This window comes from Actinomadura physcomitrii, from assembly GCF_008923205.2.
GTDB classification, from domain to species: domain Bacteria; phylum Actinomycetota; class Actinomycetes; order Streptosporangiales; family Streptosporangiaceae; genus Spirillospora; species Spirillospora physcomitrii.
Genome location: NZ_WBMS02000014.1, coordinates 111493 through 223035 on the forward strand (window position 1 = coordinate 111493; position 111543 = coordinate 223035).

General features: G+C 74.4%; 105 protein-coding genes (2 of these 105 cut by a window edge). 70 read left to right on the forward strand and 35 right to left on the reverse strand.

Annotated elements, in window-relative coordinates; genetic code table 11:
- A protein-coding gene (locus F8568_RS19395; RefSeq protein WP_151594972.1) for a CaiB/BaiF CoA transferase family protein crosses the window boundary here: on the reverse strand, nucleotides 1–1050 show its 5' portion. 114 nt of this gene lie to the left of the window's left edge; the window shows 1050 of its 1164 coding nt (coding positions 1–1050); it begins with the start codon at nucleotides 1048–1050; its stop codon lies off the left edge, out of view.
- Between the two features lie 87 nt (nucleotides 1051–1137).
- On the opposite strand from F8568_RS19395, the gene F8568_RS19400 reads away from it, so the two are divergent.
- A complete protein-coding gene (locus F8568_RS19400; protein WP_151594973.1) occupies nucleotides 1138–2664 on the forward strand; it encodes a class I adenylate-forming enzyme family protein in 1527 nt (508 codons plus the stop codon).
- A 36-nt stretch (nucleotides 2665–2700) separates the two neighbouring features.
- Entirely contained in the window at nucleotides 2701–3474 is a 774-nt protein-coding gene (locus F8568_RS19405) for an SDR family NAD(P)-dependent oxidoreductase (protein ID WP_202125150.1), read from the forward strand.
- Nucleotides 3475–3490: 16 nt separating this feature from the next.
- On the opposite strand, the gene F8568_RS50480 is transcribed toward F8568_RS19405, so the two are convergent.
- Complete coding sequence (locus F8568_RS50480) at nucleotides 3491–4297, reverse strand: FadR/GntR family transcriptional regulator (RefSeq protein WP_151594974.1); 807 nt, start codon at nucleotides 4295–4297, stop codon at nucleotides 3491–3493.
- Nucleotides 4298–4404: 107 nt separating this feature from the next.
- On the opposite strand from F8568_RS50480, the gene F8568_RS19415 reads away from it, so the two are divergent.
- From F8568_RS19415 to F8568_RS19535, 25 genes are all read left to right on the forward strand, one after another.
- Nucleotides 4405–5550, forward strand: a complete 1146-nt coding sequence (locus F8568_RS19415; protein ID WP_202125151.1) for an acyl-CoA dehydrogenase family protein — start codon at nucleotides 4405–4407, stop codon at nucleotides 5548–5550.
- Between the two features lie 37 nt (nucleotides 5551–5587).
- The gene (locus tag F8568_RS19420; protein ID WP_151594976.1) at nucleotides 5588–6571 is read left to right on the forward strand and encodes an acyl-CoA dehydrogenase family protein; all 984 of its coding nucleotides are present in this window, start codon (nucleotides 5588–5590) and stop codon (nucleotides 6569–6571) included.
- Nucleotides 6568–7779, forward strand: a complete 1212-nt coding sequence (locus tag F8568_RS49685) for an acyl-CoA dehydrogenase family protein (protein WP_151594977.1) — start codon at nucleotides 6568–6570, stop codon at nucleotides 7777–7779. Before F8568_RS19420 ends, F8568_RS49685 begins: the two co-directional genes overlap by 4 nt.
- Complete coding sequence (locus F8568_RS19430) at nucleotides 7779–8861, forward strand: acyl-CoA dehydrogenase family protein (RefSeq protein WP_151594978.1); 1083 nt, start codon at nucleotides 7779–7781, stop codon at nucleotides 8859–8861. Before F8568_RS49685 ends, F8568_RS19430 begins: the two co-directional genes overlap by 1 nt.
- Before the next feature lie 541 nt (nucleotides 8862–9402).
- Complete coding sequence (locus tag F8568_RS19435; protein ID WP_151594979.1) at nucleotides 9403–11760, forward strand: xanthine dehydrogenase family protein molybdopterin-binding subunit; 2358 nt, start codon at nucleotides 9403–9405, stop codon at nucleotides 11758–11760.
- The gene (locus F8568_RS19440) at nucleotides 11757–12632 is read left to right on the forward strand and encodes an FAD binding domain-containing protein (RefSeq protein ID WP_151594980.1); all 876 of its coding nucleotides are present in this window, start codon (nucleotides 11757–11759) and stop codon (nucleotides 12630–12632) included. The genes F8568_RS19435 and F8568_RS19440 overlap by 4 nt, the downstream gene beginning before the upstream one ends.
- A complete protein-coding gene (locus tag F8568_RS19445) occupies nucleotides 12625–13125 on the forward strand; it encodes a (2Fe-2S)-binding protein (protein ID WP_151594981.1) in 501 nt (166 codons plus the stop codon). The genes F8568_RS19440 and F8568_RS19445 overlap by 8 nt, the downstream gene beginning before the upstream one ends.
- The gene (locus tag F8568_RS19450; protein ID WP_151594982.1) at nucleotides 13122–13814 is read left to right on the forward strand and encodes an SRPBCC family protein; all 693 of its coding nucleotides are present in this window, start codon (nucleotides 13122–13124) and stop codon (nucleotides 13812–13814) included. The genes F8568_RS19445 and F8568_RS19450 overlap by 4 nt, the downstream gene beginning before the upstream one ends.
- Before the next feature lie 31 nt (nucleotides 13815–13845).
- The gene (locus F8568_RS19455; protein WP_151594983.1) at nucleotides 13846–14682 is read left to right on the forward strand and encodes a mycofactocin-coupled SDR family oxidoreductase; all 837 of its coding nucleotides are present in this window, start codon (nucleotides 13846–13848) and stop codon (nucleotides 14680–14682) included.
- Nucleotides 14683–14696: 14 nt separating this feature from the next.
- Nucleotides 14697–15920 carry a cytochrome P450 gene (locus F8568_RS19460; protein WP_151594984.1) on the forward strand — a complete coding sequence of 408 codons (1224 nt, stop codon included), beginning with the start codon at nucleotides 14697–14699 and terminating at the stop codon, nucleotides 15918–15920.
- A 333-nt stretch (nucleotides 15921–16253) separates the two neighbouring features.
- Nucleotides 16254–17081, forward strand: coding sequence for an MlaE family ABC transporter permease (locus F8568_RS19465; RefSeq protein ID WP_151594985.1), 828 nt, complete (start codon nucleotides 16254–16256; stop codon nucleotides 17079–17081).
- A gap of 10 nt (nucleotides 17082–17091) precedes the next feature.
- On the forward strand, nucleotides 17092–17943 hold the full coding sequence (locus F8568_RS19470) for an ABC transporter permease (protein WP_151594986.1): 852 nt from the start codon (nucleotides 17092–17094) through the stop codon (nucleotides 17941–17943).
- Nucleotides 17940–19004 carry an MCE family protein gene (locus F8568_RS19475; RefSeq protein ID WP_151594987.1) on the forward strand — a complete coding sequence of 355 codons (1065 nt, stop codon included), beginning with the start codon at nucleotides 17940–17942 and terminating at the stop codon, nucleotides 19002–19004. Before F8568_RS19470 ends, F8568_RS19475 begins: the two co-directional genes overlap by 4 nt.
- Entirely contained in the window at nucleotides 19004–20164 is a 1161-nt protein-coding gene (locus tag F8568_RS19480) for an MCE family protein (RefSeq protein ID WP_151594988.1), read from the forward strand. The genes F8568_RS19475 and F8568_RS19480 overlap by 1 nt, the downstream gene beginning before the upstream one ends.
- Before the next feature lies 1 nt (nucleotide 20165).
- Complete coding sequence (locus tag F8568_RS19485; RefSeq protein WP_151594989.1) at nucleotides 20166–21242, forward strand: MCE family protein; 1077 nt, start codon at nucleotides 20166–20168, stop codon at nucleotides 21240–21242.
- Nucleotides 21239–22276, forward strand: coding sequence for an MCE family protein (locus F8568_RS19490; RefSeq protein ID WP_151594990.1), 1038 nt, complete (start codon nucleotides 21239–21241; stop codon nucleotides 22274–22276). The genes F8568_RS19485 and F8568_RS19490 overlap by 4 nt, the downstream gene beginning before the upstream one ends.
- Before the next feature lie 8 nt (nucleotides 22277–22284).
- Entirely contained in the window at nucleotides 22285–23313 is a 1029-nt protein-coding gene (locus F8568_RS19495; RefSeq protein ID WP_160573665.1) for an MCE family protein, read from the forward strand.
- Complete coding sequence (locus tag F8568_RS19500; RefSeq protein WP_151594992.1) at nucleotides 23310–24602, forward strand: MCE family protein; 1293 nt, start codon at nucleotides 23310–23312, stop codon at nucleotides 24600–24602. The genes F8568_RS19495 and F8568_RS19500 overlap by 4 nt, the downstream gene beginning before the upstream one ends.
- The gene (locus F8568_RS19505) at nucleotides 24599–25573 is read left to right on the forward strand and encodes a hypothetical protein (protein WP_151594993.1); all 975 of its coding nucleotides are present in this window, start codon (nucleotides 24599–24601) and stop codon (nucleotides 25571–25573) included. Before F8568_RS19500 ends, F8568_RS19505 begins: the two co-directional genes overlap by 4 nt.
- 82 nt (nucleotides 25574–25655) lie before the next feature.
- On the forward strand, nucleotides 25656–26255 hold the full coding sequence (locus F8568_RS19510) for a TetR/AcrR family transcriptional regulator (protein WP_151594994.1): 600 nt from the start codon (nucleotides 25656–25658) through the stop codon (nucleotides 26253–26255).
- A gap of 113 nt (nucleotides 26256–26368) precedes the next feature.
- Nucleotides 26369–26992 (forward strand): TetR/AcrR family transcriptional regulator, encoded by a 624-nt coding sequence (locus F8568_RS19515; protein WP_151594995.1) that lies wholly within the window; start codon nucleotides 26369–26371, stop codon nucleotides 26990–26992.
- On the forward strand, nucleotides 26989–27696 hold the full coding sequence (locus F8568_RS19520) for a mycothiol-dependent nitroreductase Rv2466c family protein (RefSeq protein ID WP_151594996.1): 708 nt from the start codon (nucleotides 26989–26991) through the stop codon (nucleotides 27694–27696). The genes F8568_RS19515 and F8568_RS19520 overlap by 4 nt, the downstream gene beginning before the upstream one ends.
- Nucleotides 27693–28505: a maleylpyruvate isomerase family mycothiol-dependent enzyme gene (locus F8568_RS19525; protein ID WP_151594997.1), complete on the forward strand. Its 813-nt coding sequence runs from the start codon at nucleotides 27693–27695 to the stop codon at nucleotides 28503–28505. The genes F8568_RS19520 and F8568_RS19525 overlap by 4 nt, the downstream gene beginning before the upstream one ends.
- Nucleotides 28502–29275 (forward strand): sugar ABC transporter substrate-binding protein, encoded by a 774-nt coding sequence (locus F8568_RS19530; RefSeq protein WP_268896316.1) that lies wholly within the window; start codon nucleotides 28502–28504, stop codon nucleotides 29273–29275. Before F8568_RS19525 ends, F8568_RS19530 begins: the two co-directional genes overlap by 4 nt.
- A 214-nt stretch (nucleotides 29276–29489) precedes the next feature.
- Nucleotides 29490–30290, forward strand: coding sequence for a helix-turn-helix domain-containing protein (locus F8568_RS19535; protein ID WP_151595085.1), 801 nt, complete (start codon nucleotides 29490–29492; stop codon nucleotides 30288–30290).
- A gap of 17 nt (nucleotides 30291–30307) precedes the next feature.
- On the opposite strand, the gene F8568_RS19540 is transcribed toward F8568_RS19535, so the two are convergent.
- Entirely contained in the window at nucleotides 30308–31441 is a 1134-nt protein-coding gene (locus F8568_RS19540; protein WP_236008914.1) for a globin domain-containing protein, read from the reverse strand.
- Between the two features lie 651 nt (nucleotides 31442–32092).
- On the opposite strand from F8568_RS19540, the gene F8568_RS19545 reads away from it, so the two are divergent.
- From F8568_RS19545 to F8568_RS19560, 4 genes are all read left to right on the forward strand, one after another.
- Entirely contained in the window at nucleotides 32093–32842 is a 750-nt protein-coding gene (locus F8568_RS19545; RefSeq protein ID WP_151594999.1) for a gamma-glutamyl-gamma-aminobutyrate hydrolase family protein, read from the forward strand.
- 75 nt (nucleotides 32843–32917) lie between these two features.
- Nucleotides 32918–33892 carry an alpha/beta hydrolase gene (locus F8568_RS19550; RefSeq protein ID WP_151595000.1) on the forward strand — a complete coding sequence of 325 codons (975 nt, stop codon included), beginning with the start codon at nucleotides 32918–32920 and terminating at the stop codon, nucleotides 33890–33892.
- Nucleotides 33889–34704, forward strand: coding sequence for an enoyl-CoA hydratase/isomerase family protein (locus F8568_RS19555; protein WP_151595001.1), 816 nt, complete (start codon nucleotides 33889–33891; stop codon nucleotides 34702–34704). Before F8568_RS19550 ends, F8568_RS19555 begins: the two co-directional genes overlap by 4 nt.
- Before the next feature lie 77 nt (nucleotides 34705–34781).
- On the forward strand, nucleotides 34782–36248 hold the full coding sequence (locus F8568_RS19560; RefSeq protein ID WP_151595002.1) for a class I adenylate-forming enzyme family protein: 1467 nt from the start codon (nucleotides 34782–34784) through the stop codon (nucleotides 36246–36248).
- 56 nt (nucleotides 36249–36304) lie between these two features.
- Here F8568_RS19560 and F8568_RS19565 read toward each other — a convergent pair whose 3' ends face one another.
- Nucleotides 36305–37486 carry an acyl-CoA dehydrogenase family protein gene (locus F8568_RS19565; RefSeq protein ID WP_151595003.1) on the reverse strand — a complete coding sequence of 394 codons (1182 nt, stop codon included), beginning with the start codon at nucleotides 37484–37486 and terminating at the stop codon, nucleotides 36305–36307.
- 145 nt (nucleotides 37487–37631) lie between these two features.
- On the opposite strand from F8568_RS19565, the gene F8568_RS19570 reads away from it, so the two are divergent.
- On the forward strand, nucleotides 37632–39065 hold the full coding sequence (locus F8568_RS19570; RefSeq protein WP_151595004.1) for an aldehyde dehydrogenase family protein: 1434 nt from the start codon (nucleotides 37632–37634) through the stop codon (nucleotides 39063–39065).
- Between the two features lie 4 nt (nucleotides 39066–39069).
- Here F8568_RS19570 and F8568_RS19575 read toward each other — a convergent pair whose 3' ends face one another.
- Nucleotides 39070–40311 (reverse strand): RtcB family protein, encoded by a 1242-nt coding sequence (locus tag F8568_RS19575; RefSeq protein ID WP_160573666.1) that lies wholly within the window; start codon nucleotides 40309–40311, stop codon nucleotides 39070–39072.
- Nucleotides 40312–40449: 138 nt separating this feature from the next.
- On the reverse strand, nucleotides 40450–41058 hold the full coding sequence (locus F8568_RS19580; RefSeq protein WP_151595006.1) for a TetR family transcriptional regulator: 609 nt from the start codon (nucleotides 41056–41058) through the stop codon (nucleotides 40450–40452).
- A 55-nt stretch (nucleotides 41059–41113) separates the two neighbouring features.
- On the opposite strand from F8568_RS19580, the gene F8568_RS19585 reads away from it, so the two are divergent.
- Nucleotides 41114–41914 carry a class I SAM-dependent methyltransferase gene (locus F8568_RS19585; protein ID WP_151595086.1) on the forward strand — a complete coding sequence of 267 codons (801 nt, stop codon included), beginning with the start codon at nucleotides 41114–41116 and terminating at the stop codon, nucleotides 41912–41914.
- Here F8568_RS19585 and F8568_RS19590 read toward each other — a convergent pair.
- Nucleotides 41839–43140: an ROK family transcriptional regulator gene (locus tag F8568_RS19590; protein ID WP_151595007.1), complete on the reverse strand. Its 1302-nt coding sequence runs from the start codon at nucleotides 43138–43140 to the stop codon at nucleotides 41839–41841. The genes F8568_RS19585 and F8568_RS19590 overlap by 76 nt on opposite strands.
- A gap of 157 nt (nucleotides 43141–43297) precedes the next feature.
- Here F8568_RS19590 and F8568_RS19595 point away from each other — a divergent pair, with 157 nt between their 5' ends.
- The 5 genes from F8568_RS19595 to F8568_RS19615 all read left to right on the forward strand — a co-directional run bounded on the left by F8568_RS19595 (nucleotide 43298) and on the right by F8568_RS19615 (nucleotide 51421).
- Nucleotides 43298–44710, forward strand: coding sequence for an ABC transporter substrate-binding protein (locus tag F8568_RS19595; protein WP_151595008.1), 1413 nt, complete (start codon nucleotides 43298–43300; stop codon nucleotides 44708–44710).
- Nucleotides 44711–44717: 7 nt separating this feature from the next.
- A complete protein-coding gene (locus tag F8568_RS19600; protein ID WP_151595009.1) occupies nucleotides 44718–45767 on the forward strand; it encodes a carbohydrate ABC transporter permease in 1050 nt (349 codons plus the stop codon).
- Nucleotides 45760–46659, forward strand: coding sequence for a carbohydrate ABC transporter permease (locus F8568_RS19605; protein WP_151595010.1), 900 nt, complete (start codon nucleotides 45760–45762; stop codon nucleotides 46657–46659). The genes F8568_RS19600 and F8568_RS19605 overlap by 8 nt, the downstream gene beginning before the upstream one ends.
- 50 nt (nucleotides 46660–46709) lie before the next feature.
- Nucleotides 46710–48077, forward strand: a complete 1368-nt coding sequence (locus F8568_RS19610; RefSeq protein WP_407924480.1) for a GH1 family beta-glucosidase — start codon at nucleotides 46710–46712, stop codon at nucleotides 48075–48077.
- A 131-nt stretch (nucleotides 48078–48208) separates the two neighbouring features.
- Nucleotides 48209–51421, forward strand: a complete 3213-nt coding sequence (locus F8568_RS19615; protein ID WP_328600956.1) for an acetyl-CoA carboxylase family protein — start codon at nucleotides 48209–48211, stop codon at nucleotides 51419–51421.
- Here the strand turns inward: F8568_RS19615 and F8568_RS19620 are convergent.
- Nucleotides 51354–52202, reverse strand: coding sequence for an ATP-binding cassette domain-containing protein (locus F8568_RS19620; protein WP_151595013.1), 849 nt, complete (start codon nucleotides 52200–52202; stop codon nucleotides 51354–51356). The two genes, F8568_RS19615 and F8568_RS19620, sit on opposite strands and share 68 nt — an antisense overlap.
- Before the next feature lie 155 nt (nucleotides 52203–52357).
- Between F8568_RS19620 and F8568_RS19625 the strand changes: the two genes are divergently transcribed.
- Nucleotides 52358–52987, forward strand: a complete 630-nt coding sequence (locus tag F8568_RS19625) for an NAD(P)/FAD-dependent oxidoreductase (protein ID WP_151595014.1) — start codon at nucleotides 52358–52360, stop codon at nucleotides 52985–52987.
- Between the two features lie 7 nt (nucleotides 52988–52994).
- On the opposite strand, the gene F8568_RS19630 is transcribed toward F8568_RS19625, so the two are convergent.
- Entirely contained in the window at nucleotides 52995–53804 is an 810-nt protein-coding gene (locus F8568_RS19630; protein ID WP_151595015.1) for an SDR family NAD(P)-dependent oxidoreductase, read from the reverse strand.
- A gap of 243 nt (nucleotides 53805–54047) precedes the next feature.
- Between F8568_RS19630 and F8568_RS19635 the strand changes: the two genes are divergently transcribed.
- Nucleotides 54048–56051: a HelD family protein gene (locus tag F8568_RS19635; protein ID WP_151595016.1), complete on the forward strand. Its 2004-nt coding sequence runs from the start codon at nucleotides 54048–54050 to the stop codon at nucleotides 56049–56051.
- A 40-nt stretch (nucleotides 56052–56091) separates the two neighbouring features.
- Here F8568_RS19635 and F8568_RS19640 read toward each other — a convergent pair whose 3' ends face one another.
- Complete coding sequence (locus tag F8568_RS19640) at nucleotides 56092–56688, reverse strand: TetR/AcrR family transcriptional regulator (protein WP_151595017.1); 597 nt, start codon at nucleotides 56686–56688, stop codon at nucleotides 56092–56094.
- An 83-nt stretch (nucleotides 56689–56771) separates the two neighbouring features.
- Between F8568_RS19640 and F8568_RS19645 the strand changes: the two genes are divergently transcribed.
- The 4 genes from F8568_RS19645 to F8568_RS19660 all read left to right on the forward strand — a co-directional run bounded on the left by F8568_RS19645 (nucleotide 56772) and on the right by F8568_RS19660 (nucleotide 59990).
- Entirely contained in the window at nucleotides 56772–57170 is a 399-nt protein-coding gene (locus tag F8568_RS19645; RefSeq protein WP_151595018.1) for a nuclear transport factor 2 family protein, read from the forward strand.
- Entirely contained in the window at nucleotides 57167–57592 is a 426-nt protein-coding gene (locus tag F8568_RS19650; RefSeq protein WP_151595019.1) for a nuclear transport factor 2 family protein, read from the forward strand. The genes F8568_RS19645 and F8568_RS19650 overlap by 4 nt, the downstream gene beginning before the upstream one ends.
- Before the next feature lie 134 nt (nucleotides 57593–57726).
- Complete coding sequence (locus tag F8568_RS19655; RefSeq protein ID WP_151595020.1) at nucleotides 57727–58920, forward strand: acyl-CoA dehydrogenase family protein; 1194 nt, start codon at nucleotides 57727–57729, stop codon at nucleotides 58918–58920.
- The gene (locus F8568_RS19660) at nucleotides 58917–59990 is read left to right on the forward strand and encodes an acyl-CoA dehydrogenase family protein (protein WP_151595021.1); all 1074 of its coding nucleotides are present in this window, start codon (nucleotides 58917–58919) and stop codon (nucleotides 59988–59990) included. Before F8568_RS19655 ends, F8568_RS19660 begins: the two co-directional genes overlap by 4 nt.
- A 38-nt stretch (nucleotides 59991–60028) precedes the next feature.
- Here the strand turns inward: F8568_RS19660 and F8568_RS19665 are convergent, their stop codons facing one another.
- The 5 genes from F8568_RS19665 to F8568_RS19685 all read right to left on the reverse strand — a co-directional run bounded on the left by F8568_RS19665 (nucleotide 60029) and on the right by F8568_RS19685 (nucleotide 64772).
- On the reverse strand, nucleotides 60029–60886 hold the full coding sequence (locus tag F8568_RS19665; protein ID WP_151595022.1) for a 1-aminocyclopropane-1-carboxylate deaminase/D-cysteine desulfhydrase: 858 nt from the start codon (nucleotides 60884–60886) through the stop codon (nucleotides 60029–60031).
- A complete protein-coding gene (locus F8568_RS19670) occupies nucleotides 60883–61527 on the reverse strand; it encodes an adenylate kinase family protein (protein WP_151595023.1) in 645 nt (214 codons plus the stop codon). The genes F8568_RS19665 and F8568_RS19670 overlap by 4 nt, the downstream gene beginning before the upstream one ends.
- 44 nt (nucleotides 61528–61571) lie before the next feature.
- Nucleotides 61572–62126, reverse strand: a complete 555-nt coding sequence (locus F8568_RS19675; RefSeq protein WP_160573667.1) for a universal stress protein — start codon at nucleotides 62124–62126, stop codon at nucleotides 61572–61574.
- Between the two features lie 76 nt (nucleotides 62127–62202).
- Entirely contained in the window at nucleotides 62203–63660 is a 1458-nt protein-coding gene (locus tag F8568_RS19680) for a B12-binding domain-containing radical SAM protein (RefSeq protein WP_151595025.1), read from the reverse strand.
- Between the two features lie 104 nt (nucleotides 63661–63764).
- Nucleotides 63765–64772, reverse strand: coding sequence for a hypothetical protein (locus tag F8568_RS19685; protein WP_151595026.1), 1008 nt, complete (start codon nucleotides 64770–64772; stop codon nucleotides 63765–63767).
- 233 nt (nucleotides 64773–65005) lie between these two features.
- On the opposite strand from F8568_RS19685, the gene F8568_RS19690 reads away from it, so the two are divergent.
- From F8568_RS19690 to F8568_RS19740, 11 genes are all read left to right on the forward strand, one after another.
- Nucleotides 65006–65992: a sigma-70 family RNA polymerase sigma factor gene (locus tag F8568_RS19690; protein WP_151595027.1), complete on the forward strand. Its 987-nt coding sequence runs from the start codon at nucleotides 65006–65008 to the stop codon at nucleotides 65990–65992.
- A gap of 169 nt (nucleotides 65993–66161) precedes the next feature.
- Nucleotides 66162–66827 carry a protocatechuate 3,4-dioxygenase subunit beta gene (gene pcaH, locus F8568_RS19695; RefSeq protein WP_151595028.1) on the forward strand — a complete coding sequence of 222 codons (666 nt, stop codon included), beginning with the start codon at nucleotides 66162–66164 and terminating at the stop codon, nucleotides 66825–66827.
- Nucleotides 66827–67393, forward strand: a complete 567-nt coding sequence (gene pcaG / locus F8568_RS19700; RefSeq protein ID WP_151595029.1) for a protocatechuate 3,4-dioxygenase subunit alpha — start codon at nucleotides 66827–66829, stop codon at nucleotides 67391–67393. The genes pcaH and pcaG overlap by 1 nt, the downstream gene beginning before the upstream one ends.
- On the forward strand, nucleotides 67383–68579 hold the full coding sequence (pcaB, locus tag F8568_RS19705; RefSeq protein ID WP_151595030.1) for a 3-carboxy-cis,cis-muconate cycloisomerase: 1197 nt from the start codon (nucleotides 67383–67385) through the stop codon (nucleotides 68577–68579). The genes pcaG and pcaB overlap by 11 nt, the downstream gene beginning before the upstream one ends.
- Nucleotides 68576–69370, forward strand: coding sequence for a 3-oxoadipate enol-lactonase (gene pcaD / locus F8568_RS19710; protein WP_328600957.1), 795 nt, complete (start codon nucleotides 68576–68578; stop codon nucleotides 69368–69370). The genes pcaB and pcaD overlap by 4 nt, the downstream gene beginning before the upstream one ends.
- Nucleotides 69367–69747 (forward strand): 4-carboxymuconolactone decarboxylase, encoded by a 381-nt coding sequence (pcaC, locus tag F8568_RS19715; protein WP_151595031.1) that lies wholly within the window; start codon nucleotides 69367–69369, stop codon nucleotides 69745–69747. The genes pcaD and pcaC overlap by 4 nt, the downstream gene beginning before the upstream one ends.
- 14 nt (nucleotides 69748–69761) lie before the next feature.
- The gene (locus F8568_RS19720; protein WP_151595032.1) at nucleotides 69762–70562 is read left to right on the forward strand and encodes an IclR family transcriptional regulator; all 801 of its coding nucleotides are present in this window, start codon (nucleotides 69762–69764) and stop codon (nucleotides 70560–70562) included.
- A 65-nt stretch (nucleotides 70563–70627) separates the two neighbouring features.
- Complete coding sequence (locus tag F8568_RS19725; protein WP_151595033.1) at nucleotides 70628–71788, forward strand: 4-hydroxybenzoate 3-monooxygenase; 1161 nt, start codon at nucleotides 70628–70630, stop codon at nucleotides 71786–71788.
- 137 nt (nucleotides 71789–71925) lie between these two features.
- Nucleotides 71926–72519, forward strand: coding sequence for an acyl-CoA-like ligand-binding transcription factor (locus tag F8568_RS19730; protein ID WP_151595034.1), 594 nt, complete (start codon nucleotides 71926–71928; stop codon nucleotides 72517–72519).
- Nucleotides 72520–72679: 160 nt separating this feature from the next.
- Nucleotides 72680–74905 (forward strand): MMPL family transporter, encoded by a 2226-nt coding sequence (locus F8568_RS19735; RefSeq protein WP_151595035.1) that lies wholly within the window; start codon nucleotides 72680–72682, stop codon nucleotides 74903–74905.
- Nucleotides 74906–74979: 74 nt separating this feature from the next.
- The gene (locus F8568_RS19740; RefSeq protein WP_151595036.1) at nucleotides 74980–75792 is read left to right on the forward strand and encodes a phosphatase PAP2 family protein; all 813 of its coding nucleotides are present in this window, start codon (nucleotides 74980–74982) and stop codon (nucleotides 75790–75792) included.
- On the opposite strand, the gene cphA is transcribed toward F8568_RS19740, so the two are convergent.
- Nucleotides 75793–78450 carry a cyanophycin synthetase gene (gene cphA / locus F8568_RS19745; protein WP_151595037.1) on the reverse strand — a complete coding sequence of 886 codons (2658 nt, stop codon included), beginning with the start codon at nucleotides 78448–78450 and terminating at the stop codon, nucleotides 75793–75795.
- 2 nt (nucleotides 78451–78452) lie between these two features.
- Nucleotides 78453–79286, reverse strand: a complete 834-nt coding sequence (locus tag F8568_RS19750; RefSeq protein ID WP_151595038.1) for a cyanophycinase — start codon at nucleotides 79284–79286, stop codon at nucleotides 78453–78455.
- Between the two features lie 134 nt (nucleotides 79287–79420).
- Here F8568_RS19750 and F8568_RS19755 point away from each other — a divergent pair, with 134 nt between their 5' ends.
- Complete coding sequence (locus F8568_RS19755; protein WP_160573669.1) at nucleotides 79421–80101, forward strand: QsdR family transcriptional regulator; 681 nt, start codon at nucleotides 79421–79423, stop codon at nucleotides 80099–80101.
- 100 nt (nucleotides 80102–80201) lie between these two features.
- Nucleotides 80202–81560: an ABC1 kinase family protein gene (locus F8568_RS19760; RefSeq protein WP_328600958.1), complete on the forward strand. Its 1359-nt coding sequence runs from the start codon at nucleotides 80202–80204 to the stop codon at nucleotides 81558–81560.
- Nucleotides 81561–81594: 34 nt separating this feature from the next.
- Here the strand turns inward: F8568_RS19760 and F8568_RS19765 are convergent, their stop codons facing one another.
- Nucleotides 81595–82440, reverse strand: coding sequence for a siderophore-interacting protein (locus F8568_RS19765; RefSeq protein ID WP_151595039.1), 846 nt, complete (start codon nucleotides 82438–82440; stop codon nucleotides 81595–81597).
- A gap of 293 nt (nucleotides 82441–82733) precedes the next feature.
- Between F8568_RS19765 and F8568_RS19770 the strand changes: the two genes are divergently transcribed.
- Together F8568_RS19770 and glpK are read left to right on the forward strand one after the other, a co-directional pair.
- Nucleotides 82734–83585 (forward strand): MIP/aquaporin family protein, encoded by an 852-nt coding sequence (locus F8568_RS19770; protein ID WP_151595040.1) that lies wholly within the window; start codon nucleotides 82734–82736, stop codon nucleotides 83583–83585.
- Nucleotides 83586–83639: 54 nt separating this feature from the next.
- The gene (glpK, locus tag F8568_RS19775) at nucleotides 83640–85157 is read left to right on the forward strand and encodes a glycerol kinase GlpK (protein WP_151595041.1); all 1518 of its coding nucleotides are present in this window, start codon (nucleotides 83640–83642) and stop codon (nucleotides 85155–85157) included.
- Here glpK and F8568_RS19780 read toward each other — a convergent pair.
- Nucleotides 85133–86122 (reverse strand): Gfo/Idh/MocA family protein, encoded by a 990-nt coding sequence (locus tag F8568_RS19780; RefSeq protein WP_151595042.1) that lies wholly within the window; start codon nucleotides 86120–86122, stop codon nucleotides 85133–85135. The two genes, glpK and F8568_RS19780, sit on opposite strands and share 25 nt — an antisense overlap.
- A 112-nt stretch (nucleotides 86123–86234) precedes the next feature.
- On the opposite strand from F8568_RS19780, the gene F8568_RS19785 reads away from it, so the two are divergent.
- On the forward strand, nucleotides 86235–87086 hold the full coding sequence (locus F8568_RS19785; RefSeq protein WP_151595043.1) for a S1 family peptidase: 852 nt from the start codon (nucleotides 86235–86237) through the stop codon (nucleotides 87084–87086).
- 6 nt (nucleotides 87087–87092) lie between these two features.
- On the opposite strand, the gene F8568_RS48340 is transcribed toward F8568_RS19785, so the two are convergent.
- Nucleotides 87093–87257 carry a sigma factor-like helix-turn-helix DNA-binding protein gene (locus F8568_RS48340; RefSeq protein WP_328600959.1) on the reverse strand — a complete coding sequence of 55 codons (165 nt, stop codon included), beginning with the start codon at nucleotides 87255–87257 and terminating at the stop codon, nucleotides 87093–87095.
- Nucleotides 87258–87573: 316 nt separating this feature from the next.
- Between F8568_RS48340 and F8568_RS19795 the strand changes: the two genes are divergently transcribed.
- The 3 genes from F8568_RS19795 to F8568_RS19805 all read left to right on the forward strand — a co-directional run bounded on the left by F8568_RS19795 (nucleotide 87574) and on the right by F8568_RS19805 (nucleotide 89621).
- Nucleotides 87574–88059, forward strand: a complete 486-nt coding sequence (locus F8568_RS19795; protein ID WP_328600960.1) for a fluoride efflux transporter FluC — start codon at nucleotides 87574–87576, stop codon at nucleotides 88057–88059.
- A gap of 79 nt (nucleotides 88060–88138) precedes the next feature.
- Nucleotides 88139–88501: a fluoride efflux transporter FluC gene (locus F8568_RS19800; RefSeq protein ID WP_151595044.1), complete on the forward strand. Its 363-nt coding sequence runs from the start codon at nucleotides 88139–88141 to the stop codon at nucleotides 88499–88501.
- 232 nt (nucleotides 88502–88733) lie between these two features.
- Nucleotides 88734–89621 carry a polysaccharide pyruvyl transferase family protein gene (locus F8568_RS19805; RefSeq protein WP_151595045.1) on the forward strand — a complete coding sequence of 296 codons (888 nt, stop codon included), beginning with the start codon at nucleotides 88734–88736 and terminating at the stop codon, nucleotides 89619–89621.
- Between the two features lie 18 nt (nucleotides 89622–89639).
- Here F8568_RS19805 and F8568_RS19810 read toward each other — a convergent pair whose 3' ends face one another.
- From F8568_RS19810 to F8568_RS19855, 10 genes are read right to left on the reverse strand one after another with little or no spacing between them, the layout of a single operon-like run.
- Nucleotides 89640–90596 (reverse strand): NAD-dependent epimerase/dehydratase family protein, encoded by a 957-nt coding sequence (locus tag F8568_RS19810; protein WP_151595046.1) that lies wholly within the window; start codon nucleotides 90594–90596, stop codon nucleotides 89640–89642.
- 8 nt (nucleotides 90597–90604) lie between these two features.
- Complete coding sequence (locus F8568_RS19815; protein WP_328600961.1) at nucleotides 90605–91549, reverse strand: glycosyltransferase family 9 protein; 945 nt, start codon at nucleotides 91547–91549, stop codon at nucleotides 90605–90607.
- A complete protein-coding gene (locus F8568_RS19820) occupies nucleotides 91540–92217 on the reverse strand; it encodes an SDR family oxidoreductase (protein WP_151595047.1) in 678 nt (225 codons plus the stop codon). The genes F8568_RS19815 and F8568_RS19820 overlap by 10 nt, the downstream gene beginning before the upstream one ends.
- Nucleotides 92214–93629: a PfkB family carbohydrate kinase gene (locus tag F8568_RS19825; protein WP_151595048.1), complete on the reverse strand. Its 1416-nt coding sequence runs from the start codon at nucleotides 93627–93629 to the stop codon at nucleotides 92214–92216. The genes F8568_RS19820 and F8568_RS19825 overlap by 4 nt, the downstream gene beginning before the upstream one ends.
- Before the next feature lie 27 nt (nucleotides 93630–93656).
- Nucleotides 93657–94268: a D-sedoheptulose-7-phosphate isomerase gene (locus F8568_RS19830; protein ID WP_151595049.1), complete on the reverse strand. Its 612-nt coding sequence runs from the start codon at nucleotides 94266–94268 to the stop codon at nucleotides 93657–93659.
- Nucleotides 94268–95485 (reverse strand): glycosyltransferase, encoded by a 1218-nt coding sequence (locus F8568_RS19835; RefSeq protein ID WP_151595050.1) that lies wholly within the window; start codon nucleotides 95483–95485, stop codon nucleotides 94268–94270. The genes F8568_RS19830 and F8568_RS19835 overlap by 1 nt, the downstream gene beginning before the upstream one ends.
- Nucleotides 95482–96477, reverse strand: a complete 996-nt coding sequence (locus F8568_RS19840; RefSeq protein ID WP_151595051.1) for a glycosyltransferase — start codon at nucleotides 96475–96477, stop codon at nucleotides 95482–95484. Before F8568_RS19840 ends, F8568_RS19835 begins: the two co-directional genes overlap by 4 nt.
- Nucleotides 96474–97502: a glycosyltransferase family 9 protein gene (locus F8568_RS19845; RefSeq protein ID WP_151595052.1), complete on the reverse strand. Its 1029-nt coding sequence runs from the start codon at nucleotides 97500–97502 to the stop codon at nucleotides 96474–96476. The genes F8568_RS19840 and F8568_RS19845 overlap by 4 nt, the downstream gene beginning before the upstream one ends.
- A complete protein-coding gene (locus F8568_RS19850; protein ID WP_151595053.1) occupies nucleotides 97499–99016 on the reverse strand; it encodes an HAD-IIIA family hydrolase in 1518 nt (505 codons plus the stop codon). The genes F8568_RS19845 and F8568_RS19850 overlap by 4 nt, the downstream gene beginning before the upstream one ends.
- The gene (locus F8568_RS19855) at nucleotides 99013–100653 is read right to left on the reverse strand and encodes a carbamoyltransferase family protein (protein WP_151595054.1); all 1641 of its coding nucleotides are present in this window, start codon (nucleotides 100651–100653) and stop codon (nucleotides 99013–99015) included. Before F8568_RS19855 ends, F8568_RS19850 begins: the two co-directional genes overlap by 4 nt.
- Before the next feature lie 275 nt (nucleotides 100654–100928).
- Here F8568_RS19855 and F8568_RS19860 point away from each other — a divergent pair, with 275 nt between their 5' ends.
- A complete protein-coding gene (locus F8568_RS19860; RefSeq protein WP_207750425.1) occupies nucleotides 100929–101816 on the forward strand; it encodes a glycosyltransferase family 2 protein in 888 nt (295 codons plus the stop codon).
- Between the two features lie 17 nt (nucleotides 101817–101833).
- Complete coding sequence (locus F8568_RS19865; RefSeq protein ID WP_202125154.1) at nucleotides 101834–102661, forward strand: glycosyltransferase family 2 protein; 828 nt, start codon at nucleotides 101834–101836, stop codon at nucleotides 102659–102661.
- A 24-nt stretch (nucleotides 102662–102685) separates the two neighbouring features.
- On the opposite strand, the gene F8568_RS19870 is transcribed toward F8568_RS19865, so the two are convergent.
- Nucleotides 102686–104116, reverse strand: a complete 1431-nt coding sequence (locus F8568_RS19870) for an MFS transporter (RefSeq protein ID WP_151595057.1) — start codon at nucleotides 104114–104116, stop codon at nucleotides 102686–102688.
- Nucleotides 104117–104218: 102 nt separating this feature from the next.
- Here F8568_RS19870 and F8568_RS19875 point away from each other — a divergent pair, with 102 nt between their 5' ends.
- Nucleotides 104219–105124, forward strand: coding sequence for a helix-turn-helix transcriptional regulator (locus F8568_RS19875; protein WP_328600962.1), 906 nt, complete (start codon nucleotides 104219–104221; stop codon nucleotides 105122–105124).
- Here F8568_RS19875 and F8568_RS19880 read toward each other — a convergent pair whose 3' ends face one another.
- The 3 genes from F8568_RS19880 to mgrA all read right to left on the reverse strand — a co-directional run bounded on the left by F8568_RS19880 (nucleotide 105125) and on the right by mgrA (nucleotide 106988).
- On the reverse strand, nucleotides 105125–105439 hold the full coding sequence (locus F8568_RS19880) for a DUF6343 family protein (protein ID WP_202125155.1): 315 nt from the start codon (nucleotides 105437–105439) through the stop codon (nucleotides 105125–105127).
- Complete coding sequence (locus F8568_RS19885) at nucleotides 105436–105888, reverse strand: YbhB/YbcL family Raf kinase inhibitor-like protein (RefSeq protein ID WP_151595059.1); 453 nt, start codon at nucleotides 105886–105888, stop codon at nucleotides 105436–105438. Before F8568_RS19885 ends, F8568_RS19880 begins: the two co-directional genes overlap by 4 nt.
- Nucleotides 105889–105962: 74 nt before the next feature.
- Nucleotides 105963–106988 (reverse strand): L-glyceraldehyde 3-phosphate reductase, encoded by a 1026-nt coding sequence (mgrA, locus tag F8568_RS19890; protein ID WP_151595060.1) that lies wholly within the window; start codon nucleotides 106986–106988, stop codon nucleotides 105963–105965.
- Between the two features lie 248 nt (nucleotides 106989–107236).
- On the opposite strand from mgrA, the gene F8568_RS19895 reads away from it, so the two are divergent.
- The 4 genes from F8568_RS19895 (at nucleotide 107237) to F8568_RS19910 (ending at nucleotide 111185) form a co-directional block, all read left to right on the forward strand.
- A complete protein-coding gene (locus tag F8568_RS19895; protein WP_202125156.1) occupies nucleotides 107237–108355 on the forward strand; it encodes a zinc metalloprotease in 1119 nt (372 codons plus the stop codon).
- Between the two features lie 25 nt (nucleotides 108356–108380).
- Nucleotides 108381–108713: a hypothetical protein gene (locus F8568_RS19900; protein WP_160573670.1), complete on the forward strand. Its 333-nt coding sequence runs from the start codon at nucleotides 108381–108383 to the stop codon at nucleotides 108711–108713.
- A 160-nt stretch (nucleotides 108714–108873) separates the two neighbouring features.
- Nucleotides 108874–110913, forward strand: a complete 2040-nt coding sequence (gene paaZ / locus F8568_RS19905) for a phenylacetic acid degradation bifunctional protein PaaZ (RefSeq protein WP_151595062.1) — start codon at nucleotides 108874–108876, stop codon at nucleotides 110911–110913.
- A 14-nt stretch (nucleotides 110914–110927) separates the two neighbouring features.
- Nucleotides 110928–111185 carry a hypothetical protein gene (locus F8568_RS19910; protein ID WP_151595063.1) on the forward strand — a complete coding sequence of 86 codons (258 nt, stop codon included), beginning with the start codon at nucleotides 110928–110930 and terminating at the stop codon, nucleotides 111183–111185.
- Here the strand turns inward: F8568_RS19910 and F8568_RS19915 are convergent.
- On the reverse strand, nucleotides 111134–111543 hold the final stretch of the coding sequence (locus F8568_RS19915; protein WP_151595064.1) for a substrate-binding domain-containing protein. The gene runs 601 nt beyond the window's last position; the window shows 410 of its 1011 coding nt (coding positions 602–1011); its start codon lies beyond the right edge, outside the window — the gene reads right to left on this strand; it ends in the stop codon at nucleotides 111134–111136. The genes F8568_RS19910 and F8568_RS19915 overlap by 52 nt on opposite strands.

Here is a 111543-nt window from a genome sequence, read left to right on the forward strand (position 1 = left end):
GAACCGCACCGGCCCGTTCGGGGTGTCGACGGTCTCGAAGAAGCCGACGGCGTTCAGGTGCGGGTCGTCGAAGAGTTCGTCCAGGGTGCGGACAGGCGCGGCGGGAATGTCCAGGGAGGTGAGCAGTTCCAGCCATTCCTGCGTCGTGCGCTGCAGGAACGTCTCGCCGAGCAGCGCGTACACGGTGTCGATCTGCCGGGCCCGCTGTTCGAGGGTGGCGAAACGCTCGCCCGCCCATTCCGGCTTCACGGCCTCGACGAACGCCGACCACTGCTTGTCGTTGTACACGAGCGCGGAGATGTGGCCGTCCTTGGTGCGGTACGGCCGGCGGTTCCGGGAGACGGCGCGCGGGTAGACCGCGGGGCCGAGGGGAGGGGAGAACATCGCGCCGTTGGCGTGCTCGACCAGCATGAACGCGGCCATGGTCTCGAACATCGCGACCTCGACCTCCTGGCCCTCGCCGGTCCGCTCGCGGTGGAACAGCGCCATCATGGTGGCGTACAGCGCAGTGATCCCGGCGACCTTGTCGGCCATGATCGTCCCGACGTAGCCGGCCTCGCCGGTCAGCTGCTCCTGGACGGACGGCAGCCCGCACTCGGCCTGGATCGTGTCGTCGTAGGCGGTGCGGCCCGCCTCCGGCCCGCGGCGGCCGTAGCCGTAGCAGTTGGTGTAGACGATCGACGGGTTGACGGCGGCCACGTCGGCGTACGCGAACCCGAGGCCGGCGATCGCCTTCGCGCGCATCGAATGGATGAAGACGTCGCCGCGCTCGACGAGCCCGCGCAGGGCGCCCTTGCCCTCGTCGGTGCGCAGGTCGAGCACCACGCTGCGCTTGCCCCGGTTGACGTTGACGAAGACGCCGGCCATGCCCGGCTCGGGCCCGGCCGAGATCCGCCGGGTGTTGTCGCCGGCGGGAGGCTCGACCTTGATGACGTCCGCGCCCATGTCGGCCATGATCTGGGTGCAGTGCGCGCCCATCACCATCGCCGTCAGGTCGACGACCCGCACCCCCGACAGTGGACCCGGATGGTGTCCGTGTTCGTCCGACATCGGCCGCTCCCTTCGGATTCCCGCGCCCGGAACCCGTATCCGCATGATGCTATCAATCCTTACAAGGATGATGATATCAAGAGGGTCATGAGGAGCACCGAAGCCGGCCGGGCCCTGCCTCCCCTTCCGCCCTCCATCGCGGCCGTCCTGGAGGCGCCGCTCGCCGCACGGCCGCACGCCACCGCGATCGAAGCCCCCTCGGGCGCCTGGTCCTACGCCGAGCTCGACGACCGGGCGCGGCGAGCGGCCGGTGCGCTGTGGGCGCTCGGGGTGCGGCCCGGTGACCGTGTCGCCGCGTGCCTGCCCAATGACCTGGACATCGTGGCGGCCTTCCACGGCGCCCAGCGGATCGGCGCCGTGTGGGCGGGGATCGGCGAGGCGCTCGCGCCCGCCGAGCAGGAGGAACTGCACGGCATCTGCGATCCGGCGGTCGTCCTCGCCGGACCCCGCTGCCGGCTCGAGGTGCCGGGCCGCGTCGACCCCGACCGGTGGGCGCGGCTCACGTCGGGGGAGGAGGCGGCCCCGCAGATCGCCGCCGACCTCGACGCCCCCGCCGGGATCGCGTTCACCAGCGGGACGTCCGGGCGCCCCAAGGCGGTCGTGCACAGCCAGCGCAACCTGCTCCTGCCGGGCGCGGTGCTCGTCGCCACCCGGGGCTGGGGACCGGACCTGCGCAAAGGAGACGGCTTCCCGCTCACGATCCTCAACCTCATGGTCCTGTCGACCCTGCTCGCCGCGCAGGCCGGCGGCTGCTCGGTCGTCACCGACCGGCGCGACGCCGGCGGCTTGTCCGGCTGGATCCGCGAGCGGCGCGTCACCGTGTGGAACGGCGCCCCCGCTCAGCTCTACGACCTCGCCCGCCGCTCCGACCTCGGCCTCGGCCCGCTCCAGGAGGCGTGGAGCGGGGGAGGCGACACCTCCGACGCGATGCGCGAGGCATTCTCCGCGCGGCACGGGCTCGTGCCCCGGGCCACCTACGGCCTGACCGAGGCGCCTGCCGTGGTGTCCATCGACCCGCCCGGCGAGCAGTGGCGCCCGGGCACGAGCGGGCGGGTGCTGCCCCATCTCGACGTCGCCGCCTACGACGACGAGGGCCGCCGCCTCCCCGCCGGTGAGCAGGGCGAGCTGCGGCTGGGCGGCGCGACGTCGGGTCCCTGGGCGGGCGCATGGACGCCGCTGCTCGGCCACTGGGAGGACGGCCGCGTCCGTCCGCCGGACCCGGGCCCCGTGCCCACCGGCGACATCGGTACGGTCGACGATGACGGATGGCTGACCGTGCTCGACCGCAAGAAGCTGGTCATCGTCAGGGGCGGCGCGAACGTCTACCCGCTGGAGGTGGAGCGGGTGCTCCTGGCGCAGCCCGGCGTCGCCAACGCGGCGGTGTGCGGGGTACCCGACGACCGCCTCGGGCAGCGGGTGGCCGCCGTCGTCGAGTGCGCGGGCGAGCGGCTCGACGTCGCGGCGCTCACCGAGGCGTGCCGCCGGGAGCTCGCGCCCTACAAGGTGCCGGAGATCTGGACGCGCGTCGAGGCGCTGCCCGTCAACGCCATGGGCAAGGTGCAGCGCGCCGGGCTGGCGGATCTCGTCAGGCGGCCCACGACCGGCGGCCGGTGAGCACGGACCGCACGACACTATTCGAGGGAGGCGCGTGTGGACGCTGAAGCCGCGGCACGCGGGATGTTCGGGCTCGACGGACGGGTGGCGATCGTGACGGGGGCCTCGTCCGGGCTCGGCGCCGCGGTCGCCCGAGCGCTCGCCGCGTTCGGCGCGCGGGTCGGCGTGGTCGCCCGCCGCCGGGACAGGCTGGACGCGCTCGCCGCGGAGATCGGCGGCCTGGCCGTCGCCTGCGACCTGTCCGACCCGTCGCGGGCCGGGGCGGTCGTGCCCGCGGTGGCGGACGCCCTGGGCCCGCCGGAGGTCCTCGTCAACGCGGCGGGCGCCATGTTCACCGAGGAGCGCGCCGAATCCGAACCGCTCGACGCCGTCCGCGGAACCCTGGACCTCAACCTGGTGGCGCCGTTCGTGCTGGCGCAGGGCGTCTTCCCGCACATGCGCGCCGCCGGACGGGGCTCGATCGTCAACGTCTCGTCCATCAGCGGACGCGTCGGCCTACCGGGGATCCCGCAGGCGTCCTACGCGGCGAGCAAGGCGGGCCTGTCCGGCCTCACCGCCGAACTGGCCGTGCAGTGGGCGCGGCACTCGATCCGCGTGAACACGGTCGCGCCGGGCTTCTTCCGCAGTGAGATCACCGCCCCGCTCTACGAGAACGAGCGGCCGGCCGAGTACCTGCGCCGCAACACGCCGCTTCCGAGGGAGGGCTGCGCGGACGACATCGTCGGCGCCATCGTCTGGCTCGCGGGCGACGCCGCGAGCTACGTCACGGGGCAGACGATCGTCGTCGACGGCGGCTGGACCGCCCGCTAGCGCCGCCGGCCGGGAGTCAGTGGCGGGCGCGCACGCCGGACTGGATCGCCTGCCGGGCGGCGGGCGACGCGGCGTTGACGATCCCGTCGTCGAACCGCTCCAGGAGCAGCGACTGGGTCGCGGTGAGATGGGCGCAGGCGATCCGCTCCGCCTCCCCGGCGCGTCCGGCGTCGATGTCGTCGACGATCCGGCGGTGGGCGCGGACGGAGGCCATCGCCTCGTCCCGGGTCGGGTACTCGCCGCGCCGGGTGAGCGCCTCGGCCCACGCCTCCTCCTGCGCCGACCACAGGGCGACGAGGGTGCCGACGACGTTGCGGACCGTCGCGTTCGGGGTGAAGGCGACGAGCAGGTCGTGGAACTCCCGTGCGGTCTGCGTGAACGCGACGCCGTCGTTCACCAGCGCGGTGCACTCCTCGACGTTGGCGCGCAGGGCCGGGACGACGACCTCGGCGCGGTCCTCCCGCCGCGCGCACTCGGCGGCGCAGAGCGGCTCCAGCATCCGCAGCCCGGCCGCGAGGTCGCCCAGTGAGACCCGGTCGCCCTGGAGCGCGAGGCCGAAGTGGTACGCGGCCGACGACTTGTCCGGGCGGTGCACCTCGGCGCCGCCGACGTTGCCCCGCCGGACCGTCACCAGGCCCTCGGTCTCCAGGATGCGCAGCGCCTCGCGCACCGAAGGGTAGCTGACGCCGAACTCCTTGACCAGTTGGTCCTGGGTGGGCAGCGCGTAGTCGTAGTCGCTGGCGAGGATACGGGTGCGCAGCTCGCCGGCGACGGTCTCGGCGATGCGGTGCTGGTGGACCCGGGTGCGGCGCGGTGTCGTCACGCAGGCCGCTTCCGGCGGAGCTGATGGATCATGCGGCGAGTCTACCGTGATCGGATAAGCAAAGGCAGTATTGCAATCCTTACAATGATTGCAATAGCGTCATCGCCATGGATTTCACGATGGGCGAGGCCGCCACCGCCCTCCGCGGCGACCTGCGCAGGCTGGTGGCCGAGAACGTCCCCGCGGACTTCCTGGGCGCGTTCACCGATGATCCGGCCGATCTGGAGACGGCGCAGGGTTTCTGCCGGGTGCTCGCCGAGCGCGGGTTGCTGTGTCTGGCCTGGCCGGAGGAGTACGGCGGGGCGGGTGCTTCGGTGTGGGAGCAGACGGTGGTGCGCGAGGAGATGTGGGCGCATCATGAGCCGCGCGGTGCGCAGTACATGGGCGTGAACTGGGTGGGGCCGACGATCATGCGGCATGGCACGGCGGAGCAGCGCAGCAGGCATCTGCCGCCGATCGCGCGCGGTGAGGTGATCTGGTGCCAGGGGTTCAGCGAGCCGGACGCCGGTTCGGATCTGGCGTCGCTGCGCACCGCCGCGCGGCGGGACGGCGATGGCTGGCGGATCTCGGGCCAGAAGATCTGGACGTCCTACGCCACCATGGCGCAGTGGTGCTTCCTGCTCGCCCGGACCTCGAAGGGGGAGCGGCGGCAGCAGGGCCTGACGATCTTCCTCGTGCCGATGGATGCGCCGGGCATCGAGGTCAGGCCCATCGCGTCCATGATGGGGCCGCACCACCTCAACGAGGTCTTCTTCAGCGACCTGCGGGTGACCGGCGCGGACGTCCTCGGCGAGGTCGACCGGGGGTGGGAGGTGGTGCAGGAGGTGCTGTCGTTCGAGCGCGTCGGCATCGCCCGCTACGCCCGGTGCGAGCGCTTGCTCCAGGCCGCGCCGTCGGTGCTCGGCGACCGCTGGGACGACCTCCCGGACGAGCTGCGCGGGCGGTGGGCCCGCATGCTGACGCACTGCAGGCGCGCCCGCCTGCTGGCCTACGAGGTGGTGGCGAAACAGGACAAGGGCACGGTGCGGCCCGCGGACGCGGCCGCCTACCGGATCGCGGTGACCAAGCTCGACCAGGACAGCGCCGACGTGCTGATGGAGATCGTCGCGTTGGCCGGGCCGGACGGCGCGCAGGCCCGCCGGTTCCGCCTGCAGGTCGAGGACCACTGGCGCTACTCCCGCGCCTCCACGGTCGCGTCGGGGAGCATCGAGATGCAGCAGATCCTGCTCTCCCGATCGCTGCTGGCGTCATGACCGGCCCGCTGAGCACGAGCCCGGCACCCGGCGCCCCATGAACATCGACCTGAGCGAAGAGGCCGCCGAGTACGGGCGGCAGGCGGTGCGGGCGTTCGAGGCGGCCGGAGGCGACGACCTCGTGCGGACCGCCGAACGCGAACCCGGGCGCAGGGCGGCGCTCGTCGGGCCGGTCCTGGACGAACTGGGCGCCCTGGACCTCGATCCCCGGGGCGACGCGGCGGAGCTGGAGGCGGCTGCCGCGCTGTGCCGTAGCGCCGGCTACTTCGCGATCCCCTTCCCGGTGGCCGAGCGCCTGGCCCGCCCCGCCGGCGCCGGCGGGCTGCTCGTCGTGGACGGCGCCCGTCCCGCCGCCGCCGTCGCCGGGCTCGACCCGCACTGGACGGCGGTGACGCTGGACGGCCGCCGCTGCGACGCCGTCGCCCGCGCGCCGGACGACCCGCCCCGCACCTCGGCCTTCGTCGCGCGGCTGGACCTGCGGCCGGCCGACGGCCCCGCCGGAGACGGCGACGGAGACGGCGCGCGGGATCTCGCGCTCGGCCTGGTCCTGCCGTGCTGGACGCTGCTCGGGATGCTCGACCGGGCGATCGACCTCACCCGCGAGCACGTCCTGCTCCGCGAGCAGTTCGGGCAGGCGCTCGCGCGGTTCCAGAGCGTGCGCTTCCAGCTCACCGAGGCGGAGGTCGAGCGAAGCGGGGCGGTGTCGCTGGCGAAGTACGCGCTGTGGAGCGTCCAGTCCCGCCGCGCCGAGGCGGTCGAGGACGCGCTCGCGCTCCGGCTCGCGGCCGTCGAGGCGGCCGACGTCGTCTTCCGCGTCGCGCACCAGCTGCACGGCGCGATCGGCTTCTGCGACGAGGCGTTCCTGTCCTGGCTGTCGCGCTACAGCCAGCCGCTGCGGCGGCTGCCGCTCGGACCGTCGGGGACGCGCGACCGGCTGACCCGCCGCCTCGGCCGGCGCGGCCTGACCGGGCCGTTCGGCACCGGGCGGTCCGACGGGGCGCGGGAACGGGCGGCGGGGTGACCGGGGCCCGCCGGACGGCGCAGGACGTCGGGGAGTTCCGCGCCGAGGTGCGGGAATGGTGCCGCGAGCACATCCCCGCCGGCTGGCGGGAGGCGCAGACGGGCGTGGGGGAGGAGGAGTTCGTCGCCTTCCAGAAGGCGTGGTTCCAGGAGCTGCGCCGCGCCGGGTTCGCCGTCCCGCACTGGCCGGCCGAGTGGGGCGGCGGGATGCCGGTCGCCGAGCAGATCGTGCTCTATCAGGAGCTCGCCGCCCATGACGCGCCGCGGCTGGTGCTGGCGTTCGTGGCGATCCACCACGCCGCCGCGACGCTGCTCGCCGCCGGGACGGACGAGCAGCGGCGGCGGCACCTCCCGGCGATCCTGGACGGCGAGATCTGGGTGCAGGGCTTCTCGGAGCCGGGCGCCGGGTCCGACCTGGCCGCGCTCTCGACCACCGCTCGCCGGCAGGGCGACGGCTACGTCGTCAACGGGCAGAAGGTGTGGGCGAGCGGGGCCGCGCACGCCGACTGGTGCCTGCTGCTCGCCCGCACCGACCCCGACGCGCCTAAGCGGCGCGGCATCTCCTACTTCCTGCTCGACATGGGCACGCCTGGGATCGACGTCCGCCCGGTCCGGCAGGCGACCGGGGAGTCGCACTTCTGCGAGATCTTCCTCGACGACGTCGTCATCCCCCGGACCGGGCTCGTCGGGCGGGAGAACGAGGGCTGGCGGGTGGCGCAGGAGACGCTCGGGGCCGAGCGCGGCATGACGATGCTGGAGCTGGCCGAGCGGCTCGGCAACGCCGGCTTCCGGTGGCTGGTGGAGACGTGCGCCCGTTCCGGCCTCAGCGGCGCGCCTCCCCTCGAGGACCCGCTCGTCGCCGACCGGCTCGCCGGTTTCGAGACCGAGCTGACCGCTCTGCGCGCGCTCTGCCGCGACCTCGTGGAACGCCACGACGCGGGCACGTCCGGCCCGGCCGACGCCTCCGTCGTCAAGCTCTTCTACAGCGAGCTGCTGCAGCGGATGACCGCCTTCGGCGCCGAGATCGCCGGACCCGCCGCGCACGCCGAGCTGCGCAAACCCCTGTCCAGCGGCTGGGAGTCGGGTGCCTGGGCGCTGGACTTCATCGGCTCGTGGGAGTGGACGATCCCGGGCGGCACCAGCGAGATCCAGCGCACCATCATCGGCGAGCGCGGCCTCGGCCTGCCCCGCGAATCCAGGAGCGGCTGATGAGCACGGACTTCTCCGATCTGCACGGCGAGCTCCGCGCCGTCGCGCGCGACCTGCTCGGCGGCGCCGGCCGGGACCGGGCGCCCGGGTGGAAGGCGATCGCCGCCTCCGGCTGGCCCGGCCTCGAGGTGCCGGAGGCGCTCGGCGGCTCGGGCGCCACCTTCGCGGAGGTCGCGGTCGTCCTGGAGGAGATGGGCCGGGCGGCGGCGTCCACCCCCTACTTCGGCACGGCGGTCCTCAGCGTCGCAGCGCTCGACCTGCTGGAGCCGGGACCGGACAGGGACGAGCTGCTGCGCGGCATCGCGTCCGGGGCCGCGCTGCCGGCGGTCGCGCTGGCGGGCGACACCGGCACCGCCGTCGCCGCCCGGCCGCCGTTCCGCCTGGAACGCTCGGCGCGGGGCCTGCTGCTGCACGGCGACGCGGCGTTCGTGCCCGACGCGGCCGGGGCCGACCGGCTCCTGCTGCCCGCCCTCGCGCCCGGCGGCGAACCCGTCATGGTCGACGCGCGGCCGGACCTCGCGGGGATCCGCGTGACCGCGCAGCCGCTCCTGGACGCGTCGCGCGCCTTCGGCCGGGTGACCGCCGAGGCCGCGGTCGTGGCGGAGGGCGCGGTGCGGCGCTTCGCCGCGGACCCCGAAGCCGCCTTCCGGCACCTGGGCGACCGGGCCGCCGTGGCCGTCGCCTGCGACGGCCTCGGCCTGAGCGAGGCCATGCTCGACACGACCGTCGCCTACGTGGGCGTGCGGGAGCAGTTCGGCCGCCCGGTCGGATCCTTCCAGGCGGTCAAGCACGCCTGCGCCGACATGTTCGTCAGGGTCGCGGTGGCGCGCCGCCTCGTGGAGGCGGCCGCGCGGGCGCTGTCCGCCGGCGACCCGGACGGCTGGGTGGCGGCGTCCATGGCGAAGTCCTACGCTGGCGAGGCCGCGGTGGACGTCGCGGGGAAGGCGATGCAGCTGCACGGAGGCATGGGCTACACGTGGGAGAGCGGCGTCCACGTCCACCTGAAGCGCGCGATGCTCGACCGCTCCCTGTTCGGCTCGCCCGCGGCCCACCGGCGCCGCATCGCCCGCCGATACCGCTGATCGCGGGCGGCCGGCGAGGACTCCGGCGACACCGTGCCGCTCCGCCTCTTGCGTTTCGCGCCCGGATGAGGTGGACTCTGCGGCAAGACAATACAGATTCTCAGATCTTGTTCGGTCAGGTCGTCCGGGACCCGTGGCCGCCCGGGCGACCGGGGCGGGACGCGGATCGCCGCGACCTCATGGTAAGCCCATTATCGCTTAGAGAGAATCACACCAAAAAAAATAAGAATTTTCTTACCGATCGCGCGGCGGATCTCGTCCGGCCGTTCTCGCAGGACGCGCGGGCGCTCGATCCGGCATGCCGTCATTCCTTGATCTAAATAGCATAAGCCCTGCTCAGTCGAGGTATTGACCGCCTTTTCGGAACGATGCTAAGCAGGTGCTCAACATCCTTGAGCGGCCGATCGGCGGCCCCGGGAGCAATGCGGAACGGTGTGCGCGCGACGGCCGCGCACCTGGCACAGGGAGGTCCCCCGTTGGGTGAGTTGTCCACGTCCGCCCGGCCGTCCGCCGGCGGGCGGACGCCCGGGCCGGTGCGCCGGTGACCGGCGCGCCGGCCACCGGCGCCCCGGCGGCCGCGGCGCGGTACGCCGGGACGCGGGTCCCGCGCGTGGAGGACCCGCGGCTGCTGACCGGGCACGGCACCTACGTCGACGACGTGGTGCGGCCCGGGACGCTGCACGCCTGCTTCGTCCGCAGCCCGCTGGCCCGCGCCCGGATCGTCGGCGTCGACGCGGCCGAGGCCCTCGCCCTCGACGGCGTCCACGCCGTGTTCACCGCCGCGGACCTCAATCCGGACGTGCGCGAGCAGTGGTACACGCTGATCGGCAAGGACGTCCCGGACACCCCGCGCCCCCCGCTCGCCGAGGGCGAGGTCCGGTTCGTCGGCGATCCCGTCGCGATGGTGGTCGCCACCGACCGCTACGTCGCCGAGGACGCCGCCGAACTGGTCGCCGTGGACTACGAGCCGCTGCCCCCGGTCGTCGACTACGCCGCCGCCGGGGAGTCCGGGGAGCTGGTGCACGAGGGCTACCCGGGCAACCTCGCGGGCGAGTTCCCCGGCGCGCCGTTCGAGGACGTCGAGCCGGTCTTCGCCGAGGCGCCCGTGGTCGTGCGGCGGACGATCCGCCAGCAGGCCTGCAGCCAGGTGCCGATCGAGACGCGCGGGATCGTCGCCGAATGGTCCGCGCCGAGCGGCGAGCTGACGATCTGGGCGGCGACGCAGTCCCCGCACGAGGTGCGGCTGTTCTGCTCCCGGCTGCTCGGACTGCCCGAGCAGCGGGTGCGGGTGGTGATGCGCGACACCGGCGGGGGCTTCGGCCAGAAGGTGATCCCGCAGCGCGAGGACATGTGCGTCATGCTGGCCGCGCGCAAGGTGCCCGGCCCGCTGAAGTGGATCGAGGACCGGCGCGAGAACCTGCAGTCGGCGGGCATGTCCCGGCACGCGCACGCCGACACCCGCATCGCGCTCGGCTCCGACGGCGCGATCCTCGCCGCCGCGATCGACTACGTCGAGGACGTCGGCGCCTATCCGGTGCCGTGGCCGGTCGGGACGTCGGCGGCGGTCGGGATGTTCTTCCCCGGCCCGTACCGCGTCCCGAAGGCCGCGTGGGCGACGTCGTCGGTGTTCTCCAACACCTCCGGCCGCACCGCCTACCGGGGGCCGTGGCAGTTCGAGTCGCTGGCGCGGGAGCTGCTGCTGGACGCGGCCGCCCGCAAGCTGGGCCTCGACCCGGCCGAGGTGCGCCGCCGCAACCTGCTGCGCCGCGACGAGCTGCCCTACACCAACCCGTGCGGCATCCCCTACGACGACATCACCCCGCTGGAGACGTTCGAGCAGGCCCTCGAGATGCTCGACTACGAGGCGTTCCGCCGCGAGCAGGAGCGGGCCCGCGCCGAAGGGCGCTACATCGGCGTCGGGACCTGCACGTACGTGGAACCGACCTCGGCCGCCGTCGGGCTGCACGCCACCGAGGGCGCGACGATCCGGATCGAGCCGTCCGGCAAGGTCAACGTGTACGTGTCCGGCGGGTCGAGCGGCAACAGCATCGAGACCACGGTCGTGCAGCTCACCGCCGACGCGCTCGGCGTGGACATCGCCGACGTCAGCACGGTCCAGGGCGACACGGCCGTCACCCCGTTCGGCGGCGGCGCGGCGGGCAGCCGCTCCGGCTCGATGACCGCGGGCGCCGTGGGCGAGACCGCGTCGGTGCTGCGGGAGCGGATCATCGCGATCGCCGCGCACCGGCTGGAGGCCGACCCCGGCGACATCGAGCTGGAGCACGGGCGCGCCGGCGTCCGCGGCGTGCCCGAGTCCGGCGTCACGCTCGCCGAGATCGCCAATGCCGCCTACTTCCAGCCGGAGACCCTGCCGCCGGGCGTGCCGGCGGGCCTGGAGGCCTCCGGCCGGTACCGGCCGGAGCACCCGCTCGTCTACGCCAACGCCACCCACCTGTGCACCTGCGAGGTCGACATCGTCACCGGCGCGGTGAAACTGCTGCGCTACATCGTCAGTGAGGACTGCGGCCCCATGATCAACCCGAACGTGGTGGAGGGGCAGATCGCCGGCGGCGTCGTCCAGGGCATCGGCAACGCGCTCTGCGAGCACCTCGCCTACGACGCCGAAGGCAACCCCGTCGCCACCACCTTCATGGACTACCTGCTGCCCACGGCCGCCGAGATCCCCGACATCGAGTACGGCCACGTCGAGACGCCGTCGCCCGGCCCCGGCGGCTACAAGGGCGTCGGCGAGGGCGGCGCGATCGGGGCGCCGCCCGCGGTGGCGAACGCCGTCGCCGACGCGCTCGCCCCGTTCGGCGCCGAGATCACCAGCCTGCCGCTGACCCCCGAGACGATCGTCGCGCTGGTGCGCGGCGGGGACGGGACGGTGCCGCGATGAAACCGCCGTCGTTCGAGTACCACGTCCCCGGGGACGTGGACGAGGCCGTCGGGCTGCTCGCCGACCTCGGCGAGGACGCCAAGGCCATCGCGGGCGGGCAGAGCCTCGTCCCGATGCTCGCGCTCCGGCTCGCCAACCCCGAGCACCTCGTGGACCTGCGCCGGCTCGACGGCCTGCGCGGCGTCGAGGAGCGCGGCGGGAGGGTCCGGATCGGCGCGGGCACCACGCAGGCGGCCGTCGCGCGGTCCGCCGAGGTCGCCCGGTCCGTCCCGCTGATGGCCCGCGCCACCCCGCTGATCGGGCACTTCCAGATCCGCAACCGCGGCACCGTCGGCGGGTCACTGGCGCACGCCGACGCCTCCGCCGAGTACCCCGCCGTCGTCCTCGCGCTCGACGCGGAGCTGGAAGCGGTCTCGCCGCGCGGCACCCGCACCATCCCCGCCGGCGACTTCTTCACCGGCCTGTGGAGCACCGCGCTGGACGAGGACGAGCTGCTGACCGCGGTCGACCTCCCGGTGCGCAGCGGCCGCAGCGGCTTCGCGATCGAGGAGTTCGCGCGGCGCGGCGGCGACTTCGCCATCGCCGGCGCGGCGGTCGCCGTCGAGCTGGACGGCTCGGGCCGCGTCGCCCGGTGCGGCATCGGGCTGTTCGGGCTCGGTTCCACGCCGCTGCGCGCCCCGGGCGCTGAGGCCGCCGTGACCGGTGCCGCCCTTACCGACATCGACGCGGACGAACTCGGGCGCACGGCCGTCGGGGAGCTGGACGCGGTCCCCGCCGACCTGCACGCGTCCGCGGACCACCGCGCGCACGTCGGCGCCGTCATCGTGGCGCGGGCATGGCGGCGCGCCGCCGAGGAGGCGGCGAATGGCTGACGTCACCGTCCGGATGCGGGTCAACGGCGGGCCGCGGAGCGCGTCCGTCCCGCCCCGGCTCACCCTCGCCGACTTCCTGCGCGAGCGGTGCGGGCTCACCGGCACCCACCTCGGCTGCGAGCACGGCGTGTGCGGGGCGTGCACGGTGCTGCTGGACGGGCAGGCCGTGCGGGCCTGCCTCGTCCTCGCCGTGCAGGCCGACGGCGCCGAGATCACCACCGTGGAGGGGATCGCCTCGCCGGACGGCGAGCTCTCCCCGGTGCAGCGGGCGTTCCGCGACCACCACGGGCTGCAGTGCGGGTTCTGCACGCCCGGGTTCGTCGTGTCCGTCACCGCGTTCCTGCGCGACAACCCCGGCCCCACCGACGAGCAGATCCGCGACGGCCTGTCCGGCAACCTGTGCCGCTGCACCGGCTACCAGGGGATCCTCAAGGCCGTCCGCGCGGCGGCGGGCGCGCCCGGCGGCACCGCCGCACCGGAGGAGACCGGATGAGACTCGAAAACGCCTTCACGATCCCCGTGCCTGCGGACGAGGCATGGCGCGTCCTGCTCGACATCGAGCGGATCGCCCCCTGCGTCCCGGGCGCGGCGCTCACCTCCCGCGACGGCGACCGCTACCACGGGAAGGTCAAGGTCCGGCTCGGTCCGATCGGCCTCACCTACAGCGGGTCGGTCGCGTTCGTGTCCCTCGACGAGGACGCCGGGGTCGCGGTGCTGGAGGCCGCCGGGCGCGAGACCCGCGGCGGCGGCACCGCCAAGGCCGTCGTCACCTGCCGGCTCACCGGGCGCGGCGACGCCACCGACGTGCACGTGGAGACCGACCTCGCCATCACCGGCAAGCCCGCGCAGTTCGGCCGCGGCGCCCTCGCCGACGTGTCCGCCGCCCTCCTCGGCACGTTCGCCGCGAACCTCGCCGAGGAGATCGCGCCCGGCGGTGACGCGCCCCCGGTCCCGGACGCCTCCACCGGGACCGGGGACGCGCCGCCCGCGTCCGCCGCCCCCGCGGAACCCGCGGCCCCCGAGGCACCCGCGGCCCCCGCCCGGCAGGCCGCGCCCGTGGACCTGCTCCGCACGGCCGGTCCGGGCGCGGTCCGCCTCGCCGCCGCCCCGGCCGCGGCCTCCCTCGCCCTGCTCGTGGTGCTCCTGGCCGTCCGCCGCCGGCGGCGGGCCGGGCGCCCGTAGCCCATCCCCCCACCGAAGAGAAGAGGAAGCGATGCCCGGACGAGTCGAAGGCAAGGTCGCGTTCATCACCGGAGCCGCCCGCGGCCAGGGACGCGCCCACGCCGTGCGCCTCGCGCAGGAAGGCGCGGACATCATCGCGGTCGACATCTGCAAGCAGCTCGACACCGTGCCGATCCCCATGTCCACCCCCGGGGACCTCGACGAGACCGTGGCGCAGGTGAAGGCCACCGGCCGCCGCATCGTCGCCGCCCAGGCCGACGTCCGCGACTACGACGCGCTGAAGGCCGTCGTCGACGACGGCGTCACCCAGCTCGGCCGGCTGGACATCGTCATCGCCAACGCCGGGCTCGCCGCCGACGGCGCCCCCATCCAGGACCTCGACGAGAAGCTGTGGGCCGACTCGATCGGCGTCAACCTGACCGGCGTCTTCCACACCGGCAAGGCCGCCATCCCGCACCTCATCGCCGGAGGGCGCGGCGGGTCCATCGTGCTGACCAGCTCCGTCGGCGGCCTCAAGGCGCACCCGAACATCGCCAACTACGTCGCCGGCAAGCACGGCGTCGTCGGGCTCATGCGGTCGATGGCCGTGGAGCTCGCGCAGCACAACATCCGCGTCAACTCCGTCCACCCGACGCAGGTGGGCACGCCGATGCTGCTGAACGACCTGACCTACCGGATGTTCCGTCCCGACCTGGAGAACCCGACCCAGGAGGACATGGCGCCGATCTCGCAGATGATGAACGCGCTCCCGGTGCCCTGGGTCGAGGCCGAGGACATCGCCAACGCCGTCCTGTTCCTCGTCTCCGACGAGGCCCGCTACATCACCGGAGTCCCGCTCCCCATCGACGCGGGCTCGATGCTCAAGTGACCCGGAGGGACCAGATGGGCACCGAAGACACGAGCACCCGCGAGGCGGACACCGGCGAGGCCTTCTCCTGGGACCCCTACGACCCGCGGCTCACCCCCGACCCCTACCCGACGTACCGGCGGCTCCGCGACGAGTTGCCGCTGTACTACAACGAGAAGCACGACTTCTATACCCTCAGCCGGTTCGAGGACGTGGACCGGTGCCTGCCGGACTGGCAGACGTTCTCCTCGGCGCGCGGCAACATCCTGGAGTTCGTCAAGTCGGGCATCGTGATGCCGCCCGGCACCGTCATCTTCGAGGACCCGGAGATCCACGACATCCACCGCCGGCTGCTGGTGCGCGTGTTCACCCCGCGCCGCATCGCCGAGCTGGAGCCGCGGGTGCGCGAGTTCTGCGTGCGCACCCTCGATCCGCTGGTGGGGCGGGACCGGTTCGACCTGATCGAGGCCGTCGCCACCGAGATGCCCATGCGGGTCATCGGCATGCTGTTCGGGATCCCGGACTCCGACCTGGCGGCGCTGCGCGAGTCCGCGGACGAGAGCCTGCGGACCGAGGCCGGCGGGCAGATGGATCTGAAGGGCGGCGCCGGGCTCAGCAACGAGATGTTCGGCGACTACATCGACTGGCGGCGCGAGCACCCGTCCGACGACCTCATGACGATGCTGATGAACGCCGAGTTCGAGGACGAGAACGGCGAGCGGCGCACGCTCACCCGCGACGAGGTGCTCGTCTACTGCACGGTCGTCGCGGGCGCGGGCAACGAGACCACGGGCCGGCTCATCGGGTGGATGGCGTCGGTCCTCGCCCAGCACCCCGACCAGCGCCGCGAGCTCGTCGAGGACCCGTCGCTGATCCCCAACGCGGTGGAGGAGGTGCTGCGCTACGAGTCGCCCGGCCCCTACATGGCGCGGTACGTGACGCGGGACGTGGAGTTCTACGGGCGGACGGTGCCGGAGGGCGGCACGCTGATGCTCGTCCTCGCCGCCGCCAACCGCGACGAGCGGCGCTTTCCCGACCCGGACCGCTTCGACATCCACCGCAAGATCGGCCAGCACCTGGCGTTCGGCGTCGGCGCGCACTACTGCCTCGGCGCCGCGCTCGCCCGGCTGGAGGGCCGGATCGCGCTGGAGGAGATCCTGCGGCGCTTCCCCACCTGGGAGGTCGACTGGGACGGCGCCAAGCTGGCGCAGACCTCGACCGTCCGGGGATGGGAGAGGCTGCCGCTCGTCCTGCGCTGACGCCTCGCTCTGAGGGGAGCGGGAGACCAGGCCGGAGCCGGCCCGCGGTGGCGCACGCGGGCCGGCGCTCGGAGGCTTTCGCGTGCGGCGGGCAAGTGCCCGTTGTGATAACGCACAGTCCGCGTCTTGTGCTGTACAGCCACTTGACACTTCTTGAGGCCGAGGATGTACTGTCTCTCGCCTGATGAGAGTCAGAGACTCCGAAAATGCATACTCGGATTCTCAAATTGAAGAACTTGACTCTCGCAGCTAATTCCGAAGATTCTCGAAGCGGTTCGGGCCGCCGTCCGGCGAGGGGGAGCAGCCGATGTGCGAACGGCAGGGAACGCGTCCATGAGCGCGGCCGCGGGACACCGCCTGCGCGCGCCCCGGCTCACCTGGGCCGGGGCGCCGCGACGGCTGCTGCTCGGGTGGCTGGAGCAGGCCGGCCTGCTGTTCGCGATCACGCTCGAGGGCTTCCGCAAGACCTGGGACGTGCGCCGATGGTGGGTCGAGTGGGTCGAGCAGTGCTGGTTCATCGCGCGGGTCACGACGCTGCCGGTGATGCTGATCGCGCTGCCGCTCGGCGGCACCATCGCGCTGCAGGTCGGCCAGATCGTCCGGCAGATCGGCGCCGAGTCCGGCACCGGCGCCACCGTCGTGCAGGCCCTGGTCACCCAGGTGGCGCCGATGGCGGCGGCCCTGCTGATCTCCGGGGCCGGCGGCTCGGCCATCACCTCCGACATCGGCTCGCGGCGGATCCGCGACGAGCTGGACGCGATGGAGGTCATGGGCATCAACCCGGTGCACCGGCTCGTCACGCCCCGGCTCTGGGCGGCCAGCACGGTCGGCGTGATGCTCTGCTCGCTGATCATCCTGGCGGGCATCGCCGGCGGCTTCTTCTTCAACGTCGTCCGGGAGGGCGTGACGCCCGGCTCCTACTTCGACGGGGCCACGTCGCTCCTGCAGCTGTCGGACCTGCTGATCACCCTGTTCAAGGCGTGGGTGTTCGGCTTCATCGCCGCCGCGGTGGCCTGCTGGAAGGGCATGACCTGCCGGTACGGCGCGAGCGGTGTCGGACGGGCGGTCAACCAGTCGGCCGTCGTCGCGGCGATGCTGGTGTTCGCGGCGAACTACGTGCTGTCCACGCTGGCCTACAGCCTCTTCCCACCCCGGATCTGACGGAGCGCCGATGAACTCGATCGTCCCGTACCGCGCGGCCGTCGTGCTGCGCCGCCGATGGCGCCCGCGCGCCCCCGAGTTCACCGAGTTCCTGGTCTTCTCGGGCATGGTCCTGCACCACATGGTCGTGGACATCGCGCGCGGGAAGCACCTGAAGGCCGTCGTCCGCCAGGTCAGCGACATCAGCGCCGGCGTCGGCGCGGTCGTGATGGGCCTCGGCATGGTCGTCGTGATCTTCTTCATGTCGTTCTTCACCGGCACCACCGTCGGCCTGCAGGCCATCCCCGGGCTGCAGCGGGTCGGCGTGCAGTCGCTCGCCGGGATCATCGCCAGCTACGCCAACGTGCGCGAGGTGACCCCGATCATCGCCGGCGTCGCGATGGTGTTCCAGCTCGGCGGCCAGTTCACCGCCGAGCTCGGCGCGATGCGCATCTCCGAGGAGATCGACGCCCTGGAGGTGATGGGCATCAACTCCCTCGCCTACCTGGTGTGCACCCGGCTGGCCGCCGCGCTGATCACGCTCGTCCCGCTCTACCTGCTGGCGCTGTTCGCCAGCTTCTTCGCCACCCGGATCATCTCCATCGACTTCTTCGGCATCTCGCCCGGGATCTACGACTACTACTTCCACCTCTACCTGCCGCCGATAGACGTGTTCTACAGCGTCCTGAAGGTCGTCATCTTCACGGTGATCATCGTGCTCGTCCACTGCTACCGCGGCTACAACGCCACCGGCGGGCCGGTCGGGGTGGGGCTCGCGACCGGGCAGGCCATCCGGGAGTCCATGGTCACGATCGTCATGGTCAACCTGCTGCTGTCCTACATCTTCTGGGGCAACGGCGGAACAGTGAGCCTGACCGGATGAGGACCGTCGATCTCACACCGCGCAGCCGCCGCCGGTTCGGCGCGATCGGCGCGGCCCTCGTCGCCGGCGCCGCGCTGGCGTCCTACCTGGCCGCGCGCGACACCCACCCAGGATCGACCTACCTGACGGCGACGTTCGGCCGGGCCGGCGAAGGGCTGGACGACCGCTCCGACGTCAAGATCCGCGGCGTCAAGGTCGGCCAGGTCGCCTCGGTGCGCCTCACCCCGCAGGGGAAGGCGCTGGTGCGGATCCGCCTGGACCACGGCGTCCACGCGCCCACCACATCCGAGGCCGCGATCTCGCCGCTGTCGGCGTTCGGGCCGAAGTTCGTCGACCTGCGGCCCGGCCAGGGCGAGGGCAGGGGACCGTACCTGCACGACGGCGGCACCATCGCCAAGACCAGCGACCCGCAGGACCTCAACGACATCGCGGCGCCGACCGTCGACCTCCTCGACGCGCTCGGCCCGAACGACATCGCCACCATCATGCGGTCGCTCGGCACCGGCCTGGACGGCCGCGGGGCCGAGCTCGCGGGGCTGGTCGACGACTCCTCGAAGCTGCTCGGCACGACCGCGCGCCGCAGCGGCGACCTCGGCTCCATCATCGGCAACGGCGGCGCGCTCGCCGGCACCGCCGCCCGGCACGCGGACGAGATCGGCAAGATCACCGACGATCTGAGCCTCGTCGCGCCGACCCTCACCAAGGACCCCGGCCAGTTCGACGAGCTGCTCGGCGGGCTGGACGAGTCGTCCCGCACCCTCACTCAGATCCTCGCCGCGAACCCGAAGGCGCCGGGCCGCGTCCTCGACGCGTTCACCCCGGCCGCCGGCGTCCTCTACAAGTACCGCGACTACTTCCCCGACCTCATCAGCAGCAGCGGGCTGATCCTGACGCAGCTCGCCGGCATCGCCAACATCCCCGGGCCGCACGGCACGCTGCTGTCGCGGGTCACCATCCACATCAATCCGAGCAACGCCCTGTGCGAGTCGCTGCCCGGCATCTGCGGGCCGATCGAGCCGGCGGTCCCGAACAAGCCGAACCCGCCGAAGGGGGGTAACTGATGGCCCCCGCACGCCGCCTGCGGCTGCGCAGGCAGGGACTGGACATGCGGTCGGCCCGCAAGTTCATCGTGTTCGGCATCGCCACCACCGTGCTGACCGTGTACATGGCGTTCCGGATCGTCGGCACGGACCTCGGCGCCGGCCTGCACCTGCGCGCGACGTTCGACGACGTCAGCGGGCTGCGCAGCGGCGATGTGGTGAAGGTGGCCGGCACCCCGGTCGGACGGGTCACCTCGGTGAAGGTCGTGGACGGCCGCGCCGTCGTCGGGATGAAGATCGAGGACTCGCTGCGCATCCCGGCCGACTCCTCGGCGGTCATCCGCTGGAAGGACCTCATCGGCAAGCGCGAGATCTACCTGGAGACCGGGTCCAGCGGCACCATGCTGAAGGACGGCCAGCGGATCACCCGGACCAGGTCGGCGGCCGACCTCGGCTCGCTCATCAACAACCTCGGCCCGCTGGTCGGCGGCCTCGACCCGAACGAGATCAACAAGGTCCTGGAGTCGTTCGCCACCGCGCTCGACGGCAACCAGGACAGGATCGACCAGATGTCGACGAACCTGGCGGCGCTGCTGCAGACGCTGAGCGCCCGCAGCGGCACCGTCCGCCAGATGATCGGGAACTACAAGACGGTCACCGACGCGCTGGCCGCCCGCGACCGGCAGATCACCGAGACCATCGGCAACCTGACCGACCTGACCCGGGCGTTCGCGCAGGACCGCGCCGCGATCGGCACCGCGAGCACCCGGCTCGGCGACCTGTCGACCAACCTCGACAAGGTCCTCGGCGGCTCCGCGCCGCAGCTCGGCCGGCTGGTCAGCGGCACCAACGACCTGATGGAGGTCGCGCACCGCAGGATCCGCGACCTCGACAAGATGATCAAAAGCCTGCCCTCGGCGCTGCAGGCGCTGCTGACCCTCATGGACGGCGGCAAGTTCCTGCGCGGCAACGCCCTGTGCATGAACGTCGTCTACAGCGACACCTGCCCGTTCCCCGAGAACCTGCCGCCCCCGCCCGCGGTCCCCTCGGGCGCCGGATCCGGCACCGGAGGCGGAGCCGCGGTGAGCCCGAAGGACGCGCGGCTGACCCCGGCCCAGCAGCAGGTCTTCCAGGCGATGGTCAAGATGGCGTTCCTCGGCGGCCAGAACGGGGGGCAGTGAGATGGGCCGGACCAGGGACGCGTTCGCGCGGTCGTTCCGGGACCGCAATCCCGTGGCCATAGCGGCGGTGACGATCCCGGCGCTGGCCGCGCTGGTGCTGGCCGCCTACGCCTACGGATCGCTCGGCCTCTTCAAGGGCGGCTACACCGTCAGCGGCGTCTTCGCCGGGACCAGCGGCCTGCAGAAGGGCGCCGAGGTGCAGCTCGCCGGGGTCGACGTCGGCAAGGTCACCAAGATCGAGCCGGACTTCCGCAACGGCCACGTCGTCATTACCTGGAAGGTCGACTCCGGGATCAGGCTGGGGCCGCGGATGCACGCCGACATCCGGCTGTCGAACCTGCTCGGCGGCCAGTACGTCCGGCTGTCCGGGCCGGTGGCGAAGCCCTACCTGAGGTCGCTGTCGGAAGGCCGGCGCCGCATCCCGCTGGAGCGCACGAGCATCCCGTACACGCTGAGCAACACGCTCGGCTCCGCGTCGACGATCGCCGGCAAGCTGGACGCCCAGTCGATCGACCGGCTGCTGAACGAGGCCGCCAAGGTGAAGCTGCCGTCCCAGCAGGAGACCGCGAAGATGCTCGCCGACCTGCGCAAGGTCAGCGCCGCGCTGAACGACTCCTTCCCGCAGGTCGCCGCCATCATCGCCAACAGCGGCAAGCTCAGCGGCGCCCTGGCCGCCAAGGACCGGGAGCTCACCCAGCTGCTCGACTACGGCGACGATCTGCTGAAGGAACTGGCGGGGCGGCGGGACGACCTCGCCGCCGCGCTCGGCAGCGGCAGCCGTGTCGTCCAGACCCTGGACGACACGCTCGCCAAGCACCAGAAAGAGCTGAACACGGTGCTCAACGACTTCCACCTCGCCGCGAACACGCTGGCGGGCGACAACCTGCCGTCGATGAACGTCGCGCTCGCCTGGTTCGGTCCCGCGTTCTACGGGCTCGGCACCGCCGGCAGCCGCGACGGCCGGTGGATGGAGGGCGGGTTCGTCGGATTCGGCCCGGTGCAGCCCGGCGTGGTCGGGCCGCAGCCGAACTTCAACCCGCCGAACTACCCGCTCGTCCCGACGGGAGCCCTCGGATGAGGCGCCCGTCCCGCTTCCTCGCGGCGGCCGCGGCGGCCGTCCTGGGCGCCGCGCTCAGCGGCTGCTCGGTGCTGGCGGGCCCGCTGTCAACGGGGCCGTCGTACAAGGTCACCGCCTACTTCACCCGCGCCGTGTCGTTCTATCCGGGGTCCCGGGTGCAGGTGATGGGGGTCAACGTCGGGAAGGTCGACTCGGTCACGCCGCTGAACGGGCAGGTCCGGGTCGTCGCGTCGATCGACGGCGACGTGCCGCTGCCCGCGACGGCCACCGCCGCGATCGTGCCGCTGAGCCTGATCGGCGAGCGCACGCTGGCCTTCAGCCCGGCCTGGCACCCCGGCCTGCCGAAGATGCCCGACGGCGCCGTGCTGCGCACCGACCGCACGCAGGTCCCGGTCGAGGTCAACGACGCCCTCAAATCGTTCGGCAAGCTGCTGGACAACTTCGACCCGGCCAAGGCCGACGCCGCGCTCGGCACCGCCGCGGGCAGCCTCAACGGCAACGGCGCCGCCTTCAACCAGGCGTTCCAGCAGGCCGGGCAGCTCATGAACAACCTCGCCGGGCAGGACAAGCAGCTCCTCCAGGTCGCGCAGAACCTCGACCGGCTCGCCGGCATCGTCAAAGGCCGGGAGAAGACCCTCGGAACGCTGGTCAGCGACTTCTCCAAGGTGTCGACGACGCTGGCGAACGAGCGGCAGAGCATCCGGACGCTGGTGGAGGCCATCGCCGACCTGGCCAAGCGCGGCGACGTCCTGATCAAGATGCACCAGGACACCATCCCCTCCGACCTGCACAAGACCGCGCAGGTCAGCCTGACCCTCAAGGGCAGTGCGGACACGCTCGGCGGCGTCCTGCAGGCGCTGCCGAACATCGCGTTCCAGTTCGTCAACGCCTACGAGCCGGAGAATCACGCGATCATGCTGCGGGTCACCCTCGACAACTTCGCGCGGTCCTACCTGGCCGCGGCCCTGAAGTCGCCCACGATCGACGAGAGCGTGCCGTGCCCCCTCCCGCCCCCCTACTCCAACTGCCAGTAGGAGCCACCGTGAGACGATCTCTCCTGCTCGCCGGGACGCTCGCGCTGCTCGGCTGCGCGGTGCTGTCCGGCTGCTCGATCCAGACGCTGCACGCGCCGAAGGGGCCGCTCACCCTCACCGCCGACTTCACCGACGTGCAGAACCTCGTCGCCGGGCACGACGTGAAGGTCGCGGACGTCGCGGTCGGGTCCGTCACGAAGGTCGCGCTGGTGGACGCGGGGCACGGCTACCGGTCCCGCGTCACCATGTCGATCAAGAAGGGCGTGCACATCCCGGACGGCTCGACGGCCAAGGTCACCACGACCTCGCTGCTCGGCGAGAACTACGTGCAGATCCAGCCGCCGCCGGGCCGGGCCCTGAACCAGGGGCCCTTCCTCGCCGACCACGCCCGGATCGCCCAGACCACGACCAGTCCCGGGTTCGAGGACATCGTCGGCAGGGCCGCCCCGCTGGTCGGCGCGATCGCCGACGGCGACGCCCCCGGGCTCGTGCACACCGCGAGCACCGCGTTCGCGGGGCGCGGGCCCCAGCTCAAGGCGATGATCGCCAACGCGGACACGCTGCTGAAGACCTTCGGCGAGCGGCGCGAGCAGCTCGGCCAGGCCGTCGACGACCTCGCGGTGCTCGGCCGCAAGCTCGCCGACCACGAGGGCTCGCTGCGGCAGCTGCCCGGCCGGCTGTCCGACGCCACCAAGATGCTGGCCGACGACCGGCAGAAGATCCTCACCGCGGTGCACTCGCTGTCCGACCTCGCCCGGACGGTCAACGACACCGTCCTGATCGGCCACACCGACCAGCTCCGCCGGATCATCGAGCAGATGGGCCCGACGATGCAGGTGCTGGCGTCCGACAAGACCAAGCTCGGCACGCTCATCAACCGCTTGCAGGAGTTCGTGTCCCGGATGCCCCGGCAGGTCTACAACGGGCAGCTGCTCACCTACCCGGTGATGGACTTCAACGGGTCGGCCACCAGGGGAGCCGGGAAGACGCCTACGTCGCTGGAGGCCCTCGTCCGCATGCTGGGACCGAACCGGTGACCCGCCGGGTCGTCGTCAACCTGGCGGTCTTCGGGGTGCTGGGGGTCGTCCTCACGGTCTGGGCCGTGCGCAGCGTGTTCGGGTTCGACCCCTTCTCGCGCCCGTACCAGATCACCGCGCAGTTCTCCGGCTCGCCGGGCCTGCAGCCGAACTTCGACGTGACCTACCTCGGCGTCGCCGTCGGGAAGATCCACTCGGTGCGGCTGGAGGGCTCCAAGGTCGTCGTCCGGCTCGACATCGACAAGGGCGAGCGGATCCCGCGGGGCGCGACCGCCGCCGCCGCGCTGAAGTCCGCGATCGGCGAGCCGTACGTGGACCTGGAGCCGGCGAGCGGCGGGGGCGGCGCGCCGCCGATGCGGCCCGGCGACGTCATCCCGCTGTCGCGCACCAGCGTCACCGAGAGCTACGGCGACCTGTTCGCCTCGGTGAACAAGGCGATCAACGGGCTCGACCCGAAGAACCTCAAGATCGTCACGCACGAGCTGGCGCGGGGCCTGGACGGGCGCGGTGACACCCTGCGGCTCAGCGTGGACGGCGCCTCCCAGCTCGCCAGGACGTTCGCCGACCGCACCGACACCCTCGACAGCCTGATCACCAACCTCGGCACCCTCACCGGCGTCCTCGCCGGAAAGCGGGACGACCTCGCCGCCGGGATCTCCGGCACCGCCGACATGACCTCCTCGCTCGCCGCCGCCAACGAGTCCCTCAAGCAGGTCCTCGCCACCACCCCCGACCTGCTCGCCCGGACGAACGCGGTGCTGCGGGAGTCGAAGCCCGCCATGCAGTGCATGCTCAGCGCGCTCGGCGGAGCGCTCCCGAGGCTGCTCAACGACCGGAACGTCAGCGACCTCTCCAGGGGGCTGCAGTGGTCGCCGCAGCTGGCGTCCGCGATGCGCGGCGTCATCACGTTCGTCAACGGCGAGCCCAACCTCAACATCAAGTTCCTCCTGACGCTCACGCCGGTGAAGAGCGCGGTCGAGAACCGCAACCTGAGCCCGCTGCCCTCGATCCCGAGGATCCCGACCTGCCCGGGCGTGGACCTGCCCGCCCAGCAGAGCCCGCCGCTGAAGAAGTCGCAGACGGCCGGCAAGAACGGTTCCGGGGCGGCCGCGACCGCGCCGGCCACCCTTCCCGCCCGCAACGCCGCCGCCTCCGGCACCGAGCACCACGGGCCGCCGGCATGGCTGATCTATCTGCCGCCCCTGGTGGCGGGCCTGGTCCTGCTGCGCGTCTTCATGGGCATGCTCGGCCTGGCCCGGCGCCCGAACTGGAGAAGGAGAAGCCGATGAAGACCAGGGCCCCGGCCGCCCGCACGGCCGACGAGGACGCCCCGGACGTCGACGAGGACGTGATCGCGGAGGCCGCCGAAGACGACCGCCCCGACGACGCCGGCGACGCCGACGGCGCCGACGAGGAGTACGAGCAGGTCTACGTCGTCGTCAGGAAGAAGAGCGCCGCCGCGGAGCCCGGCGAAGGCGACGAGGAGACGGCAGGCGAGGCGGCGGAACCGGCCGGCGAAGCCGAGGAGGCCGAGAAGGCGCCGGCGGAGAAGCCGCCGCCGCGCCGTTTCACGCGCAAGGCCGCGGCCGCGTCCGCGCCCCGGGTCCCCGAAGTCGCGCCGAAGGTGTGGGCGGCGTCCCTGGCGAGCGGACCGTTCGGCAAGAAGAGCCGCCGCCGGACCCTGGTCACGCGCGTCCTGACGATCGTCCCCGCCGTCGCGCTCGTCGCGGTGAGCGCGCTCCTCTGCGTCGTCTGGCAGCAGAAGGGGGACCTGTCCGCGGACGCCCGGCGGCAGCGCGACCTCGCCGCCAGCGCGCGCAAGGTCGCCGACGTCTTCTTCAACTGGGACTACCAGCACATGGCGCAGTCGTTCGCCGCGAAGTACCCGCTGCTGACCAAGGCCGCCGCGGACGCCATCCGGCCGACCGCCGACACCCTGACCAGCTACTTCACCACCAACAAGGTCAGCTCCCGCGCCACCGTCACCGGCGTGTACCCCGGTGCGGTGAAGCACGGCGCCGCCAACGTCATGGTGGTCATCAACACCAGGGTGACGACGGGCAAGACCGTGCAGGCCAACAACGGGGCCACGGTCGCGCTCAGCATGAAGCTCGTCTCGGGGAAATGGCTGGCTGGTAACATCACGCTGCTGAGCCAGGGCGTGGAGTCCGCCACCGACGAGAACGGCAAGCCGATCCCGGGCGGGAAGGGCTCCTCCGGACTGCCGGGCGCCACCCCCTCGGCCCGGCCGTCGCGGTGACGCGGGGGCGCGACGCCGCCCCCGGGCCGCACGCCGGCTTCCCTCACCGCTCCGACCGGAGCGTCCGCTGTGAAAGGCACTGATGCGCACGCATGGGTGGCGAGGCGACCCTCCCCGCGACGACGACGAGGCCCGGCGGCGGATCATCGACGCGCTGATCCGGTGCGTGGACCGGTACGGCGCCCACAAGACCGGCTTCACGCAGGTCGCGGAGGAGCTCGGCGTCACCCGCGCGACCGTGTACCGCTACTACCGCAACATCGACGAGCTGATGAAGGCGGCGGGGTTCGCCGCGGCCGCCGAGTTCGAGGCGCGGATCACCGCCGCCATCGGGCCGCTGACCGACCCGGCCGAGATCCTCGTCGAGGTGTTCGCCGTCGGGGTGGAGCAGCTGCCCCGCGACCCGCACGTCGGGATGATCTTCGCCACCGGGCGCGCCCCGATGTTCGGCCCCGACATCCTGTCCGCCGCCGCCCTCGACGAGATGAAGGACTTCCTGTCCCGGCTCGCCATCGACTGGACGGCCCTCGGCTACGACGACGGCGAGCTCGCCGGTCTCGCCGAGTTCTTCATGCGCCTGCTCTACTCCTACCTTTCGGTGCCCGAGGCCACCGGGGACGACCCGCGTCCCTTCCTGCGCCGCTGGCTGACGCCCGCCCTGCTCGCGAAGGCCGCCCCCTGACGCGACCGCTCCCCGCGCGCGGCCGCCGCCGACGTTCCCTCCGCCCCGTTCCCGCCGCGGTGGGCCCCGAGGGTTCTTGACGGACCGGTCAACTATCCGCGAGGGTGAGAAGCGTGCCCAGGACGAGCGACGCGCGCGAGCGGTTGGTGAGGAGTGCCGCGCGCCTGTTCCTGACCCGCAGCTACCAGTCGGTGGGGGTGGAGGAGCTGTGCTCGGCCGCCGATGTGCGGCGCGGGAGCTTCTACCACTTCTTCCCGGCCAAATCCGACCTGGCCAAGGCGGTCATCGACCACCACGCCGCCGCGCTGTTCGCGCGGCTGGACCGGGCGGCCGACGGCGGTGCGGCAGGCGGGGACGCGGACGACGCGGCCGCGCGGCTGCACGCGATGGCCGACGCGGTCGGGGAGATCCAGGCGGGCTTCGAGGCGCGGTTCGGGCGGGTCGTCGGCTGCCCGTTCGGGAACCTCGCCGCCGAACTGTCGACCACCGAGGACGGCCTGCGCGAGCATCTCGCCGGGGTGTTCGCCGCGTGGGAGCGGCGCCTCGCCGTGCTGTGCCGCGCGGCGGCCGACCGGGGCGCGCTGCGCGACGGCGCCGACCCCGATCTGCTGGCCACGATCCTGGTCGCCCAGTTCCAGGGCATGATCCTGCTGGCCAAGACCGGCCGGTCGGACGCGTCGCAGATCCCCCGGGCCCTGCACCAGGTGATCGCCGCCAACCTCCGGGAGCACGCATGACCGAGGCCGTGGACTTCCACTTCGACCCGATGTGCCCGTTCGCCTACGCGACCTCGGTCTGGCTGCGCGAGGTGCGCGACCGGCTCGGGATCGAGGTCGCCTGGCGGTTCTTCAGCCTGGAGGAGGTCAACCGCGCCGAGGGCAAGAAGCACCCGTGGGAGCGGCCGTGGTCGTACGGCTGGTCGCTGATGCGGATCGGCGCGCTGCTGCGCCGCCGCGACATGGCGGCGCTCGACGCCTGGTACGGCGCGATCGGCGCCGAACTCCACGAGCGCGGGGGCAGGCCGCACGATCCCGACGTCGCGCGGCGGCTCCTCGACGGGCTCGGCTTCGGCGCCTCGGCGCTGGACGAGGCCCTGGCCGACGCGGGCACGCACGAGGACGTCCTGGCCGACCACCGCCGGGTCGTGGACGCGGGCGGCTTCGGCGTGCCGACCCTGTTCTTCCCCGACGGCCAGTGCCTGTTCGGCCCGGTGCTGATCGACCCGCCCGCGGGCGACCGCGCCGTGCGGCTCTGGGAGACCGTCACCGGGATGCTGGAGTTCCCCGACCTCTTCGAGATCCAGCGTCCGAAAGGCGACGCCGAGCGGCGGCGCATCCACCGGGCGCTCCAGCCCTACCTCAGCGGCCGCGACTGGGTCAGCATCGACCGCGGCCGGGTGATCGAGATTCCCGAGGACTCCACGAAGGGCGGTTCGGCATGAGCCGGGACGCGGACCGGAAACACGTGACCGACGCGCTCGTCGGCGAGTGGGCGGCGCTCGACCGGCTGCTCACCGGCCTCACCGATGCGGAGTGGACGCGCCCGACCTGCCTGCCGGGCTGGCGGGTGACCGACGTCGTGGCGCACCTGATCGGCACCGAGTCGATGCTCGCGGGCGAGCCGGTGCCCGAGACCGGCGTCGACGTCTCGGCGCTGCCGCACGTCCGCAACGACATCGCGGCGGTCAACGAGCAGTGGGTCACGGCGCTGCGCGAGCAGGAGCCCGCGGCGATGCTGGCCCGGTTCCGCGACGTCACCTCCCGCCGCGCCGAGATGCTGGCCGGGATGTCGGACGCCGAGTTCGGCGCGCCGAGCTGGACGCCCGCCGGCCAGGCGACCTACGGCCGGTTCATGCAGATCCGGATCTACGACTGCTACCTGCACGAGCAGGACGTCCGCGCCGCCGTCGGCCGGCCCGGGAACGAGGACGGCCCGGCGGCCGATGCCGCCGTCGACGAAGCGGCCCGAGCCCTGGGGTTCGTCGTCGGCAAGCGCGCCGCGGCGCCGGACGGCAGCACCGTCCTCTTCGACCTCACCGGACCGGTCCGGCGCGGCCTGGCGGTCAAGGTCGACGGCCGCGCCCGGCTGGTGGACGGCGCGGCGGGGGAGCCGACGACGGCGCTGCGCCTGCCGTCGACGCTGTTCCTGCGGCTCTGCGGCGGCCGGACCACCGCGCACGACTCCGTCGAGGTCGCCGGCGACCGCGAGCTGGGCCGCAGGGTCCTCGACAACCTGGCCTTCACGATCTGAGAGCAGCGCGACCACGTCCGCAGGGCGTCAAGACGATCGACTACGACCGGCTGACCCTCGGCGGCGTCTCCGACTACTACGTCTCCTTCGACAACGTGAAGGTCGGCGAGGAGCTCGGCAAGGGTCTGCAGAAGTGCCTCGGCGGCAAGGCGTCCAACATCGCCTACCTGAACGGCTCGCCGACCGACAACAACGCGACGCTGTTCGCCAAGGGCGCGCACAACATCCTGGACAAGGTCGCCGATTACAAGAAGGCGGCCGAGCAGGCCGTTCCGGACTGGAAGCCGGAGAAGGCGGCGACGATCTTCGAGCAGATGTACACCGAGCAGCACGGCAGGATCGACGGGGTGCTGGCCGCCAACGACAACCTCGGCAACGCCGCGATGGCGATCGTCAAGAAGAACGGGCGGGCCGGCAAGGTCGCCATCACCGGGCAGGACGCCACCCTCCAGGGGCTGCAGAACATCCTGGACGGCACCCAGTGCATGACCGTGTACAAGCCCGTCAAGCAGGAGGCCGACGCCGCCGCCAAGCTCGCCATCTCCCTGCTGAAAGGCCAGAAGGGCGAGACCAGCGCCACCGTGAACGACCCGCAGGGCAAGCGCGACGTGCCCTCGGTGCTGCTCATCCCGATCGGCGTCTTCAAGGACAACGTCAAGCAGGTCACCGACGACCAGTTCGTCAAGGCCGCCGACCTGTGCAAGGGCGCCTACGCCGCCAGATGCAAGGGCGCCTACGCCGCCAAATGCAAGGGCGCCGGCGTCCAATGACCGCGGCGGCCGGGCCCGGAGTCCCGGCCGCCGGGTTCGTCCCGGTGGATCAGTGGGCGAGTTCTCCGATGCCGCCGTCGACGCCCTGATCGACGCCCTGATCGACGCCCTGATCGACGCCCTGATCGACGCCCTTCGCGCCTGAGGAGCGGCCGTACCTCCGAGGTAATCGCCGGGATGACGTGAGGGTCGATAGCGTCGGGGCGTGACGACAATGACGACGGCGTTGAGCGACGTGCGACCCATCGGAGAGCAGCTGCGCGCGTGGCGGCAGCGGCGGAGGCTGAGCCAGCTGGAGCTGGCGTCGGAGGCGGACGTGTCGACCCGGCACCTGAGCTTCGTCGAGACGGGCCGGTCGGCGCCGAGCCGCGACATGGTGCTGCGGCTCGCCGAGCACCTGGACGTGCCGCTGCGCGACCGGAACCTGCTGCTGGTCGCCGCCGGGTACGCGCCGGTGTTCGACGAGACGCCGATCGAGGAGCCGCGGATGGACTCCGTCCGCGCGGCGCTGCGGCAGGTGCTGGACGGCCACGAGCCGTACCCGGCCGTGGTGGTGGACCGCTTCTGGAACCTGATCGACGCCAACGCCGCCGCGCAGTTCTTCATGGAGGGCGCGCCCGCGGAGCTGCTGGAGCCGCCGCTGAACGTGCTGCGGCTCAGCATGCACCCCGACGGGATGGCCAGGGACATCCTCAACCTGGCGGAGTGGCGCGCCCACATGATCGACCGGGTGCGGCGCCATGTCGCGCTCACCGCCGACGCCGCGCTGACGCAGCTCTACCAGGAGCTGCGGAGCTTCCCCGGAGACGTCGGGGAGGCGATGGCGCCGCCGGCGGACCACGACGTGTTCGTTCCGCTGCGGATGCGGGTGGACGGCCGGGAGCTGTCGTTCTTCAGCACGATCGCGACGTTCGGGACGCCGGTGGACATCACCGTCGCCGAGCTGGCGATCGAGTCGTTCTATCCGGCGGACGAGGCGACCACCGCGTTCCTCAAGGAGCGCGCCGGCTGGTGACCGGCGGCCGGACGTCCTCACTCCTCGGCTCGCAGCAGGTCGTGGTGGACGCGTTTTAGCGGCATCCCGAGCCGCTGGAGCGCGGCGACCGTCCGGCGCACCATCGGGACGGGGCCGGCGACGTAGGCGTCGAGGCCGTCCCAGGGGTCGTCTCGGCCGTCCGCGTCCTCGAGCAGGTCGGCGAGCACGTCGGTGAGGACGTCGGCGGGTGTGCCGCGCAGGCCGCGGAAGTCCGGCTCGTCGGACAGGACGGGCAGCACCCGCACCCACGGGTACACGGACTCCAGCAGGCGCAGGTCGGACAGGTCGTAAAGGTCGCGTTCGGTGCGGGCGCCGACCAGCAGCCGGACGTCGCGCCGGCGGCCGGGGGCGACGGCCTGCTCGGCCAGCGCCTTGATCGGGGCGAGGCCGGTGCCGCCGGCGACGAGCAGCAGGTCGCGGCCGGAGTCCGGGTCGAGCGTCATGGTGCCGGCGGCGGGCCCGAGCAGGACGGTGTCGCCGGTCCCGGTGTCGCGCACCAGCGCGCCGCTCACCCAGCCGCCGGGCCGGGCCCGCACGTGCAGCCGGAGCCTGCCGTCCGAGCGGGGCGCGTTGGCGATGGAGTAGGGCCGCCAGACGCGCGGCCAGCGGGAGGTCTGCACGGTCACGTACTGGCCGGGGGCGAACGGCAGCGGACGCTCGGGGCTGAGGGTGAGCACGGCGAGGTCGTCGGCGCGGCGGTCGTGCTCGACGACCTCGGCCGCCCACCACGGCGGGGCGCCGGCGTCCCGCTCGGCGGCCTCGGCCATCGCCGCGGCGGCGGACCGGTAGGCGTTCGTCCACGCCTCCTCGGCGCGCGGGCTCCACACGTCGCGGGCGAAGACCCGCAGGGTGGCGAGGAGGGCGTCCTCGACCGCGGCGTAGTGCTCGGCGGTCACCCCGTACCGGCGGTGGTCGCGGCCGAGGCGGGCCAGGTGGCAGGCCAGGTCGTCGGGGTTGTCCTGGCTCCAGACGATGCGGTTGAGCGCGTGGAAGAAGCGGTCGCGCTGGGCGTCCAGCGCGACCGGGAACAGCGCGCGCAGCCGCGGATTCGCGGCGAAAAGGCGGCCGTAGAAATAGCTCATGGCCTTGTCGGAGCTGTTTTCGAGGCGGGCGAAGCCCTCTTTGAGCATTCGGGGTTCCATCGACATGGCAAGCACGTCCCCTCGGCGGGTGGAGGCCGGGACCGCCGGCGGTTCGGCGCCCTCGGCGCTCCGCGGTGCCCGGCTCGGTGAGATTCTCTCACTGGAATTCCCAGGTCATCAAGGCGGCGACGCCGTGGTGATCCCTAATGTCACGATATGTAGTTGTTTTTTTATTCTCTGTGATCGCACTAATTGCGACAAATAGGGCAAATACTGCTCGGTACTGGATGCGTCCGGGAAGATCGGCCCGGCGGGTGCCGGTTCGGGAAATGCTGATGCTCGCGGACGGGCCCGTTCGGATCCGGACGGCGACCGCGGAGGCGGAGCGACCGGAAGTGGTGCACGGACTTCCACCTCGGTAGAAGTTTCGCCGGAGCGGTGATGGATGTTCTCCAGGGGCCGGCCGGCGCGGCGGGGGAGGGCGTCCGGGGCGGAGTGAGCAAGATCGTCCAGGTCGGGGGCCCGGACCGGGCTCGGGGCTTCGGCCTGCGGAGCCCGGGGCCGTGCGGCTAGCTTTGCGGAGAAAGGCCGGGGGCGGGACGGTCCGTGGGGGCGGGCGATGCGCCATGATGTGCACGCAACAGCGGTGAATCACCATAGCCGACCCGTGGCCAGTGTTCGGCAGAGGGGAATCCACGCATGTCAGAGGCGATCCGAGGGGCTCCGGGCCCCGCCGCAGGGGGAGGCGCGCCGCCGCTCATCGGCATCACCACCTACGAGGAGCCGGCCCGCTGGGGCGTCTGGGTGCGCGAGGCCGCGCTGCTCCCGGCGGCGTACGTGCGCTCGGTCGAGCGGGCGGGCGGCGTGCCCGTCATGGTCCCGCCGACGGGCAGCCTGCGCGGGCTCGCCGCGCTGGTCTCCCGGCTGGACGGGCTCGTCCTCGCGGGCGGCGGCGACCTCGACCCGGAGCTGTACGGCGCCGGACGGCACGCCGAGACGGGGCCGCCGCAGCCGCTGCGCGACCGGTTCGAGCTCGCCCTCGCGCGGGCGGCGGTGGACGCCGACCTGCCGTTCCTGGCGATCTGCCGGGGCATGCAGGTGCTCAACGTGGCGCGCGGGGGCGCGCTCGTCCAGCACCTGCCGGAGGCCGTGGGGCACAAGGCGCACGCCCCCGAGGTCGGGAAGATCGGCACCCACCGGGTGCAGATCAGCGCGACCAGCGCCATCGGCAAGATCCTCGGTGACGCCGCGGACGTGCCCACCTACCACCACCAGGCGGTGAGCCGCCTCGGCAAGGGCCTGTCGGCCGTGGCCTGGGCGGACGACCAGGTCGTCGAGGCCGTGGAGCTGCAGGGCCACCGGTTCGGCCTGGGCGTGCAGTGGCACCCCGAGGACGGCGACGACAAGCGGCTGTTCGAGGCGCTGGCGGCCGAGGCCGCCGGCCGCTGACCGGGGATTGACCCCCGCGCACCGGGGAAGGCGAAGCGGTAGGTTCCGCGCAGATCGCCCCCTGGAGGCCGCCGCATGCCCTTGCACCCGCAGACCGTGAGCTTCCTGGAGACGCTGTCCGCCTGGACGGCTCTGCCGGACGGCGCGCCGCCGGCCGAGGTCGACGCCGGACCCGCGATCGAGGAGATGCGGCGCAGGATCGGCGAGGTGTTCCCGGTCGACCGGCGCGAGCTCCCGCACGTCGAGGACCTCGCCGTACGCGGCCCGGCCGGTCCGGTCCCGGTGCGGCTGTACCGTCCGGAGCCGCTCGAGCGCGGCCCCCTGCCCGCCCTGGTCTACCTGCACGGCGGCGGATGGGTGCTCGGCGGCGTCGACAACGTGGACTCCGCGTGCCGCGACCTGGCGGCGGGCGCCGGGTGCGCGGTGCTGAACGTCGGCTACCGGCTCGCGCCGGAGAACCCGTTCCCGGCGGCGGTCGACGACGCATGGGCGGTGCTGGCGGCCGTCGCCCGCGAACCGGCCCGCTACGGCGCGGCGCCGGGCGCGCTCGCCGTCGGCGGCGACAGCGCGGGCGGGAACCTGGCCGCCGCCGTCGCGCTGCAGGCCCGGGACCGCGGCCTGCCCCTGGCGCACCAGCTGCTCGTCTACCCGGTCACGGACACGGCGATGGACACGCCGAGCTGGCGCGAGTACGGCACCGGGTACGGGCTCGACGCCGCGACGCTCGCCCGGTTCATGGACCTGTACCGCGACGGCGCCGACCCCGCCGACCGGCGGCTGGCGCCGCTGCGCGCCCCCGACCTCGCCGGCGCCGCGCCCGCGACCGTGATCACCGCCGAGTACGACATCCTGCGCGACGAGGGCGAGGCGTACGCGCGGCGCCTCGCGGCCGCCGGGGTGCCGGTGGAGGCGCGCCGCTTCGACGGCGTCGTGCACTCGTTCTTCCTGCTGCCGGAGATCTTCGACGCCGGCGCCGAGGCGATGGAGCTCGCTGTGCGACGATTGCGTGCGGCATTCGGCGATCAGGCGGCGGAGGGCAGTGCGGCATGAGCGACGCGGCGCGCGGCGGGGACGCGGTGTACGGCCGGTACGAGCGGCTGAAGATCGACTGGGCGGCGGACGGCGTGCTGCGCGTCACGTTGAGCGCGCCGGGCCGGCTGAACGCGCTGGACACGGTCGGGCACCGGGAGTTGGCGGCGGTCTGGCGGGACGCCGACGCCGACGACGCGGTCCGCGCGGTGCTGGTGCGCGGCGAGGGCGCGGCGTTCTCCGCGGGCGGGGACATGTCCATGATCGAGGAGATGATGGGCGACCACGCGTCGCGGCGCCGCATCATGCGCGAGGCCCGCGACATCGTGATGAACGTGCTGAACTGCTCGAAGCCGGTGGTCAGCGCGATCCAGGGGCCCGCGGTCGGCGCGGGGCTGGCGGTGGCGATGCTGTCCGACATCTCCGTCGCGGGCCGCACCGCGAAGATCATCGACGGGCACGTCCGGCTCGGCGTCGCGGCGGGCGACCACTCCGCGATCATCTGGCCGCTGCTGTGCGGGATGGCGAAGGCGAAGTACTACCTGCTGCTGAACGACGTCCTCACCGGCGCGGAGGCCGAGCGGATCGGCCTGGTCTCGGTGTGCGTGGACGACGGCGAGGTGCACGAGCGCGCGCTGGAGATCGCCGGCCGGCTCGCCGCCGGGCCCGCCGAGGCGATCTCGTTCACCAAGCACGCGCTGAACAACTGGCTGCGGCTGGCCGGCCCGACGTTCGACGCGTCGCTGGCCATGGAGTTCTTCGGGTTCACCGGCCCGGACGTGCGGGAGGGCGTCTCCGCGATCCGGGAGAAGCGGCCGCCGCGCTTCGGCTGAGCACCGTGCGGGACGGCCGGGGGCGGGCGGGGCCCGGATATTGACCGATCCGAACGCGGTTCGGGAGGATCGGGGGCATGCTGCTCGGTGACCTCGCCCATCGCGGTGCGGCGCTCTGGCCCGGCCGGACGGCGTTCGCCTGGGACGGCCGCGCCCGCACCTACCGCGAACTGCACGCCCGCGTCGAACGCTGGGCCGGCCTGCTCGCCGCCGGGGGAGTGCGGGCCGGCGACCGGATCGCGCTGCTCACCGTGAACGTCCCGGAGGCGATCGAGACCGCGTTCGGCGCGTCGCTCATCGGCGCGGTCGTGGTGCCGCTGAACGTCCGGCTGGCCCCGGCGGAGATCCGCTTCCAGGTCGAGGACGCCTCGGCGCGGCACGCGGTCGTCCATCCGGCGCTCGAGGACCTCGCCCGGGCGTCCGGTCTCCTCGACCTGACGCACTGGACGATCGGCCCCGAGCTGGACCGGGCCCTGCACGGGGCGCCGCCGCACGACCTGCCGCGCCCCGCCCCGGACGCGCCGATCATCCAGCTCTACACCTCCGGCACCACCGGCCGGCCGAAGGGGTGCCTGCTCACGAACCGGGGCTGGGTCGCCGCCACCGCCAACGCCGTGCACGCGTTCGGCATCACCGGCGCCGACCGCCTGCTCGGCGCGCTGCCGCTGTTCCACGTCGCCGGGTACGGCGCGGCGCTCGGCCACCTGGCGGCGGGCGGGACGGTGGTGCTCCCGCCCGGCGCGTCGCCCGACGTGCTCTGGCCGCTCGTCGCCGAGCACGGCGTCACGGTCGCGATCTTCCCCACCGGCACGGGAGGGGCGCTGCGGCACCCCGCCGCCGCGCCCGGACCGCTGCGGCTGGTGTTCGGGATGGCCGGCACCGAGCGCGCCCGCACCCTGGAGGAGCTCCGCGGCCTCGGCGTCGGGTACCGCGGCGTCTACGGGTCGACCGAGGCCGGCAACTTCGTCACGGTCACCACGCTGGACGACGAGCTGGAGCGCCCCGGCACCGTCGGCCTGCCCCTGCCGCCGTTCGACCTGGCGCTCGACGGCGCGGACGCGCCCGGCGAGGTCGGCGAGCTCCTGCTGCGCGGCGCGAGCGTGATGGCCGGGTACGCGGGCCTCCCGGACCCGATGGACCGGGGCTGGCTGCGCACCGGCGACCTGATGCGCCGCGACGCCGACGGCTACTTCCACTTCGTCGACCGCGCCAAGGACATGGTGCGCAGCGGCGGCGAGAACGTGTACTCCGCCGAGGTCGAGCAGGTGCTCGTCCGGCACCCGGGCGTGCTGGACGCCGCGGTGGTCGGCGTCCCGGACGCCCGCTGGGGCGAGGCGGTGAAGGCGCTCGTCGTCGTCCGGGACGGCACGACGCCGGCCGACCTGGACGCGCACTGCCGCGCTCTGCTCGGCGGGTTCAAGCGGCCCCGCTGGTACGAGCTGGTCGACGCGCTGCCGCGCAACCACTCCGGCAAGATCCTCAAGCGCGACCTGCGCGCCGCCCACGACCCGGAGCGGGCCGTCCGCCTCCCCGAGGGCGGCTAGGACGGGCTTCGCCTGCGGCGTGCCGCTCATCGGGGCGGCACGCCGCAGGCCGGCGGTCAGTACGATCTCGGCAGGCCGAGTTCGTGCTGGGCTATGTGGGCCAGCACCAGCTCCTCGGCGACCGGGATGTTCTTGGCGATGCGGGCGTCGCGGAACATCCGGGCGACCGGGTACTCGAGGGAGTACGCCATGCCGCCGTGGGTCTGGAAGGCGCGGTCGGCGGCCTGCCAGGCGGCGTCGGCCGCGGTGAGCTTGGCGATGTTGGCCTCCGACCCGCAGGGGCGGCCCCGGTCCCACAGCCACGCCGCCTTGTAGGTCATCAGCCGCGCCAGCTCCAGCTGCGCCTTGATCCGGGCGAGCGGGAACGCGATGCCCTGGTTCGCGCCGATCGGCTTGCCGAACGGCGCCCGGCCGGCGGCGTAGTCGCAGGCGATCCTCAGCACCAGGCCGCCGGACCCGACGCCGCCCGCGGCGGCGAGGATCCGCTCGGGGTTGAGGATGTCCCACAGGACGGCGAAGCCCCGGTCGACCTCGCCGAGGACGCGGTTCGCGGGGACCCGCACGCCGTCCAGGAACACCATGCTCGACGCGACGGTGTTGGTGCCGAGCTTCGGGATCGGCCGGTAGGTGAGCGTCCCGTCGGCGACGGCCCGCGCGACGTCCACCAGCAGGACGGTGAAGCCGTTCGTGCGGGGCTTCGCCTCGGTCGCCGGGATCGTCCGGGTGACGAGCACCAGGTGGTCGGCGCGCTCGACGCCGGAGATCCAGATCTTCTGCCCGGTCACCACGAACTCGTCGCCGTCCCGGCGGGCCTGCGTGGAGATGTTCATCGCGTTGCTGCCCGCGTCCGGCTCGGTGATCGCGAAGCAGGTCTCGATCTCGCCCGCCGCGATCCCCGGCAGGAACGCGCGCTTCTGCTCCTCGGTGCCGTGCCGGGCGATGGTCAGCCCGCCGAACGCCGGGGTGAGCAGGTACATGAACGACGCGGCGCCGCCCGCGCCGCCCTCGGCGAGCGCCTCCAGCGCCACCGCCAGCTCCAGCAGGCCCTGGCCGGCGCCGCCGTGCTCCTCGGGGATCGCCAGGCTGTGCCAGCCGCCCTGGACCAGCTCCCGCCAGACCTCCTCCGGCCACCGCTTCTCGGCGTCGCAGCGGCTCCAGTACTCCTGGTCGTACTTCCCGGCGATCGCCAGCACGCCCTCGCGCACCGCGGCCGCGTCCTCCGGCAGATCGAAGTCCACCCGCGCCTCCTTCGACTCTCGTGCGGGGCTCTACCGTAACCGATCCAGTAAGTGAGCACTGACGCAGGTGCCGCCGTCATTGAAGGGCCGATCTCCGGGTAGGCAACGGCGGTCGGAGCGTTGGGGCGGCAGGAGGTGCACGGGGATGCGACCAGGCGACAGGTGGACGCTGGCGGGCGCGCGGTGGAGCCGCGGCGGCGGGGACGGCGCGTTCACGGTGGCCGATCCGGCGACCGGCGAACCCGTGGGGGAGGTGCCCGTCGGGACGGCCGTGGACGTCGCCGCCGCGGTGGCCGCCGCGACCCGGGCGGCGCCCGGCTGGGCCGCGGCCGCGCCCGCCGAGCGCGGCGCCGCCCTGCACGCCGCCGCCCGCGCCGTCGAGGAGCACGCCGCCGAGCTGGCGGCGCTGGTCACCGCGGAGATGGGCAAGCCCGCCGGCGACGCGCTCGGCGGGGTCCAGGCCGGGATCGGGACGCTGCGCCAGTACGCCGAGCTGGGGCCGCTGCACGGGGGCCGGAGCCTGCAGGGCGGCTGGAGCGCCGCCGACTTCACGGCCCGCGAACCGCTCGGGCTCGTCGCCGTGATCACGCCGTGGAACGACCCCGTCGCCATCGCCTGCGGCCTCATCGGCGCGGCCGTGGCCACCGGAAACACCGTCGTGCACAAGCCGTCGGAGCGGACGCCGCACACCGGCGCGCTGCTCACCGAACTGCTCGCCGGAGCCCTGCCCGCCGGTGTCGTCAACATGGTCAGCGGCGACGGCACGACCGGCGAGGCGCTCGCCGCCCATCCGGACCTCGACGCGGTCGCGCACGTCGGCTCCACCCGCACCGGCCGCCGCATCGCCGAACTGACCGCGGGGACCGGCGCCAAGGCGCTGCTGGAGAACGGCGGCGTCGACCCCCTGATCGTCGACGCGGGCGTCGATCCCGGCTGGGCCGCCGGGCAGGCCGCCGCCGGCTGCTTCGCCAACGCCGGCCAGATCTGCACCTCGGTCGAGCGGATCTACGTGCACGAGTCGGCCGCCCGGGAGTTCGTCGGCGCGCTGACCGCCCGCGCGCAGGCGCTGCGGACCGGCCCCGGCCGCGACCCGTCCACCGAGCTCGGCCCGCTGGTCGACGAGCGGCACCGCGCCCACGTTCATGAGCAGGTCGAGAAGGCCGTCGCGGACGGCGCGCGGCTGCGCGCCGGCGGCCGGATCCCCGCCGGGCCCGGCTGCTTCTACCCGGCGACCGTCCTGGACGGCTGCACCGACCGGATGGCGGTCATGGCGGAGGAGACGTTCGGGCCCGTCGCGCCCGTCCGCGCCGTCGCCTCGTTCGAGGAGGCGCTGGACAGGGCGAACCGCTCCCGCTACGGGCTCGCCGCGACCGTCCTCACCCGCGACATGGCGCACGCGCAGCAGGCCTGGCGCACGCTGAAGGCCGGCACCGTGAAGATCAACGCGGTGTTCGGCGGCGCCCCGGGCGGCGCCGCCACCCCGCGCCGGGCCAGCGGCCGGGGCTTCGGCTACGGCCCCGAGCTGCTCGACGAGATGACCGCGGTGAAGGTCGTCCACCTGCAGACCGACGTGCCCTGAGCGGTCACCCCTTGACGGTCAGCAGCGGCCGCAGCTCCGCGACCGGCGCCGCGACGCCGCCGCCGTGCAGGCTCGACACCACCGGCCCGATGTCCTTGTAGGCCCACGGCGCCTCCTGCTTGAGATCGCGGCGCCACGCGGCCATCACGTCCGACCGCCGCGCCACCACCGGGTCGCGGTGGTCCAGCGGCGTCACGACGCGGAACTCGCGCAGGAACGCGTCGAGCTCCGCGTCGCTCCCGCGCGCCGACGCACCGCGCGGCACCCGGCGCCCCGCGCCGTGGCACGCGCTGGCGAGGGTGCGCGGGTCGCCGTGCCCGCGCAGCACGAAGCTCGCCGCGCCCATCGACCCCGGAACGATCACCGGCTCGCCCCACATCGCGTACGGGCCGCCCGCCATCGCCTCGTGCCCGCCCGCGGGCGTGGCGCCCTTGCGGTGCACCACCCGGTCCCCGTCCTGCCAGAACAGGTTGTGCGGGGCGTCGTACAGCAGCCGCGCGTCGACGCCGCCGCACTCCGCGGCGAGCCCGGCCCGCATCGTCAGCGACAGGAAGAACCGGTTCCCGGCGGCGAAGTGGTCGCCGCCGCCGATCCCGCCGATGACGCTGTCGTGGCTGGCGCCGCCCGCGCTGCCGACCCAGTCGGCGAACGCCTCGGCCGTGGCGGCCGGGAAGCCGGGCGCGTGCATGCGGTCCAGCGCGTCGTCGGCGTCCTCGGAGTGCACGCCCTGCCAAGGTGCGCCGTCCGCCAGCAGCAGGCCGGGCAGCCCGTCGCGCAGCAGCGCCTCCCGCTGGACGGGCGTCAGCGCGATCCGCCGGCCGCCCTCGAAGGACAGGTGCCGCAGCCGCCGCTCCAGCGCGTCCAGCCTCGGCCGGACGCGGTCGGCGCGCAGGGAGGTGACCTCCAGCCGCATCCCGCAGTTGACGTCGTTGCCGACGGCCTGCGGCAGCAGCGCGTGCTCGGTCTCCAGCACCGTGCCGATCGGGATGCCGGCGCCCTTGTGGAAGTCGGGGGTGAGCGCGACGCGGGCGATGCGCGGCTCCGGGCCGTCGTAGCCGGGCGTCGCCTCGGCGAGGCGCTCCAGCGTGCGGGCGGTCTCCAGGAGCGCGAGCGCCTCGTCGACGGCCGCGTGTTCGAGCGGGACGTCGTCCCGCGCGCAGATCTCGGCGGGGACGCCGCAGGGGTTGGGGAGGTGGAGCCAGTGGTCGCCGGTGCGGACGAGCCGCCGGTCCTGACGTGCGGGCATGAGGGGGTTCCTTCGGGCTGCCGGAGGGCGCGCATCGGCGCGCATGGGGAAGAGAGCCGCTCGCGCGGAAGGCGCGGCGGACGGGGGAGCGGGGCGGAAGGGCCCGCTCGTTCCTCGGGTTCAGCAGCCGCGAGGCGGTTACGACCGTACCGCGCCGTCTCCTGCCGGGCCATCGGTCTTCCCGTAGGCCGCGATGTAGCTCGTCACCATCCGGGCGACGAAGTGCGCGACCCGCTCCGGCGGGCCGGACGGCAGCATGATGTGGCTCATCGTCAGCCGGACCGCCGCGTCGGCGATCTCCACGAGCGCCTCGCGGGCCACGTCCGGCCACTGGCGCAGCGCGTGCTCGGCGAGCCGGGAGCTGGCGGTGAACAGCACCGGCTCGGCCCGCGTGGTCAGCAGCGGCAGCATGTCGTCGCCGTCCGCGCCGGTCAGCACCGCCTTCTTCAGCTGGTCGTCGGCGGACATCTCCAGCGTGAACAGCACCGCCGCGACCACCGCGGAGTACAGGTCCTCGTGCTCGGACAGGACCCGGTCGATCCCGTCGAGATAGCGCTCGTTGTCGCGGACCACCACCGCCTGGGCGAGCCCCCACTTGTCGCCGAACTCGTTGTAGACGGTCTGCCGGCTCACCCCGGCCGCGGCGGCGACGTCCTGCATGCGCACCGCCCGGTAGCCGCGCTCGACGAGGAGCGCGGCGGCGGCGTCCAGCAGGCATTCGCGCACCGGACGTTCCGCGCTGCCCATCAGTCGTCCTTCCGGCCGGCGGTCACCCCGCCATTATCCTTGCCCGGTGACGGACATGGACTACCGGGCGCTCAACCGCGCGCTGTGGGACGAGCGTGTCGCCATCCACGTCGCCAGCGACTTCTACGACGTCGCCGGCTTCCGCGCCGGCGGGACGGCGCTGCGCGACTTCGAGATCGCCGAGGTCGGCGACGTGGCGGGCCGCCGCCTGGTGCACCTGCAGTGCCACTTCGGGCTGGACACGCTGTCGTGGGCGCGGCTCGGCGCGCGCGTCACCGGCCTCGACTTCTCCGGGCCCGCCGTGGCGGCGGCCCGGGAGATCGCGGCCGGATGCGGTCTCGACGCGCGGTTCGTCCAGGCCGACGTGTACGACGCGGCCGCCGCGCTGGGGGAGACCTACGAGATCGTCTACACCGGCATCGGGGCGCTGGTGTGGCTGCCGGACGTGGACCGCTGGGCGCGGGTCGCCGCCGGGCTGCTCGAGCCCGGCGGTTTCCTGTACCTCAGCGAGTTCCACCCGTTCGGCGACGTCCTGGACGACGCCGACGGCTCCACCGTCGCCTACGACTACTTCGACGCCTCGCCGCAGGTGTGGGACGAGCCGGGCACCTACACCGACGGCGGCCAGAACACCCGCAACACCCGGTCGGTGACGTTCCAGCACGGGCTCGGCAAGGTCGTCACCGCCCTCGCCGCCGCCGGGCTGCGCCTCGACTTCCTGCACGAGCACGACCACACCTACTTCCAGCGCTTCGCGGCGCTGGAACGGCACGGGACGGTCTACCGGCTGCCGGAGGGCCGTCCGCGCGTCCCGCTGATGTACTCCCTGCGCGCCACCCGTCCCGCGGACGGGTGAACCGCGGGCGCGGGCGCCGCCGCGGCCCGCTCGCCGCCGCCGTCGAGCAGGTGCGCGAGGGGCAGCGTCGCCGCGCCCACCGCGACCGCCTCCGGGCCGAGGTGGCACAGCTCGACGGAGGTCTGCGCGAACGGCTGCCGCAGCGCGTACCGGGCGGTGGCGGCCACGATCCGGTCGAGCATCCGGCCGCCGAGCAGCAGCCCCGCCCAGCCGCCGATGATGATCTTCTCGGGGCTGAACAGGTTGACCAGGTCAGCGACGCCCGCGCCGAGGTGCTCGGCGACGTCGGCGCGCAGGTCCGCCGCCGCCGGCGACGGATCGTCCAGCAGGCCGGCGAGCGCGGTCTCCTCGTCCGCGGCGGCGGGCCCGCCCGCCGCGCGGTAGCGCTCCAGCAGCGCCGCCGCGCCCACGTAGGCCTCCAGGCAGCCGAGTGAACCGCACCGGCACCGGACGCCGCCGACCCGCGACGTCGTGTGCCCCCACTCGCCGGCGCTGCCCGCCGCGCCCCGGTAGGGCGAGCCGCCGATCATCACGGCGGAGCCGACGCCGGACCCGATGAGCGCGACCACCGCGTTGCGGTGCCCGCGCCCGGCGCCGAACCACATCTCGGCCTGGCCGAGGGCGGTCGCGCCGTTGTCGACGAACAGCGGCAGCCCGGTGCCCGCGCGCAGCATCCGCTCCAGCGGCACGCCGTCCCAGCCGATCGTCTGGCAGTGCACCACCGCCTCGGTGCCGTCCCCGGCCGGACGGTGCTCCACGACCCCCGGGACGCCGACCCCGACGCCGATGACGGTGGACGGGTCGACCGAGGCGCGCCCGAGGACGTCGTCCAGCCCCTCCAGGATGTGGCGCGCCACGGCGCGGTCGTCGTGCCCGCCGTCGCCGAGCGGCAGGTCGGCCTTGGCGAGCGGGGTGAGGTCGAGGTCGAACAGTTCGGCCATGACGCGCGTCTCGCCGACGTCCACGCCGATCAGGTGGCCGAAACCGGCCGCGACCTTCAGCAGTACCCGCGGCCGGCCGCCGTCGGACTCCACGCTGCCGGCCTCCGCGACGAGGCCCGCCTCGATCAGCTCGCCGACGACGTTGCTGACCGACGCGGGGCTGAGCCCGGTCTCGCGGGCCAGGTCCTGGCGGCTGAGCGGGCCGTCGAAGTAGAGCCCGCGCAGCAGCACCGAGCGGTTGGTGCGGCGCAGATCGCGGACGGTCCTGCGGCGCCGGTCCGGCATCGGGCCCCCTTTCGCCGCGGCTCGGCGGCCGCGTCCCCCCGAAGGTTCTCAGGTCTTGACCCGGGAATTATGTCACTGCTTAGATCACGCCGTGAAATAAGGTGTGACGTAACTCTCCCGAGTGACGCACCCCACTCCTACGCGGAAGGCCGAGCCGATGCGCCACCCCACCTCACCGGCGTCCGGACACAGCGCGACCTCCTCCGGCGAACCGCCCGCCGCACCGCCTCGCCGCCCGGGACGCCCGGCGCGGCGCCGCACCGGGCGCACCGCCACCGGGCTCACGGCCGGCCTCGCCGCGGGGCTGCTGCTGGCCGCCGCGGCGGCGTGCGGCGGCGGCACCACCTCGGGCGGCGGGAGCGGCTCATCCAAGACGCTGACCTACTGGGCCAGCAACCAGGGCGCCGACATCGCCGCCGACCAGCGGGTGCTGAAGCCCGAACTGGCCAAGTTCGAGAAGCGGACCGGCATCAAGGTGCGGCTGGAGGTCGTCCCCTGGACCGACCTGCTCAACCGGATCCTCGCCGCCACCACCTCGGGCCAGGGCCCGGACGTGCTCAACATCGGCAACACCTGGTCCGCGTCCCTGCAGGCGACCGGCGGGCTCATGCCGTTCGACGCCAAGGCGATGGGCGAGATCGGCGGCGCCCAGCGGTTCGTGCCCGCCGCGCTCGCCAGCGCCGGCGCCAAGGGCAAGGACCCCGCCGCCGTGCCGCTGTACTCCACCGCCTACGGGCTCTACTACAACAAGAAGATGTTCGCCGACGCCAAGCTCGACCCGCCGAAAACCTGGCAGGAGATGGTGGACGACGGGCACAAGCTCACCAAGGGCGGCGTCCACGGCATCGCGATCGAGGGCGCCAGCATCCCCGAGAACGTGCACGCCGCGTTCAACATCGGCCAGATGTACGGGGCCGACTTCTTCACCCCCGACGGCAAGCCGCAGTTCGCCACCTCGCAGGCCGTCGCCGCGATCAAGTCCTACCTCGGCCTGCTCGGCATCGAGAAGATCGCCGCCGCGGGCAACGCCGAGTACTCGGCCAACCAGTCCATCAACGACTTCGCGACCCGCAAGGCCGCGATGCTCATGTGGCAGACGACCACCAGCGGCTTCACCAACCTCGGCATGAAGCCCGGCGAGTGGGGCGTCGTGCCGATCCCGGCGCCGTCCCCGGCCCCGCCCGGCGGGCGGCCGATCACCTCGATGGTCGGCGGCATCAACCTCGCGGTCTTCAAGAGCACCGGCAACCGCGACGGCGCGCTGGAGTTCGTGAAGTTCATGACCGGCGACGACGAGCAGAAGATCCTGAACAAGGCGTACGGGTCGCTGCCGCCGGTCACCGCCGCGCAGAACGACCCCGCCTTCGACACCCCGGACACCCGGGTCTTCAAGGGCATCCTGGCCGGGCACGCCGCGCCGCTGCCGCAGGTGCCGAGCGAGAGCCAGTTCGAGACCGCCGTCGGCACCGCGATGAAGGAGCTGTTCGCCGACGCGGCGGCGGGCCGCCCCATCACCGACGACAAGATCAGGTCCAAGCTCGAAGCGGCCCAGCAGCAGATGGCCGAGTGACCGGCGCATGACCTCCGCCCACGTCTCGTCCGGTTCCGGCGTCTCGTCCGGTGCCAATGTCTCGTCCGGCACGGCCCGCGAGGGCCGTGCCGGGGGTCCCCGGCACGGGCGCCCCCCGGCGAGCCGGAACCGGCCGCGCAGCCGGTTCCGGCTCCCGCCCCGCCTGCTGCCCTACCTGCTGCTCGCGCCCGCTGTGGTCGCCGAGCTGATCGTGCACGTCGTGCCGATCGCGGTCGGCATCTGGATGAGCTTCCGCGAGCTGACGCTCTTCTACATCCGCGACTGGGCCAAGGCGCCCGGCAAGGGCTTCGGCAACTACCGCGTCGCGGTCGACTTCGACGCCGCCATCGGCAAGGACCTGCTGACCTCGTTCCTGGTGACGGCCGGCGTCACCGTGCTGGCCGTCGGCCTGTCGTGGCTGCTCGGGACGGCCGCGGCGATCCTCATGCAGGACCGGTTCCGGGGACGCGGGCTGCTGCGCGCGGCCTTCCTCATCCCGTACGCGCTGCCCGTCTACGCGGCCGTCATGACGTGGGGATTCCTGTTCCAGCGCGATACCGGCATGGTGAACCACGTGCTGGCCGACCAGCTGCACCTGACCGGCGGCGACCGGCCGTTCTGGCTGATCGGCGGCAACGGCTTCTGGGCGCTGGTGACCGTCATCGTGTGGCGGTCGTGGCCGTTCGCGTTCCTGGTGCTGATGGCCGGGCTGCAGAACGTCCCGCGCGACCTGTACGAGGCGTCCGCGCTGGACGGCGCCGGCGTCTGGCGGCAGGTCCGGCACATCACGCTGCCCGCGCTGCGGCCCATCAACCAGGTGCTCGTCCTCGTGCTGTTCCTGTGGACGTTCAACGACTTCAACACACCGTTCGTGCTGTTCGGCAAGGCGCCGCCCACCGGCGGCGACCTGATCTCGCTGCACATCTACCGGGCGTCGTTCCTCACCTGGAACTTCGGCACCGGATCGGCGATGTCGGTCCTGCTGCTGCTGTTCCTGCTGCTGGTGACGGCGGTGTATCTGATCGCGACGTCGCGAAGGAGGAGCGCCCATGCATGACACCCCGCCCGCGGCCCGCGCCGGCCGGCCCGCCCGGAGCCGCCGCGCGCCGACCGATCCGCCGGCCTCGTTCCGCTGGACGCGCCGGATCGTGCTGACGCTGCTGGCCGTGTTCACCCTCGTGCCGGTGTACGCGATGGTCAGCTCGTCGCTGAAACCGCTGAAGGACGTGCGGGGCGCCTTCCACTGGTTCCCCACCGAGCCGACCTTCCGCCCCTACGTCGACATGTGGTCGACGGTGCCGCTGGCCCGCTACTTCACCAACAGCGTCATCGTCGCGGGCGGCGCCACCGCGGCGTCGGTCGTCATCGCGGTCGGCGCCGCGTACGCGGTGAGCCGGTACCGGTTCGCCGGCCGCCGGGTCTTCACCGTGACGGTGCTGTCGACGCAGATGTTCCCGGGGATCCTGTTCCTGCTCCCGCTGTTCCTGATCTTCGTGAACGCGGGCAACGCGACCGGGATCGCGCTGTACGGCAGCCGCGGCGCGCTGATCCTCACCTACCTGACGTTCTCGCTGCCGTTCTCGATCTGGATGCTCGCCGGCTACTTCGAGTCGATCCCGCGCGAGCTGGACGAGGCGGCGCGGGTGGACGGCTGCGGCCCGGTCGGCGCGCTGCTGCGGGTGATCGTGCCCGCGTCGCTGCCCGGCATCGTCGCCGTCACCGTCTACGCGTTCATGACCGCCTGGGGCGAGGTGCTGTTCGCCTCGGTGATGACCAACGACCAGACCCGGACGCTGTCCATCGGGCTGCAGGGCTACTCGACGCAGCACGAGGTCTACTGGAACCAGGTGATGGCCGCCTCTCTCGTGGTGAGCGTCCCCGTCGTGGCCGGGTTCCTGCTGCTGCAGCGCTTCCTGGTGACCGGCCTGACCGCCGGCGCCGTCAAGTGACCGCCCCCACCGCCCGCCCCGCTTCTCACCTCAGAGGGAGACCCGTGCCCATCGACGACCTGACCGCGTTCGGCCCCGACTTCGCGTGGGGTGCGGCGACCTCGGCCTACCAGGTCGAGGGCGCCGTCCGCGAGGGCGGCCGCGCCCCGTCCATCTGGGACGTGTTCTGCCGCGTCCCCGGCGCGGTCGCCGGCGGCGACACCGGCGACGTCGCCTGCGACCACTACCACCGCTGGCGCGAGGACGTCGAGCTGATGGCGTCGCTCGGGCTCGGCGCCTACCGGTTCTCGGTCGCCTGGCCGCGCGTCCTGCCGGACGGCGCCGGGCCGGTGAACCCGGCCGGGCTCGCCTTCTACGACCGGCTCGTGGACGCGCTGCTCGAGGCGGGCATCGAACCGCACCCGACGCTCTACCACTGGGACCTCCCGCAGGCGCTGCAGGACCGCGGCGGCTGGCCGTCCCGCGACACCGCCGAGCGCTTCGCCGAGTACGCGGCGGTGGTCGCCGCCGCGCTCGGGGACCGGGTGGCGTCGTGGGCGACGCTGAACGAGCCGGTCTGCGCGGCCTGGCTCGGGCATCTGCGCGGCGTGATGGCGCCGGGCGCGGCGGACGTCCGGCAGGCGGTGCCCGCGTCGTACCACCTGATGCTGGCGCACGGACTCGGCGCGCAGGCGATCCGCGCCGCGGCGCCGGGCGCCCGCGTCGGGATCGTCAACCTGCTCACCGACTGCGAGCCCGGCACCGACCGGGACGAGGACGTGGCGGCGGCGCGGCGCGAGGACGGCCACCACAACCGGTGGTGGCTCGACCCGATCCACGGCCGCGGCCTGCCCGCCGACATGATCGAGGAGTACGGGGTCGAGCCGCCGGTGCGGCCCGGCGATCTGGAGGCGATCGCGGCGCCGCTGGACTGGCTCGGCGTCAACTACTACCGCCGGTCGGTCAACGTCGCCGACCCGGACGGCCCGCCGCCGCGCGCCCGGCAGATCACCCCGGACGGGACGCCCCGCACCGGGATGGACTGGGAGATCCACCCCGAGCGGCTGGAGCGGATCCTCGTCCGGGTCACCGAGGAGTACGCGCCGCGCAGCGTCATGGTCACCGAGAACGGGTCGGCCTACACCGACACGGTGACCGCGGGCGGCGCCGTCCACGACCCCGACCGGACCGCCTACCTGGAGGCGCACCTGGCGGCGTGCGCGTCCGCGATCCGCAAGGGCGTCCCGCTGGACGGCTACTTCGCCTGGTCGCTGCTCGACAACTTCGAGTGGGCGTACGGGTACGCGCAGCGGTTCGGGCTCGTCCACGTCGACTTCGGGACCCAGAAGCGGACGGTGAAGGACAGCGGGCACCGCTACGCCGAGATCATCCGCGCGCACCGCGGCCTGTCCGCCGGAACGGTCGCGACCGGCCGCTGACCGTCCGGGCCGGGGCCCTTCGCCGCATGGGGCCCCGGTCCGGGCCCGCATGCGGCCGGAGACCCCGTCCCGCCTACAGTGAGGCTCCACCAGGCCCGCGACGGGCGGGCGCAGGGGTGAGGAGGACCGGGGTGGGCGGGATCCTTGTGGCCAACCGGGGCGAGATCGCGCTGCGGATCGTCCGGGCGGCGGCCGAGCTGGGGCTGCGGACGGCCGCCGTGCACACCCGCGACGACGCCGCGTCCCCGCACACCCGCCGCGCCGACGAGGTGCGGGCGCTGCCCGGCGAGGGCGTCCCCGGCTACCTCGACGCGGACGCGCTCATCGCCGCCGCCAAGGACGCGGGCGTCACCGCCGTCCACCCCGGCTACGGCTTCCTGAGCGAGAACGCCGCGTTCGCCGCGCGCTGCGCCGCCGCCGGCCTGACGTTCGTCGGCCCGAGGCCGGAGCTGCTGGAGCTGTTCGGCGACAAGACCAGGTCCCGGGAGCTGGCCCGCGAGGCGGGCGTGCCGGTGACGCCCGGCACGCCCGGGCCGGTCACGCTCGCCGAGGCGGAGGCGTTCGCGCGCGAGCACGGGCCGGTGGTGCTCAAGGCGCTCGCGGGCGGCGGCGGGCGCGGTATGCGCGTCGTCACCGAGCCCGGCGGCATGGCGGAGGCGTACGAGCGGTGCCGTTCCGAGGCGCTCGCCTCCTTCGGGAACGGCGACCTGTACGCCGAGAAGCACATGCCGCGCGCCCGCCACATCGAGGTGCAGATCGCGGGCGACGGCTCCGGCGCCGTCACCCACCTGTGGGAGCGCGACTGCAGCGTCCAGCGGCGCAACCAGAAGCTGATCGAGATCGCGCCGGCGCCCGCGCTGCCGCCGGGCCTGCGGGACGCGCTGCTCGACGCCGCGCTACGGATGGCGGCGCACGTCCGCTACGCGAGCCTCGGCACGTTCGAGTTCCTCGTGTCCGGCGAGCAGTTCTGGTTCCTGGAAGCCAACCCGAGGCTGCAGGTCGAGCACACCGTCACCGAGGAGATCACCGGCGTCGACCTGGTGAAGGCGCAGATCCGGCTGGCGCTCGGCGCGGACCTCGCCGCCGTCGGCCTCGCCGCGCCACCGCCCGCGCACGGCTGCGCCGTCCAGGTGCGCGTCAACACCGAGACGATCGGCCCGGACGGAGCGCCGCACCCGCACGCCGGGACGCTCACCGCGTTCGCGCCGCCGACCGGCCCCGGCGTCCGCGTCGACACCTACGGGCACCCCGGCTACCGCACCAGCCCCCGCTACGACCCGCTGCTGGCGAAGGTCGTCGCCCGCGCGGAGGACCTGCCGTCCGCCGCCGCCCGCGCCCACGGCGCGCTCGGCGAGTTCGAGATCGCGGGGGTCGCGACGAGCATCCCGCTGCTGCAGGGCGTGCTGCGGCATCCCGAGTTCACGGCGGGCGGCGTCCCGACCTCCTTCCTCGCCGACCACCTGCCCGAACTGCTGCGCAGCGAGCACCACCGGTACCACGTGCCGTCCGCCGGGGAGTCCGCCGCGCCCGCCCCGGCCGTGCCGGACGCGCCTCCCGGCACGGTCGTGGTGACCGCGCCCCTGCAGGGCACGGTGGTGAGCGTCGAGGCCGCCGAAGGCGACCTCGTCCGCGCGGGCGCGCCGGTGCTGATCCTCGAGGCGATGAAGATGGAGCACGTCGTCCGGGCGGAGGAGCCGGGCGTCGTCCGCGCCGTCGCCGCGGCGCCCGGCACCACCGTCGCGGAGGGCGCGCCGCTGCTGTTCCTCGAACCCGCGCAGGTCGACGGCGACCACGCCGACGACGAGGCGGAGGCCGACCTCGACGCGATCCGCGCCGACCTCGCCGAGACGATCCGGCGGCACGAGATCGGGCTGGACGCGGCCCGCCCCGACGCCGTCGCCAAGCGGCACGCGCGCGGCCACCGCACCGCCCGCGAGAACATCGCGGACCTCTGCGACCCCGGGACGTTCGTGGAGTACGGCGCGCTCGCCATCGCCGCGCAGCGGCAGCGCCGGTCCCTGGACGACCTCATCGAGCGCACGCCCGCCGACGGGATGGTCTGCGGGCTCGGCGACGTCAACGGCGGCCAGGCCGTCGTGATGTCCTACGACTACATGGTGCTGGCCGGGACGCAGGGCCACCAGAACCACCGCAAGACCGACCGGATGCTCGACCTCGCGCGGCGGCGGCGCCTGCCGGTCGTGCTGTTCGCCGAGGGCGGCGGCGGGCGTCCCGGCGACACCGACACCTCGATGGTGTCCGGGCTGGACGTGACGACCTTCCACGCCATGGGCCGGCTCAGCGGCGCGGTCCCGTCCGTCGGGATCGCCTCCGGGCGCTGCTTCGCCGGGAACGCGGCGCTGCTCGGCTGCTGCGACGTCATCATCGCCACCCGCGACGCCAACATCGGGATGGGCGGCCCGGCGATGATCGAGGGCGGCGGCCTCGGCGTGTTCGCCCCCGAGGAGATCGGGCCGATCACCGACCAGGAGCCCAACGGCGTCGTCGACATCGCCGTGGAAGACGAGGCGGAGGCCGTCGCCGCCGCCCGCCGCTACCTGTCCTACTTCCAGGGCCCGGCCGGCGAGTGGACGTGCGACGACCAGCGGATCCTGCGGCACGTCATCCCGGAGAACCGGCTGCGCGCCTACGACGTCCGCGAGGTGATCGGGCACCTGGCCGACACCGGCTCGGTGCTGGAGCTGCGCCGCGCGTTCGGCGTCGGGATCGTCACCGCGCTCGTGCGGATCGAAGGCCGCCCCATGGGGCTCATCGCGAACAACCCCGCGCACCTCGGCGGCGCGATCGACCGCGACGCCGCCGACAAGGCCGCCCGCTTCCTGCAGCTGTGCGACGCCCACGGCCTGCCCGTGGTGTCGCTGTGCGACACCCCCGGGTTCATGGTCGGACCGGACGCCGAGCGCACCGCGACCGTCCGGCACTTCAGCCGGATGTTCGTCACCGGCGCGAACCTGAGCGTCCCGCTCGTCACCGTCGTGCTGCGCAAGGGCTACGGGCTCGGCGCGCAGGCGATGGCGGGCGGCGGGTTCAAGGCGCCGCTCGCGACCGTCGCGTGGCCGACCGGCGAGATCGGCGGCATGGGCCTGGAGGGCGCCGTCCGGCTCGGGTTCCGCAAGGAGCTCGCGGCGGCCGAGGACCCGAAGGCGCTGTTCGAGACGATGGTCGCCGCCGCCTACGAGCACGGCAAGGCGCTGAGCGCCGCCACCGTGTTCGAGCTGGACGACGTCATCGACCCGGCCGGCACCCGGCGGCTCGTCACCACGGCGTTCGCGTCCGCACCGCCCGGCGGGGAGCGGCCGCGGCGCTGGGTGGACACCTGGTGACCGGGGCGGCCCCGGCCAGGTAGGCGGCCCGGACGCACGGATCGGCGCGGACCTCGGCGGGCGGCCCCGCCGCGATCACCCGGCCGCCGTCCAGCACGTGCAGCACGTCGCACACGCCGAGCACCGGCTCCAGGTCGCGCCCGGCGACCAGCACCGCGACGCCCTCGGCGGCGAGGTCGCGCAGCAGCACCTCCAGCGCTCTGGACCGCCGCTCGGGCAGGTCCGTCCACGGCTCGTCCAGCAGCAGGACGGCGGGTTCGGCGGCCAGCGCGCGCGCCAGCCCGGTCAGGCAGGCCACACCGGGCGGCGCGTCGCGCACCGGTAGTTCGGCGAACTCCGCGATCCCCACGCGGGCCAGCAGTTCGTCGGCGCGGTCACCTGCTTCGGCGCGCGCGCGGCGACGGCGCGCCCACCGGTCCCGGGCCGTGCGGCCGCCGTGCTCGCGCAGGCCGGCGTGCCTGCGCGCCGCGGCCCGGACGCTCTCGCGGACGGTCCGCGACCGCCACCGCTCCGGCTCCCCGGACGTCCCGGCGATCCCGCGCCGGGCCCGCTCACGTGCCGCGCTGCCCGTCAGGTCGGCGCCGTCCAGGTGCACGGTGCCCTCGGCGGGCCGGCGCCGCCCGGCGATGACGTCGCACAGGGTCGCCCGGCCCGCGCCGTCCGGCCCGACGAGCCCGGCCACCGTGCCCGGCGGGACCGCCAGCGCGGCGCCGCGGACGGCGGTCACCCCGCCGACCCGCACCGTGACGCCCGCGACCCGCAGTCCCTGAGCGGTCGACATCGGCGCCTCCAGGCCGGTCCGGTGCCCGGCGCCCGCGTCGCGGGCCTTGTGTGACGTGGATCACTGACGGATCATCACCCTACTGAGGCGTGCGCGCGCGGGCAACGGGCGCGCACGCGGCGCAGCGGGCGGCCGGCGGAGGGCGGAGGCGCGTGATGGCGGACTGGAGGACGCGGAGCCTGTGGCTGTCCCGCAGGCCCTACGAGCCGGCGCCGCCCCTCGACGGCGACCTGGACGTGGACGTGGCCGTCGTCGGCGGCGGCTTTGTCGAGGACAAGCGGATCATGCCGCACTTCCACCGGCCGACCCCGGACGGCCGGATCCTGTGGGGCGGGCGCGACGCGCCCTTCGCGCCCGCCGGCCCCGACCCGCGCCAGGACCGGTCGCCGCGGGTGTTCCGGCGGCTGGAGGAGACGTTCCGCCGGACGTTCCCGCAGCTGGACGACGTGCGGATCGATCGCGGCTGGTGCGGTCCCGTCGCCGGCACCGTCAACTGCTTCGCGCACGCCGGGAGGCTCGGCCGCGGCGGCCGCGTCGTCTACGCGCTCGGCTACGCCGGCCACGGCGTCGGCCCGAGCCACCTCACCGCGAAGATCGCCCGCGATCTGCTGCTCGACCGCGACAGCGGGCTGCTGGACCTGCCGATGGCCGCCGAGCGGCCGGTGCCGCTGCCGCCGGGCCCGCTGCGCGCGCTCGTCCTCAACGGCTCGCAGCGCGTCCTGCAGCGCGCCGACGACGGCGACCGCGGCCCGCTGACCGGGCTCGCCCTGCGCTTCCTGCAGTGACGCCCCGTCAGGCCGGCTCGGCGCCGAGCGCCCGGATCCGGTCGCGCGTCCACTCCCTGACGCCCGCGATGAACCCCTCGACGTCCGCCGCCTTGCCGGACGCCATCTCGGCGAACCAGTCCGGCACGTACCGCTCGAACCGCCCGTTCTCGATGAGTTCCAGCACCGCCGCGGCGACCTCCTGCGGAGGCAGCGCGTCGGACAGGTCGCTGAGCGGCGGCTCGTTGCCCGGCAGCGAGAACAGGTCGGTCTCGATCAGCGCCGGCTGCACGATGTGCGCCTGGACGCCCGTCCCGTCCAGGTCGACGGCCATGCTCTCCCAGAACGCGGTCAGCGCCGCCTTGGACGCGCCGTACGCGGCCTCGTGCGGCGGGCCGAGGCGCGCCGCGACCGACCCGATCGCGACGAGGTGCCCGTGCCCCCGTTCGATCATCCCGGGCAGCAGCGCGAGCGTCAGCCGCACCGGCGAGAGGTAGTTGAGCCGCAGCACCTCGTCGTTCTCGCCGGGCGCCATGTCCTGGACGCGGCGCCGCTTCGGCATCGCCGCGTTGTTGACCAGCACGTCCACGCCGCCGAACTCCGCCTCCACGGCTGCCGCGAGCCCGGCGACCGCGTCCAGGTCGGCCAGGTCGGCGACCCACATCGCCGAGCCGGGGGCGTGCTCGCGGCACCGCGCGAGCGTCTTCTCCAGCAGTTCCCCGCGCCGCGCGACCAGCCCGACCCGCGCGCCGGCGGCGGCCAGCGCCTCCGCGACGACCGCGCCGATGCCGGACGACGCGCCCGTGACCAACGCCGACTTTCCCGTCAGACTCACCATCCCGCCAACGTCACACACGGCCGCGCCGCGCGGCAAGGCGCACCGCCGCCGCGCGGCGAACGGGCGCGCTGCCGCCGCGCGGCGAACGGGCGCGCTGCCGCCGCGCGGCGAACGGGCGTGCTGCCGGGGGCCGTCCCGCTCGGCGACCCCGGTGAAAAAGGGGCGGCGCCCGTCGTTGCGAGGTCGGTAGGCTGGTGAGTTTCGCCCCCGGTACCCGCCCCTCACCTCTGGAGGTCCTCCGGCATGCCCGCCGAACCGTCGATCCTCGCCGCCGAGCGCGCCCACCTGGCCGAGTCCCGCGCCGCGCTGCGCCGGATGCGCGAGCACGCGGAGTCGCTGTCCGCCGACGTCGCCGCGGACTGGGTGTCCAAGCAGTTCCTGGAGTCGCTGCTCGACCAGCGGGTCGCGGCGCTCGCCGACCACCCCGACGCCCCGCTGTTCTTCGGGCGGATGGACCGCGACGGCGACGACGGCCCCGACCTGCCCGCCGTCATGTACGTGGGGCGGCGGCACGTCCACGACGGCGACGAGGGCCGCCCGCTGGTGCTGGACTGGCGCGCCCCGGTGTCGCGGGCGTTCTACCAGGCGGGTCCGGCCGATCCGATGGGCTGGCGGCTGCGGCGCCGCTTCGGCTTCCAGGGCGGCGAGCTGACCGCGTTCGAGGACGAGCCCCTCGACGGCGGCGCGGAGCCCGGCCCGTCCCGGATCCTGACCGAGGAGATCGAGCGGCCCCGCACCGGCCCGATGCGCGACATCGTCGCGACCATCCAGCCGGAGCAGGACGCGATCGTCCGCGCCGACCTGCCCCGCACCGTCTGCGTGCAGGGCGCCCCCGGCACCGGGAAGACGGCGGTGGGCCTGCACCGCGCCGCCTACCTGCTGTTCACCCACCGCGAGCGGCTGTCGCGGTCCGGGGTGCTGATCGTCGGCCCGAACCGCGCGTTCCTCGCCTACATCTCGGCGGTGCTGCCCGCGCTCGGCGAGGTCCGCGTCGAGCAGGCCACCATCGACGACCTGCTCGGCGCGCCGCTGGGGGAGGAGCCCGCGGCGGTGTCGGCGGCCAAGGGCGAGGCGCGGATGGCCGATGTGCTGCGCAAGGCGCTGTGGCTGCACGTCCGCAAGCCGGTGGAGGGCCTCGTCGTCACGCGCGGCGTCGCCCGCTACCGGCTCGCCGACCACGAGGTGCGGGAGATCGCGGCCGGGCTGCGCGGCACCACCCGCTACGGCAGCGGCCGGGCCGCGTTCGCGCAGCGGCTGGCCCACCAGATCCTCGTCCGGATGGAGCAGCGCGGCGAGGCCCCCGACGACCGCGTCCAGGACCAGGTGGCGCGCAGCAGGCCGGTCAAGCAGCTGCTCGACCAGGTGTGGCCCAAGGTCACGCCCGAGCAGGTCCTCTACCGGCTGCTGTCGGACGCCGGCTTCCTGCGCACCGCCGCCAAGGGCGTCCTCGACGAGAGCGAGCAGGCGGCGCTGCTCTGGGAGAAGCCCGCCCGCTCGCACCGCTCGGTGAAATGGACCGCCGCCGACCGCGCGCTGCTGGACGAGCTGAACGACCTCATCGAGCGCACCGCCTCGCTCGGGCACCTGGTCGTGGACGAGGCGCAGGACCTGTCGGCGATGCAGCTGCGCGCCCTCGGCCGCCGCTGCGGCACCGGGTCGGCGACCGTCCTCGGCGACCTCGCCCAGGGGACGACGGCCTGGTCGGCGCGGTCGTGGAAGGAGGTCCTGACCCACCTCGGGCAGGACGGGGAGGTCACCGAGCTGACCCTCGGGTTCCGCGTCCCGGGCACCGTCCTCGACTACGCGGCCCGGCTGCTCCCGCACGTCGCGCCGGAGCTGGAGAGGCCGCGGTCGCTGCGCGCCGGCGCCGGGGCGCTGGACGTGCGGCGCGTGCCCGACGTGGTGGCCGGGGCCGTGCGGGCCGCGCGCGAGGCCATGGCCCGGGCCGGCTCGATCGGGCTGATCGTGCCGGACGCGGCGGCGGCCGCGCACGCGGCGGCGCTGGCGGAGGCCGGGCTGGACGCCGCGCTGCTCGGACCGGAGTCCGACGGCACCGCGCGGCTGCTCGTCGTCCCGGCGACGCTGGCCAAGGGCCTGGAGTACGACCACGTCATCGTGGCCGAGCCCGCCGCGATCGCGGCGGCCGAGGCGCGCGGCCTGGCCCGGCTGTACGTGGTGCTGACCCGCGCCGTGACCTCGCTGACGGTCCTGCACGAGAGCGACCTGCCCGCCGAGCTGGCCTCTTGAAGGAGGAGGACCGGCCGTGACCGACCCGCACCTGGGCGCACTACCCGCGCGGGGCCGGCTGACCTGCGTCGCCGTCCCGCGGCCGCAGGCCGTCGAAGGCGATCCGGAGGACGTCGTCGCTGCCGCCGGCGCGCCCGGCGGCGAAGGAGATCCCGGCCAGCAGCGCGGTGACTTCGGCCGGGCCGACGTCGGGGCGGACGGCCCCGGCGCGCTGCGCGCGCTCCAGCAGGGTGCCGATCGCGTCCTTCACGTCCGGTCCGGTGCGTCCGGTGGCCTCGCGGGCGTCGACGCCCGCCTCGGCCAGCGCCTCGGTGACGGCCTGCTTGGTCGACGCCTGGGAGACCACGCGGGCGAAGAAGCCGAAGAACGCGGCGCCGGGATCGGCCGCCGACGCCAGCTCCCGGGCCTCGCCGGCCAGCCGGTCCAGCAGCGCGACGAGCACGGCCTCCAGCAGCGACTCCTTGGTCGGGAAGTGCCGGAAGACGGTGCCGATCCCGACTCCGGCGCGGCGCGCGACCTCCTCGGTGGAGGCGGAGGTCCCCTGGGCGGCGAACACGTCCTCGGCCGCGGCCAGGACCTTGGCGCGGTTGCGCAGGGCGTCGGCGCGCAGCGGCTTGCCGGACGAGGTGGTCGTCATCACGGCCTTCCCGTTGACAAGTGGAGTGCGGACTCCATATTTTCGGATACGGAGCAGAAACTCCGATTGTACGGGAGAGAGTCATGTCCGAGTTCGCCACCCCCCGCGCCGTCTTCCAGCGGCTGATCGACGGGGTGACCGCGCGGCGGCCCGACGGGCTGCCGCAGCTGTACGCCGAGGACGCGGTGGTCGTGCACCCGTTCGCCCACCCCGCGTCCCGGCTGGAGGGCCGCGAGGCCCTGCGCGCGCACTTCGCGCGGCTGGAGACCCTCCCGGTGGAGATGGCGGCCCGCAACGTGGTCGTCCACCAGACCGCCGACCCCGAGGTGATCGTGGCCGAGTTCGAGTACGCCGGCCGCAACACCGAGACGGGCCGCGACTTCGTCGTGCCGAACGTCTTCGTCATGCGGGTCCGCGGCGGGCGCATCGTCGAGTCCCGCGACTACGCCCACCACCAGGCGTTCGAGGAGGCGATGGCGTGAGCGCCCCGACGCCGCGCGAGGTGTTCGCGCGGCTGAGCGCCGGGATCTCCGCGGGCCGCTGGCACGAGCTCGCGGACCTGTACGCCGAGGACGCCGTGGTCGACCAGCCGTTCGCGCTCCCGCCGGCGCCGCCGCACCTGGAGGGCCGGGCGGTCATCGGCGAGCACTTCCGCCGGGCCGCCGCGGGACCGCTCCGGCTGCGCGCCCGCGACGTCGTGGTGCACGAGACCGCCGACCCGGAGGTGATCGTCGCCGAGTTCGACTACGACGGCCGCGTCGCCGGCACCGGTCACGAGTTCCGCGTCTCGAACGTCCAGGTGCTGCGGGTCCGGGACGGCCTGATCGTGCGGACGCGCGACTACCACGATCACCGCGGTCTCGCCCGCGCCCTGGCACGCCGGCGTCCGGCCGCCGCCGGGTAGGAGGATCGGGCCGCGCGGGCGGTTGACCGGCCCCCGTGCCGGTTCCTAGGGTGGACGGGCCATACCGACCGGTTGGTATGTTCGTTCGCGGTGGCCCGTTCGCCACCCCTGCACCCCGCGCGGAGGTTCGCCCTGTGAGCACTGCACCGCCCGACGCCGACGAGCTGAGCAGGCGCGTCGAGGAGTTCCTCGCCGCCCACGACCCGTCGGCCACCGAACCGCTGGAGTTCCTGCGCGCCCGGTTCGACGCCGGCCTGGCCTGGGTCCACTACCCCGAGGGGCTCGGCGGGCTCGGCGCCCCCCGCGCCCTGCAGCCCGCCGTCGACCGGCGGTTCGCCAAGGCGGGCGCGCCGACGAACCACCCCGAGCGCAACGGCATCGGCCTCGGCATGGCCGCGCCGACCATCCTCGCCTTCGGCACCGAGGAGCAGAAGCGCCGCCTCCTGCGCCCGCTGTGGACCGGCGAGGAGCGGTGGTGCCAGCTGTTCAGCGAGCCCGGCGCCGGCTCCGACCTCGCCGCGCTCGCCACCCGCGCCGTCCGCGACGGCGACCGGTGGATCGTCAACGGCCAGAAGGTCTGGACGTCCATGGCGCACGAGGCGCGCTGGGCGATCCTCGTCACCCGCACCGACCCGGACGTGCCCAAGCACCGCGGCATGACCTACTTCGTCTGCGACATGACCGCCCCCGGCGTCGAGGTCCGGCCGCTGCGGCAGATCACCGGCGAGGCCGAGTTCAACGAGGTCTTCCTCACCGACGTCGCGATCCCCGACGAGCAGCGGCTCGGCGAGGTCGGCCAGGGCTGGCAGGTCTCCACCACCACGCTGATGAACGAGCGGGTCGCGATCGGCGGCAACGCCGCGCCGCGCGAGGGCGGGATGATCGGCGTCGTCGCGTCCCTGTGGCGGGACCGGCCCGAGCTGCGCACCCCCGGCCTGCACGACGCCGTCCTGCGCGCCTGGGTGGAGACCGAGGCGGCCCGGCTCACCGGCGAGCGGCTGCGCCAGCAGCTCACCGCCGGGCAGCCCGGCCCCGAGGGGTCCGGCGCCAAGCTCGCCTTCGCCAAGCTCAACCAGGAGGTCTCCGGCCTGGAGCTCGAACTGCTCGGCGACGAGGGCCTGCGCTACGACGACTGGACGATGCGCCGCCCCACCGAGGTCGACTTCACCCGCCGCTCGCCCGGCTACCGCTACCTGCGCGCCAAGGGCAACTCCATCGAGGGCGGCACCTCGGAGATCCTGCGCAACATCATCGCCGAGCGCGTCCTCGGCCTGCCCGGTGAGATCCGCGTCGACAAGGACGTGGCGTGGAAGGACCTGCCCAAGTGAGCGACCTCCTCTACTCCGAGATCGAGAACGACCTGCGCGCCGGCGTCCGCGAGCTGCTCGACGACAAGGCGCCCTGGACCGCCGTCCTCGCCGGCACCGAGAAGGACGAGCCCTTCGACGCCGCGCTCTGGAAGGCCGTCGCCGGGCAGCTCGGCTGCGCCGGCCTGCCCGTCCCCGAGGACCTCGGCGGCGCCGGCGCCACCTGGCGCGAGACCTCCGTGGTGATGGAGGAGCTCGGCCGCGCCGTCGCGCCCGTCCCGTTCCTCACCAGCTCCGTCATCGCGACGGCCGCGCTGCTGGCGGCGGGGGAGCGGGAGCTGCTCGGCTCGCTGGCGTCCGGCGAGAAGATCGCCGTGCTGGCGGTGCCGTTCGCGACGCCGCCCGGCGACGTCGCCCCGACCGTGCAGGTCACGGACGGGGCGCTGACCGGCGAGGTCGCCGGGGTCGCCGACGGCCTGGCCGCCGACGTGCTGCTCGTCCCGGCCGGCGACGGCCTCTACGCGGTGGACGCCGCCGAAGCGGTCCGCACCGCCGTCACATCGCTCGACATGACCCGACGCCTGGCCGACATCGCCTTCTCCGGCGCGCCCGCCCGGCGCGTCGCGGAGGGCGGCGACGCGGTCCGCGCCGCGCTGCTGACCGGCGCGGCGATGCTGGCGTCCGAGCAGCTCGGGCTCGCCCAGCGCTGCCTGGACGACACCGTCGCCTACGTCAAGAACCGGTACCAGTTCGGCCGTCCCGTCGGCTCCTACCAGGGCCTCAAGCACCGGCTCGCCGACCTGTGGACGTCGATCACGCAGGCCCGCGCCGTCGCCCGGTACGCCGCGTCTTGTGCCGCCTCCGGCGACGCGGACCTGCCGGTCGCCGTCGCGGTCGCGCAGGCGCACTGCTCGGCGGTCGCGCTCAAGGCCGCCGAGGAGGGCGTGCAGATGCACGGCGGCATCGGCTTCACCTGGGAGAACTCCTCGCACCTGTTCCTCAAGCGGGCCAAGGCCGACGCGATCGCGCTCGGCACCGCCGACCGCCACCGCGCGGCCCTGGCGGCGCTGGTCGACCTACCGCCGGCCTGACCCGCCGTCCCGCCCCGGCGACCCGCTCGCCGGGGCGGTCATCCGGTGACGACGGCCAGGATCCGGGTGCCCTCCGGGAACGCGCCGCGCTCGGCGAGCGCGACGATCCCGAACATCATCTTCGCCGTGTAGACCCGGTCGAGGACGAGCCCGTGCCGCCCGGCGAAGTCGCCGATGAAGGCGTCCAGCTCCGGCGTCGTCCGAGCGTAGCCGCCGAAGTGGAAGCCGTGCTCGACGCGCCACGACCCGCGCCGCCCCCCGTACGTCCCGCGCTGGAGCCGCTCCACCTCGGCGTCCATGAAACCGCCCTTGAGCACCGAGAAACCGAGCGCGCGGGCGCCCGGCGGCAGCCCGGCCGCCAGGCCCGCGAGCGTCCCGCCCGTCCCGCACGGGCAGCAGACCACGTCGAACCCCGCCGACTCGGCGCCCAGCTCCGCGCAGCCCCGCACGGCCAGGGCGTTGCTTCCGCCCTCGGGCAGCAGGTAGAACCCGCCCCACCGCTCGCGGAGCGCGGCGATGACGTCCGGCTCGTGCTTGCGGCGGTACGTCGTCCGGTCCATGTAGGCGAGCCGCATGCCCCTGCGCTCGGCGTACGCCAGCGTGTCGTTCAGCGGCAGGTGCTCCTCGCCGCGCACCACCCCGATCGTCGCGAACCCGAAGAGGTCCCCGGCCGCCGCCGTCGCCCGCAGATGGTTGGAGTACGCCCCGCCGAACGTCAGCAGCGTCCCGTGCTCGCGCGCGGGCCCGATGTTGTGCCGCAGCTTGCGCCACTTGTTGCCCGGAAGCTCGGGATGGACGAGGTCGTCGCGCTTCAGGAACAGCCCGAGGCCGCGCCGCGCGAACCGGGCGTCGTCCAGCTCCTCGACCGGGGAGGGCGCGGCCTCGGGCGGGATCATCGCGGGGCGGGCAGGCCGAGCTTCTCCCGCAGCGTCCGCTGGACGGCGTCGGCGCCGGGGCGCGCATCGACCGTCACCACGTACTCCTTGCGGCCGAACAGCTCCAGGATCGGCGCGGTCTTCTCCCGGTAGATCCGCAGCCGCTCCGCCACGGCCTCCTCGGTGTCGTCCTCGCGCGCGACGAGCTCGCCGCCGCACACGTCGCAGCGGCCCTCCTCGGTGGGCCGGTCCGCGATCAGGTTGTAGTCCATCCCGCACCGCGAGCACAGCCGGCGCGCCAGCACCCGCCGCCGCACCTCCTCGTCCGGCAGGTCCAGATGGATCACGCCGTCGATGTCGTAGCTCTCCAGGAAGAACTCCGCCTGCCGCCGGCTGCGCGGGAACCCGTCGATGATGAACCCGTAGTTCCAGTCGTGCTGCTCGAGCCGGTCCCGGACGACCCCCTCCACCAGGTCGTCGCCGACCAGCTCGCCCGCCGCCATGGCGCGCCGCACCTGCGCGCCGAGCTTGGTGCGGTTCTGCACGTGCCAGCGGAAGACGTCGCCCACGCTGATGTGCACCAGGTCGAGATCGCGCGCCAGCAGCAGCGACTGCGTCCCCTTCCCGCTGCCCTGCGCGCCGATGATCACGTACTTGCGCATGCCCGCAGCCTATGCGGCGCGGCCGGGGCCGGGCGCGCCGCGGGTCAGCGCGCGAGCCGCAGCGCCCGGCCCAGCCAGCGGAACCGCGAGCGGTCGGGCACGTGCTCGGGCTCGACCCGCAGCGTCAGGCAGTCCGGCAGCGGGCCGATCGCCGGCGGCCGCACGCACACCAGCGTCGCCCGCGCCCGGCGCGCGCAGTGCAGCCGCACCGACGGCCGCAGCAGCCGCGAGAACGGCCCCCGCGTCCCGTGCCCGACGACCAGGATGTCGTCCTCGCCCGCCAGCCGCACCAGCGTCGCCCCCGGCTCCCCGACCAGGGCCAGCGCGGTCATCTCCACGCCGTCGGGCGGCCCGCCGCTCACCTCGTCCAGCAGCCGGGCGACCAGCTCGGCGCCCGACCCGCGCAGCGCGTCGGTGATCCCGCAGCCGAGCTGGCCCGCCGCGGACACGTGCGGCGGCAGCGGCGCGGAGTGGGCGACGAGCAGCGGCAGCCGGCGCAGCCGCGCCTCGCCGATCGCCCAGGAGAGCGCGCATCGTGCCCCCGCGGAGTCATCGACCCCGACGACGACGCGCGGGCCGCCCTCCGGTCTCGCGATCACGGTCCCTCCTGAAGGCAACGGACTGATGTGCACTCTAGGGTGCAGGCATACCCGTTCCGACGGAAGTGTTTCCGCTTCAGGAAAGCCGAGTTTCCGCAATCGTCACCGGCGTGTCGCCCCCGGGCCGCTCGCCGCGGCCCGCCGCGGGACGCCCGGCACGGGCGCCCGCCGGCCGCGCGCCGAACCCGGACAGGACCGACTCCAGCAGCGGCAGGGCCGCCCCCGCCCGCTTGGCGCGGATCACCACGTCCCACGCCGGCTCGAACTTCTTCCACCCGCCCGCGTACGCCGCGTGCCGGGCCTTGCCGCGCAGCGTCGGCTTCGTCGCCGCGCCCCGCGCGATGTTCCGCCACCGGTAGAAGTCCCGGTAGGCGCGCCAGTAGCCGTCCTCCAGCTGGGCTGCGGTCATCCGGGCGGGCTCGAACACGACGGTCCGCGTGTCGTAGCGGTCCCAGTCACTGTGCAGGATCCGCCCCTCCTTGACCATCCGGGCGTACAGCCGCGTACCGGGATACGGAGTCATGATGTGGAACGTCGCGGTCTCGATGCCCTGGCCGACCGCCCACTCCACCGTCCGCCCGAACACGCTCGGGTCGTCCTGGTCCATGCCGAACACGAAACTGCCGTTCACCATGACGCCGTGGTCGTGCAGGCGCCTGATCACCTGCCCGTAGTCCCGGTCGATGTTCTGCCACTTGCGCTGCTCCTTGAGGTTGCCGGCGTTGACGGTCTCGAACCCCACGAACAGGCTGCGCAGCCCCGACTCGACCGCCTTCTCCAGCACCCCCGGACGCAGCACCGACTGGACCGTCCCGGCGGCCTGCCACAGCCGTCCCATGCCGCGCATCCCGTCGAACAGGGCCCCGGCGAACCGGGCGTTGCCGAACAGGTGGTCGTCCAGGAAGTACAGGTGCCGGCCCGGCAGCCGGTCGATCTCGGCCAGCGCCGCGTCCACGGTCTGGGTGTAGAACGACTTGCCGCCCTCGAAGAACGCCTCCTTGTAGCAGAAGTCGCAGACGTGCGGGCACCCGCGCGACACCACGATCGAGTTCGGCACGAGGTAGCGGCGCCGGTCGATCAGGTCCCGCCGCACCGGCGGCAGCCCGGCCAGCGTCCGCTCGGACGAGTCGTAGCGCGGCGCGGGCCGTCCCGCGCGGAGGTCGGCGAGGAAGCGCGGCCAGGTGTCCTCGCCCGGCCCGCAGAAGATCGTGTCGGCGTGCGCGGCCGCCTCGTCCGGCAGCGACGTCACGTGCAGCCCGCCGAGGCACACGTGCGCCCCCTTGGCCCGGTAGTGGTCCGCCAGCTCGTAGGCGCGCCGCGCGGACGTGATGTAGACCTGGATGACCACCAGGTCAGGCTCGTCCGACACGTCGACCTTCTGCACGTGCTCGTCGGTGAGCGTCACCTCGTCGTCCGGGTCCAGGTACCCGGCCAGCGTCGCGAGCCCGAGCGGCGGGAACAGCGAGTACTTGATCGGCCTGAAGAACGGCGACGACGCCTCGGTCAGGGCCGGAAGGATCATCTTCACGCGCATGCCACCACGCTGCCGCCCGAAAGAGCGCGCCCTGTGGCGCAGATGTGCCGATCCCGTGGAGGTCCGCCGCGGCCCGCTCACGGGACTCTCCTGGGGGCCGGGCGTCAGCGGCCGCAGGCGCGGCAGGGGGCGCGGGTGCCGCGCGCATAGCCGAGCGCGGCGGCGGCCAGGCCGGCGCCCCAGGCGAGGTAGCCGGGGACGGCGACCCAGAAGAACGCCTCGGGCAGGTCCATGCGGCCGTCGGGCGGGAACGGGTCGCGGCCGTGCATCCGCTCCCAGATCATCTGCAGCAGCATCAGCCCGAAGTAGACGACCAGCCCGGCGGAGAGCGCGGTGCCGGGCCACAGCACCAGGCGGCGCGGGACGGCCCGTCCGGCCAGGCCCGGCACGGACCGGGGCCACCGGCGCCCGAAGCGGTGCACCAGCGCCAACGGCAGCAAGGTCCCGCCGAGCACGAACCCGATGAGGAACAGCACCCCCGAGACCCCCCTTCCCCAATCGAACCCGACCGCGGCCTGCGCGGCGATCCGGGCCGCGCATCCGGCGATCGCCAGGTAGGCGGCTCCGTAGGCCCAGCGGGGCGTACGCGCGGACGGCGCGGCGGGGGCGCCGGCGGTCCGGCCGCAGCCCGTGCAGCCGGCGCGGGTGCGGCGGGCGTAGGCGCGGGCCGACAGCCCGGTCATCACGCCGGCGGCGACGCACGCGGCCCGGCTGAGCGCACCGAGCGGATGCAGGCCGAGGCCGAGGCCGGGCAGGATCCCGCCGACCACGTCCAGCAGGAGCATCGCGCCGGCGGCGGTGAGCGCGGCCCCGACGGCCCACCCGGCGGCGATCAGCGCCAGTCGCGGCGCCCGGCTCAGAGCACGGGCGGCCGGGAGCATGAGCACCGCCAGGACCAGAGCCGCGGCCCCGCACAGCACGGCCGACGCCCAGCCGGTGAAGACGACCAGATCGGTCCCGATCGGCGACAGGCGGGCCGGCCGGTGGCCCGCCGCCCAGTAGATCCGCAGGCCGCCGTAGGCGGTGACCCAGGCGAGCGCGACGAGCGGCAGCCGTCCCCGCCATGCCGCGCGCGGGGTGATGGTACGGGACTGCCCATGGGAAGTGGCCATGCCACCGATCCTTGGGCGCGCGGCGTGGTGGCACCTCCCCGCACCGGAACTCCCTCCCGCGGGTGAGGGGGATGGGCCGGGTGAAGGTGCGGGTGCGCCGTCCGGGGTGGTGAAACCGCAGGTCGGGCGTAGGATCGTCAGAACGCGCGCGTTCTGTCGGTGGGGTCGCCTACGGTCGGGGGTGCAAGGCGGCGGTGTGAGCGCCGCCACAGTGACGCCGCCCAGCGAAGGTGATGACCACCATGGCGAACAGTGCCGAAGAGACGGACCGGGACTTCCAGCAGCTGGCCGACCCGTACCGGCGTGAGCTGCTGGCGCACTGCTACCGGATGCTCGGGTCCATCCACGACGCCGAGGACCTCGTCCAGGAGACCTATCTGCGCGCCTGGCGGTCTTACGGCAACTTCGAGGGACGGTCGTCGCTGCGCACGTGGCTCTACCGGATCGCGACGAACGCCTGCCTGACCGCGATCGACCAGCGCGGCCACCGCCCGATGCCGTCCGGCCTCGGCGCGCCGAGCGACGAGCCGGAGCGGCCCGTGGTCGCCTCGCCGGAGGTCCCGTGGCTGGAGCCGGCGCCCGACGCGGTGCTCGGCGCGGACGCCGCCGACCCCGCCACGATCGTCGCGGCGCGGGAGAGCACCCGGCTGGCCTTCGTCGCCGCGCTCCAGCACCTGCCCGCCAAACAGCGGGTCGTGCTGGTCCTGCGGGACGTCCTGAAGTGGAAGGCCGCCGAGGCCGCCGAGCTGCTCGGCACCTCCACCGCGTCCGTGAACAGCGCTCTGCAGCGGGCGCGGGCGCAGCTGGAGGAGGCGGCGCCGCTGCGCGACGAGCTGGTCGAGCCCACCGACCCCGGCCAGCGGGACCTGCTCGACAAGTACGCCAAGGCGTTCGACGAGGCGGACGTGGACGCGCTGCTGGAGCTGTTCCGCAAGGACGCGGTGTGGGAGATGCCGCCGTTCCCGCAGTGGTTCGTCGGCGCCGACGCGATCGTCCGGCTCATCAAGGCCCAGTGCGGGCCCGTGCCGGGGGAATTGCGGATGGTGCCGGCCGCCGCCAACGGGCAGCCCGCGTTCGGCATGTACCGGCGCGACGCCGAGGGCGTGCACCGGCCGTTCCAGCTGCAGGTGCTCAGCGTCACCGGCGGCGGGGTGGCGCAGGTGTCGGCGTTCTTCGACACCTCGCTGTTCCCGGTCTTCGGCCTGCCCGAGCGCCTCTGACCGCCGTCCGACGTGCCGCTGACGGCGGGCCTGATTTTCCGTTCAGCGGAAAGTCCGGTGCGCCGCCGGCGCCGGCGGCTGCGAGGGTGGGGGAGTGCGTCGCGCCTGGGGAGATCCGCGCCGCGAACGGGGCGCCACTGGCGGGGCACGTCGAGGAAGGAACGAGCGCATGACGCATCCCCCGTACCTGTATCCGGGCTACAAGAGCACCGTGCTCCGCGCCCCGGCACAGGAGCTGATCATGCCGAAGCTCGGGCCGGACAGCGTCGAGCTGTCCTCGCCGGTCTTCGGCCACCAGGAGCTCGGGCGGCTGGACCACGACCTCACCGTCCAGCACTCCGGGGAGCCGCTCGGCCAGCGGATCACCGTGGCCGGCCGGGTGCTGGACGGCGCGGGCCGGCCGGTGCGCAACGCCCTGGTGGAGATCTGGCAGGCGAACTCCGCGGGCCGCTACGACCACCTCGGCGACATCCACCCGGCCCCGCTCGACCCGAACTTCACCGGCGCGGGCCGCTGCCTCACCGACGACGACGGCCGCTACCGGTTCATCACGATCAAGCCGGGCGCCTATCCGTGGGGCAACCACCACAACGCGTGGCGGCCCGCGCACATCCATTTCTCGGTGTTCGGCACCGCCTTCACCCAGCGGCTCGTCACGCAGATGTACTTCCCGGACGACCCGCTGTTCCCGTTCGACCCGATCTTCCAGTCGATCCCCGAGCAGCGGGACCGCGAGAAGCTGATCTCGCGGTTCGACATGGATCTCACCGAGCCGGAGTGGGCGCTGGGGTTCCAGTGGGACATCGTGCTCGGCGACACCCCGATGGAGGCCTGATGACCGCCCCCGCGAACAGCAGGTCGGCGAAGACCACGCCGTCGCAGACCGTCGGCCCGTTCTACGGGTACGCGCTGCCGTACGAGGCCGGCCCCCGGGTCGTGCCGGGCTGGCGGCCCGACGCGATCACCGTCCGGGGACGGGTGCTTGACGGCGCCGGGGAACCGGTGCCGGACGCGCTGCTGGAGATCTGGCAGGCCGACGAGAACGGCGAGATCCCGCGGCGGCCCGGCGGGATCGTCCGGGAGGGGCATGACTTCTCCGGGTTCGGGCGGTGCGGCACGGACCCGGCGGGCGGGTTCTGGTTCACCACCGTCAAGCCGGGCGCGGTCGGTGCGGGCGCCCCCTACATCGCGCTGCTGGTGTTCGCGCGCGGCCTGCTGAAGCCCGTCGCGACGCGCATCTACTTCCCCGAGGACGAGGCCGCGCACGCCGCCGACCCGCTGCTCGCCGAGGTCCCCGCGGACCGCCGCGGGACGCTGGTCGCCGAGCGGGAGGGCGACCGGACGTACCGGTTCGACGTGCGGCTGCAGGGCGAGGGGGAGACGGTCTTCCTTGCCTTCTGAGACGCCGCCGCCCGCCGCGGGCGGGCCGTCCGCCGACGCCGGGCTGCTGTCGCCGGTGCGCGCCGGGACGGAGGCGGAGGCCGCCACGGGCGACGCCGCGTACCTGGCGGCGATGCTCGACGCCGAGGCGGCCCTCGCCCGCGCGCAGGCCCGCCTGGGGATCGTCCCCGCCGCGGCGGCGGAGGCGATCACCGCCGCCGCCTCGGCCGGCGGGATCGACCTCGCGGACGTGGCGCGCCGGGCCCGCGGATCCGGGAACCCGGTCGTCCCGCTGGTCGCCGACCTGCGCGGCCTCGCCGGCGCGGCGGGCGAGCACGTCCACAAGGGCGCCACCAGCCAGGACATCGTCGACACCGGCGCGATGCTGGTCGCGGCCCGGGTGCGGCGGGGCCTGCTGGCCCACCTCGACCGGGCGCTGGACGCGCTGGCCGGGACCGTGGCGCGGTACCGCGACACCCCGATGGCGGCGCGCACGCTCGGCCGGCAGGCGCTGCCCACCACGTTCGGCGCGAAGGCCGCGAACTGGCTGCTCGGCTGCCTGGAGGCGCGCGCGCGGCTGGCGGCGGCCGCGCTGCCCGTCCAGCTCGGCGGCGCCGCCGGCACGCTGGACGCCTACGGCGACCGGGCGCTCGACCTCGTCGCCGCGTTCGCCGCCGAGACCGGCCTGGACGTGCCGGTCCTGCCGTGGCACACCCGCCGGACGCCGGTCGCCGACCTGGCCGCGGCGCTCGCGGTGACCGCCGGGGCCCTCGGTAAGATCGCGACCGACGTGTGGCTGCTCGCGCAGAGCGAGGTCGGCGAGGTGGCGGAGGCCGCCGGGCCCGGCCGGGGCGGCTCGTCGTCGATGCCGCACAAGCGCAACCCGGCGCTGTCGGCCCTCGTCCGGTCGGCGGCGCTGCAGGTGCCGGCGTACGCGCAGGTCGTGCTCGCCGCGCAGGCCGCGCCGCTGGAGCGGCCGGCGGGGGAGTGGCACGCCGAGTGGCAGCCGCTGCGCGAGTGCCTCCGGCTGACCGGCGGCGCCGCCGAGACCGCCGCGGACCTGGTCTGCGGCCTGGAGGTGTCGGCGGAGCGGATGCGCGCGAACCTGGACGGCCTGCTCGCCGTCCTCGGAGACGACCCCGGCACGGGCGCCGCCGCCGTGCTGGCCGACCGTGCCCTCGACGCGTACCGGAGGAGCCGCGCGTGACCCAGCCCCCGACCACCCAGCCCCCGAACATGCCGCAGTACCGCCTCGACGGGCCGGAGGACGCGCCCGTCGTCGTCCTCGGCCCGTCCCTCGGCACCTCGATGGACCTGTGGCTGCCGCAACTGCCCGCGCTGACGCGCGCGTGGCGGGTGCTGCGCTACGACCTGCCGGGGCACGGAGGGGCGCCGCCGCCGGACGGGCCGTTCACCGTCGAGGACCTCGCCGACGGGGTCGCCGCGCTGCTCGGGCGCCTCGGGATCGCCGCGGCCGCGTACGCGGGCGTCTCGCTGGGCGGCGCCGTCGGGACGGCCCTCGCGCTCCGCGCTCCGGAGCGCGTCGCGAGCCTCGTCCTGTGCTGCACCTCGCCGCGGTTCGGCGACCCGGGGCCCTGGCGGGACCGCGCGGCGCTCGTCCGCCGCGAGGGCGTCGGGCCGGTCGCCGACACGGCCGCGCGCCGCTGGTTCACCAAGGGGTTCACCGGCGCGGGGCCGTACGTTGCGATGCTGCGCGCGACCGACCCGGAGGGCTACGCGGGCTGCTGCGACGCGCTCGCCGCCTTCGACGCCACCGCGCGGCTCGGCGGCGTCACGGCGCCGACCCTGGTGATCGCCGGTGCCGAGGACGGCCCGACCCCGCCGCGCGGCCACGCCGACCGGCTCGCCGCTGGCATCCCCGGCGCCGAGCTGGTCGTGATCGACGGAGCCGGCCACCTGGCCGGCGCCGAGCGGCCGGAGCCGGTCACCGAGGCGATCACCGCGCATCTGGACCGCACCTGGAAGGGACTGGCATGAGCACCGACGACGAACGCCGCGCCGAGGGAATGCGGACGCGCCGCGAGGTGCTCGGGGACGCGCACGTCGACCGCGCCGAGGCCCGCAAGGACGCCTTCACCGAGGACTTCCAGGATCTGATCACCAGGTACGCCTGGGGCGAGATCTGGAGCCGCCCGGGCCTGGACCGCAGGACCCGCAGCTGCATCACGCTGACCGCCATGGTCGCGGGCGGCCACCTGGACGAGCTGGCCATGCACGTGCGCGCCGCCCTGCGCAACGGGCTGACCCCCGAGGAGATCAAGGAGGTCCTGCTGCAGGCGGCGATCTATTGTGGAGTGCCCGCCGCGAACTCGGCGTTCGCCGTCGCCCAGCGGGTACTGGCCGAACAGGAGTGACCGTCGGGAGGGCCATGGCTGAGCGTGCGCGCCCGGTGAGCGTGGCCGGCAAGGTGATGGCCATCCTGAACGCCTTCGCCCAGGACGACGTGCGCCTGAACCTGAGCGAGATCTGCCGCCGCTCCGGGCTGCCGCTGGCCACCGGGCACCGGCTGGTCGGGGAGCTGGCCGCCGGGGGTTTCCTGGAGCGGGTGCCCGACGGGACGTACCGCATCGGCACCCGGCTGTGGCGGATCGGCAGCCAGGCCCCGGCCGTCACCGGGCTGCGGGAGCTGGCGCTGCCGCACATGGAGGACCTGTACGAGGCGACGCACGACAACGTGCAGCTCGCCGTGCTGCGCGAGGACCGCGTCCTGGTCGTCGAGCGGCTGCGCGGGACGCGCTCGGTGCCGGTCGTGACGCAGGTCGGCGCGACGCTGCCGCTGCACACCACCGGGGTCGGGAAGGTGCTGCTGGCGTTCGCGCCGCCGGAGTACCGGGAGCGGGTCCTCGCCGCCGGGCTGGAGCGGTACGCGGCGCGGACGATCACCGGCGCGGACGAGATGCGGCGCTGCCTGGAGCAGGTCCGCCGCTCGGGGTACGCGCTGACCCGCGACGAGATGACGCTGGGCGCCTCGTCGGTCGGCGCGCCCGTCCGGGACGGGACGGGCGAGGTGGTGGCGGCGCTGTCGCTGGTCGCCCGCACTCGCAGCGCGGACCTGCGCAGGCTGCTGCCGCCGCTGACCACGGCGGCGCGGGCGCTGTCGCGGGACGTCGCCCAGCACTGGCGCGGACACCCGGAGGCGTTTTCCGCCGAGCGGAAGGCCGGCGCCTGAGCCAGCGGGGACGCGCGCCAGCATTCCAGGGGGATCCCCCCGAAGACCGATGACGAGGAGGCTCGATGCGCACCCAGGTGGCGATCATCGGCGGCGGCCCGGCCGGGCTGCTGCTGTCGCATCTGCTGCATCTGCAGGGGATCGATTCGGTGGTCCTGGAGAGCCGCGACCGCGGCTACGTGGAGCGGCGGCAGCGGGCCGGGATGCTCGAGCAGGGCACCACGGACGTGCTCCGCGAGAGCGGGGCGGGGGAGCGGCTCGACCGCGAGGGCCTCGTCCACCACGGACTCGAGCTGCGGTTCGGCGGGGCGGGACACCGGATCCCGCTGACCGACCTGACGGGCCGGACCGTCACGGTCTACGCGCAGACCGAGATCGTCAAGGACCTGGTCGCCAGGCGGCTCGCGGACGGCGGCGACGTGCGGTTCGAGACCGAGGCGGTCGGCGTCGACGCCTCCGCGCCGAGCGTGGCGTTCCGCGACCGCGCCGGGCGGACCGGCACCCTGGAGTGCGACTACATCGCCGCCTGCGACGGGTTCCACGGCGTCGGCCGGCCGGCTGTGCCGGGGCTGCGGACGTTCTCCCGCGAGTACCCGTTCGCCTGGCTCGGCATCCTCGCCGACGTCCCGCCGTCCACCGAGGAGCTGATCTACGCCGGCCACGAGCGCGGGTTCGCGCTGCACAGCCTGCGGTCGCCGCAGGTCAGCCGGCTCTACCTGCAGGTGCCGCCGGACGAGGACATCGCGGCGTGGCCGGACGCGCGGATCTGGGAGGAGCTCGCCGCCCGGTTCGCCACCGGCGACGGCTGGAAGCTGCAGGAGGGCCCGATCACCGACAAGTCGATCACGCCGATGCGCAGCTTCGTGGCCGAGCCGATGCGGCACGACCGGCTGTTCCTCGCCGGCGACGCGGCCCACATCGTCCCGCCGACGGGCGCCAAGGGCCTCAACCTGGCGGTGTCCGACGTGATCGTGCTGGCCAGGGCGCTGACGGAGCGGTACGCGACGGGCTCGGACACCCTGCTCGACGCCTACTCTTCGACGTGCCTGCGGCGCGTGTGGCGCGCCGAGCACTTCTCCTACTGGATGACCACGCTGCTGCACGTGGATCCGGCCGCCGACGACTTCGCGCTGCGGCTCCAGCGCTCGCACCTGGACTACGTGGTCTCCTCCGAGGCGGCGAAGACGACGCTGGCCGAGAACTACACGGGCCTGCCGATCGGCTAGCGGCCGGCGAGGACGGCGGCAGCGCGCGAACTGTGCGCGACGCGGATGTGTTCCCGGCCGGCGATGAGATGCACATCACGCAAGCTGGCAGTGCCTGAAATTTTGCCGGACACGCAAGTTCGGTTTACCGTGAGGGCATGACCGAGACGAGCCTGCGCGAGCGCAAGAAGGTCGCGACGCGCCAGGCGCTCAGCCGAGCCGCCGCCCTCCTCGCGGTGGAGCGCGGCGTCGAGGGCGTCACGATCGAGGCGATCGCCGACGCGGCCGGGGTCTCGCCCCGCACGTTCCACAACTACTTCCCGGGCAAGGAAGAGGCGATCGTCGCGCCGCTCACCGACGGGGCGCGGGCCGTGATCGACGCCCTGCGCGCCCGCCCGGCGGGCGAGCCGATCTGGGACGCGCTGCGCGAGGTCGTCCGGGAGTCCCTGCTGCCGACCGACACCCGCGACGAGACCATCGCGCTGCTGCGCGTCGTCAAGCGAAACCCGGCGCTGGTCGGCAAGCAGCTGTGCGGCATCGGCGAGATGCAGAGGCAGATCGCCGAGGTCATCGCCGCGCGCACCGGCACCCACGCCGGCCGCGACCTGTACCCGCACCTGCTCGCGGGCGCCGCGGGCGTCGCCATGCGCACCGCCGTCGACCTGTGGGTGGACGGCCGGAGCGGCGCCGACCTGCCCGAACTGATCGACTCGGCGTTCGCCCAGCTGCGCGCCGGGCTGCCCGGTCCGTGAGCGGGCCCCCACCGACACCCGGCGTCGCGCCGCCGCCCGGCGGCGCCGGGTCCCCCGAGAGGGCGGCCCCACCCCCACCACCCCCCTGACCGAGTGACAGCCCGACGGCCGGCCGCCGTGGGGCCATGTCCGCACGCCCCGTTACCGATGGGACGCTCTCTTGGCCACCTTCCTCTACCGGCTCGGCCGGTTCTCGTACCGGCGCCGCCGGCTCGTCGCGCTGCTCTGGGTGGGGCTGCTCGTGCTCTTCGGCGTCGGCGCCGCCGTGCTCAAGGGGCCCACCTCCAACGACTTCTCGATGCCGGGCACCGAGTCCCAGCAGGCGATCGACCTGCTCAAGGACCGGATGCCGCAGGCGTCGGCGGACGGTGCCACCGCCCGGGTCGTGTTCGCCGCCCCGGACGGCGGCACCGTGACCGACCCCGCCGGCGAGGCGGGCGTCGAGAAGGTCGTCGCCAGGCTCAAGGCGGCGCCGCAGGTCGCGTCCGTCGTCGACCCCTACCAGGCGAAGGCCGTCTCGAAGGACGGCCGGATCGCCTACACGCAGGTCACCTACAAGGTGCCGGCGATCGACCTCACCGACGCGGCGCGCGACGCGCTGGCCGCCGCCGCCCAGCCCGGCAGGGACGCCGGGCTCCGGGTGGAGATGGGCGGCGACGCGACCGAGGCGATGCCCGAGCAGAGCGCCACCGAGGTGATCGGCGTCGCGGTCGCCGCGGTCGTGCTGATCATCACGTTCGGGTCGCTGATCGCCGCCGGGCTGCCGCTGCTGAACGCGATCCTCGGCGTCGGCATCGCGATGGCCGGGATCACCGCGGCCACCGGGCTGTTCGAGATGAGCTCGATGACCTCGACGCTCGCGCTGATGCTCGGCCTCGCCGTCGCGATCGACTACGCGCTGTTCATCGTCTCCCGGTACCGGCACGAGCTGCGGGAGGGACGCACCGGCGAGGAGGCCGCGGGACGCGCCGTCGGCACCGCCGGGTCGGCCGTGGTGTTCGCCGGGCTGACCGTCGTCATCGCGCTGGCCGGCCTCGCCGTGGTCGACATCCCGATGCTCACCGAGATGGGGTTCGCCGCCGCGTTCGCCGTGGTGATCGCGGTCCTGATCGCGCTCAGCCTGCTGCCCGCGCTGCTCGGCTTCGCCGGCCGCAAGGTGCTCGGCGGTGCGATCCCGTTCCTGCGCGGCGGCGTCTCGCGCCGGGGCCGCCCGCCGTTCGGCGAGCGCTGGGCCCGGTTCGTCGTCCGCCGCCCGCTGCCGGTCCTGCTGCTCGCCGTCGCCGGCCTGGGCGTGATCGCCGCTCCGGCGCTGGACCTGCGGCTCGGCATGCCCGGCGACGAGGCCGCCGCCCCCGCCACCACCCAGCGCCAGGCCTACGACCTGCTCGACAAGGGCTTCGGGCCCGGGTTCAACGGCCCGCTGATGGTCGTCGTCGACGGCCCGGACGCGCAGGCGGCCGGGCAGCGGTTCGCCGGGCAGATCCGGGCGCTGCCGGACGTGGTGACCGTGACGCCGCCGCAGGCGAGCCCGAAGGGCGACACCGCGGTGCTGACCGTCGTCCCGAAGAGCGGCCCCAGCTCGCAGCGGACCGAGGACCTCGTGTCGGCGATCCGCGGCAAGGCCGATGGGCTGAAGGCGCAGACCGGAGCCGGCGCGATGGTCACCGGCCGGACGGCCATGATGATCGACGTGTCGGCCAAGCTGTCCAGCGCCCTCGCGCCCTACCTCGGGCTCGTCGTCGGGCTCGCGTTCCTCCTGCTGATGCTGGTGTTCCGGTCGCTGCTCGTGCCGCTGAAGGCCACGCTCGGGTTCCTGCTCACCGTCGCGGCCACGTTCGGCGCGGTCGTCGCGGTGTTCCAGTGGGGCTGGCTGTCCGGACTGTTCGGCGTCGACACCACCGGCCCGATCATGAGCATGATGCCGATCTTCATGATCGGCGTGGTGTTCGGGCTGGCCATGGACTACCAGGTCTTCCTGGTCACCCGGATGCGCGAGGAGCACGTGCACGGGGCGCCGCCCGGCGAGGCGGTGGTCACCGGCTTCCGGCACGGCGCCCGCGTCGTCACCGCCGCCGCGGTGATCATGATCGCGGTGTTCGCCGGGTTCCTGTCCTCCTCCGAGTCCATGATCAAGATGATGGGCTTCGCGCTGGCGGCCGGCGTCGCCTTCGACGCCTTCGTCGTCCGGATGACGATCGTCCCGGCGGTGATGGCGCTCGTCGGCCGGTCCGCCTGGTGGCTGCCGCGGTGGCTCGCGCGCATCCTGCCCAATGTGGACGTCGAAGGTGAGAGGCTTCGGCATCTGCTCCACGACGGCCACGGCGGCGGCGCCCCCGCGCCGCGCCCCGGCCAGGGCGAGCGCGAGCTCGACCCGGCCGTGACCTGACCCGCGGCCCGGGCCGTCCCAGCAGCCGCCGCCTCGGCCGAGCGCGGCGGACCCGCCCGCCAAAGGACCGCACCATGAGCCTCCTCGAACAGCCGTCCCGGCCGGTCTCGTCGTTCGCGCGGCTGCGCAGACCGGGTGGACCGGGCGGGGGACGGCCGGGCGGGCGGCCGCGGCCGGTCCGCGAGCTGCTGCTGATCGCGGCGCTGTTCACGGTCTACAAGCTCGGCCGGCTGCTGGCCAACGACCGGGTGAGCGAGGCGTTCGGCAACGCGCACCGGATCTGGGACGTCGAGCGCGCCCTCGACCTGCCGAGCGAGCTGCACCTCCAGCACGGGCTGCTGCACAGCCAGTTCCTGGTGCACGCGGCCAACTGCTACTACGCCTACGTCCACTTCCCGGCGATGGCGCTGTTCCTGCTCTGGATCTACCTGCGCAGGCCCGCGCACTACCGGTGGATCCGCCGGGTGCTGGTCGCGCTGACGGCGGGCGCGCTCGCGCTGCACCTGCTCGTCCCGCTGGCGCCGCCCCGGATGCTCCCCGCCACCGGCCTGATCGACACCGCCGCCCGCTTCGGCCCGTCGGTGTACGGGTCGCCGCAGCACGACACGATGGCCAACCAGTACGCGGCGATGCCGTCGCTGCACATCGGCTGGGCCGCGATCATCGCGATCGGGCTCGTCGTGACGTGCCGGACGCGGTGGCGGTGGCTGTGGCTGCTGCACCCCGTCCTCACCGTCGCCGTCGTCGTCAGCACCGCCAACCACTACTGGATGGACGGGATCGTGGTGCTCGCGCTGCTGGCCGTCGCGGTCCTGCTGCTGCGGGCCCCCGCGCCCGTCCTGCCCGCGGCGGGCCCGCCGCGCGCCGCGGAACCGGAGACGTCCTAGTCAGGGCGCCGCGGGCTCGGCGCCGAGGGTCTCCAGCAGCTCGACGACCGGCTCCAGCTTCTCGTAGAGCAGCAGGACCGGCTCGCCCGGCCCGGCCATGTCCAGCGCCGAGGCCAGCGCCCCCTTCAGGTCGCCGGCCGGGTGGTGCAGCACGTCCGGGCGGCCCTCCCGGAGCCCCCGGACGATCAGCCGGGTCATCTCGCCGGAGCGGCGGCCCCGCAGGTCCTCGTCCTCGTAGACGACGACGCGCCCGAACGCGCCCGCCACGGCCCGCGCCGTCTCCGCCACGAGCTCGTCGGACCGGTCGCCGGGCAGGGTCACGGCCGCCACGCCGCCCCCGCCCCAGCGCGCCCGCACGAACGCGCCGATCGCGGTGACCGCCGCCGGGTTGTGCGCGTAGTCGACCAGTACCGGGTTGCCCTCGACCTCGTACACGCACCCGCGCCCCGGATTGCGGGTGTGCGGGTCGAAGGTGCGCAGCGCCTCGGACGCGACGTCCACCGGCACGCCCAGCGCGCGGGCCGCCGCCAGCGCCGCCAGCGCGTTCGCGACGACGTGCGCGGCGCGGCCCCCGAACGCGCCCGCCACCTCCTCCACCGGCAGCACCCGCGTCCGGCGCCCGCCGCGCGCCTCGGTCAGCCAGCCGTGCTCGACGCAGTACCCGGTGCCGCCGTCCTCCAGGTGCCGGACGAGCACCGGCGCGTCCGCCGACATCGCGAAGTAGCAGAGCTCCGGTTCGCGGCGCCGCACGGCCGGACGTCCGGCCAGCCCCGCCGACGGCCCGTCCTCGGCGTTCAGCACCAGGCGGCCGCCCCGGCGGATCTCCTCGGCGACGAGCGCCTTGATGCCGACCAGGTCGTCCAGCGACTCGGTGTCGTCCATCCCGAGGTGGTCGCGGGTGATGTTGGTGACGACCGCGACGTCCGCGCGGTCGTAGCCGAGGCCGCGCCGGACGATCCCGCCCCGCGCCGTCTCCAGCACCGCCGCCTCCACCGACCGGTCGAAGAGCACCATCTCCGCCGACCGCGGCCCGGACGCGTCGGACCGGTGCACGAGCCGGCCGCCCACGTACACGCCCTCGGTACTGGTCATGCCGGTGCGGACGCCGTCCAGCTCCAGCATGTGCGCGATCATCCGGACCGCGGTGGTCTTGCCGTTGGTGCCCGTCACCGACACGACCGGCACCCGCGACGGCGTCCCCGGCGGGTACATCAGGCCGATGATGTCGCCCGCCACGTCGCGGCGCTCGCCCTCGTACGGCGCCAGGTGCATGCGCAGCCCCGGCGCGGCGTTCACCTCCAGGATCCCGGCGGCGCCGCGCTCGGCGGGCGGCGCCGAGCCGATGTCGGGCAGCCGCAGGTCGATGCCGCACACGTCCATCCCGACGGTCGCGGCGGCCCGCACGCACATCGCGGCGACGCCCGGATGCACGTCGCCGGTGACGTCCCGGCTCGTCCCGCCGGTCGACAGGTTCGCGTTGCGGCGCAGCCGGACCGTCTCGCCGTCCGCGGGGACCGTGTCCGGGCCGTGGCCCTGCCCGGCCAGCAGCGCCAGCTCCGTCGCGCCGAGCGCGAGCCGGGTGAGCGGGCGGTCGTGGCCCTCGCCGCGCGCCGGGTCGGCGTTGACCCGCTCCACCAGCTCCGCGACCGTGGACGTCCCGTCCCCGGTGACCCGCGCGGCGGTCAGCTCGGCCGCCGCGGCGACGCGCCCGCCGACCACCAGCACCCGGTAGTCGCGGCCGGGGACGTAGGACTCGACGAGCACCCCGCACGGCTCGGCCCGGCCCTCCTCGCCCGCCGCCGCCGTGAACGCCGCCACCACCTCGGGCGGCTCCGACAGCTCGATGTGCACGCCCTCGCCCTGGTGCCCGGACAGCGGCTTGACCACCACCGGCGCGCCGATCTCCCGCAGCGCCTCCAGCGCCTCGGCCGGCGACCGCGCCACCCGGCCCTCCGGGACGGGCAGGCCGGCGTCCGCGAGCACCCGGTGCGCCAGCCGCTTGTCCGCCGCGATCTCCATCCCGATCGCGGACGTGCCGTCGGTCATCGCGGCCCACACCGTCCGGTGGTGCCGCCCGTAACCGAGCCGCAGCAGGTTCAGGTCGCCGACGCGGCGGACCGGCACGTCCCGCTCGCGGGCGGCGCGCGCCAGCGCGGCGGTGCTCACCCCGAGCCTGCTCTCCTCGTAGGCGGCGGCGATCGGGGCGAGGCCGGGCGCGGGGTCCGGCACCGCCCCCGACAGCGCCGCGGTCACCGTCCGCACCGCCAGCCCGATCAGCCGCTCCACGACGTCACTGCCGGACGGCTCGTCGCGCGGGCACTCCAGGATCAGCTCGTAGTCGCCGGGACCGCCCGCGCGGACCGTCCGGCCGAAGTACACCTCCCGGCCGATGAGGCCGGACAGCTCCAGCGTCACGTGCTCGGTGACGTGACCGAAATAGGTGCCGCGGGCCATCGCGTCCAGCAGCCCGCCGGGCCGCCCCGCCGAGCAGTGGTGCGAGCGCAGCCCCGGCAGCGCCGCCACCAGCCGCTCGGCGAAACCGGGATGGTCGGTCGTCTCGTGCCCGGTCAGGCGCTGCAGGTCCAGCCGCGCGACGGCGACCGGGCGGTTCAGGTAGACGTTCGGGCCGCCGAGGCGGCGCACATGATCGAGCCGCACGGTCACTCCTCCCCGGGCCCGCGCATCGTGCCGATCGCGGGCAGGCGGTCGTGCATCTGGAACGAGCAGCCGGCGGGCAGCAGGTGCAGGGACACGTCGAACATCGCCATCGGCTCGTCGTCGGACGCGGCGTAGGCGACCGTCGACTGGCCCGCGTCGACGACCGTCACGCCCCCCGTGCCGACCACCTGGAACTGCCCGTCGCCCACCACGATCGCGGTGTCCTCGTCGATCCCGACCCCGAGCAGCCGGGTGTCCAGCGCGATGCCGCTCAGCAGCCGGGGCAGCCGCCCCCGCTCGTTGAAATGCATGTCGATCAGCACGTTGTCCAGCAGCGCCAGCCCCGGCCCCACCTTCACGCTGGACGCCGCGACCTCGTGGCCGTGGCCGCCGAGGATCATCCAATGGCCCATCGCGGTCGCGCCGGCGCTCGTCCCGGCGATGACCAGGCCCTCCTGCGTCAACCGGCGCTTGAGCAGCTCGTTGGTCCGCGACCCGACCAGCGTCCGGATCCGCGACTGGTCGCCGCCGCTGAACAGCACCCCGGTCGCCGCGTCCAGCGCGCGCAGCGTCGCGGCGGCGTCGGCGGCGGCGCGGCCGAGCAGCCGCAGCTCCCGCACCGACGGCACCCCGAGCCGCCCGAACACCGCGGTGTACTCCTCGGCGACCTCCTCGGGGACCTCGGTCGCGGTCGTCACCACCACGATCCGCGCGTCCTCCGCGCCGGCCAGCTCGACGAACGTCTCCAGGGGCCCGGCCCCGCAGGTCCGGTTCTCCGCCCCGCCGATGATCAGCAGCCGGCCCTTGCGTCCGGCGTCCCCGCTTCTGTCCTTCACATCTACCGCCTACCCTTGATCACCCTGGGTAGTCCAGCATTCGCGAGGCGTCACGGCAAAGGCCTTTTCGCGGCTCCCGGACCCGCCTTCGCGCGCCTGCCGGAGCATCCGTTCCGCTGTGTCATGCTGGGCGGATGAGCGGCAGCTCCGTTCCCCCGAACGGGCCTTCCGGCCCGCCCTCCGCCCCGGCGCCCGCGCGCCGTCCGGCCGGGCCCGAGGCCGCGCTCGCGGCGGCGTCCGCGCACTACCTGCGGGGCGAGCCGATCGACATGTCCGCGCTGGCCGCCGAGCTCGGCGTCGGACGCGCCACCCTGTACCGCTGGGTCGGCAGTCGCGAGCAGCTGCTCGGCGGCGTGCTGGCGGAGATGACCGAGCGCACCTACCGGGTCGCGGCGCGCGGCGTCCGGGGCACCGGGCCGGAGCGGATCCTCACGGTGCTGGACCGCTTCATGCGGGCGGTGGTGGACGCCGCGCCGCTCAAGGCGTTCACCGAGCGCGAGCCCCGGCTGTTCATCCGGCTCGCGACGATGCCCGGCACCATCGAGGACCGCGCGACCGACCTGCTGACCCGGGAGCTGCAGCGGGAGATCGACCGCGGCGCGCTGCGGGTGCCGCTGCCGACCCGGACGCTCGCGCAGGCCGTCGTCCGCATCGCGGACTCGTTCATGTACGCGCACTACTTGGGCGGGAACCGGCCGGAGATCGAGCAGGCCCTCGAGGTGGTGGAGCTGCTGCTGCGGCCCTGCCGGCGCGGCGTGCCCGCGGGCCCCGGGCACCGGCCGCGGGACGGCGAGGGAATCTCCGAGCCCGTCTGAGCGCTGAAGTTTTTAGCGGGAATGACTATTACGTGGCATTCACCCGCCATGAGAGGCTGGAGATCATTGGACGCACTGTCGAACGAGGGACGGCCGGGCCGTGACTGACATCCCCCGCCGCGCGGTGACGCGCACCGCGAAACTGGCGACGCTCCCGCTCGGCTTCGCCGGGCGCACCGCTCTCGGTTTCGGCAAGCGCACCATCGGCCGGCCCGCCGAGGCCGTCGCGCTGGAGGTCCAGCGCCGCACCGCCGAGCAGCTGTTCTCCGTGCTCGGCGAGCTCAAGGGCGGCGCGATGAAGGTCGGGCAGCTCCTGTCGATCTTCGAGGCCGGGCTGCCCGAGGAGGTCGCCGCGCCGTTCCGCGCGAGCCTCACCCGGCTGCAGGAGGCCGCGCCGCCGATGCCGGCCGCCACCACGCACGAGGTCCTCGCCGAAGGCCTCGGCGAGGACTGGCGCGACCGGTTCGCCGAGTTCGACGACCGGCCCGCCGCCGCCGCGTCCATCGGCCAGGTGCACAAGGCCGTCTGGCACGACGGGCGGACCGTCGCGGTCAAGGTGCAGTACCCGGGCGCGGCCGACGCGCTGATGAGCGACTTCAACCAGATCTCCCGGCTCAGCCGCGTGATCACGCCGCTGTTCCCCGGCGTCGAGGTCAAGCCGGTCGTCGCCGACCTGAAGCGGCGGCTGCAGAAGGAGCTCGACTACGTCGACGAGGCCCGCGCCCAGACCGCCTTCCACGACGCCTACGCCGGCGACCCCGACTTCGTCGTCCCGGCGGTCGTCGCGCAGTCGGGGAACGTGCTGGTCACCGAGTGGCTGGACGGCACCCCGCTCGCCAAGGTCATCGCCGGGGGGACTCAGGAGGAGCGCGACCGCGCCGGGCTGCTGCTGTTCCGCTTCCTGCTGTCCGGCCCGTCCCGCTGCGAGATGATCCACATCGACCCGCACCCGGGCAACTTCCGGCTGCTGGACGACGGCCGGCTCGGCGTCCTGGACTTCGGCGGCGCCGCGCACGTCCCGGACGAGCTGCAGTGGTCGATCGGCCGCCTGCTGCGCATCGGCACGCTCGGCGACCCCGACGCGATCGTCGACGCGCTGTGGGAGGAGGGCTTCCTCGCGCCCGACGCGGAGGTGGACCCCGAGGAGGTCGCCGCGCTCGTCACCCCGCACGCCGCGCCGTTCGCCGTCGACCGGTTCCGCTACACCCGCGAATGGATGCGCGAGCAGACCTCCCGCGGCCTCGGCCTCGCCGCCGACATGCGGCCGGGCGCGCTCGCCCGCCAGTTCCGGCTGCCGCCGCAGTACCTGGCCGTGAGCCGCGCCCTGGCCGGAGGCGGCGGCGTGCTGTGCCAGCTGGAGGCGGAGGGCGACTACCGCGCCGAGGCCGAGCGCTGGCTCCCCGGCTTCGCCGACGACGACGGCCCCGACCTCGACGACCAGACCGAAGCCACCGCCTGAGGCGCTCCGCGGCCGGCGAGCGCGGAGACCGCCGTCAGGAGAGGGCCTGGGCCTCTTCCTCCTCGACCTGGCGGTTCCAGTCGCGCTTGCTCGACTGCCAGCCGTCCTCATCGCGGCCCCGGCGCCAGTAGCCGGAGATCGACAGCCGCTCCATCGGCAGGCCGCGGTCGACGCGCAGGTGGCGGCGGAGCGCCTTGACGAAGTTGGCCTCGCCGTGCACGAACGCGTGCACCTCGCCGTCGGGGAAGTCGAGCTTCTGGACGGCCTCGACGAGCAGGTCGCCGACCTGGCCGCCGTCGCGGTGCAGCCAGACGAGCTCGGTGCCGGCGGGCGTGCGCAGGTCCTGCTCCTCCTCGGGGCCCGCGACCTCGATGAACACCCGGGCGGGCACGCCGTCCGGGATCCGCTCCAGGGACGCGGCGATCGCGGGGAGCGCGCTCTCGTCCCCGGCGAGCAGGTGCCAGCCCGCGTCGGCGGCGGGCGCGTAGGCGCCGCCGGGGCCGTTGAAGAAGATCTCCTCGCCCGGCCGGACGCCCGCCGCCCACGGCCCGGCGATGCCCTTGTCGCCGTGGTGGACGAAGTCGATGGTCAGCTCGACGGCCTCGGGGTCCCAGGCCCGGACGGTGTAGGTCCGGACGCTCGGCCACTGGCCGCGCGGCATCTCGGCGCGGACCTTCTCCATGTCGAACGGCTCGGGGTACGCCACGCCCGGCTTCGGGAACAGCAGCTTGACGTAGTGGTCGGTGAACGCGCCGGCTCCGAAGCCGGCGAGGCCCTCGCCGCCGAGCACCACGCGGATCATGTGCGGGGTGAGGCGCTCGGTGCGCAGCACCGTCCCCCGGTTGAGCCTGCGCCCCTTGCGTACCGGTTCCGTGGCCATGCGGACCTCCGCCGAAATGGATCATTGGTGATTAGGTAACCCTAACCTCTGACGCGTCAGGATTGCTCCGCCGCGCCCCCGCGTTCCGCGCCCCCGCGTTCCGTCGCCTGCGCCCGGGGGCCCCGGCCGATGCTCCTGCACGCGAAGATCGCGCGAGGGCGGCCGTCCTGGTGGCTGGAGGGGGGCTTCCGGGGGGCACTGATCGTCACCGGCTGTGTAGGAGCGGCTCACCGGGGAAGGAATGCGCACAGTAATGATCATTGTGCGTCGCGTCACGACCCGGAGGAGGAGAGATGGCCCTGCCCCCGCGAGCACGAAGGCTCCCGGACATCGTCGTCGAGATGTCCGCGGAGTTCGCCGGGACGCTGATCCTCATCCTGTTCGGGGTGGGCGTCGTCGCGCAGGCCATCGCGGGCAGCGGGCTCGGCGCCCCGCAGAGCCTCGGCGGCCACGACGCCATCACCTGGGCGTGGGGCTGGGGCGTGACGCTCGGCGTCTACGTGTCGGCGCGGCTCAGCGGCGGCCACATCAACCCGGCGGTGACGATCGCGCTCGCGGTCTTCAAGGGCTTCCCGTGGCGCAAGGTCCTCCCGTTCATCTTCGCCCAGGTGCTCGGCGCGTTCATCGCGGCGCTCCTCGTCCGGTGGGACTACAGCGAGATCCTCGCCAAGTTCGACCCCGGGCACACCACGAAGACGCAGTTCGTGTTCTCCACCATGCCGGGCAACGGGTCGCTGCCGCTGCACACCTGGGGCGCGTTCCGCGACCAGATCATCGGCACCGCGATCCTGCTGTTCCTGGTGCTGGCGCTGACCGACGTGCGCAACTCGCCGCCGCTGGCGAACATGGCGCCGCTCATCATCGGGCTCGTCGTGGTCGCGATCGGCATGGCGTTCGGCTCGGACGCGGGGTACGCGATCAACCCGGCGCGCGACTTCGGCCCGCGGCTCGCGCAGTACATCACCGGCTACGACAACGCCTGGCGAGATCAGTACGGGCACTTCTACTTCTGGGTGCCGCTCGTCGCGCCGGTCATCGGGGGCATCCTGGGCGCCGGCCTGTACATCCTGCTCATCGGCCGCAACATCCCCGAGGAAGGCCCCGGGGGCACCGAGCCGAGGCCCGAGTACGACGTCGAGGAGTGACGGGCGCCGCCCCGTCCCCGCTCCAGAACGTCCCGCGCAGAAAGGCAGAGCCGCATGGCCGACTTCGTCGGCGCCCTCGACCAGGGCACCACCAGCACCCGGTTCATGATCTTCGATCACGGCGGCGACGAGGTCGCCCGCCACCAGCTCGAGCACGAGCAGATCCTGCCGCGCGCGGGCTGGGTCGAGCACAACCCCACCGAGATCTGGGAGCGCACCCGCGCGGTCGTCCAGACGACGCTGAACAAGGCGAACCTGCACCACGACGACCTGGCCGCGTTCGGGATCACCAACCAGCGCGAGACGACGCTGGTGTGGAACCGCCGCACCGGCCGTCCGTACTACAACGCGATCGTCTGGCAGGACACCCGCACCGACCGCATCGCCTCCGCGCTCGAGCGCGACGGCCGCGGCAAGACGATCCGGCACCGCGCGGGGCTGCCGCCCGCGACGTACTTCTCCGCCGGCAAGGTCCAGTGGATCCTGGAGAACGTCGACGGGGTGCGGGAGGCCGCGGAGAGCGGCGACGCCGTCTTCGGCAACATGGACACCTGGGTGCTGTGGAACCTCACCGGCGGGACGGACGGCGGCGTGCACGTCACCGACGTCACCAACGCCAGCCGCACCATGCTGATGGACCTGGAGACCCTCGACTGGGACGACGAGCTGCTGTCGTTCTTCGGCATCCCGCGCTCGATGCTGCCCGAGATCAGGCCGTCGTCGGCGCCCGACCCGTACGGGGTGACCCGCGCGGACGGCCCGCTCGGCGGGGAGGTGCCGCTCACCGGCATCCTCGGCGACCAGCAGGCCGCGACGGTCGGGCAGGTGTGCTTCTCGCCCGGCGAGGCCAAGAACACCTACGGCACCGGCAACTTCCTGCTGCTCAACACCGGTGAGGAGCTCGTCCGGTCCAAGGCGGGGATGCTCACGACGGTCTGCTACAAGTTCGGCGACCACCCGCAGGTGTACGCGCTGGAGGGCTCGATCGCGGTGACGGGGTCGGCGGTGCAGTGGCTGCGCGACCAGCTCGGCATCATCGCCGGCGCCGCGCAGAGCGAGAACCTGGCCCGGCAGGTCGAGGACAACGGCGGCGTGTACTTCGTGCCCGCGTTCTCCGGCCTGTTCGCCCCCTACTGGCGGTCGGACGCGCGCGGCGCGATCGTCGGGCTGTCGCGGTTCAACACCAACGCGCACCTGGCCCGCGCGACCCTGGAGTCGATCTGCTACCAGTCCAAGGACGTCGTCGAGGCGATGCGCGAGGACTCCGGTGTCTCGCTGGACGTGCTGAAGGTGGACGGCGGCGTGACGGCGAACGAGCTGTGCATGCAGATGCAGGCCGACATCCTCGGCGTCCCGGTGTCGCGGCCGGTGGTCGCCGAGACCACCGCGCTCGGCGCCGCGTACGCCGCCGGCCTCGCCGTCGGGTTCTGGAACACCACCGACGAGCTGCGCCAGAACTGGAACGAGGACAAGCGCTGGCTGCCCACCTGGGACGACGAGCAGCGCGACAAGGGCTACGCCGGCTGGAAGAAGGCGGTCGAGCGCACCTACGGCTGGGTGGAGGTCGACTGACCGAACTGCGCGGTGATCTCCTCGATCGTCCGCAGGATCGCGACGGTCTCGTCCAGCGGCATCAGCGGCGACTCGGTGAGGCCGGCGCGCAGGCAGCGCGCCACCTCCTCCGCCTGGTAGGTGTAGCCGTGCCCGTCGATGCCGGCGGTGAGGACCTCGGGGTCGCCGCCGGTCCGCACGACCGTCATCGACGCGGGGCGGTAGAACGGGGACGCGACGTCGACGCGGCCCCGTGTCCCGATGACGGTCGCGGTGTGCGGCGAGTCGCCGAGCAGGCCGCAGTGCAGCAGCGCCACCGCGCCCGATTCGTAGCCGAGCAGGACGCCGGTGTTGGCGTCCACGCCGGTCGGCGCGGGCGACGCGGTGGCCTGCACGGACGCGGGCGGGCCGAGCAGCGGCCAGGTGAACGACAGCGGGTAGCAGCCGAGGTCGAGCAGCGCGCCGCCGCCCAGTTCCGGTGACCACAGCCGGTGCTCGGGGTCGTAGGCGGCGGTGATGGAGAAGTCGGCGTACACGGCCGTGACGTCGCCGATCGCGCCCTCGGCGACCAGGTCGCGGAGCCGCCGGACGAGCGGGTTGAACCGCGTCCACATCGCCTCCATCGCGAACACGCCGCGCTCGCGGGCGAGCGCGGCGAGCTTCTCGGCGTCGGAGGCGCTCGTGGTGAACGGCTTCTCCACGAGCACGGCCCGTCCCGCCTCGATGCACTGCCGCGCGGGCTCGTAGTGCAGGGGATGGGGCGTGGCGACGTACACGACGTCGACGCCGTCGTCGGCGGCGAGCCCGGCGTAGGAGCCGTGCGCCCGGGGGACGCCGTACCGTTCCGCGAACGCGGCGGCGGTGCCGTGCGAGCGCGAGCCGACGGCGGCCACCTCGTGGCCGGGGAGGCGCAGCACGTCCTCGGTGAACACCGAGGCGATGCCGCCCGTCCCGAGGATGCCCCAGCGCAGCGGTGAGTCGGTCATGCGCCGATCGTACGGGGTGGCGGTCCTTCCCCCGGCGGCGGAGATGATCTAGCCTCCCCGGTACGCTCTGTCACTCTATATTTACATTCCGTGTTCACTTGAGGGGATCCGTATGAACCGACGATTCGCCGGAGCCGCAACCGCCTCGGTCGTCCTCGCGAGCGCCGCGACCGTCCTCCCGGCCGCTCCGGCGGGCGCCGCCGGGACACCGGCCGCGGCCCGCGGCCGCGGCGAGGTCGACTTCACCGGCATCGTCGCGCTCAGCAACTGCTCCGGCTCCCTGGTGCGCGGGCCGCGCTCGCGCGACTCCGACAAGGCGCTCGTGCTGACCAACGGCCACTGCCTCGAGACCGGGATGCCGGAACCCGGGCAGGTCATCGTCGACCGGCCCTCCGCCCGGACGTTCACGCTCCTCGGCCGGACGGGCCGCACGACCCTCGGCACCCTGAAGGCCGCGAGGGTCGAGTACGCGACGATGACCGACACCGACGTCACGGTGTACCGCCTGGACGAGAGCTATGCGGCGATCCGCGAACGGTACGGCGTTCCCGCGCTGCCGCTGTCGACGGCGCGGCCCCAGGACGGCACCGAGATCCGGATCGTGTCGGGCTACTGGAGGACCGTCTACGGCTGCAGGACGGACGCGACCGTCCACCGGCTGAGGGAGGCCGGCTGGACGTGGAAGGACTCCATCCGGTACGCGCCGCGGTGCCGGGCCGTTCACGGGACGTCCGGGTCGCCCGTCATCGACGCCGTGACCCACCGCGTCGTCGCCGTCAACAGCACCGGCAACGACGACGGCGAGCGCTGCACGCTGAACAATCCGTGCGAGGTCGACCGGAACGGCCGCCTCACCGTGCGGCCCGGCGCCCACTACGCCCAGCAGACCTACCTGCTCGCGCGGTGCCTCGGCGAGGGCGGCGAGGTGGTGCTGGGCGGGTCCTGCGCGCTGCCGCGCCCCTGACCGGGTTCAGCCCTCCGCGAGCAGCCCGACCTGCTCGGCGATCTGCGTCTGCGTCTTGTTGCCGAAGAAGCGCAGCAGCAGGATCGTCCGCTCGCGCTCGGGCAGCTCGTCGATCAGCGGCCGGAGCCGGTCATCGGACCGCGGGGGGCTGGACGAAAGCGCCGACGTCATGGGGGTTCGGTCTCCTTCGCGGGCTGCCGGCGATGGGCGGGGTCGCTGATCGCTGCGCCTCCCGTACCCGGGGAACCGCCCCTCACACCGGATCGCGCCTCCGGCGGCGGCCCGCCGCACGGGCGACGTTCGTCGAGTCGCGCGGCGCGCGGACGGGCGCCCGGCGCGCTCGCGGTGATCGGTAGACTGTGCCCGCGCCTCGGGGGAGAGGCGCCACGGCGGTGGGGCCCGCCGTCCCCGGGACGGGGGAGAACCGCGGTGAAGTCCGCCGACGGTCCCTACCGGTGACCGAGGTTTCCGCTGGTAGGAGTGTGCCGTGCCCGATGCCGTGACGGGACGCCCCGTCGATCCCGACATCGATCTCAGCGTGCCGCGCCAGCGGTTCGAGCTGCGCCGCGCGCCCTGGACGACGCTCGGCGCGATCGCGGCGGGCGGGATGCTCGGGGCGCTCGCCCGCCACGGGCTCACCGAGGCGATGCCGTACCGCCCGGGGGAGTTCCCGTGGCCGGTCTTCCTGATCAACGTGTCGGGCTGCCTGGTGATCGGGGCGCTGATGGTGCTGATCACCGAGGCGCGGCGGGTGCACCGGCTCGTCCGGCCGTTCCTCGGCGTCGGGGTGCTCGGCGGCTACACCACCTTCTCCACCCACATCGTCGACTTCCAGAAGGCGCTGTCGGCCGGGGCTCCCGGAACGGGACTGCTGTACCTCGGGGGGACGCTCGCCGCCGCGCTCGCCGCGGTGTTCGCGGGCGTCCGGCTGGCCCGCCTCGCCGTCCGCGCGCGTCCCGGGGCGCGGTCATGAGCATCCGGGTCCGGCGGGAAGAACGACCCGGGGAACCGCCGGCCCCCGTCCCCGCGGGCCGCGCCATGGAAGGGGAGGCGTGACGGTCCTGCTCATCGCGCTGGGCGCGGCACTCGGCGCGCCGCTGCGCTACCTCACCGACCGGGCCGTGCAGGCCCGGCACGACTCGCTGTTCCCGTGGGGGACGTTCACCGTCAACGTGGCGGGGTCCGCGCTGCTGGGGTTCCTCGCGGCGCTGCCCGCGTCCGGTGGGCCGATGGCGTTCGCCGGGACGGGGCTCTGCGGCGCGCTGACGACCTACTCCACGTTCGGTTACGAGACGCTGCGGCTGGCCGAGGACGGCGCCCGCTTCTACGCCGTCCTCAACGCGGCCGCGAGCGTCGCCGGCGGGCTCGGCGCCGCGTACTGCGGGATGGCGCTCGCGCAGGCGTTCACGGGCTGACGCCGCGCACCGCGCAGTACCGCACAGCACCGCTTCGCTGGCGGAACGTGGCGCGGCCCAGGCTCGCTGACCAAGGGACCTTGCAGAACCCGGCCGGCGAGTGGGCCGCGATGAGACTCTTCCCAGCCGCCCCTTTCGGTAAACCGGCAGGTGTCTCAACTGTCACGGCGCATGGACGCGCGGTTGCCGGGTAGCAGGCACCAGCGTGCCGCCCAGGGAGAGGATCGACGGCGTGCGGGCACTGGTGACCGGATGGCCGAGCTTCCTGCACGGCGAGGCCACCGCGGGGGACGTCCTGGCGATGGAGGCCGTCCGGCGGGCGCTCGACGGCGCCGGGATCGGCTGCGACCTGGCCTGGAGCCCCGTCTTCCGCCCGGGCGGCCTCGACCTCGCCGCCGCGGACCCGGCGCGCTACACCCACCTGGTGTTCGCCTGCGGGCCGCTGCACGGCGCGCAGGTCGAGGACCTGCACCACCGGTACGCGCGCTGCCGGCGCGTCGCGGTCGGCGTCTCGGTCATCGACCCCGGCGACCCCGCCGTCACCGGCTTCGACGCCGTCCTGCCGAGGGACGCGCCGGGGACGGCGGCGCGGCACGACCTGGCGGCGCTGCCGGAGACCCGGCGGGTGCCCGTCGCCGGCGTCGTCCTCGCCCCCGGCCAGCGCGAGTACGGCGCGCGCCGCCGCCATGAGCGGATCGAGGCCGAGCTCACGGCCTGGCTCGCCGGTCTCGACTGCGCGCGGCTGCCCCTCGACACCCGGCTCGACCCGCGCGACTGGCGGCTGTTCGCCACGGCCGCCGAACTGGAGTCCGCGCTGCGCCGCCTCGACGTGGTCGTCACGACGCGCCTGCACGGGCTCGTCCTCGCGCTGAAGAACGGCGTCCCGGCCCTGGCCGTCGACCCGGTGGCCGGCGGCGCGAAGGTCGCCGCGCAGGCCCGCGCCTGGTCGTGGCCCGCGCTGGTCACCGCGGGGGAGCGGGACGCGCCGCCGCTGCTGGACCCGGCGGAGCTCGACCGGTGGTGGCGGTGGTGCCTGGCGCCCGGGGGCGCGGGCCGCACCCCCGCCCAGCCCCCCTCCGCCGGCCTCCTCACCGACCTCCTGGCCGCCCTCCGCGCCTGAGCCCGCGCGTGCGCACGCCTAGGCGGGACGGGCGATGAGCAGCTCGCGGGAGAACCACTCGATGGTGGAGCGCAGCCCCTCCTCGATGCCGAAGCGGGGGCGCCAGCCGAGCACCTCCTCGGCGAGCGCGGTGTCCGGCCGCCGCACCTTCGGGTCGTCCCGCGGCCGGTCGACGAACCGGATCCGCGACGGCGACCCGGTCAGCTCCACGACCACCCGGGCGAGGTCGCCCATCGAGATCTCGTAGGGGCTGCCGATGTTGACCGGCCCCGGATGCTCCGCCATCGCGAGCGCGATGATGCCGCGGACGGTGTCGCGGACGTGGCAGATCGACCGGGTCTGCGAGCCGTCGCCCGTCACGGTGAGGTCCTCGCCGGTGAGCGCCTGCCGCAGGAACGTCGGGACCGCCCGGCCGTCGTCGGGGCGCATCCGCGGCCCGTAGCTGTTGAAGATCCGCACGATCCCGCTGTCCAGGCCGCGGGAGAGCCGGAACGCCGACGTCAGCGCCTCCCCGAACCGCTTGGCCTCGTCGTAGACGCTGCGCGGGCCGACCGGGTTGACGTTCCCCCAGTACGTCTCCGGCTGCGGGTGCACCAGCGGGTCCCCGTACACCTCCGACGTGGACGCCAGCACGAACCGGGCGCCCTTCTCCTCGGCGAGCTCCAGCGCGTTGCGGGTGCCCTGGCTGCCGACCTCCAGCGTCTGGATCGGGTACCGCAGGTAGTCCGCGGGGGACGCCGACGACGCCAGGTGGAACACGTAGCCGACGTCGCCGGGCACGTGCACCGGCTCGGTGAGGTCGCGCCTCAGGAACCGGAAATCGCGCCGGCCGGCGAGGTGCGCGATGTTGCGGGACGTGCCGGTCAGCAGGTTGTCCAGGCAGACCACCGAGATGTCCTGGGCCAGCAGCGCCTCGCACAGGTGCGAGCCGAGGAAGCCGGACCCTCCGGTCACGACGGCGCGGGCATGCCTCATGGTTCCTCCTAAGCGTGTAGCGTGAGCGCCTTCCCGGCGGCCTCGACGGCCTGGTCCGCGGAGATCTCCAGCAGGCCCGGGTGGGGTTCGCCGCCGTGCGGGTCGCCGGACCGCCCCGCCCACAGCACCCGGTGCTCGGCCCGGTCGGGCGGCCCCCACCGGGCGGGGGGCGTCGGCCCGAACAGCAGCACCGACGGCGTGCGGAAGGCGGTCGCGAGGTGCGCGACGCCGGTGTCGCCGCAGACCACCAGCCGGGCGCCGGCGACGAGCGCGGCCAGCTGCGGCAGGTGGGTGCGGCCGGCGAGGTCGTCCCGCGGGTCCAGGCCCGCGAGCTCCACGACGCCGTGCGCGAGCGCCCCCTCGCCCGGGCCGCCGGTGACGACGACCCGCTCGCCGCCGGCGCGCAGCGCCGCCGCGACCGCCGCGAACCGCTCCGCCGGCCAGCGCCGCGCCGGGAACGCGGCGCCCGGATGGACGACGACGGCGCCGGGCGCGGGCGAGGGGACCGCCGGCGCAGCCAGGTCCAGGTCGTCGGGGTCGGCGTCGAACCCGTAGGCGCGCACCAGCCGGCACCAGCGCGCCACCTCGTGCTCGCCCGGATCCCAGTCGGGCCCGTCGGTGTGCAGCGCGCCGGTGTGCGCGAACGCCAGCAGCCGGCCGGGCCGCAGCGCCGCCAGCACCCGGTGGCTCCGCGGGCCGCGGCCGTGCAGGTTGACGGCCGCGCCCACCGGCCCCGCGGACGGCAGCGGGCCGAGCCCGGAGTCCGCCGGCAGGACGTCGTCGACCGCGCCCGTCGCCAGCGCCAGCGGCGCCAGCGCGGGCGGCGCGGCGAGCGTGATCCGCGCGCCGGGCATGCCGCGCCGCAGCGCCCGCAGCGCGGGCACCGCGGTGAGCAGGTCGCCCAGCCCGAGCGCCCGCAGCACCAGCGCGCGGCGGGCGGCCGTCACGGCCACGAGGGCTCCTTCGACGGGCAGACGACCATCTCGCGCACCTCGCAGCCGGGCGGCTGCCGCAGCGCGAAGGCGATCGCGGCGGCGACGTCCTCCGGCCGGTTCAGCTGGGCGTCCGGCCCCGGCCTGTACCGCTCGGTGCGGTCGTCGAAGAACGCGGTGTCCATCCCGCCCGGCACGATCATCGTGACGGCGACCTTCCCGGCCGTCTCCGCGGCCAGCGCGCGCGTGAACCCGACGACGCCGAACTTGGACGCGCAGTACGCGGTGGCGTCGCTCAGCGCCCGCAGGCCGAGCGTCGAGGCGACCGTGACGACCCGCCCCATCGGCTCGTTCTCCAGGTAGGGGAGCGCGGCTCGGATCACCGCGGCCGTGCCGAGCAGGTTCACCTGCACGACCCGCTCCCAGTCCTCGGCCGGCACGTCGCACAGCGTGCCGCAGGCGTCGGTGCCGGCGGCGGTGACGACCGCGTTCAGGCCGCCCGCCGCGCGCGCCAGCCCGTGCACGGCCCGCTCGGCGCAGCGCCGGTCCGCCAGGTCCGCCTGCATGTGCTCGAAGTCGTCCTTCGGGGGGTGCCGGTCGAGGACGAGGGGCCGTCCCCCGTCCTCGGCGACCTTGCGCGCGACGGCCGCGCCGAGTCCGGAGGCCCCGCCGGTGATGAGGACGTTCATGACGCGTTTCCCTTCGAGGTCGGTCGGGCGTTCGTGGTGGACAGCAGGCGCGTGGTGGAGCGCCCTTCCAGCAGGGGCAGCAGGACCACCTCTCCGTTGTGCGCCCGGACCGTCTCGGCCTCGGGCAGGATCGTCCCGGCGTAGTCGGCGCCCTTGACCCAGACGTCGGGGCGCAGCCGCTCCAGCAGCGGCGCCGGGGTGTCGTCGTCGAACACGACCGCGGCGTCCACGTCGCTGAGCGCCTCCAGCACCCGGACGCGGTCCGCGGCGGGCGTCACCGGGCGGGTCGGGCCCTTGCGGCGCCGCACCGAGGCGTCGGAGTTCACGCAGACGATCAGGCAGTCGCCGAGCCTCCGGGCCTGCTGCAGCATGTGGACGTGCCCGGCGTGCAGCAGGTCGAAGCAGCCGCCGGTCGCCACGACCGTGCCGCCCGCCCGCCGCGTCCGCTCGACGACGTCCCAGGCGTCCTCCCCGCGCTCGGGGACGAGCCGGGCCGTGCCGGACTCGGCGAGCTGCGCCGCGACGGCCGCCGCCGCGCCCGCCCGGACGTAGTCCGACGCGCGCCGCACGCCCGCGGTGACGGCGCCGGTGAGCGACGCCCCGTCCGCGAGCGCCTCCACCGTACCGGCGGCGAATCTGTCGCCCGCGCCGCAGGCGTCGCCGCGGGCCGGGTCGGCGGGCGCCAGGAACGGCGCCTCCGACCCGTCGCACAGCAGCGCGCCCTCCGACCCGAGCGTGATCGCGACGCCCTCGATGCCCCACGACCGGCCGAGGTGCCGGCCGCGGCGGCCCGCCGCCGACAGCCCGAACCCGGTGATGTCGGCGCCGTCCGCGGCCGCCAGCCGCGCGGCCTCCTCCTCGTTCGGGGTGAGCAGCCGCGTCCCCGGCACCGGCGCCTCGCCGCGCGGATGCGGGTCCCACACCACCGGGACGCCGCGCGGCAGCGCGGCGAGCAGCGACCGGACGGCGCGGTGCCGGGTCACCCCGCGCCCGTAGTCGGAGACCAGCACCGCGCCGGCCCCCGCGATCGCGTCGGTGACGCGCGGGCCGACGGGCCCGTCGAGGGCCCGCCCCTCCCCGGCGTCCAGGCGCGCCACCGACTGGTCTCCCGACCGGATGCGCAGCTTGCAGGGGGTGCCGCCGTGCAGGTGGAACGCGGCGACCTCCATGTGCCGCTCCAGCATGGCGCGCAGCCGCCGCCCCGGCTCGTCGTCGGCGAGCGCGGTGACCAGCACGACCTCGCGGCCGCCGGCCGCCGCCAGCAGCGCGGCCAGCCCGGCGCCGCCGGGCCGGGCGTGCTCCTCCGCCTGCTCGACGACCGGGACGGGCGCGTCCGGGCACAGCCGGCTGCTCGTGCCGACGATGTCGACGTCGAGCAGCACGTCGCCCACCACCACCAGCGGTGCGCTCATCTCGCCTCCTCGCTCCGCACGCTCCGATCAGCCATGGGCCACGCCCAAGGCGTCGTCGACCACCCCGCAGAGCAGGTGCACCGCGGCGAGGTGGATCTCCTGGACGGTCGATGTCGCACCGGCCCGCACGGTGACCGCGTCGTGGCAGGCGTCGGCGAGCGGGTTCGGGCCGGGTCCGGTCACCGCCCACGCCGTCATGCCGAGCTCGCGCGCCCGGTCCGCCGCGGCGATCACGTTGCGGCTGCGGCCGCTGGTCGACAGGCACACCAGCACGTCGCCGGGGCGGCCGTGCGCCTGCACCTGCCGGGCGAACACGTGCGCGGCGCCGTAGTCGTTGCCGATCGCCGTGACAGAGGAGGTGTCGCCGTGCAGCGGGATCGCCGACAGCGGCCGGCGCTCGTCCTCGAACCGGCCGACGAGCTCGGCGGTCAGATGCTGGGCCTCGGCGGCGCTGCCGCCGTTCCCGCAGGCGAGCAGCCGCCCGCCGGCGCGCAGCACGCCCGCGAGCCGGCGGCCCCACGCCTCGATGGTGGGGACCTGCGCGCGGAACTCCAGCGCCGCCTCCGCGAGCGCCTCCAGCCGCCGGTCCTGCGCGGTGGCGGTGCGCGTCCGCGCGATCCGCTGCGTGGTGGCCGTCATCAGGCGGCCACCCCGCTCGGCGCCGCGGCGCGCGCGTAGACGCCGGCCGTGTCGGCGGCGACCCGCGTCCAGGAGTAGCGCTCGCGGGCGCGGTCGCCCGCCGCGAACCCCATCGCGGCGCGGCCCGCCGGATCGTCCAGCAGCGCCCGGATCGCGGCGGCCGCCGCCCGCGGGTCGCGCGGCGGGACCAGCACGCCGGTGGCGCCGTCCGCGACGGTGTCCAGATGGCCGCCGACGGCGCTCGCCACGACCGGGACGCCGCACGCCATCGCCTCCAGCGGGACCATCCCGAACGGCTCGTACCAGGGCAGCGTCACCACCAGGCTCGCCGACCGCAGCAGCGGCGGCACCTGCTCGCGGCCGAGCCGGCCGAGGAACTCCACCCGCCCCGCGACGCCCGCCTCCGCCGCGACGCGCCGCAGCCGCCGCACCTCGGCGTCGCCGTCCAGGTCGCCGCGCGGCGGCCCGCCGGCGACGGCCAGCTCGGCGTCCGGCAGGTGCGCCAGCGCCCGGATCGCGGTGTCCACGCCCTTGCGCTCGACGAGCCGCGACAGCACGACGAGCCGGCGCCGCTCCCGGCCGTCCGAGCGGTGCCCGTCCGGGGTGAACAGCCCGAGGTCGACACCGCACGGCACCACCGAGATCCGCTCCCGCGGCACCTGCATCGCGGTCAGCTCGACGACCTCGTCGGCGCAGGTGGCGATGACCGCCTCGGCGGACAGGCCGATCGCGCGCTCCAGCTCCAGGCGCGCCGGGGGGCTGGTGTCCCTGCCGCCCTGGTGGTGCCGCTTCACGGTGCCGAGCGCGTGGTAGGTCTGCACCACCGGGACGCGCCGCGCCAGGGCCGGCGCGGACGCCTGCAGCGCGGCGAGCCCGCTCATCCAGAAGTGCGCGTGTGCCACGTCCGGAGGCTCGGCTGCCCAGCGCTGCTCGAGGTAGAGCCCGAAGTCGCGCATCCACGGCAGCAGGTCGTCCTTGGCGATGCGCTCGGCCGGCCCCGCCGGGACGTGCTCGACGGTCACGCCGGGCGCGAGGCGCACCCGGCGCGGCAGGGCGGGCGCGTCCCGCCGCGTGTACACGGTGACGTAGTGGCCCTGGCGGCCGAGCTCGGACGCCAGTTCCGCGACGAACACGTTCTGGCCGCCGCCGTCCGCTCCGCCCAGCCCGGCCCTGGCGGCCAGCGGGCTGGCGTGCTCGGAGATCATGGCAATCCTCATCGCGTTACCTCCGTGAGAGTTCGCTCCCAGTCGCGCAGGAACCGCGGCAGGCCGTAGCGTTCGACGGCGTACGCGCGCGCCTCCTTGCCCATCTGGCGGGCGCGCGGCGGGTCGGCGGCCAGGGCCCGCGCGGCGTCGGCGAGCGCGCCGACCCGCGTGGACAGCACCCCGGCCTCCGGCGGCACCGCCTCGACCGCCTCGGTGGTGGCGAGCGCCACCACGGGCAGGCCGAGCATCATGGCCTCGATCAGAGCGAGGCCGAGCGAGGTCCACCGGTAGGGGTGGACGTAGACGCGGCGGCGGGCGAGCTCCTCGTGCATCCGCGCCTGCGGCAGGTCCTCGAACGTCCACAGCGACTCGGGCGCGATGCCGAGCGCCTCCGGGACGCCGCCGACGTTCATGCCGAACAGGTCCAGCGGGACGGCGCGCGCCAGCTCGGCGAGCAGGTCGGTCCCGGCGACGCGGCCGCGCCGCAGCGGGTCGTTGATGACGACGCCGGCGCGCGGCATGTCGCCGGTGCAGCGGTGGCCGGGGTCGACGACCCCGTGCTCGATGACCGTGGTCGGGGCCCGGCCGCAGTTCCAGAACAGCCGGTTGAAGTGGGTGACGTGCACGACGGGGATGTCGTCGCGGTCGTGCAGGAAGTGGCGGCTGTCGGGGACGACCTCCTCGGGCAGGCTCGCGTCCGCCGGGGTGCGCCGGGGGGTGTCGTGCTCGACGTAGACGGCGGGGACGTCGCGTCCGGGCCGGCGGCCGAGCCATCGCTCGGCGAGCTCCAGCTCGCGGGGGCGCTGCAGGACGACGACGTCGACGTCCTCGTGCCGCAGCCGCTCGGGCGCGACCTCGACGGCGCGGTCGGGCCAGGTGAAGGTGCCGGGGCGCCCCCTGCCGTCGGGGCCCCTGTCCGGGGTGACGGGGACGAGCGTGGTCTGCGGCCCGTGCACGAACGACGTGGCCCACGAGCCGTGGACGTGCCAGAGCAGGACTCTCATCGGGCGGGCGCCTCCTCCGGGGGCGCGCCGCGCGGGTCCGCGGCGACGACCTCGACGGCCGCGGCGACCTCGTCGGCGCCGACCGACGCCAGGCACGGATGCCCGTCCACCGGGCACACGCGGGCGCGGGTGTCCTTGCACGGCGCGCCCTGGTCGCCGAGCAGCGCCATCGGCACGCCGAACGGCGCCCACCGGGCGGCGGGCACGGTGGGCGCGAACAGCGATACGACGGGGGTTCCGACGGCGGCGGCGAGATGGGCGGGGCCGGTGTTGCCGGCGACGACGGCGCGGGCGCCGCGCAGCACCGACGCGAGTTCCGGCAGGGCGGTGCGGCCGCCGAGGTCGAGGCCGTCCTCCCCGGCGACGAGCGCGGTGAGCTCCTTCTCCTCGCCGTGCCCGGTCACCACGACCCGGTGGCCGGCGGCGCGCAGCAGCCGGACGGCCTCGGCGCACCGCTCCGGCGGCCAGGCCCGCGCCGGGACGGACGTCCCCGGATGCACCACCACGTAGCCGACGCCGCCGGTGAGGTGGTCGGTGTCGGGCAGCGGCTCGCGCACCCGCAGCCGGGTGTCGGCGGGCGCCGGGAACCCGGCGTCCTCGGCGAGGGCCAGCATCCGCAGCGGTTCGGGCACATCGCCTTCGGGACGGTGCCGCAGGTCCAGCAGGGAACCGGGGTAGTCCTCGCTGATGCCGCCGATCCACGGGGTGCCGGCGAGCCGCAGCAGCAGCGCGAGCGGCAGCGGCGACTGGTGGAACGAGGTGAGGATGAGCGCCCGGTCGAAGCCCGCCAGCGCCTCGACGGCCCTGTCGATGTCGGCCCGGTCGACCGGGTCCGGCTCCGGGTCGATCCAGGGCGCGCGCCACTCGATGACCTCGTCCACGCCGGGCAGCAGGTCGGCGGCGGCGCGGCCGCGCGGCCCGCACAGCAGCGCGACCTCATCGGCCGCCGCCGCGACCGCCCGGACGGCGGGCCCGGCGAGCAGCACGTCGCCGAGGTTGTCCTGGCGTGCCAGCAGCACCCTCATCGCGTCCGCCTTCCGAGGACCAGTTCGACGGCGGCGCGCAGGTCCGGCGCCGTCTCCAGCGCCCGCGCGATCTCCGCGGGCCGGGTGCGGACGGTCGGCACGAGGATGCCCCGGGCGCCGGCCGCCGCCGCGGCCTCGATGTCGCGGCCGATGTCGCCGATGACGGCGCAGTCGGACGGCAGCGCGCCGAGCCGGCGCACGGCGCGCTCGATCATCCCGGGCCGCGGCTTGCGGCACTCGCAGCCGTCGTCGCCGTCGTGGGGGCAGAACTCCCACACGTCGATGCGGCCGAGCAGCTCCTCGACCCGCGCGTTGACGCGCCGGACGTCGCCGGCGGTGATGCGCCCCTTCGCGACGCCCGACTGGTTGGACACCACGCCGATCCGCACGCCGTGCCGGCGGAGCCGGTCCAGGGCGCGCCGCGCGCCCGGCATCGGCTCGACCAGCGCGGGGTCGCCGTTGTACGGGACGTCGCGGATGAGGGTGTCGTCGCGGTCGAACAGCACGACCCACGGCCCGGCCCACGGCCGTGCGTCGCGGTGCGCCAGCAGCCCCCTGATCCGGTGCCCGACGGCGGCGGGCGGGATGACCGCGCTGGTGACCGCCATCTTCAGCACCTCGCCGGGCGTCCGGGGTCCGGGGCGGATCCGCTCGACCGCGAACCGGGCGGTGCAGAGCGCCCACCCGCCGGCGGCCAGCGCGGCGGCGGCCGTCCCGGCGCGGCTTCCTCGCAGCGCGGCGGGCGCGGCGGCGAGGGCGGCGAGCCCGGCCGCGGCCGTCAGGACGTGCCGGCGCAGCAGGCCCCTGCCCTCGCCGGCGCGGGCCCGCCAGCCGGGGCCGTGGACCCGCCACATCAGGACGTCGTCGGCGTTGCCGGCCTGGGCGCGGACCGAGGCCCAGAACCCGGCCGCGCGCACCGGATGCGTCACGTGCCGCTCGCCCCGCACCAGGTCGTGCCCGGCCGCCAGGGCGCGCAGCGCGAGGTCGGCGTCCTCGCGGTAGGCGCGGCGGAACCGCTCGTCGAAACCGCCCAGCTCGGCGAGGACGCCGCGGCGGTACGCCATGTCGGCGGTGATCCAGTCGGCGCGGGCGAGCCCGGCGGTGTTCCGCTCCCAGTCGGTGGGGCGGCGGCCGTCCGGCATCGGGACGGAGACGCGGCCCTGCGAGCCCGCGGCCTTCGGCGGCAGCCCGGCGAGGTCGGCGGCGAGCCGCCGCGTCCAGTCGGGATCCGGGACGACGTCGTCGTCCAGGAAGGCGACCCATTCGGTGGCGGCGGCGCGCCAGCCGGCGTTGCGCGCGGCGGCCGGGCCGCGCCCGCCGGAGCGGATCACCCGGATCCGCCGCCCGCCGGAGTCCGGCAGCGGCAGCGGAGCGCCGTGCGCGGGCCGGTCGTCCACCACGATGATCTCGTGCGGCGCGGGCTCCGGGCCGCCGGCGATCGAGTCGAGCAGCGCAGCGAGGACGGTCCGCAGGCTCGGGCGGCCGATCGTCGGGACGACGACGGTGCAGCTCATCGGGCGTGCACCTCCCGGCGGCGGACGACGAACGGGCCGATCGCCAGCAGGTCCACGGGTGCGGAGCCGAAGCACTCCAGCGCGTCGCGCGGGTCGTCCACCATGGGCCGCCCCGCGGTGTTGAGGCTGGTGTTGACGACGACCGGCAGGCCGGTGCGCAGCCGGAACTCCTCCAGCAGCCGCGCGACGAGCGGCTCGTGGCCGCGGGCGACGGTCTGGACCCGGGCGGTGCCGTCCACGTGGACGACGGCGGGGATCCGCTCCCGCCACTCCGCGCGGACGTCGTGGACGAACAGCATGTACGGGCTCGGGATCGGGCCGTCGAAGATCTCGGCGGCGTGCTCCAGCGCGACCATCGGGGCGATGGGCCGGAACTGCTCGCGGCCCTTCACGTCGTTGAGCCGCTCGACGTTGGCGGCGTGGCCGGGATGGGCGAGCAGCGACCGGTGCCCGAGCGCGCGCGGGCCGAACTCCGAGCGGCCTTGGAACCAGGCGACGATCTCGTTGCGGGCAAGCGCCTCGGCGACCGCAGCCGCGACGTCGGCCGGACGCTCGTAGGGGACCTTGGCGGTGTCGAGGCAGCGCGCGATCGACGCGTCGTCCCACTGGCGGCCGAGGTCGGCGCCCGGCATCGCGGTGACGGTGTCGCCGCCGTCCTGCGCCACATGCAGGGCCGCCCCGAGCGCGGTGCCCGCGTCGCCCGCGGCGGGCTGCACCCAGATGTCGTCGTAGGGCCCGTCCGCGGCGAGCCGCGAGTTCGCCACGCAGTTCAGCGCTACGCCGCCGGCGAGCATCAGCCGCCGCGAGCCGGTCCGCCCGTGCAGCCACGACGCCAGGTCGAGCAGCACCTCCTCCAGCCGCGCCTGGACGCTCGCGGCGAGGTCGGCGTGGTCGCGGGTCCACTCGCCCTCGGCCGGGCGTGCCTTGGCGAGCGCGCCCCAGTCGATCGGGGCGACCGCGAAGCCGCCGTCGCCGGTGGCCCGCACGTGCTCGCGCAGCTCGTCCAGGAAGCGCGGCTCGCCGTAGGACGCCAGCGCCATCACCTTGTACTCGTCGCTGGAGCGCAGGAAGCCGAGGTGGTCGGTGAGGTCCTCGTACATCAGGCCGAGCGAGTGCGGCAGCCGCTGCGCGTGCAGCGGGGTCAGCTCGCCGCCGGCGTAGGTACCGGCGAGGTGCGAGTGCGACTCGCCGCGGCCGTCCAGCACGAGGACGTCGCCGTCGCAGGGCCGCGGCGCGGCCAGGGCGGCGGACGCGGCGTGCGCCACATGGTGCGGGACGTACCGGACGATCCCCGGGTCGAGGCCGGGCAGGGCGGCGGCGAGGAAGTTCGGGGCGCGGCGCGCGTACAGGGTCCGCAGCCGCTCCCACTGCTCGTCGTGGCCGTCCAGGCCGGGTTCGACCAGGCCGGGATCGTAGGAGTAGGCGACGGCGTCCAGGTCGCCGGGCTCGAGCCCGGCGCGCTCCAGGCACCAGCGGGCCGCCCGCTCCGGTGGTTCCCAGGCGGAGAAGGCGACCGGCCGCTTGCCGTGCTTGCGGCGGCTGAAGCGTTCCTCCTCCGCCGCGCCCACGACCGTCCCGTCCACCACGAGGACGGCGGCCGGGTCGTGGAAGATCGCGTTGATTCCGAGCACGCGCATGGATGAGCCCCGTTTCGGCGCAGCGTTCGGTGGAGTGGCGATGCCGTCCGTCGTGGGCATCGGCCCGGGGATCTTCAGAAGGGAGCGAATCCCCTAAAGGTGATTTCGTGCATTACCGGGATGTCCGGCTCTAAACGCTGTGTCAGAAAAAGTGGCAGGTGGGCGAACTGGCAGTTGAGACGGGTTTTATGTACGTCGCGAAGCCTGTTGGGGTTTGAGGGGTTCGGACGTGCAAGCCGGACATGGACGGGGGTCCGGCGGGTACGGGGCGTGCCATGCGCTGCACCCTCGTCGTCATCACCCGCGACCGCAGGCGCTCGCTGCTGGCGACGCTCGCCCGGCTGCGGGCGCTGCCCGGGTCCCCTCCGGTCATCGTGGTGGACAACGCCTCGCGGGACGGGACGCCCGACGCCGTCGCCGAGCGGTTCCCCGCCTTCCGGCTGATCCGGTCGCAGCGCAACCTCGGCGCCGTCGCTCGCAACCTCGCGGTCGACCACGTCCGCACCCCGTACGTGGCGTTCTGCGACGACGACACCTGGTGGGAGCCGGACGCCCTGCCCCGCGCCGCCGGCCTGCTGGACGCCCACCCGCGGCTGGCGGTGGTGACCGGGCGGATCCTCGTCGAGCCCGGCGGGCGGGAGGACCCGATCGTCCCGGAACTGCGCGACTCGCCCGTCCCGGGGCCGCCCTGGCTGCCGGGGCCCGCGCTCGGCTCGTTCCTCGCGGGCGCGTCGATGCTGCGGGCCGAGGCCTTCCGGGAGGCCGGCGGGTTCTCGGCCCGGCTGTGGCTCGGTGGCGAGGAGGAACTGCTCAGCGCCGACCTGATGGCCCTCGGCTGGCACCTGTGCTACGCCGAGGACGTCGTCGTGCACCACGAGCCGTCCCCGCTGCGCGAGGCGCACCTGCGGCGCCGGCATGGCATCCGCAACACCCTGTGGTTCACCTGGCTGCGCCGCCCGCTGCCCGCCGCGCTCCGCCGCACCGCCGGGCTGCTGCGCACCCTCCCGCGCGACCGCGTCACCGCGGGCGCGCTCGCCGAGGCCGCCGCGGGGCTGCACTGGGTCGCCCGGGAGCGCCGCACGCTGCCGCGCGACGTCGAGACCAGGCTGCGCAGCCTGGAGAAGGCGCAGCGGACCTCCAAGGCGCGCCGGTACGTCAGCTGATGGGAGCGGAGGACACCATGCCCGACGTCACGATCGTGGTCGCGACCCGCGACCGCGCCGCCGAACTCCGCCGCAGCCTCGGCCGGCACACCGCGCCGGTGATCGTGGCCGACAACGCCTCCGCCGACGGCACCGCGGAGGTCGCGGAGGCCGCCGGAGCCCGGGTGCTGCGGCTGCCCCGCAACCTCGGCGCCGCCGCCCGCAACGCCGGGGTGCGGGAGGCGCGGACCCGCTACGTCGCGTTCGCCGACGACGACTCCTGGTGGGCACCGGGAGCGCTGGAGCGGGCCGCGGAGATCCTCGACGCCCACCCGCGGACGGCATTGCTGGCCGCCCGCGTCCTCGTCGGCGAGGAGGAACGCCCGGAACCGGTGTCGGAGGCGATGGCGCGGGCACCGCTCGGGCGCCCGGAGGGGATGCCCGGGCCCGCCGTCCTCGGCTTCCTCGCGTGCTCGGCCATCGTCCGCCGCGACGCCTACCTCGACGCCGGGGGCTTCTCCGACGTACTGCACTTCGCCGGCGAGGAGGAGCTCCTCGCGCTCGACCTGGCCGCCGCCGGCTGGGACCTGGCCTACGTGCCGGAGCTGGTCGTCCACCACCATCCGTCGCCGGGCGGCCGGAACCCGGCGGCGCGGCGCCGCCGGGAGATCCGCAACGCGCTGCTCACCGCCTGGCTGCGCCGCCCGCTCCCGGCCGTCGCCCGGATGGCCGCCGCGGCGCTCGGCACCCGCGACGGCCGGGCGGGGCTCGCCGGCGCGGTCCGCGCGCTGCCGCGGCTGGCCGGCGCGCGGCGCCCCCTGCCGCCGGCCGTGGAGGCCGCGCGCGCCCGCCTCGCCGCGTACTGAGCCTCCGCCGGGGCGGAGTCCGCGTCAGGCGTCGCGCGCGGCGGCCGGGCCGCTGGCCAGCAGCACCGTGCACACGGTCCCGACCAGCGCGACCGCCCCGAGCGCCCACCCCGTCACGTACTCGGCGTGCCGGGTCGAACCGCTCGACTCCGCCGCGGTCAGGAACAGCGTCCCGATCGTCGCGATGCCGATCACCTGGCTGATCTGCATCAGGGTCAGCAGCAGCCCGCTGGCGTCCGCCGCGTCCCCGGCCGGGACGTGCTCCAGCCCCACCGTCATGACGATCGACATGACCCCGAGGCCGAGCCCGATCACCGCGGTGAGCGCCTCGTACCCGGCGCCGCCGCCGGCCAGCGGGCCGACGCACAGGTAGCCCGCCGCGGCGATCGTGAACCCGACCGGGATCACCCGCCGGTGCCAGCGGGCGGGCAGCCGCTGCCAGTTCAGCCCCACCAGCGCGAACGCGGCGACGCAGGGAACGAACGCGAGCCCCGACCGGAGCGGTGTCATCCTCAGGTCGCCCTGCAGGTGCAGCGTCGTGGTGAACAGGAACGTGCCCCACGTCCCCGGCGCCAGCATGAGCGCCCCGCAGGCGGGCAGCAGCCGCGGCGCCCGCAGCACCCGCGGCGAGAACAGCGGCCGGCCGCCGCGCGCCGCCACGCCCCGCTCCACCGCGACGAAGGCGGCGAGGAACGCGGCGCTCGCCGCGAGCGAGAACCATCCCCACAGCGGCCAGCCCAGCTCGTGCCCGAGGATCAGCGGGACCACGAACAGCAGCACGGCCGGCGTCAGCGTGAGCAGGCCCCGCAGGTCGAGGTCCCCGCCCCGCGCGCCGCCGTCGTCGCGCGGCAGCAGCCGCGGCCCGGCCACCAGCAGCACCAGGCCGATCGGGACGTTCACGAGGAACACCGTCCGCCAGCCCGCGCCGAACAGGTCCGCGCTCACCAGCACGCCCCCGGCGGCCTGGCCGACGACCACGCCGCCCGCGATCATCGCCGAGTAAAGGCCCAGCGCGCGCGCCCGTGCCGCGCCGGTGAAGTTCCGCTGGATCATCGACATCACCTGCGGTGTCATCAGCGCCGCCCCGGCGCCCTGCAGGAACCGGAACCCGACCAGCGGCCAGGTGGACGGCGCCAGCCCGCACGCCAGCGACAGCACCGTGAACGCGGCCAGCCCGGCATGGTACATCCGCCGGTGCCCGGCGATGTCGCCGAGCCGCGCCCCCGTGATCAGCAGCACGGCGTAGGCGATGGTGTAGCCGGCGACGATCAGCTGCAGTCCCGCGCCGGACGCGTGCAGGTCCGCCCGCATCGTCGGCAGCGCCACGTTGACGATGTTCACGTCGAGGATGGCCATGAACTGTCCGAGCAGCAGGAGGCCGAGGACCAGGCCTCCTGGACCGCTCCGCCCATCCTGCTCGGGAACGACCCCGCGCAGATCGGTTGTCTGTGTCATGGGAACGACACTGACGCCGTTCCGATACCGGTAACGAGAGCCCCTTGATACTGGTACTGACAGCACCTGGCAACGACCCTGGGGGAAGGGCAGGCTGGAACCGTGACGACGACCGGCACGACGACCAGGACGACGAGCGGGACGGCCGCCGGGCGCGGCGCGACCCGGCGCCGCACCGAACTGGCGGCGTTCCTGCGCAGCAGGCGCGAGCGGATCGCCCCGCACGAGGTCGGCATGCCGCCGGGGCAGCGGCGCCGCACGCCCGGCCTGCGCCGCGAGGAGGTCGCGCAGCTCGCCGGGGTCGGCGTCACCTGGTACACCTGGCTCGAGCAGGGCCGCCCGATCAACGCCAGCACCCAGGTGCTGGACGCGGTGGCCCGCACGCTGCGCCTCGACGGCGCCGAGCGCGAGCACCTCTACCGGCTCGCCGAGGTGCCGGAGGCCGAGCCGCCGGACGAGGCGCGGCAGCTGCCCGAGGACATGCAGACGATCCTCGACGGGCTGCTGCCGCTGCCCGCGGCGGTGTGCAACGCCCGCTCGGACGTGCTCGCCTGGAACGCCGCCTTCACGGCGATCTTCCCGTGCATCGAAACGTTCCCGCCGTGCGAGCGCAACACGATGTGGATCACGTTCATGACGCCGCCGTGCTGCAACCCGGTCGGGAACACCGCCGAGGAGATGCCGATGCACGTCGCGGTGTTCCGGTACCGCTACAGCCGGCACATGAACGAGCCGGGCTGGAAGGAGCTGGTCCAGCGGCTCCAGGCGGCAAACCCGGAGTTCGCGCGGCTGTGGGCCGAGCACGAGGTGGCCCTGCCCGGCCCGCGGGTGAAGGTCTTCCGGCATCCCGTGGTCGAGGAGATCCGCACCCGCACCACCAGCCTCGACATCACCGGATCGGCGGGCGCCCGGCTGGTCGTCTACACGCCCATCGACGGCGAGAGCCGCGACCGGGTCTCCTGGCTGCTGGCCCACCCCGAGCTGGCCGCGCCGCCCCACCGGCACTGATCAGCGGCCCCGCGCGCGGCGGGCGATCACCGCGAGGTCCGTCGCCGCGATCGCGGCGACGACGACGCAGACCACCGCCGCGCCCCAGGCCGTCCCGCTCCCGTCGCGGTTCGCGATGATGCCGAACACGATGGCCGCCGCGGCCGCCGCCACCAGCGCGACGCCCGACAGGACCGCCCGCAGGCCGAGCGCGCTCCGCGCGGTCAGCGGCTCGTCCCCCGCCGGCTCGCGGCCCGGCTCCTCGACCGGCTCGCGGTCCTCGTGGTCCTCCCGGCCGCGGTCGTCGCCGTCCGGGCCGGGGCTCCCCGCGGTCATCGGGCGAACGTGCCGACGAGCGTGCCCGACGCCACGACCTTGTCCTCGACGGCGTCCCGCAGCTCCTCGGCGGTGAAGCCGTCCCGCAGCCCCGACGGCTCCGACAGCCCGTACAGGCGGAAGAAGTAGCGGTGCGGGTCGTCGCCCGCCGGCGGCTTCGGCCCGCCGTACCCCTCCGTCCCGTAGTCGTTGCGGCCGAGGACCGCGCCGGTCGGCCGCTCCCCGGCGTCCAGGCCGGTCGTGACGGGGTCGATGCCGGCGACGAGCCAGTGCGCGAACGTCCCGACCGGGGCGTCCGGGTCCTCGCAGGCGAGCGCCAGCTCCACCACCTCCTCCGGGGCCTGCGACCACTCCAGCGGCGGCGACACGTCGCCCCGGTCGTGCGAGTAGTCCGACGGCATGAGCGCGTGGTCGTCGAATGCGGCACTGCGCAGCGTCATCTTGTCCATGCCGCCGTCGTGCCCGGTCCGGCGACGACGATGCGCGCCCGGTCCGGTCGCCCCCAGCCCCCGGCAGATCACTGTCAGTCCGCGCTCGACGCCGCCCAGATGTTGATGCCGGCCTCCACCGCGTCCCGGTCGATCGCCTCCAGTTCGTCCGGCGTGAAGTCGAGACGGTCCAGGGCGGCGAGGTTCTCCTCCAGCTGCGCGACGCTGCTCGCGCCGATCAGCGACGAGGTGACCCGCGCGTCGCGCAGCGACCAGGCGAGGGCCATCTGCGCGAGCGACTGGCCGCGCCCCCGCGCGATCTCGTTGAGCGTCCGGACGTGCCGGACGTTCTCCTCGGTGAGCAGGTCGCTGGAGAACGAGGTGTTCCTGCTGGCCCGCGACCCCTCGGGAATCCCGCCGAGGTACTTGCCGGTGAGCATGCCCTGCGCCAGCGGCGAGAACGCGATGCAGCCGACGCCCTCCTCCTCGAGGGTGCCGAGCAGGCCCCCCTCGATCCACCGGTTCAGCATCGAGTAGGACGGCTGGTGGATCAGCAGCGGCGTGCCCATCTCCCGCAGGATCCGCGCCGCCTCCGCGGTGCGCTTCGGCGAGTACGACGAGATGCCCGCGTACAGCGCCTTCCCGGACCGGACGGCGTGGTCCAGCGCCCCCATCGTCTCCTCCAGCGGCGTGTCCGGGTCGAACCGGTGGCTGTAGAAGATGTCGACGTAGTCCAGGCCCATCCGCTTCAGGGACTGGTCGAGGCTGCCGAGCAGGTACTTGCGCGACCCCCACTCGCCGTACGGGCCGGGCCACATGTCGTAGCCGGCCTTCGTGCTGATGACCAGTTCGTCCCGGTAGGGCGCGAGGTCCTCGCGCATGATCCGGCCGAAGTTGGTCTCCGCCGACCCGTAGGGCGGCCCGTAGTTGTTGGCGAGGTCGAAGTGCGTCACCCCGAGGTCGAAGGCCCGCCGCAGGATCGCCCGCTGGACGTCGATCGGGCGGTCGTCGCCGAAGTTGTGCCACAGCCCGAGCGAGATCGCGGGGAGCCGCAGCCCGCTGCGCCCGCACCGCCGGTAGGGAAGTCGTTCGTATCGGTCGCCGTCGGCCGTGTAAGTCATGGTCACGAGTATTTCAGGCGTGCCGCGGCGGCGCCCCGGCGGCGGCCTCGGCGCCGATCGCGGGGAGCGGCCGGGCTCTGCGGCTTCGTCGTGAATGCGGGGGGAATTAGTCCTATATGGGGGTTTGACGGTAGTTTGCGGCATTTCGAGCTTAGGGGGCCGGTGGTGGTTGGTAGGGCTCCCGGCAAGGCAGGGGGAGGCCCGCGCAGGAGAGGCGGGCCCCGGCCGCGAGATCCGAGAGGACCACCATGACCGAGTACAACGCCTTCCCGGCCCCGTCGCGCGACCTGTGCGGGACCATGCACGTCCACCGGCGGCTGCTGAACGAGAGCATGACCTACCGGGCGCAGCGCGCGCGCATCGAGAACCGGGCGCTCCAGTACGAGACGGGCCGGCGCGCCTCCGTGCGCAGCGGCGTGGTCACCATCCCGGTCGTCGTCCACGTGGTGCACAACCCGGGCACCCCGGCGCAGAACATCGCCGACGCGCAGATCCACAGCCAGATCGACGTCCTCAACTGGGACTTCCGCGCCGCCAACCCCGACGTGTCGCGGGTGCCGGACCCGTGGAAGCCGCTGGTGGCCGACATCGAGGTCGAGTTCGCGCTCGCGACCGCGGACCCCCACGGCGCGCCGACGGACGGGATCGTCAGGGTCGAGACGGGCCGCACCGAGTTCGACTCGCACGACGGCGTGAAGGCGGCCGCCAGCGGCGGCGCCGACCCCTGGCCGAGCGACCAGTACCTCAACCTGTGGGTGTGCCAGCTGGGCGAGGGCCTGCTCGGTTACGCGCAGTTCCCCGGCGGCCCGCCGCACACCGACGGCGTGGTCGTCCTGCACTCGGCCTTCGGGACGACCGGCACCGCGGCGGCGCCCTACGACGGCGGCCGTACCGCGACGCACGAGATCGGGCACTGGCTCGACCTGTTCCACATCTGGGGCGACGACGACGGCGCGTGCAGCAACGACGACCGCGTCGCCGACACCCCGAACCAGGCCGGCTCCAACGTGGGCAAGCCGGCGTTCCCGCACGTCACGTGCGACAACGGGCCGAACGGCGACATGTTCATGAACTACATGGACTACGTCGACGACGACTCGATGTTCATGTTCACGCGCGGCCAGCGCGAGCGGGTCGACGCCTGCCTCGAGGGGACGCGCGCCTCGTTCCTCGTGGCGCACCGGGCCGCGCCCGCGGCGCCCGCCGCCGCGCCCGGGACGAGGCCGGTGGAGGCCCAGGCCTCCGGGTACGTCGCGCAGGACTCCGACGTCGAACGGCTGCTCCACGACACCGAGCGCCTGACCAGGGAGGCGCTCACCGACATCCACGACGTCCTCGACCTCGTCGGCCACCGCTTCGGCGGATGACCGGCCGACCGCCGGAGGAGGCGCCATGACCGGAGGAAGCGGTACGGACGACACGCCGGCCCCCGTCACGGGCACGTGGGTCCACGCCTTCGAGGAGGACACCCCGGCCGAGGCGGTGTACCGGCCGGAGGGCCGGCCGCTCCCTCCGTCCCGCCGGCCGCGGCGGCGCCTGGAGTTCCGCCCGGACGGCACCGTCACCGAGCACCGTCCCGCTCCCGACGACCGCCTCGCCGAGCGCGAGGGCCGCTGGGAGCGGCGCGGGCCGGAGCGGGTCGCCGTCGCCTTCCCCGGCGGGCGCGGCGCGCCGCTCGCCGTGTCGGTCTCCGGGGACGGCGACCGGCTCTCGGTCGAGAAGTGACGCGGCGCCCGCCGGCCTCCACCTCCTCGAATCCGAAATCTTCATGCCGTGAGGCGGCATGTCGACAAAGAAACCCGTCCTGGGCTGTCATGTCTGCAAGGCGTGAACGTGCGCCGACCGTGGCAGGAAGAACCAGAGAAATGCGGACGAGGAGGTCCCGGTGGTCGTGCTGCGCAGCTATGTGTCGGGTTCATGGCGTGCTCCGGAGGACGAGGGGGCGCCGTTGCACGACGCCGTCACGGGGGAGGAGGTCGCCCGGATCTCCTCCGCGGGGGTCGACATGGGCGCCGCCCTGCACTACGGGCGGTCGGTCGGCGGGCCGGTGCTGCGGGAGCTGACCTTCCACCAGCGCGCCGCGTTGCTGAAGGCGCTGGCGTCGCACCTGCGGGAGCACCGCGAGGAGCTGTACGCGCTGTCCGCGCGGACGGGCGCGACGCTAGGCGACTCCAAGTTCGACGTCGACGGCGGCATCGGCGTGCTGTTCGGCTATGCGAGCAAGGGCAAGCGCGAGCTGCCGAACGACACCGTGCTCGTGGAGGGCGCCGTTGAGCCGCTCGGCAAGGGCGGCACGTTCGTCGCCCAGCACCTGTGCACGCCGTCCCTCGGCGTCGCGGTGCAGATCAACGCGTTCAACTTCCCGGTCTGGGGGCCGCTGGAGAAGCTCGCGCCCGCGTTCCTGGCCGGCGTGCCGAGCCTGATCAAGCCCGCGAGCCAGACCGCGTACCTGACCGCCCGGCTGGTCGAGCTGGTCGTGGAGTCGGGGATCCTGCCTGAGGGCAGCGTGCAGATGGTCTGCGGCGACCCGCGCGACCTGCTCGACCACCTCACCGAGCAGGACATCGTGGCGTTCACCGGCTCGGCCTCCACGGCGCGGCTGCTGCGCACCCATCCGGCGGTCGTCGGCGGCGCCGTCCGGTTCAACGCCGAGGCCGACTCGCTGAACTGCTCCGTCCTCGGCCCGGACGCGGCGCCCGGCACGCCGGAGTTCGACCTGTACGTGGAGCAGCTCGTCGCGGAGATGACCGTCAAGGCGGGGCAGAAGTGCACCGCCATCCGCCGCGCGCTCGTCCCCGCCGCGCTGATCGACGACGTCGCCGAAGCCGTCCGCGGGCGGCTCGCGAAGGTGACGGTCGGGAACCCGGCGGACCCGGACGTGCGGATGGGCGCGCTCGCCACCCTCGACCAGCGCGAGGAGGTCCGCCGCTCGCTGAAGGCGCTGACGGACGCCGGGCGGATCGTGTTCGGCGACCCCGAGCGGGTCGAGGTGCGGGGCGCGGACGCCGTGCGCGGCGCGTTCATGTCGCCGGTGCTGCTGCGCGCCGACGACGCCGGACGCGCCGAGCCGCACGAGGTCGAGGCGTTCGGCCCGGTCAGCACCCTTATGCCGTACTCCGGCGCGGCGGAGGCGATCGCGCTCGCGGCGCGCGGCCGGGGCAGCCTCGCCGGGTCCGTGGTGACCGCGGACGCGGAGTTCGCGCGCGACGTCGTCCTCGGCCTCGCGCCCTGGCACGGGCGGCTGCTCGTGCTGAACTCCGAGGACGCCAAGGAGTCCACGGGGCACGGCTCGGCGCTGCCCGCGCTCGTCCACGGCGGCCCCGGACGCGCCGGCGGCGGCGAGGAGATGGGCGGGATCCGCGGGGTGGTGCACCACATGCGGCGCACCGCCGTCCAGGCCGGGCCCGCGATGCTCACCGCGCTCACCGGCCGCTGGGTGCCCGGCACCGACCGCACCGTCACCGGCGAGCACCCGTTCCGCAAGCACCTGGAGGACCTGCGGGTCGGCGACACCGCCGTCGGCGGGCCCCGCACCGTCACGCTGGAGGACATCGGGCACTTCGCCGAGTTCACCGGCGACACCTTCTACGCGCACACCGACGAGGAGGCCGCCCGCAAGAACCCGCTGTTCGGCGGCCGGGTCGCGCACGGCTACCTCGTCGTGTCGTTCGCGGCGGGGCTGTTCGTCGAGCCGGCGCCGGGCCCCGTCCTCGCCAACTACGGGCTGGAGAACCTGCGGTTCCTCACCCCGGTGAAGCCCGGCGACGAGCTGACGGTGACGCTGACCGCCAAGCAGATCTCGCCGCGCGAGGGCGCCGGCTACGGCGAGGTCCGCTGGGACACCGACGTCACCAACCAGGACGGCGCGTCGGTCGCCAAGTACGACGTGCTGACGCTGGTGGCCAAACGGCCCGCGCACGACTAGAACGGAAAGGGAGGATGCTCGCCCCGCTGCCCGTGGACGACCTGCCGCGGGAGGCCCGCGCGACCGGCGCCGTCCTCGTCGCGGACGAGACCAGGCGCGCCGGCGGCGTCTCCGAGGGCGTCCTGGCGGCCCTCGCGGACGCGGGGTTCGACGGCGCACGGGCGCCCGGACGGCGAAGGTCCCGCCGCCCCCGACCGGGGCGGCGGGACCGGCCGGCGGACTACTTCAGGGACGCCGGAACGTCGGCGGCGTCGCCGAGCCCGGTCAGGTAGTCGGCGTAGTTCTTGGCATCGGCCTTCGTCACGAGCCTGCCCTGCAGCGTCTCGTCCGCCGCGACCTGCTTGCCCGCCAGGATGTCGGCGGCGAGCGTCATGACCTTCTGGCCGAGCGCGAACGGCGACTCGGCGTTGGTCGCGTACATCTCGCCCGCCGCGACGGCGGCCAGCGCGTCGGAGATCCCGTCGTTGCCGACGAGCTTGACCTTCCCGCCCAGGTTGCGGGCCTTCAGCGCGGACAGCACGCCCATGGCCATCTCGTCGTTGGCCGCGTAGACGCCGTTGATGCCGGGGTTGGCCTGCAGCACGTTCGTCATCACGTTGAGCGCCTTGGCGCGGTCGAAGTCCGCCGCCT

What these genes read in the sequence shown, in the direction of transcription:
- F8568_RS19810 (WP_151595046.1), bottom strand. Translation starts at nt 90,596, where the DNA reads ATGAGGCATGCCCGCGCCGTCGTGACCGGAGGGTCCGGCTTCCTCGGC.
- pcaC (WP_151595031.1), top strand. Translation starts at nt 69,367, where the DNA reads ATGAGCACCGACGACGAACGCCGCGCCGAGGGAATGCGGACGCGCCGC.
- F8568_RS19730 (WP_151595034.1), top strand. Translation starts at nt 71,926, where the DNA reads ATGACCGAGACGAGCCTGCGCGAGCGCAAGAAGGTCGCGACGCGCCAG.
- F8568_RS19845 (WP_151595052.1), bottom strand. Translation starts at nt 97,502, where the DNA reads ATGAGGGTGCTGCTGGCACGCCAGGACAACCTCGGCGACGTGCTGCTC.
- F8568_RS19490 (WP_151594990.1), top strand. Translation starts at nt 21,239, where the DNA reads ATGAGGCGCCCGTCCCGCTTCCTCGCGGCGGCCGCGGCGGCCGTCCTG.
- F8568_RS19470 (WP_151594986.1), top strand. Translation starts at nt 17,092, where the DNA reads ATGAACTCGATCGTCCCGTACCGCGCGGCCGTCGTGCTGCGCCGCCGA.
- F8568_RS19455 (WP_151594983.1), top strand. Translation starts at nt 13,846, where the DNA reads ATGCCCGGACGAGTCGAAGGCAAGGTCGCGTTCATCACCGGAGCCGCC.
- F8568_RS19555 (WP_151595001.1), top strand. Translation starts at nt 33,889, where the DNA reads ATGAGCGACGCGGCGCGCGGCGGGGACGCGGTGTACGGCCGGTACGAG.
- F8568_RS19830 (WP_151595049.1), bottom strand. Translation starts at nt 94,268, where the DNA reads ATGACGGCCACCACGCAGCGGATCGCGCGGACGCGCACCGCCACCGCG.
- F8568_RS19550 (WP_151595000.1), top strand. Translation starts at nt 32,918, where the DNA reads ATGCCCTTGCACCCGCAGACCGTGAGCTTCCTGGAGACGCTGTCCGCC.
- F8568_RS19725 (WP_151595033.1), top strand. Translation starts at nt 70,628, where the DNA reads ATGCGCACCCAGGTGGCGATCATCGGCGGCGGCCCGGCCGGGCTGCTG.
- F8568_RS19765 (WP_151595039.1), bottom strand. Translation starts at nt 82,440, where the DNA reads ATGGCCACGGAACCGGTACGCAAGGGGCGCAGGCTCAACCGGGGGACG.
- F8568_RS19580 (WP_151595006.1), bottom strand. Translation starts at nt 41,058, where the DNA reads ATGGGCAGCGCGGAACGTCCGGTGCGCGAATGCCTGCTGGACGCCGCC.
- F8568_RS19400 (WP_151594973.1), top strand. Translation starts at nt 1,138, where the DNA reads ATGAGGAGCACCGAAGCCGGCCGGGCCCTGCCTCCCCTTCCGCCCTCC.
- F8568_RS19770 (WP_151595040.1), top strand. Translation starts at nt 82,734, where the DNA reads ATGGCCCTGCCCCCGCGAGCACGAAGGCTCCCGGACATCGTCGTCGAG.
- F8568_RS19620 (WP_151595013.1), bottom strand. Translation starts at nt 52,202, where the DNA reads ATGTCGACCGCTCAGGGACTGCGGGTCGCGGGCGTCACGGTGCGGGTC.
- F8568_RS19605 (WP_151595010.1), top strand. Translation starts at nt 45,760, where the DNA reads ATGCATGACACCCCGCCCGCGGCCCGCGCCGGCCGGCCCGCCCGGAGC.
- F8568_RS19640 (WP_151595017.1), bottom strand. Translation starts at nt 56,688, where the DNA reads ATGACGACCACCTCGTCCGGCAAGCCGCTGCGCGCCGACGCCCTGCGC.
- F8568_RS19575 (WP_160573666.1), bottom strand. Translation starts at nt 40,311, where the DNA reads ATGCCCGCACGTCAGGACCGGCGGCTCGTCCGCACCGGCGACCACTGG.
- F8568_RS19840 (WP_151595051.1), bottom strand. Translation starts at nt 96,477, where the DNA reads ATGAGAGTCCTGCTCTGGCACGTCCACGGCTCGTGGGCCACGTCGTTC.
- F8568_RS19590 (WP_151595007.1), bottom strand. Translation starts at nt 43,140, where the DNA reads ATGCCGGACCGGCGCCGCAGGACCGTCCGCGATCTGCGCCGCACCAAC.
- F8568_RS19595 (WP_151595008.1), top strand. Translation starts at nt 43,298, where the DNA reads ATGCGCCACCCCACCTCACCGGCGTCCGGACACAGCGCGACCTCCTCC.
- F8568_RS19785 (WP_151595043.1), top strand. Translation starts at nt 86,235, where the DNA reads ATGAACCGACGATTCGCCGGAGCCGCAACCGCCTCGGTCGTCCTCGCG.
- F8568_RS19570 (WP_151595004.1), top strand. Translation starts at nt 37,632, where the DNA reads ATGCGACCAGGCGACAGGTGGACGCTGGCGGGCGCGCGGTGGAGCCGC.
- F8568_RS19475 (WP_151594987.1), top strand. Translation starts at nt 17,940, where the DNA reads ATGAGGACCGTCGATCTCACACCGCGCAGCCGCCGCCGGTTCGGCGCG.
- F8568_RS19690 (WP_151595027.1), top strand. Translation starts at nt 65,006, where the DNA reads ATGACCACCATGGCGAACAGTGCCGAAGAGACGGACCGGGACTTCCAG.
- F8568_RS19670 (WP_151595023.1), bottom strand. Translation starts at nt 61,527, where the DNA reads ATGCGCAAGTACGTGATCATCGGCGCGCAGGGCAGCGGGAAGGGGACG.
- F8568_RS19755 (WP_160573669.1), top strand. Translation starts at nt 79,421, where the DNA reads ATGAGCGGCAGCTCCGTTCCCCCGAACGGGCCTTCCGGCCCGCCCTCC.
- F8568_RS19485 (WP_151594989.1), top strand. Translation starts at nt 20,166, where the DNA reads ATGGGCCGGACCAGGGACGCGTTCGCGCGGTCGTTCCGGGACCGCAAT.
- F8568_RS19520 (WP_151594996.1), top strand. Translation starts at nt 26,989, where the DNA reads ATGACCGAGGCCGTGGACTTCCACTTCGACCCGATGTGCCCGTTCGCC.
- F8568_RS19420 (WP_151594976.1), top strand. Translation starts at nt 5,588, where the DNA reads ATGAACATCGACCTGAGCGAAGAGGCCGCCGAGTACGGGCGGCAGGCG.
- F8568_RS19505 (WP_151594993.1), top strand. Translation starts at nt 24,599, where the DNA reads ATGAAGACCAGGGCCCCGGCCGCCCGCACGGCCGACGAGGACGCCCCG.
- F8568_RS19480 (WP_151594988.1), top strand. Translation starts at nt 19,004, where the DNA reads ATGGCCCCCGCACGCCGCCTGCGGCTGCGCAGGCAGGGACTGGACATG.
- F8568_RS19430 (WP_151594978.1), top strand. Translation starts at nt 7,779, where the DNA reads ATGAGCACGGACTTCTCCGATCTGCACGGCGAGCTCCGCGCCGTCGCG.
- F8568_RS19535 (WP_151595085.1), top strand. Translation starts at nt 29,490, where the DNA reads ATGACGACGGCGTTGAGCGACGTGCGACCCATCGGAGAGCAGCTGCGC.
- F8568_RS19635 (WP_151595016.1), top strand. Translation starts at nt 54,048, where the DNA reads ATGCCCGCCGAACCGTCGATCCTCGCCGCCGAGCGCGCCCACCTGGCC.
- F8568_RS19460 (WP_151594984.1), top strand. Translation starts at nt 14,697, where the DNA reads ATGGGCACCGAAGACACGAGCACCCGCGAGGCGGACACCGGCGAGGCC.
- F8568_RS19880 (WP_202125155.1), bottom strand. Translation starts at nt 105,439, where the DNA reads ATGACCGCGGGGAGCCCCGGCCCGGACGGCGACGACCGCGGCCGGGAG.
- F8568_RS19630 (WP_151595015.1), bottom strand. Translation starts at nt 53,804, where the DNA reads ATGGTGAGTCTGACGGGAAAGTCGGCGTTGGTCACGGGCGCGTCGTCC.
- pcaH (WP_151595028.1), top strand. Translation starts at nt 66,162, where the DNA reads ATGACGCATCCCCCGTACCTGTATCCGGGCTACAAGAGCACCGTGCTC.
- F8568_RS19820 (WP_151595047.1), bottom strand. Translation starts at nt 92,217, where the DNA reads ATGAACGTCCTCATCACCGGCGGGGCCTCCGGACTCGGCGCGGCCGTC.
- F8568_RS19835 (WP_151595050.1), bottom strand. Translation starts at nt 95,485, where the DNA reads ATGAGGATTGCCATGATCTCCGAGCACGCCAGCCCGCTGGCCGCCAGG.
- F8568_RS19585 (WP_151595086.1), top strand. Translation starts at nt 41,114, where the DNA reads ATGGACTACCGGGCGCTCAACCGCGCGCTGTGGGACGAGCGTGTCGCC.
- F8568_RS19685 (WP_151595026.1), bottom strand. Translation starts at nt 64,772, where the DNA reads ATGGCCACTTCCCATGGGCAGTCCCGTACCATCACCCCGCGCGCGGCA.
- F8568_RS19885 (WP_151595059.1), bottom strand. Translation starts at nt 105,888, where the DNA reads ATGGACAAGATGACGCTGCGCAGTGCCGCATTCGACGACCACGCGCTC.
- pcaG (WP_151595029.1), top strand. Translation starts at nt 66,827, where the DNA reads ATGACCGCCCCCGCGAACAGCAGGTCGGCGAAGACCACGCCGTCGCAG.
- F8568_RS19440 (WP_151594980.1), top strand. Translation starts at nt 11,757, where the DNA reads ATGAAACCGCCGTCGTTCGAGTACCACGTCCCCGGGGACGTGGACGAG.
- F8568_RS19740 (WP_151595036.1), top strand. Translation starts at nt 74,980, where the DNA reads ATGAGCCTCCTCGAACAGCCGTCCCGGCCGGTCTCGTCGTTCGCGCGG.
- F8568_RS19525 (WP_151594997.1), top strand. Translation starts at nt 27,693, where the DNA reads ATGAGCCGGGACGCGGACCGGAAACACGTGACCGACGCGCTCGTCGGC.
- F8568_RS19625 (WP_151595014.1), top strand. Translation starts at nt 52,358, where the DNA reads ATGGCGGACTGGAGGACGCGGAGCCTGTGGCTGTCCCGCAGGCCCTAC.
- F8568_RS19780 (WP_151595042.1), bottom strand. Translation starts at nt 86,122, where the DNA reads ATGACCGACTCACCGCTGCGCTGGGGCATCCTCGGGACGGGCGGCATC.
- F8568_RS19645 (WP_151595018.1), top strand. Translation starts at nt 56,772, where the DNA reads ATGTCCGAGTTCGCCACCCCCCGCGCCGTCTTCCAGCGGCTGATCGAC.
- F8568_RS19855 (WP_151595054.1), bottom strand. Translation starts at nt 100,653, where the DNA reads ATGCGCGTGCTCGGAATCAACGCGATCTTCCACGACCCGGCCGCCGTC.
- F8568_RS19450 (WP_151594982.1), top strand. Translation starts at nt 13,122, where the DNA reads ATGAGACTCGAAAACGCCTTCACGATCCCCGTGCCTGCGGACGAGGCA.
- F8568_RS19465 (WP_151594985.1), top strand. Translation starts at nt 16,254, where the DNA reads ATGAGCGCGGCCGCGGGACACCGCCTGCGCGCGCCCCGGCTCACCTGG.
- F8568_RS48340 (WP_328600959.1), bottom strand. Translation starts at nt 87,257, where the DNA reads ATGACGTCGGCGCTTTCGTCCAGCCCCCCGCGGTCCGATGACCGGCTC.
- glpK (WP_151595041.1), top strand. Translation starts at nt 83,640, where the DNA reads ATGGCCGACTTCGTCGGCGCCCTCGACCAGGGCACCACCAGCACCCGG.
- F8568_RS19680 (WP_151595025.1), bottom strand. Translation starts at nt 63,660, where the DNA reads ATGCGCGTGAAGATGATCCTTCCGGCCCTGACCGAGGCGTCGTCGCCG.
- F8568_RS19545 (WP_151594999.1), top strand. Translation starts at nt 32,093, where the DNA reads ATGTCAGAGGCGATCCGAGGGGCTCCGGGCCCCGCCGCAGGGGGAGGC.
- F8568_RS19900 (WP_160573670.1), top strand. Translation starts at nt 108,381, where the DNA reads ATGACCGGAGGAAGCGGTACGGACGACACGCCGGCCCCCGTCACGGGC.
- F8568_RS19560 (WP_151595002.1), top strand. Translation starts at nt 34,782, where the DNA reads ATGCTGCTCGGTGACCTCGCCCATCGCGGTGCGGCGCTCTGGCCCGGC.
- F8568_RS19665 (WP_151595022.1), bottom strand. Translation starts at nt 60,886, where the DNA reads ATGATCCCGCCCGAGGCCGCGCCCTCCCCGGTCGAGGAGCTGGACGAC.
- F8568_RS19540 (WP_236008914.1), bottom strand. Translation starts at nt 31,441, where the DNA reads ATGCTCAAAGAGGGCTTCGCCCGCCTCGAAAACAGCTCCGACAAGGCC.
- F8568_RS19860 (WP_207750425.1), top strand. Translation starts at nt 100,929, where the DNA reads ATGCGCTGCACCCTCGTCGTCATCACCCGCGACCGCAGGCGCTCGCTG.
- F8568_RS19865 (WP_202125154.1), top strand. Translation starts at nt 101,834, where the DNA reads ATGCCCGACGTCACGATCGTGGTCGCGACCCGCGACCGCGCCGCCGAA.
- F8568_RS19415 (WP_202125151.1), top strand. Translation starts at nt 4,405, where the DNA reads ATGGATTTCACGATGGGCGAGGCCGCCACCGCCCTCCGCGGCGACCTG.
- mgrA (WP_151595060.1), bottom strand. Translation starts at nt 106,988, where the DNA reads ATGACTTACACGGCCGACGGCGACCGATACGAACGACTTCCCTACCGG.
- F8568_RS19720 (WP_151595032.1), top strand. Translation starts at nt 69,762, where the DNA reads ATGGCTGAGCGTGCGCGCCCGGTGAGCGTGGCCGGCAAGGTGATGGCC.
- F8568_RS19870 (WP_151595057.1), bottom strand. Translation starts at nt 104,116, where the DNA reads ATGACACAGACAACCGATCTGCGCGGGGTCGTTCCCGAGCAGGATGGG.
- F8568_RS19600 (WP_151595009.1), top strand. Translation starts at nt 44,718, where the DNA reads ATGACCTCCGCCCACGTCTCGTCCGGTTCCGGCGTCTCGTCCGGTGCC.
- F8568_RS19895 (WP_202125156.1), top strand. Translation starts at nt 107,237, where the DNA reads ATGACCGAGTACAACGCCTTCCCGGCCCCGTCGCGCGACCTGTGCGGG.
- F8568_RS19910 (WP_151595063.1), top strand. Translation starts at nt 110,928, where the DNA reads ATGCTCGCCCCGCTGCCCGTGGACGACCTGCCGCGGGAGGCCCGCGCG.
- F8568_RS19850 (WP_151595053.1), bottom strand. Translation starts at nt 99,016, where the DNA reads ATGAGCTGCACCGTCGTCGTCCCGACGATCGGCCGCCCGAGCCTGCGG.
- F8568_RS19445 (WP_151594981.1), top strand. Translation starts at nt 12,625, where the DNA reads ATGGCTGACGTCACCGTCCGGATGCGGGTCAACGGCGGGCCGCGGAGC.
- F8568_RS19510 (WP_151594994.1), top strand. Translation starts at nt 25,656, where the DNA reads ATGCGCACGCATGGGTGGCGAGGCGACCCTCCCCGCGACGACGACGAG.
- F8568_RS19825 (WP_151595048.1), bottom strand. Translation starts at nt 93,629, where the DNA reads ATGAGCGCACCGCTGGTGGTGGTGGGCGACGTGCTGCTCGACGTCGAC.